At 61.0% G+C, this 111,708-nt stretch carries 114 protein-coding genes and 2 pseudogenes; 58 read left to right on the top strand and 58 right to left on the bottom strand.

Annotation, left to right across the window (positions count from 1 at the left end):
• Positions 1-42 precede the first annotated feature (42 nt).
• Together QQK95_RS04380 and QQK95_RS04375 are read left to right on the top strand one after the other, a co-directional pair.
• Complete coding sequence (locus tag QQK95_RS04380; protein ID WP_284269344.1) at positions 43-657, top strand: TetR/AcrR family transcriptional regulator; 615 nt, start codon at positions 43-45, stop codon at positions 655-657.
• A 59-nt stretch (positions 658-716) separates the two neighbouring features.
• Positions 717-1,112, top strand: coding sequence for a rhodanese-like domain-containing protein (locus tag QQK95_RS04375; protein ID WP_027045104.1), 396 nt, complete (start codon positions 717-719; stop codon positions 1,110-1,112).
• 70 nt (positions 1,113-1,182) lie between these two features.
• Here the strand turns inward: QQK95_RS04375 and QQK95_RS04370 are convergent, their stop codons facing one another.
• A complete protein-coding gene (locus tag QQK95_RS04370; RefSeq protein WP_284269339.1) occupies positions 1,183-2,094 on the bottom strand; it encodes an alpha/beta hydrolase in 912 nt (303 codons plus the stop codon).
• A 47-nt stretch (positions 2,095-2,141) separates the two neighbouring features.
• On the opposite strand from QQK95_RS04370, the gene QQK95_RS04365 reads away from it, so the two are divergent.
• Complete coding sequence (locus QQK95_RS04365) at positions 2,142-2,594, top strand: MarR family winged helix-turn-helix transcriptional regulator (protein WP_019858112.1); 453 nt, start codon at positions 2,142-2,144, stop codon at positions 2,592-2,594.
• 54 nt (positions 2,595-2,648) lie between these two features.
• On the opposite strand, the gene QQK95_RS04360 is transcribed toward QQK95_RS04365, so the two are convergent.
• Entirely contained in the window at positions 2,649-3,260 is a 612-nt protein-coding gene (locus QQK95_RS04360) for a pyridoxamine 5'-phosphate oxidase family protein (protein WP_284269335.1), read from the bottom strand.
• Between the two features lie 68 nt (positions 3,261-3,328).
• Entirely contained in the window at positions 3,329-3,682 is a 354-nt protein-coding gene (locus tag QQK95_RS04355; RefSeq protein WP_010909462.1) for a gamma-butyrobetaine hydroxylase family protein, read from the bottom strand.
• Positions 3,683-3,877: 195 nt separating this feature from the next.
• Between QQK95_RS04355 and moaA the strand changes: the two genes are divergently transcribed.
• From moaA to QQK95_RS04290, 13 genes are all read left to right on the top strand, one after another.
• On the top strand, positions 3,878-4,873 hold the full coding sequence (moaA, locus tag QQK95_RS04350; protein ID WP_284269333.1) for a GTP 3',8-cyclase MoaA: 996 nt from the start codon (positions 3,878-3,880) through the stop codon (positions 4,871-4,873).
• 354 nt (positions 4,874-5,227) lie between these two features.
• Positions 5,228-5,707 (top strand): hypothetical protein, encoded by a 480-nt coding sequence (locus QQK95_RS04345; RefSeq protein WP_284269331.1) that lies wholly within the window; start codon positions 5,228-5,230, stop codon positions 5,705-5,707.
• Positions 5,708-5,827: 120 nt separating this feature from the next.
• Positions 5,828-6,187 (top strand): hypothetical protein, encoded by a 360-nt coding sequence (locus QQK95_RS04340; RefSeq protein ID WP_038646786.1) that lies wholly within the window; start codon positions 5,828-5,830, stop codon positions 6,185-6,187.
• Between the two features lie 185 nt (positions 6,188-6,372).
• On the top strand, positions 6,373-7,293 hold the full coding sequence (locus QQK95_RS04335; protein ID WP_284269324.1) for a DMT family transporter: 921 nt from the start codon (positions 6,373-6,375) through the stop codon (positions 7,291-7,293).
• Between the two features lie 43 nt (positions 7,294-7,336).
• The gene (gene mobA / locus QQK95_RS04330; RefSeq protein ID WP_284269321.1) at positions 7,337-7,963 is read left to right on the top strand and encodes a molybdenum cofactor guanylyltransferase MobA; all 627 of its coding nucleotides are present in this window, start codon (positions 7,337-7,339) and stop codon (positions 7,961-7,963) included.
• The gene (gene mobB / locus QQK95_RS04325; RefSeq protein WP_284269319.1) at positions 7,960-8,463 is read left to right on the top strand and encodes a molybdopterin-guanine dinucleotide biosynthesis protein B; all 504 of its coding nucleotides are present in this window, start codon (positions 7,960-7,962) and stop codon (positions 8,461-8,463) included. The genes mobA and mobB overlap by 4 nt, the downstream gene beginning before the upstream one ends.
• A 158-nt stretch (positions 8,464-8,621) precedes the next feature.
• Positions 8,622-9,407, top strand: coding sequence for an ABC transporter substrate-binding protein (locus QQK95_RS04320; protein ID WP_010909469.1), 786 nt, complete (start codon positions 8,622-8,624; stop codon positions 9,405-9,407).
• A gap of 79 nt (positions 9,408-9,486) precedes the next feature.
• Complete coding sequence (locus QQK95_RS04315) at positions 9,487-10,206, top strand: ABC transporter permease (RefSeq protein ID WP_284269315.1); 720 nt, start codon at positions 9,487-9,489, stop codon at positions 10,204-10,206.
• Positions 10,203-11,024, top strand: a complete 822-nt coding sequence (locus QQK95_RS04310; RefSeq protein ID WP_284269313.1) for an ABC transporter permease — start codon at positions 10,203-10,205, stop codon at positions 11,022-11,024. Before QQK95_RS04315 ends, QQK95_RS04310 begins: the two co-directional genes overlap by 4 nt.
• Positions 11,025-11,135: 111 nt before the next feature.
• Positions 11,136-12,005, top strand: a complete 870-nt coding sequence (locus tag QQK95_RS04305; RefSeq protein WP_284269311.1) for an NAD(P)-dependent oxidoreductase — start codon at positions 11,136-11,138, stop codon at positions 12,003-12,005.
• A gap of 6 nt (positions 12,006-12,011) precedes the next feature.
• Positions 12,012-12,716, top strand: coding sequence for a DNA alkylation repair protein (locus QQK95_RS04300; RefSeq protein WP_284269308.1), 705 nt, complete (start codon positions 12,012-12,014; stop codon positions 12,714-12,716).
• A complete protein-coding gene (locus QQK95_RS04295; RefSeq protein ID WP_284269306.1) occupies positions 12,676-13,254 on the top strand; it encodes a GNAT family N-acetyltransferase in 579 nt (192 codons plus the stop codon). Before QQK95_RS04300 ends, QQK95_RS04295 begins: the two co-directional genes overlap by 41 nt.
• Before the next feature lie 46 nt (positions 13,255-13,300).
• The gene (locus QQK95_RS04290; RefSeq protein WP_284269304.1) at positions 13,301-13,864 is read left to right on the top strand and encodes a DUF3299 domain-containing protein; all 564 of its coding nucleotides are present in this window, start codon (positions 13,301-13,303) and stop codon (positions 13,862-13,864) included.
• 8 nt (positions 13,865-13,872) lie between these two features.
• Here QQK95_RS04290 and QQK95_RS04285 read toward each other — a convergent pair whose 3' ends face one another.
• The 4 genes from QQK95_RS04285 to QQK95_RS04270 form a co-directional block, all read right to left on the bottom strand.
• Positions 13,873-14,364, bottom strand: coding sequence for an Lrp/AsnC family transcriptional regulator (locus tag QQK95_RS04285; RefSeq protein ID WP_006205209.1), 492 nt, complete (start codon positions 14,362-14,364; stop codon positions 13,873-13,875).
• A 107-nt stretch (positions 14,365-14,471) separates the two neighbouring features.
• Positions 14,472-15,146: a uracil-DNA glycosylase family protein gene (locus QQK95_RS04280; RefSeq protein WP_284269232.1), complete on the bottom strand. Its 675-nt coding sequence runs from the start codon at positions 15,144-15,146 to the stop codon at positions 14,472-14,474.
• Complete coding sequence (locus QQK95_RS04275) at positions 15,086-15,697, bottom strand: glutathione S-transferase (RefSeq protein WP_284269230.1); 612 nt, start codon at positions 15,695-15,697, stop codon at positions 15,086-15,088. The genes QQK95_RS04280 and QQK95_RS04275 overlap by 61 nt, the downstream gene beginning before the upstream one ends.
• Before the next feature lie 33 nt (positions 15,698-15,730).
• A complete protein-coding gene (locus QQK95_RS04270) occupies positions 15,731-16,351 on the bottom strand; it encodes a thermonuclease family protein (protein WP_284269228.1) in 621 nt (206 codons plus the stop codon).
• Between the two features lie 75 nt (positions 16,352-16,426).
• Between QQK95_RS04270 and QQK95_RS04265 the strand changes: the two genes are divergently transcribed.
• Together QQK95_RS04265 and QQK95_RS04260 are read left to right on the top strand one after the other, a co-directional pair.
• On the top strand, positions 16,427-17,947 hold the full coding sequence (locus tag QQK95_RS04265) for a sensor histidine kinase (protein ID WP_284269226.1): 1,521 nt from the start codon (positions 16,427-16,429) through the stop codon (positions 17,945-17,947).
• Positions 17,948-17,988: 41 nt separating this feature from the next.
• Positions 17,989-18,516, top strand: coding sequence for a GNAT family N-acetyltransferase (locus tag QQK95_RS04260; protein ID WP_284269224.1), 528 nt, complete (start codon positions 17,989-17,991; stop codon positions 18,514-18,516).
• A gap of 21 nt (positions 18,517-18,537) precedes the next feature.
• Here QQK95_RS04260 and QQK95_RS04255 read toward each other — a convergent pair whose 3' ends face one another.
• The gene (locus QQK95_RS04255; RefSeq protein ID WP_284269223.1) at positions 18,538-19,536 is read right to left on the bottom strand and encodes a nicotinate-nucleotide--dimethylbenzimidazole phosphoribosyltransferase; all 999 of its coding nucleotides are present in this window, start codon (positions 19,534-19,536) and stop codon (positions 18,538-18,540) included.
• A gap of 198 nt (positions 19,537-19,734) precedes the next feature.
• Between QQK95_RS04255 and QQK95_RS04250 the strand changes: the two genes are divergently transcribed.
• On the top strand, positions 19,735-19,965 hold the full coding sequence (locus QQK95_RS04250) for a DUF1289 domain-containing protein (RefSeq protein ID WP_010909481.1): 231 nt from the start codon (positions 19,735-19,737) through the stop codon (positions 19,963-19,965).
• 113 nt (positions 19,966-20,078) lie between these two features.
• Positions 20,079-20,786, top strand: coding sequence for a TIGR02281 family clan AA aspartic protease (locus tag QQK95_RS04245; protein WP_284269217.1), 708 nt, complete (start codon positions 20,079-20,081; stop codon positions 20,784-20,786).
• 2 nt (positions 20,787-20,788) lie between these two features.
• On the opposite strand, the gene dusA is transcribed toward QQK95_RS04245, so the two are convergent.
• Complete coding sequence (gene dusA / locus QQK95_RS04240) at positions 20,789-21,787, bottom strand: tRNA dihydrouridine(20/20a) synthase DusA (protein ID WP_284269216.1); 999 nt, start codon at positions 21,785-21,787, stop codon at positions 20,789-20,791.
• Between the two features lie 115 nt (positions 21,788-21,902).
• Between dusA and QQK95_RS04235 the strand changes: the two genes are divergently transcribed.
• From QQK95_RS04235 to QQK95_RS04225, 3 genes are all read left to right on the top strand, one after another.
• Positions 21,903-22,964 (top strand): site-specific integrase, encoded by a 1,062-nt coding sequence (locus tag QQK95_RS04235; RefSeq protein ID WP_284269214.1) that lies wholly within the window; start codon positions 21,903-21,905, stop codon positions 22,962-22,964.
• 274 nt (positions 22,965-23,238) lie between these two features.
• The gene (locus QQK95_RS04230; protein WP_284269212.1) at positions 23,239-23,544 is read left to right on the top strand and encodes a hypothetical protein; all 306 of its coding nucleotides are present in this window, start codon (positions 23,239-23,241) and stop codon (positions 23,542-23,544) included.
• Positions 23,545-23,847: 303 nt separating this feature from the next.
• A complete protein-coding gene (locus tag QQK95_RS04225) occupies positions 23,848-24,489 on the top strand; it encodes a tyrosine-type recombinase/integrase (RefSeq protein WP_284269210.1) in 642 nt (213 codons plus the stop codon).
• A gap of 173 nt (positions 24,490-24,662) precedes the next feature.
• Here the strand turns inward: QQK95_RS04225 and QQK95_RS04220 are convergent, their stop codons facing one another.
• Positions 24,663-25,697, bottom strand: coding sequence for a COG3904 family protein (locus tag QQK95_RS04220; protein ID WP_284269208.1), 1,035 nt, complete (start codon positions 25,695-25,697; stop codon positions 24,663-24,665).
• Between the two features lie 131 nt (positions 25,698-25,828).
• On the opposite strand from QQK95_RS04220, the gene QQK95_RS04215 reads away from it, so the two are divergent.
• Positions 25,829-26,539 carry an SOS response-associated peptidase gene (locus tag QQK95_RS04215; RefSeq protein ID WP_284269206.1) on the top strand — a complete coding sequence of 237 codons (711 nt, stop codon included), beginning with the start codon at positions 25,829-25,831 and terminating at the stop codon, positions 26,537-26,539.
• 28 nt (positions 26,540-26,567) lie between these two features.
• On the opposite strand, the gene QQK95_RS04210 is transcribed toward QQK95_RS04215, so the two are convergent.
• Together QQK95_RS04210 and QQK95_RS04205 are read right to left on the bottom strand one after the other, a co-directional pair.
• Positions 26,568-29,159 carry a S8 family peptidase gene (locus QQK95_RS04210; protein ID WP_284269204.1) on the bottom strand — a complete coding sequence of 864 codons (2,592 nt, stop codon included), beginning with the start codon at positions 29,157-29,159 and terminating at the stop codon, positions 26,568-26,570.
• Between the two features lie 25 nt (positions 29,160-29,184).
• Entirely contained in the window at positions 29,185-30,183 is a 999-nt protein-coding gene (locus tag QQK95_RS04205; RefSeq protein WP_284269202.1) for an AAA family ATPase, read from the bottom strand.
• A gap of 577 nt (positions 30,184-30,760) precedes the next feature.
• On the opposite strand from QQK95_RS04205, the gene QQK95_RS04200 reads away from it, so the two are divergent.
• From QQK95_RS04200 to QQK95_RS04185, 3 genes are all read left to right on the top strand, one after another.
• Positions 30,761-30,940, top strand: a complete 180-nt coding sequence (locus QQK95_RS04200; RefSeq protein WP_284269199.1) for a hypothetical protein — start codon at positions 30,761-30,763, stop codon at positions 30,938-30,940.
• An 11-nt stretch (positions 30,941-30,951) separates the two neighbouring features.
• The gene (locus QQK95_RS04195) at positions 30,952-31,161 is read left to right on the top strand and encodes a hypothetical protein (protein WP_284269197.1); all 210 of its coding nucleotides are present in this window, start codon (positions 30,952-30,954) and stop codon (positions 31,159-31,161) included.
• Positions 31,162-31,596: 435 nt separating this feature from the next.
• A complete protein-coding gene (locus QQK95_RS04185) occupies positions 31,597-31,860 on the top strand; it encodes a hypothetical protein (RefSeq protein WP_284269195.1) in 264 nt (87 codons plus the stop codon).
• Positions 31,861-32,202: 342 nt separating this feature from the next.
• Here QQK95_RS04185 and QQK95_RS04180 read toward each other — a convergent pair whose 3' ends face one another.
• Positions 32,203-32,463, bottom strand: a complete 261-nt coding sequence (locus QQK95_RS04180) for a DUF982 domain-containing protein (protein ID WP_284269193.1) — start codon at positions 32,461-32,463, stop codon at positions 32,203-32,205.
• 784 nt (positions 32,464-33,247) lie between these two features.
• Between QQK95_RS04180 and QQK95_RS04175 the strand changes: the two genes are divergently transcribed.
• Positions 33,248-33,586, top strand: a complete 339-nt coding sequence (locus QQK95_RS04175; RefSeq protein WP_284269424.1) for a recombinase family protein — start codon at positions 33,248-33,250, stop codon at positions 33,584-33,586.
• A 28-nt stretch (positions 33,587-33,614) separates the two neighbouring features.
• Here QQK95_RS04175 and QQK95_RS04170 read toward each other — a convergent pair whose 3' ends face one another.
• A complete protein-coding gene (locus QQK95_RS04170) occupies positions 33,615-34,208 on the bottom strand; it encodes a hypothetical protein (protein WP_284269190.1) in 594 nt (197 codons plus the stop codon).
• Between the two features lie 119 nt (positions 34,209-34,327).
• On the opposite strand from QQK95_RS04170, the gene QQK95_RS04165 reads away from it, so the two are divergent.
• Entirely contained in the window at positions 34,328-34,564 is a 237-nt protein-coding gene (locus QQK95_RS04165) for a helix-turn-helix domain-containing protein (RefSeq protein WP_096446113.1), read from the top strand.
• Here the strand turns inward: QQK95_RS04165 and QQK95_RS04160 are convergent.
• The gene (locus tag QQK95_RS04160) at positions 34,558-34,758 is read right to left on the bottom strand and encodes a helix-turn-helix transcriptional regulator (RefSeq protein WP_284269186.1); all 201 of its coding nucleotides are present in this window, start codon (positions 34,756-34,758) and stop codon (positions 34,558-34,560) included. The genes QQK95_RS04165 and QQK95_RS04160 overlap by 7 nt on opposite strands.
• A 128-nt stretch (positions 34,759-34,886) precedes the next feature.
• The gene (traA, locus tag QQK95_RS04155) at positions 34,887-37,934 is read right to left on the bottom strand and encodes a Ti-type conjugative transfer relaxase TraA (protein ID WP_284269184.1); all 3,048 of its coding nucleotides are present in this window, start codon (positions 37,932-37,934) and stop codon (positions 34,887-34,889) included.
• A 172-nt stretch (positions 37,935-38,106) separates the two neighbouring features.
• Here traA and QQK95_RS04150 point away from each other — a divergent pair, with 172 nt between their 5' ends.
• Both QQK95_RS04150 and QQK95_RS04145 read left to right on the top strand, forming a co-directional pair.
• On the top strand, positions 38,107-38,433 hold the full coding sequence (locus QQK95_RS04150; protein ID WP_284269422.1) for a conjugal transfer protein TraD: 327 nt from the start codon (positions 38,107-38,109) through the stop codon (positions 38,431-38,433).
• Between the two features lies 1 nt (position 38,434).
• The gene (locus QQK95_RS04145; RefSeq protein WP_284269182.1) at positions 38,435-38,683 is read left to right on the top strand and encodes a conjugal transfer protein TraD; all 249 of its coding nucleotides are present in this window, start codon (positions 38,435-38,437) and stop codon (positions 38,681-38,683) included.
• Positions 38,684-38,764: 81 nt separating this feature from the next.
• Here QQK95_RS04145 and QQK95_RS04140 read toward each other — a convergent pair.
• Positions 38,765-38,904 (bottom strand): annotated as a pseudogene (locus tag QQK95_RS04140) (DUF932 domain-containing protein); the annotation flags it as partial.
• Between the two features lie 327 nt (positions 38,905-39,231).
• Between QQK95_RS04140 and QQK95_RS04135 the strand changes: the two are divergent.
• A complete protein-coding gene (locus QQK95_RS04135; protein ID WP_284269180.1) occupies positions 39,232-39,756 on the top strand; it encodes a Ros/MucR family transcriptional regulator in 525 nt (174 codons plus the stop codon).
• Positions 39,757-39,777: 21 nt separating this feature from the next.
• On the opposite strand, the gene QQK95_RS04130 is transcribed toward QQK95_RS04135, so the two are convergent.
• Together QQK95_RS04130 and QQK95_RS04125 are read right to left on the bottom strand one after the other, a co-directional pair.
• Positions 39,778-40,023, bottom strand: a complete 246-nt coding sequence (locus QQK95_RS04130) for a DUF736 domain-containing protein (protein ID WP_409371653.1) — start codon at positions 40,021-40,023, stop codon at positions 39,778-39,780.
• Between the two features lie 55 nt (positions 40,024-40,078).
• Positions 40,079-40,858, bottom strand: coding sequence for a universal stress protein (locus tag QQK95_RS04125; RefSeq protein ID WP_284269179.1), 780 nt, complete (start codon positions 40,856-40,858; stop codon positions 40,079-40,081).
• Between the two features lie 292 nt (positions 40,859-41,150).
• On the opposite strand from QQK95_RS04125, the gene QQK95_RS04120 reads away from it, so the two are divergent.
• On the top strand, positions 41,151-41,801 hold the full coding sequence (locus QQK95_RS04120) for a hypothetical protein (RefSeq protein WP_284269177.1): 651 nt from the start codon (positions 41,151-41,153) through the stop codon (positions 41,799-41,801).
• Between the two features lie 247 nt (positions 41,802-42,048).
• Positions 42,049-42,246, top strand: coding sequence for a hypothetical protein (locus tag QQK95_RS04115; protein ID WP_284269175.1), 198 nt, complete (start codon positions 42,049-42,051; stop codon positions 42,244-42,246).
• Between the two features lie 150 nt (positions 42,247-42,396).
• On the opposite strand, the gene QQK95_RS04110 is transcribed toward QQK95_RS04115, so the two are convergent.
• A complete protein-coding gene (locus QQK95_RS04110) occupies positions 42,397-43,149 on the bottom strand; it encodes an SDR family NAD(P)-dependent oxidoreductase (RefSeq protein WP_038647160.1) in 753 nt (250 codons plus the stop codon).
• 303 nt (positions 43,150-43,452) lie between these two features.
• Positions 43,453-44,100: a BON domain-containing protein gene (locus QQK95_RS04105; protein WP_202350319.1), complete on the bottom strand. Its 648-nt coding sequence runs from the start codon at positions 44,098-44,100 to the stop codon at positions 43,453-43,455.
• Positions 44,101-44,343: 243 nt separating this feature from the next.
• On the opposite strand from QQK95_RS04105, the gene QQK95_RS04100 reads away from it, so the two are divergent.
• Positions 44,344-44,880, top strand: a complete 537-nt coding sequence (locus QQK95_RS04100) for a host attachment protein (protein WP_284269169.1) — start codon at positions 44,344-44,346, stop codon at positions 44,878-44,880.
• A gap of 3 nt (positions 44,881-44,883) precedes the next feature.
• On the opposite strand, the gene QQK95_RS04095 is transcribed toward QQK95_RS04100, so the two are convergent.
• A complete protein-coding gene (locus tag QQK95_RS04095) occupies positions 44,884-45,381 on the bottom strand; it encodes a CDP-archaeol synthase (RefSeq protein WP_284269167.1) in 498 nt (165 codons plus the stop codon).
• Positions 45,382-45,480: 99 nt separating this feature from the next.
• On the opposite strand from QQK95_RS04095, the gene QQK95_RS04090 reads away from it, so the two are divergent.
• Complete coding sequence (locus tag QQK95_RS04090) at positions 45,481-45,927, top strand: pyridoxamine 5'-phosphate oxidase family protein (protein WP_284269165.1); 447 nt, start codon at positions 45,481-45,483, stop codon at positions 45,925-45,927.
• A 157-nt stretch (positions 45,928-46,084) separates the two neighbouring features.
• On the opposite strand, the gene QQK95_RS04085 is transcribed toward QQK95_RS04090, so the two are convergent.
• Positions 46,085-46,636, bottom strand: coding sequence for a nitroreductase family protein (locus tag QQK95_RS04085; RefSeq protein WP_284269163.1), 552 nt, complete (start codon positions 46,634-46,636; stop codon positions 46,085-46,087).
• Positions 46,637-46,993: 357 nt separating this feature from the next.
• Here QQK95_RS04085 and QQK95_RS04080 point away from each other — a divergent pair, with 357 nt between their 5' ends.
• Positions 46,994-47,956: an LOG family protein gene (locus QQK95_RS04080; protein WP_409371651.1), complete on the top strand. Its 963-nt coding sequence runs from the start codon at positions 46,994-46,996 to the stop codon at positions 47,954-47,956.
• Between the two features lie 74 nt (positions 47,957-48,030).
• Here QQK95_RS04080 and QQK95_RS04075 read toward each other — a convergent pair whose 3' ends face one another.
• The 3 genes from QQK95_RS04075 to ftsH form a co-directional block, all read right to left on the bottom strand.
• Entirely contained in the window at positions 48,031-48,759 is a 729-nt protein-coding gene (locus tag QQK95_RS04075) for a nitroreductase family protein (protein ID WP_284269161.1), read from the bottom strand.
• Between the two features lie 9 nt (positions 48,760-48,768).
• A complete protein-coding gene (locus QQK95_RS04070) occupies positions 48,769-49,416 on the bottom strand; it encodes a BON domain-containing protein (RefSeq protein WP_284269159.1) in 648 nt (215 codons plus the stop codon).
• 181 nt (positions 49,417-49,597) lie between these two features.
• Positions 49,598-51,418 (bottom strand): ATP-dependent zinc metalloprotease FtsH, encoded by a 1,821-nt coding sequence (gene ftsH / locus QQK95_RS04065; protein ID WP_284269157.1) that lies wholly within the window; start codon positions 51,416-51,418, stop codon positions 49,598-49,600.
• Between the two features lie 183 nt (positions 51,419-51,601).
• On the opposite strand from ftsH, the gene QQK95_RS04060 reads away from it, so the two are divergent.
• The 6 genes from QQK95_RS04060 to QQK95_RS04035 all read left to right on the top strand — a co-directional run bounded on the left by QQK95_RS04060 (position 51,602) and on the right by QQK95_RS04035 (position 58,160).
• Positions 51,602-52,309 carry a CBS domain-containing protein gene (locus QQK95_RS04060; protein WP_284269155.1) on the top strand — a complete coding sequence of 236 codons (708 nt, stop codon included), beginning with the start codon at positions 51,602-51,604 and terminating at the stop codon, positions 52,307-52,309.
• A gap of 181 nt (positions 52,310-52,490) precedes the next feature.
• Positions 52,491-53,711 carry an efflux RND transporter periplasmic adaptor subunit gene (locus QQK95_RS04055; RefSeq protein ID WP_284269418.1) on the top strand — a complete coding sequence of 407 codons (1,221 nt, stop codon included), beginning with the start codon at positions 52,491-52,493 and terminating at the stop codon, positions 53,709-53,711.
• Positions 53,708-54,934 (top strand): FtsX-like permease family protein, encoded by a 1,227-nt coding sequence (locus tag QQK95_RS04050; protein ID WP_284269153.1) that lies wholly within the window; start codon positions 53,708-53,710, stop codon positions 54,932-54,934. Before QQK95_RS04055 ends, QQK95_RS04050 begins: the two co-directional genes overlap by 4 nt.
• Complete coding sequence (locus tag QQK95_RS04045; protein WP_284269151.1) at positions 54,927-55,640, top strand: ABC transporter ATP-binding protein; 714 nt, start codon at positions 54,927-54,929, stop codon at positions 55,638-55,640. The genes QQK95_RS04050 and QQK95_RS04045 overlap by 8 nt, the downstream gene beginning before the upstream one ends.
• 577 nt (positions 55,641-56,217) lie before the next feature.
• The gene (locus tag QQK95_RS04040) at positions 56,218-56,757 is read left to right on the top strand and encodes an Hsp20/alpha crystallin family protein (RefSeq protein ID WP_284269149.1); all 540 of its coding nucleotides are present in this window, start codon (positions 56,218-56,220) and stop codon (positions 56,755-56,757) included.
• A 137-nt stretch (positions 56,758-56,894) separates the two neighbouring features.
• A complete protein-coding gene (locus tag QQK95_RS04035) occupies positions 56,895-58,160 on the top strand; it encodes an MFS transporter (RefSeq protein ID WP_284269147.1) in 1,266 nt (421 codons plus the stop codon).
• 170 nt (positions 58,161-58,330) lie between these two features.
• Here QQK95_RS04035 and QQK95_RS04030 read toward each other — a convergent pair whose 3' ends face one another.
• Together QQK95_RS04030 and ppsA are read right to left on the bottom strand one after the other, a co-directional pair.
• Complete coding sequence (locus tag QQK95_RS04030; protein WP_284269145.1) at positions 58,331-59,023, bottom strand: CBS domain-containing protein; 693 nt, start codon at positions 59,021-59,023, stop codon at positions 58,331-58,333.
• A 9-nt stretch (positions 59,024-59,032) separates the two neighbouring features.
• Entirely contained in the window at positions 59,033-61,456 is a 2,424-nt protein-coding gene (ppsA, locus tag QQK95_RS04025; protein ID WP_409371650.1) for a phosphoenolpyruvate synthase, read from the bottom strand.
• 173 nt (positions 61,457-61,629) lie between these two features.
• Between ppsA and QQK95_RS04020 the strand changes: the two genes are divergently transcribed.
• Positions 61,630-62,547 carry a 1-phosphofructokinase family hexose kinase gene (locus tag QQK95_RS04020; RefSeq protein WP_284269141.1) on the top strand — a complete coding sequence of 306 codons (918 nt, stop codon included), beginning with the start codon at positions 61,630-61,632 and terminating at the stop codon, positions 62,545-62,547.
• Positions 62,548-62,598: 51 nt separating this feature from the next.
• Here QQK95_RS04020 and glk read toward each other — a convergent pair whose 3' ends face one another.
• Together glk and QQK95_RS04010 are read right to left on the bottom strand one after the other, a co-directional pair.
• Positions 62,599-63,651: a glucokinase gene (glk, locus tag QQK95_RS04015; protein ID WP_284269139.1), complete on the bottom strand. Its 1,053-nt coding sequence runs from the start codon at positions 63,649-63,651 to the stop codon at positions 62,599-62,601.
• Between the two features lie 298 nt (positions 63,652-63,949).
• On the bottom strand, positions 63,950-64,627 hold the full coding sequence (locus QQK95_RS04010) for a phosphoribosyltransferase (RefSeq protein ID WP_284269138.1): 678 nt from the start codon (positions 64,625-64,627) through the stop codon (positions 63,950-63,952).
• 282 nt (positions 64,628-64,909) lie between these two features.
• Here QQK95_RS04010 and QQK95_RS04005 point away from each other — a divergent pair, with 282 nt between their 5' ends.
• The gene (locus QQK95_RS04005; RefSeq protein WP_284269137.1) at positions 64,910-65,980 is read left to right on the top strand and encodes a hypothetical protein; all 1,071 of its coding nucleotides are present in this window, start codon (positions 64,910-64,912) and stop codon (positions 65,978-65,980) included.
• Here the strand turns inward: QQK95_RS04005 and QQK95_RS04000 are convergent.
• On the bottom strand, positions 65,925-66,905 hold the full coding sequence (locus QQK95_RS04000; protein WP_284269136.1) for a ribose-phosphate diphosphokinase: 981 nt from the start codon (positions 66,903-66,905) through the stop codon (positions 65,925-65,927). The genes QQK95_RS04005 and QQK95_RS04000 overlap by 56 nt on opposite strands.
• Positions 66,906-67,275: 370 nt before the next feature.
• Between QQK95_RS04000 and QQK95_RS03995 the strand changes: the two genes are divergently transcribed.
• Positions 67,276-67,701, top strand: coding sequence for a DUF2267 domain-containing protein (locus QQK95_RS03995; RefSeq protein WP_284269135.1), 426 nt, complete (start codon positions 67,276-67,278; stop codon positions 67,699-67,701).
• Positions 67,702-69,154: 1,453 nt separating this feature from the next.
• On the opposite strand, the gene QQK95_RS03990 is transcribed toward QQK95_RS03995, so the two are convergent.
• Positions 69,155-69,856 (bottom strand): Crp/Fnr family transcriptional regulator, encoded by a 702-nt coding sequence (locus QQK95_RS03990; RefSeq protein ID WP_284269133.1) that lies wholly within the window; start codon positions 69,854-69,856, stop codon positions 69,155-69,157.
• Positions 69,857-70,418: 562 nt separating this feature from the next.
• Here QQK95_RS03990 and QQK95_RS03985 point away from each other — a divergent pair.
• Positions 70,419-70,610, top strand: coding sequence for a hypothetical protein (locus QQK95_RS03985; RefSeq protein WP_284268333.1), 192 nt, complete (start codon positions 70,419-70,421; stop codon positions 70,608-70,610).
• A gap of 695 nt (positions 70,611-71,305) precedes the next feature.
• On the top strand, positions 71,306-71,572 hold the full coding sequence (locus tag QQK95_RS03980; protein ID WP_284269132.1) for a hypothetical protein: 267 nt from the start codon (positions 71,306-71,308) through the stop codon (positions 71,570-71,572).
• Between the two features lie 29 nt (positions 71,573-71,601).
• On the opposite strand, the gene QQK95_RS03975 is transcribed toward QQK95_RS03980, so the two are convergent.
• The 8 genes and pseudogenes from QQK95_RS03975 to QQK95_RS03945 form a co-directional block, all read right to left on the bottom strand.
• Entirely contained in the window at positions 71,602-71,727 is a 126-nt protein-coding gene (locus QQK95_RS03975; protein WP_284269130.1) for a hypothetical protein, read from the bottom strand.
• 1,249 nt (positions 71,728-72,976) lie between these two features.
• Positions 72,977-73,186: a hypothetical protein gene (locus QQK95_RS03970; protein WP_284269128.1), complete on the bottom strand. Its 210-nt coding sequence runs from the start codon at positions 73,184-73,186 to the stop codon at positions 72,977-72,979.
• A gap of 6 nt (positions 73,187-73,192) precedes the next feature.
• Positions 73,193-74,389 (bottom strand): annotated as a pseudogene (locus QQK95_RS03965) (SPFH domain-containing protein); the annotation flags it as partial.
• Between the two features lie 28 nt (positions 74,390-74,417).
• Positions 74,418-74,657 carry a hypothetical protein gene (locus QQK95_RS03960; protein WP_284269126.1) on the bottom strand — a complete coding sequence of 80 codons (240 nt, stop codon included), beginning with the start codon at positions 74,655-74,657 and terminating at the stop codon, positions 74,418-74,420.
• A gap of 163 nt (positions 74,658-74,820) precedes the next feature.
• Positions 74,821-75,270 (bottom strand): hypothetical protein, encoded by a 450-nt coding sequence (locus QQK95_RS03955; RefSeq protein WP_284269124.1) that lies wholly within the window; start codon positions 75,268-75,270, stop codon positions 74,821-74,823.
• A gap of 216 nt (positions 75,271-75,486) precedes the next feature.
• Positions 75,487-75,828, bottom strand: a complete 342-nt coding sequence (locus QQK95_RS33455) for an RHS repeat-associated core domain-containing protein (protein WP_409371649.1) — start codon at positions 75,826-75,828, stop codon at positions 75,487-75,489.
• 366 nt (positions 75,829-76,194) lie between these two features.
• A complete protein-coding gene (locus QQK95_RS03950) occupies positions 76,195-77,964 on the bottom strand; it encodes an RHS repeat-associated core domain-containing protein (RefSeq protein ID WP_284269122.1) in 1,770 nt (589 codons plus the stop codon).
• On the bottom strand, positions 77,961-79,949 hold the full coding sequence (locus QQK95_RS03945; protein ID WP_284269120.1) for an RHS repeat protein: 1,989 nt from the start codon (positions 79,947-79,949) through the stop codon (positions 77,961-77,963). Before QQK95_RS03945 ends, QQK95_RS03950 begins: the two co-directional genes overlap by 4 nt.
• 1,289 nt (positions 79,950-81,238) lie before the next feature.
• Between QQK95_RS03945 and QQK95_RS03940 the strand changes: the two genes are divergently transcribed.
• Entirely contained in the window at positions 81,239-81,604 is a 366-nt protein-coding gene (locus QQK95_RS03940) for a YybH family protein (RefSeq protein ID WP_284269118.1), read from the top strand.
• Positions 81,605-81,724: 120 nt separating this feature from the next.
• Here QQK95_RS03940 and QQK95_RS03935 read toward each other — a convergent pair whose 3' ends face one another.
• The 8 genes from QQK95_RS03935 to QQK95_RS03900 form a co-directional block, all read right to left on the bottom strand.
• Positions 81,725-82,027: a DUF982 domain-containing protein gene (locus QQK95_RS03935; RefSeq protein ID WP_010909507.1), complete on the bottom strand. Its 303-nt coding sequence runs from the start codon at positions 82,025-82,027 to the stop codon at positions 81,725-81,727.
• A gap of 119 nt (positions 82,028-82,146) precedes the next feature.
• Positions 82,147-83,127 (bottom strand): ABC transporter ATP-binding protein, encoded by a 981-nt coding sequence (locus tag QQK95_RS03930; RefSeq protein ID WP_284269115.1) that lies wholly within the window; start codon positions 83,125-83,127, stop codon positions 82,147-82,149.
• Between the two features lie 8 nt (positions 83,128-83,135).
• Positions 83,136-84,095: an ABC transporter ATP-binding protein gene (locus QQK95_RS03925; RefSeq protein ID WP_284269113.1), complete on the bottom strand. Its 960-nt coding sequence runs from the start codon at positions 84,093-84,095 to the stop codon at positions 83,136-83,138.
• A complete protein-coding gene (locus tag QQK95_RS03920) occupies positions 84,092-85,063 on the bottom strand; it encodes an ABC transporter permease (RefSeq protein WP_284269111.1) in 972 nt (323 codons plus the stop codon). Before QQK95_RS03920 ends, QQK95_RS03925 begins: the two co-directional genes overlap by 4 nt.
• Positions 85,063-86,079, bottom strand: a complete 1,017-nt coding sequence (locus tag QQK95_RS03915) for an ABC transporter permease (RefSeq protein ID WP_322791207.1) — start codon at positions 86,077-86,079, stop codon at positions 85,063-85,065. The genes QQK95_RS03920 and QQK95_RS03915 overlap by 1 nt, the downstream gene beginning before the upstream one ends.
• A 22-nt stretch (positions 86,080-86,101) precedes the next feature.
• Positions 86,102-87,763 carry an ABC transporter substrate-binding protein gene (locus QQK95_RS03910; protein ID WP_284269109.1) on the bottom strand — a complete coding sequence of 554 codons (1,662 nt, stop codon included), beginning with the start codon at positions 87,761-87,763 and terminating at the stop codon, positions 86,102-86,104.
• Between the two features lie 18 nt (positions 87,764-87,781).
• Positions 87,782-88,687: a proline iminopeptidase-family hydrolase gene (locus QQK95_RS03905; RefSeq protein ID WP_284269106.1), complete on the bottom strand. Its 906-nt coding sequence runs from the start codon at positions 88,685-88,687 to the stop codon at positions 87,782-87,784.
• A 55-nt stretch (positions 88,688-88,742) separates the two neighbouring features.
• A complete protein-coding gene (locus tag QQK95_RS03900) occupies positions 88,743-90,251 on the bottom strand; it encodes a leucyl aminopeptidase (protein WP_284269105.1) in 1,509 nt (502 codons plus the stop codon).
• 109 nt (positions 90,252-90,360) lie between these two features.
• Here QQK95_RS03900 and QQK95_RS03895 point away from each other — a divergent pair, with 109 nt between their 5' ends.
• Both QQK95_RS03895 and QQK95_RS03890 read left to right on the top strand, forming a co-directional pair.
• Positions 90,361-91,410: a LysR family transcriptional regulator gene (locus QQK95_RS03895; protein ID WP_284269103.1), complete on the top strand. Its 1,050-nt coding sequence runs from the start codon at positions 90,361-90,363 to the stop codon at positions 91,408-91,410.
• Positions 91,411-91,614: 204 nt separating this feature from the next.
• Complete coding sequence (locus QQK95_RS03890; protein WP_284269101.1) at positions 91,615-93,072, top strand: NCS1 family nucleobase:cation symporter-1; 1,458 nt, start codon at positions 91,615-91,617, stop codon at positions 93,070-93,072.
• A gap of 53 nt (positions 93,073-93,125) precedes the next feature.
• Here the strand turns inward: QQK95_RS03890 and QQK95_RS03885 are convergent, their stop codons facing one another.
• The 5 genes from QQK95_RS03885 to tpiA form a co-directional block, all read right to left on the bottom strand.
• Entirely contained in the window at positions 93,126-93,671 is a 546-nt protein-coding gene (locus QQK95_RS03885) for a DUF1697 domain-containing protein (RefSeq protein WP_284269099.1), read from the bottom strand.
• A gap of 23 nt (positions 93,672-93,694) precedes the next feature.
• Entirely contained in the window at positions 93,695-95,332 is a 1,638-nt protein-coding gene (locus QQK95_RS03880) for a CTP synthase (RefSeq protein ID WP_284269097.1), read from the bottom strand.
• 217 nt (positions 95,333-95,549) lie between these two features.
• Positions 95,550-96,674 carry a L,D-transpeptidase gene (locus QQK95_RS03875; RefSeq protein ID WP_284269095.1) on the bottom strand — a complete coding sequence of 375 codons (1,125 nt, stop codon included), beginning with the start codon at positions 96,672-96,674 and terminating at the stop codon, positions 95,550-95,552.
• Between the two features lie 211 nt (positions 96,675-96,885).
• Entirely contained in the window at positions 96,886-97,356 is a 471-nt protein-coding gene (gene secG / locus QQK95_RS03870; protein WP_284269093.1) for a preprotein translocase subunit SecG, read from the bottom strand.
• A 167-nt stretch (positions 97,357-97,523) separates the two neighbouring features.
• On the bottom strand, positions 97,524-98,294 hold the full coding sequence (gene tpiA, locus QQK95_RS03865) for a triose-phosphate isomerase (protein WP_284269091.1): 771 nt from the start codon (positions 98,292-98,294) through the stop codon (positions 97,524-97,526).
• Between the two features lie 143 nt (positions 98,295-98,437).
• Between tpiA and QQK95_RS03860 the strand changes: the two genes are divergently transcribed.
• The 5 genes from QQK95_RS03860 to QQK95_RS03840 all read left to right on the top strand — a co-directional run bounded on the left by QQK95_RS03860 (position 98,438) and on the right by QQK95_RS03840 (position 103,943).
• Positions 98,438-100,330, top strand: coding sequence for a SurA N-terminal domain-containing protein (locus QQK95_RS03860; protein ID WP_284269089.1), 1,893 nt, complete (start codon positions 98,438-98,440; stop codon positions 100,328-100,330).
• Positions 100,327-101,337 (top strand): anthranilate phosphoribosyltransferase, encoded by a 1,011-nt coding sequence (gene trpD / locus QQK95_RS03855; RefSeq protein ID WP_095774358.1) that lies wholly within the window; start codon positions 100,327-100,329, stop codon positions 101,335-101,337. Before QQK95_RS03860 ends, trpD begins: the two co-directional genes overlap by 4 nt.
• 3 nt (positions 101,338-101,340) lie before the next feature.
• Positions 101,341-102,189 carry an indole-3-glycerol phosphate synthase TrpC gene (gene trpC / locus QQK95_RS03850; protein ID WP_284269085.1) on the top strand — a complete coding sequence of 283 codons (849 nt, stop codon included), beginning with the start codon at positions 101,341-101,343 and terminating at the stop codon, positions 102,187-102,189.
• 66 nt (positions 102,190-102,255) lie between these two features.
• On the top strand, positions 102,256-102,738 hold the full coding sequence (gene moaC, locus QQK95_RS03845; protein ID WP_284269084.1) for a cyclic pyranopterin monophosphate synthase MoaC: 483 nt from the start codon (positions 102,256-102,258) through the stop codon (positions 102,736-102,738).
• A complete protein-coding gene (locus QQK95_RS03840; RefSeq protein ID WP_284269082.1) occupies positions 102,738-103,943 on the top strand; it encodes a molybdopterin molybdotransferase MoeA in 1,206 nt (401 codons plus the stop codon). The genes moaC and QQK95_RS03840 overlap by 1 nt, the downstream gene beginning before the upstream one ends.
• A gap of 46 nt (positions 103,944-103,989) precedes the next feature.
• Here QQK95_RS03840 and QQK95_RS03835 read toward each other — a convergent pair whose 3' ends face one another.
• Positions 103,990-104,820 (bottom strand): alpha/beta hydrolase, encoded by an 831-nt coding sequence (locus QQK95_RS03835; RefSeq protein WP_284269080.1) that lies wholly within the window; start codon positions 104,818-104,820, stop codon positions 103,990-103,992.
• A gap of 313 nt (positions 104,821-105,133) precedes the next feature.
• Here QQK95_RS03835 and QQK95_RS03830 point away from each other — a divergent pair, with 313 nt between their 5' ends.
• Positions 105,134-106,759: an AMP-binding protein gene (locus QQK95_RS03830; protein ID WP_284269079.1), complete on the top strand. Its 1,626-nt coding sequence runs from the start codon at positions 105,134-105,136 to the stop codon at positions 106,757-106,759.
• Complete coding sequence (gene kynA / locus QQK95_RS03825; protein ID WP_284269077.1) at positions 106,756-107,592, top strand: tryptophan 2,3-dioxygenase; 837 nt, start codon at positions 106,756-106,758, stop codon at positions 107,590-107,592. The genes QQK95_RS03830 and kynA overlap by 4 nt, the downstream gene beginning before the upstream one ends.
• Positions 107,593-107,657: 65 nt before the next feature.
• Here the strand turns inward: kynA and kynU are convergent, their stop codons facing one another.
• Genes kynU through QQK95_RS03805 form a run of 4 tightly spaced genes read right to left on the bottom strand, consistent with a single transcriptional unit; the run spans position 107,658 to position 111,676 of the window.
• The gene (kynU, locus tag QQK95_RS03820) at positions 107,658-108,905 is read right to left on the bottom strand and encodes a kynureninase (RefSeq protein ID WP_284269075.1); all 1,248 of its coding nucleotides are present in this window, start codon (positions 108,903-108,905) and stop codon (positions 107,658-107,660) included.
• An 18-nt stretch (positions 108,906-108,923) separates the two neighbouring features.
• A complete protein-coding gene (locus tag QQK95_RS03815; protein ID WP_284269073.1) occupies positions 108,924-109,847 on the bottom strand; it encodes an ABC transporter permease in 924 nt (307 codons plus the stop codon).
• Positions 109,848-109,852: 5 nt separating this feature from the next.
• The gene (locus QQK95_RS03810) at positions 109,853-110,632 is read right to left on the bottom strand and encodes an ABC transporter ATP-binding protein (RefSeq protein ID WP_284269071.1); all 780 of its coding nucleotides are present in this window, start codon (positions 110,630-110,632) and stop codon (positions 109,853-109,855) included.
• A gap of 57 nt (positions 110,633-110,689) precedes the next feature.
• Positions 110,690-111,676: an ABC transporter substrate-binding protein gene (locus QQK95_RS03805; RefSeq protein ID WP_284269069.1), complete on the bottom strand. Its 987-nt coding sequence runs from the start codon at positions 111,674-111,676 to the stop codon at positions 110,690-110,692.
• Positions 111,677-111,708 lie beyond the last annotated feature (32 nt).

Raw genomic sequence — 111,708 nt, 5'->3', positions numbered from 1 at the left:
CGTCAACTCATTTATGTATCGATCAACACAGAAAAGAAGACCATGTCGGAAAGAGGCCGTCCCCGCACCTTCGATCGAACCGCTGCCCTGCGGCGCGCGATGGAGCTGTTTTGGGCCAAGGGCTATGAGGGTGCGTCGATCGCCGAGCTGACGACGGCGATGGGTATCAATTCGCCCAGTCTCTACGCCGCCTTCGGCAGCAAGGAGGCGCTGTTTCTCGAAGCGACCGAATATTACACGCAAGCCGAAGGAACCGAGATCTGGGCCGCCTTGGACGAGGCGCCGACGGCATGCCAGGCGATCGAGAATTTTCTGCGGCGGACAGCCAAGGCCTATTCGCAGACCGATCGCCCGCAGGGCTGCCTGATTGCGCTGGGCGCACTGCATGAAGACTCGAGCAGCGGTGCTATCTGCACGGATTTGCGCCGCCGCCGCGCCGAAAATCTGACGGCCTTGCGCGAACGCCTGGAGCGCGGCGTGGCCGAGGGCGAATTGCCTGCCGGCTTCGACTGCGATGGCGTGGCGACCTTCTACGCCACGGTGCAGCACGGCATGTCGATCCAGGCGCGCGATGGCGCGTCGTGTAGCGCGCTGATGGCGACCGTCACTGGGGCGATGGCTGCATGGCAGACGCTGGCAGGTCCCGACAGAGCGTGACAAACGCGGGCTGTTGTGCTCGAAATTCCGACCTGCCAGCAAGGCCGGGAGGGACAACAGTGAAAAAGGGTTATCGCGAACTGCTGGACGAAGCCAACGCCGAGATCGAAGTGGTTTCGCCTGAGGAAGCCGCAGGGCTGCTCGAGGACGAAGGCACAATCTTCGTCGACCTGCGCGACCCACGCGAGGTCGAGCGCGACGGCAGGATTCCCGGCGCCAAACATGTCACGCGTGGCATGCTGGAATTCTGGATCGATCCCGAAAGCCCCTATCACAAGCCATTCTTCGCCTCGGGCAAGAGCTTCGTGTTCTTCTGCGCCGGCGGCTGGCGTTCGGCGCTCGCCACCAAGACGGCTCAGGACATGGGACTTGCCCCGGTCAAGCACATCCTTGGCGGCTACACCGCCTGGAAGGCGGCCGGCCTGCCGGTCGAACCCGGCGAGAAGAAGAAGTAGCCCTATGCATGTCGCTCAAAAGTGGTCCCGGTTTTGAGACAACGACATGCATGGCACGGGGATTGCGACTTCAGTGCAGCCGCGACGGCTCGCGGTGCTCCGCCACAAAGGCAACGGCGCTCGCGACAACGCCCTCGTCCGCCAGAATGCGGCGGTGGCCAAGCCCGTCGGCCCAATGCAGCCGCACATGGCCGCCGGCGCCGGCGTAGCGTTTCGCGTGCTCGGCGGGCACCTCGCGATCATCCGGCGCGTGGATGACCAGGGTTGGAACGGGCGCCTGGGCGAGCTGGCGGTCGCCGGTGAATTCGTGCAGCGGCCGGCCGGACAGATGCTGGACGCGGTCCGCCATCGCCACCTGTGAGCGCGGCCCGACATTGAGCATGCGGCTGAAGTCGGCGAAGATCGCCGGCAAGGAACTCGGTGCGGCGATCAGCACGAGACGTCCGGCCGCCAGGGGCGGAATGTTCTTGACCGAACCGGCAATGGCATTGGCGGCGACGGCGCCGCCGAAGGAATGACCAACCGCCGCGGCAAACGGGCCGAACCATTCGCCGGCGACCCGCACCGCGTCAACCGCGTTGACCATGTTCAGGTGCCGGCCCTGCGAATGGCCGTGCCCCGGCAGGTCCAGGGAAACGACCCTGTAGCCGGCCGCGCGATAGCCCTCGATCAAGGCGCGCATATATTCGGTCCGCGAACGCCAGCCATGAACGACTAGCACAGTGCCAAGTGCGGCCCTGCCCGGCTCCGGCCGGAATTCGTGCACCATGACGCAGCCGGTTGCCGTCTTCAGCCGATGATGGCGCGCCTCGGTCATGAACTCCGCGGCCCGGCCGATGGCGCGGCGCTCGCCGTCGGTCAGCGCCCTTGTGCTCGGCGTGCGGCAAAACAGTTCGAAAGCCGCGCGCCCGGTGATGCGTGGCGCAATATGTTCGGCCGCACCAAATACGCTCCGGATGACCTTCAGCCCGATTGATGCCATAGTGAGAATCCATCCATACGTTCAAGCATGAACATAATAGTTCAAAGATGAACAATAAACAAGAGCTACCCTGGGATAACCCGCGTTTTCGCAACTGGGTCGCGGTGGCGCGCGCCTGCCATGTGCTGGAGCGTACGCTGGCGGTGAAACTCGCGCCACTGGACCTGAAGCCGGCGCAGCTCGACGTGCTGATGAACCTCTACCGCCATCCCGGCATGTCGCAGCACGACCTTGCCCGCAAGCTGCTCGTTGGCCGCTCCAACATCACCATGCTGTTGCCACAGCTGGAGACGCGCGGCCTGCTGCGCCGCGAAGGCGACGAGAAGGACAAGCGCATCCTGCGGCTCGCTCTGACCGAGGCTGGCGAGGCGCTGCTGATGCAGGCGCTGAAAGTGCACATGGCGCTGATCGAGAAGGCGATGAGCCAGTCGACGCCTGAGCAGTGCGACATGATCGGCGAGCAGATGCGCAAGATCTATGAGGTGCTGAAGGAAGCCTGACACCCAAGGTGTGCCAAGATTCAGGCCAGCCTCCCCTGAATATCGGTGCACCGGCTACCACATGGTTTTCTTCGCCCGCTCCGGCCATTCCTTGTCGTAGGCCTCGCCGTCGATGTTCTTGCGGCTCGTGATTTCCAGGATCTTTCCCGGCGTCGGCAGCGATTTCGGATCGACATGCTTTGCCGGGTTCCAAAGCTCCGACCGCACGATGGCGCGGGCGCATTGGAAAAAGACCGAATCGACGTCGATGACGGTCACCGAACGCGCCGCCTTGCCGTCGACCATGAAGGATGCGCAAAGTTCGGCGTCCGTGGTGATGCGCGCGCGGCCGTTGATGCGCAGCGTCGTGCCCGAGCCCGGTACCAGGAACAGCAGCCCGACGCGCGGATCCCGGATGATGTTGCGCAGCGAATCGGCGCGATTGTTGCCGCGCCGGTCCGGCATCATCAGTGTCTTCGGATCAACGATACGCACGAAGCCGGCGACATCGCCGCGCGGCGAACAATCCAGCCCCTCCGGTCCGCTGGTGGCAAGCGCGACAAAAGGCGAGGCCTCGATGAAGGCGGCATATTCGGGAATGACGTGGTCGAGTTCCTTGACCAGCGAGGCTTCGCCTGGAACGCCGTAGAGCGCCTCGAGTTGTTCAACCGTGGTGATGAGCGACATCTTCTTCGTCTCCGAACCTTTGCCGGCGCTACCCCACATCGATGACGTTTTGACGACAGCGGCGGGTTCTAGCGATCGCGGCTCAGCCCTTTTTCGGCAAGCTCCGCCAGATAGGCGTTCCAGCGCTCATCCTTCTCGTGGCCGAGCGTGTGCAGGTAATTCCAGGTGAAAATGCCGGTGTCGTGGAAATCATCGAAGGTGATGCGAACCGCGTAGTTGCCGACCGGCTCGATCTTCAGGATGGCCACGTTGCGCTTGCCGGGAACCGTCACACGCTGGTCGGGCGAATGGCCCTGCACCTCGGCCGATGGCGAGGCGACGCGCAGAAGCTCCGCAGGCAGTTCGAATGGCTGGTGATTGGGAAAGGTGACCGACAGCAGCTTGCGGTCCTTGGAGACCCGGAGTTCTTTTGGCGCGGTCATGCTGTTGATCCCATGTCGATTGCCCTTCCCTACGCCGCTTCGCGAAAGGGGAAAAGTCCTGATAGAACAACCGACATACCGTGTCGGCTCCGGGATGTTACCAAAGATCGAGACGCGGTATCTTGAATGGCGGGCTGGATCGTATCACATAGCTGTATATAACGGCGCCGGTAGCGGCCACGGAAACGCTCGAACATGAACATGATCGACCCCTTCGGTCGCACGATCAGCTATCTCAGAGTGTCGGTCACCGACCGCTGTGATTTCCGCTGCACCTATTGCATGGCCGAGGACATGGCCTTCCTGCCGAAGAAGGACCTGCTGTCGCTGGAAGAGCTGGACCGGCTCTGCACCGTCTTCATCGAGAAGGGTGTCAGAAAACTGCGCCTCACTGGCGGCGAGCCGCTGGTGCGCAAGAACATCATGCATCTGGTGCGCCAGCTCTCGCGCCACCTCGATAGCGGCGCGCTGGAAGAACTGACGCTGACCACCAACGGCTCGCAGCTGTCGCGCTTCGCCGCCGAGCTCGCCGATTGCGGCGTCAAGCGCATCAACGTCTCGCTCGACACGCTGGATGCGGACAAGTTCCACCAGATCACGCGCTGGGGCCATCTCGACAAGGTCATGCAAGGCATCGATGCCGCGCAGGCGGCCGGGCTGAAGGTCAAGCTCAACGCGGTGGCGCTGAAGGATTTCAACGACGCCGAACTGCCCGACATGATGCGCTGGGCGCATGGCCGCGGCATGGATCTGACGGTGATCGAAACCATGCCGATGGGCGAGATCGACGCCGACCGCACCGACCAGTATCTGCCGCTGTCGCTGCTGCGCGCCTCACTGGAGCGCCAGTTCACGCTGACCGACATTCCCTTCAAGACCGGTGGCCCTGCCCGCTATGTCAACGTCGCCGAGACCGGCGGAAAGCTCGGTTTCATCACGCCGATGACGCATAATTTCTGCGAAAGCTGCAACCGCGTCCGGCTGACCTGCACCGGCACTCTCTATATGTGCCTTGGCCAGGAAGACGCCGCCGACCTGCGCGCGCCGTTGCGTGCATCCGAAGGCAACGAACTTGTCAGCGACGCCATCGACGAGGCCATAGGCCGCAAGCCGAAGGGCCATGATTTCATCATCGATCGCCGCACCAGCCGTCCTTCGGTATCCAGACATATGAGCGTCACCGGCGGATAGCCGTCAGTGACTATACCGCAGTGGCGGCGACATCATTTTGTACTGTAAACTCAAACTCACGATCGCTATCGGGAGGTGGGTGTGGTGTCGGGTAAGGGAGCAATGGATCCTGCCGAGCTTGAGATGATCAAGAATCGGTGCGCGCAAGCCACGCCCGGGCCTTGGAGTTCGTTTGTCGAAGGTAGGGACCATACCAGCGGTTCGAACTTCATCATGACGGGACACGGAGGAGAAGATTTTGAGTTGAGTGGTGGCACGGTAGCCGATCAGGATTTTATCGCACACGCCCGCCAGGATATCCCAAGACTGCTCGCTGAAATCGAACGCCTCAGACGCAATGCGGGAGAGGTTTAGATGTTTACCCGAGATGCCCTGTTTCTCATGATAGCGGTAAGTGGCTTTGTCTCGGGTGCAGCCATCGCCAAGCCCTTCACCTATGTGAACGCGCGCTTCGGCACCGTCTGCACCTTTCCCGATGAGATATTCACCGATCGTCAGCCCGAGCCGGAAAATGGCGACGGACAGGTTTGGCTGAGCGCGGACGGCGCCAGCCTGACCTGCTCCGGCATCCTCAACGTCGATGACGACACGCCGAAAGGCTTTGTCGCGGCTGAAAAGGCAAGCAAGGAACCTGGTTATACCGTCACCTACGGCAAGACCGGCAAGAACTGGGCGGTGTTGTCGGGCATGAAGGATGGGAAGATCTTCTATGAGCGGCGCCTGTTCGGCAGAGATGGCGTCATCCGCACCGTCTGGATCGATTACCCGCCGGCCCTGAAGTCGAAATACGATCCGCTCGTCGGCGCCATTGCCGGAAGCCTCAAGGGGCAGTGAGTATTTCCGATCACACCCCAGAAAAAGTCTTGTCCGCGAACCGCCGCCGGATTTACGGCCAGCTTGTTCCGGCCTAGCCTTTCGCCCGAAGCGGCTCTTCGCTGATAGGGGGAATACACCATGCGCAAACTCATTCTTTCTCTCGCATTGCTGGGCCTTGCGGCCGTGCCCGCGGCTGCTCAGTCGATCGGCGGCACCTACACCGTCGCCGGCACCAATTTCGACGGGTCGAAATATGATGGCGAAGCCACCATCACACTGACCAGCGGGACGACTTGCGCGATCCACTGGGAGACCGGCGGCTCTTCTTCGGACGGCATCTGCATGCGCAACGACGATGCTTTCTCCGCAGGCTATGTCATGGGCAAGGACATCGGCCTCGTCGTCTACAAGGTCGAGGATGACGGCTCGCTGCATGGCCTGTGGACCATCGCCGGCAAGGAAGGCAACGGCACCGAAGTGCTGACGCCGAAGAAATAGACATCGGCAGCCTGTACTGTACTGCTTCCGGGAGGCGAAGGCTCCTCCCGGATCGGATTCTCGCCGGATCCGGGATCGATTTCACCCCGGCGATGACGAATGCACCGGTGCTGGCCCAGCCCTTTGCCATTGCTGTTTCGTGGCGGGCTGTTACAGGCTTGCTGCCTAAGCAACCGGTAGATGTCTTGCCTCTTTCCCCAAATCTTCGCGGCGCGTTGTTCATGATGGTGGCGATGGTTGGCTTCACGCTCAACGACGCCATCACCAAATACTCTTCGCAATCGATGAACATGGCGCAGGTCATGCTGATCAGAGGGGCCTTTGCCTCGCTCTTCGTCGGCCTGCTGGCCTGGCAACGTGGCGCGCTTTCGCGGCCGCGCCTGATGCTGCAGCCGCTGGTGGCGATGCGTGTCCTGAGCGAAGCAGGCGGCACCGTGTCATTCCTGGTGGCGCTCGCCCATTTGCCGATCGGCAGTGTGTCAGCCGTTCTTCAGGCGCTGCCGCTGGCGGTGACGATGGGTGCTGCGCTGTTTTTCGGCGAAACGGTCGGCTGGCGGCGCTGGCTGGCGATCGCCACCGGTTTTGCCGGCGTGCTGATCATCGTGCGGCCGGGTTTCGACGGCTTCACCATCTATTCCCTTTGGGCGCTGGCGAGCGTTGCCTGCTGCACCGTGCGCGATCTCGCCACCAAGCGCATCCCCCAAACCACACCGACCATGCTGGTCTCGACCGCCACCGCGCTGGCAATGACCGTCGTCGGCGCGGTGCTGTTGTCGCCGATGGGTGGCTGGACGCCGATGACCGGCAAAAGCACGGCGCTGCTGGCGCTGGCGGCGGTGCTGGTGCTCATCGGCTATCAATTCATCATCATGGCGATGCGCTCGGGCGAGATCTCCTTCATCGCGCCGTTCCGCTACACCGCGCTGCTGTGGTCCATCCTGCTTGGCTTGATCGTCTTCGGCGACATACCGGACATGCCGATGATCGTCGGCGCGACAATCGTCGTCGGCTCGGGTCTCTATGCGCTCTATCGCGAGCGTGTGGTCGGCCGGCGAAGGATCGTCGCCGAAACCACCGGGCCGGCCATGGCGCCGGATGGAATCTAGCCGGGTCTTGTGATTTCCGGCGGCTGGCGTACAGGCTCGATGCATGAGGCGAGATATTGCAGGGATCGTCCTGGCCGGTGGCCAGTCAAGGCGGATGGGAGGCGGCGACAAGAGCCTGTTGCCGCTTGGCTCCGGCAGCGTGCTTGACCAGGTCCTGTCGCGTTTTGGCCCGCAGATCGAAACCCTTGCGCTGAGCGCCAATGGCGATCCCGAGCGCTTTTCCCGGTTCGGACTGCCCGTGCTTGCCGACACCGTCGAAGGCTTTGCCGGGCCGCTTGCCGGAATTCTGGCCGGCCTCGAATGGGCTGCCGCCAATACGCCTTGCAGGGCCGTCGTCACCGCCGCCGGAGACACGCCCTTCCTGCCGCTTGATCTCGTCGACCGCCTGGCGGCCGCGGCCGGCGAACACCCCGGCTCCATTGCCGTCGCCTCCTCGGCCGGCCGGCTCCACCCGACCTTCGCGCTGTGGCCGACAAAGTGTCGCGACGCCTTGCGCCATTTCCTGGTCGATGAGGACAACAGGCGGGTTTCGGCCTTCATCGAGCGCCATGGCCATGTCGAGGTGGAATTCCCGGTCGTGCAATCCACAGGGCTCGACCCTTTCTTCAACATCAATGTGCCTGACGATCTTGCCGAGGCCGGGCGCCTGTTGCAGAGCATGACATCATGAACATCTTCGGCATCACCGGCTGGAAAAACTCCGGCAAGACCACCCTCACCGAAAAGCTGGTCGTCGAGCTTGTGCGGCGCGGCTGGAAGGTCTCGACGGTCAAGCATGCCCATCATGATTTCGACATCGACAGACCGGGCGCAGACAGCTTCCGCCATCGGCAGGCCGGCGCCACCGAGGTCGCGATCGTGTCCGGCAACCGCTGGGCACTGATGCACGAATTGCGTGGCGAGGATGAGCCGCCGCTGGAAAGCATCCTCTCGCGACTCGCCCCGTGCGACATCGTGCTGGTCGAAGGCTACAAGCGCGAATCCCACCGCAAGATCGAAACGCGGCGCCTGGAAGCGAAGGACCGGACGCCGCTTTCAGCGGGCGATCCCAACATTGTCGCCATCGCCGCCGATTTCGCCATCGCGGACAACAGCCTGCCGGCATTCGACCTCGACGACGTAAAATCGATAGTCGACTTCATCGAGCGCACCACCGGCCTCGTTGCTTGAGATGTAACGTAACGGCAGAACCCCATTGCCGATTTCGGTGGTTTTGCAGTTGCTTTTTTCTTGGAAAGAGTGGGAGTATCGCCCCAGCGGGCGGTCAAAAGCACCGCCCCATAGAGCCGTTTCGGAACGACGGCCGGGACCATAAAGAGAGGACTATCATGCGTATTGCACTGCGTATCGCGCTCGCCGCATCGGCTGCGCTGCTGACGCTCGGCGTAGCCCAGGCCCAGGAAAAGACCCTGCGGATCGGCACCGAAGGCGCCTATCCCCCGTTCAACAACCTCACCTCCGACGGCAAGCTCGTCGGCTTCGACATCGACATCGCCCAGGCGCTTTGCGATCAGATGAAGGTCAAGTGCACCTTCGTCGCCCAGGATTGGGACGGCATCATTCCGGCACTTCAGGCCGGCAAGTTCGACGCCATCGTCGCCTCGATGTCGATCACGCCGGAGCGCAAGGAGAAGGTCGACTTCACCCACAAATACTACAACACGCCCTCGGCTCTCGCAGTGCCGAAAGACTCGACGCTGAAGGGTGTGACCAAGGCAGATCTCGCCGGCAAGACCATCGGCGTCGCCACGACGACCACCCATTTCAACTATGCCTCGAAGACCTACACCGACAGCACCGTGAAGGGTTATCCGAGCAGCCCCGAGGAGCAGGCAGATCTTGCCAATGGTCGCCTCGACGCGATCGAGGACGATATCGTCGTGCTGCAGCAGTGGCTGGACTCGCCTGATGGCGCCTGCTGCAAGATTCTCGGCCAGCCCTCGCCGCAACCGGTCGAGATCTTCGGGCCGGGCGCCGGCATTGCCGTGCGCAAGGGCGAGACCGATCTGGTCAACAAGCTCAATGAGGCCATCGACGCCATCCGCGCCAATGGAAAATACAAGGAAATCAACGACAAGTACTTCAAGTTCGACGTCTTCGGCGCCGAGTCCTGATAGGCAGTATCCAGACGGCGGGGAAATCCCCGCCGTCTTTCTATTCATCTTGGGAACGCCGTGGGGATAAGACCTGTCAATGCCAGCCCAAAGCATATGGACACTTCTCAGTTGGGGACCTGATGGCTGGAGCGACGACATTGCCTATGGCGTCATTGTAACGGTTCTGCTCGCGCTGGCGACGCTCCCCATTGGGTTGACGATCGGCTTTTTCATTGCGCTCGGCAAGCAATCCGAGGAGCCGTCGCTGCGCCTCGCCGCCAATATCTACACCACGGTCTTTCGCGGCCTGCCGGAACTGGTGACGCTTTTCCTGTTCTTCTTCGGCATGCCGATCCTGCTGCAGCATCTCATCCGGTATTTCCGCCCCGAAGCGACCATCGACGTCAACAGCTTCGTCGCCGGCATGATCGTGCTCTCGCTGATCTTCTCGTCCTATGCCAGCGAGGTTTTCCTCTCGGCCTTCCGCGCCATCCCGAAGGGGCAGTATGAAGGTGGCTATTCCATTGGTTTGTCCAAATGGCAGACCATGCGCCTGGTGGTCCTGCCTCAGCTGCTGCGCATTGCCTTCCCCGGCCTCGAGAACTGTTGGCTCAGCCTGCTCAAGGACACGTCCCTGGTTTCGGTCGTCGGTCTTGCCGAGACATTGCGCAATGCCGGCGTGGCGGCTCGCGTCACCAAGCATTCTTTCCTGTTCTACAGCATTGCGGCTCTGGTCTTTCTGGGGCTGGCCGTCGTGTCATCCTTCGCCACCAGTGCCATTTTGCGCTCGCTTGGCAAACGGGAGGCACAACGATGAGCGCCACCGCCGCCATGGTCGAACGGCCGCCACCGCGGACCCGCGGCTGGCCGCGACCGCGCATCGTCGGCTACGCGCTGGTCTGCCTGTGGATCGCCTTTGGCCTCGGCATCGTCGGCTATCTCGTCTTTGCCTGGAACCCGGCCTTCTTCGCCAAGTATGCGCCGGCCTATCTGCGCGGACTGGGCGTTACCCTGTCGCTGGTCGCCATTTCGATGGTGCTTGGCGCCGTCCTGTCGATGCCCGTTGCTTACGGGCGTATGTCCAGGAACCGGATCCTGTCCGGTCTTGCCTACTGTTACGTCTATTTCTTCCGGGGCACGCCGCTGCTGGTTCAGACGTTCCTGGTCTATTACGGGCTGGGGTCGTTCAGACCGGAACTCCAGATGATCGGGCTTTGGGATTTCTTCAAGGACGCCTTCAACTGCGGCGTCTTCGCCTTTGCGCTGAACACCGCCGCCTACCAGGCCGAGATCCTGCGCGGCGCCATCGAAAGCGTGCACAGGGGCCAATGGGAAGGGGCCGCCTCGCTCGGCCTGCACAAACTGCAGACCCTGCGCAAGATCATCCTGCCGCAAGCTTTGATCGTCGCGTTGCGGCCTTACGGCAATGAGCTGATCCTGATGGTCAAGGCGTCCGCCATCGTCGCTATCATCACCGTCTACGACCTGATGGGCAATGCAAAACTCGCCTTCGCCAACTCCTTCGACATCCAGGCCTATATCTGGGTTGCCCTGGTGTACCTGGTGATGGTCGAGTTGTTGCGCCATGCCATCGAATGGATCGAGCGCCGGATCACCATTCACCTGAAGCGCTGACGGGTTTCCATATCGTCTGCACCAGTCGATCAGGCCGCAGGCGTCTTGACGAATTGAGCGCAGGGCCTAGAGCTTTCGCGGCAATTTCGTTTCCGTTTGAAAGGCGAGCTCATGGCATCTGTGGCATTTCTCGGTCTTGGCGTGATGGGCTATCCCATGGCCGGCCACTTGAAGAACAAGGGTGGTCATGACGTCACTGTCTACAACCGCACCAAGGCCAAGGCCGAGCAATGGGTCGGCCAGCATGGCGGCAGCCTTGCGGTGACGCCGGCGGAGGCAGCCAAGGACAAGGACTTCGTCTTTTCCTGCGTCGGCAATGACGACGATCTGCGCTCGGTGACGACGGGTCCCGAGGGCGCCTTCAAATCGATGAAGAAAGGTTCGGTCTTCATCGACAACACCACGGCCTCGGCGGAAGTCGCGCGCGAATTGGCGCAAGCTGCGCAAGCCGGCGGGTTCTCGTTTCTCGACGCACCGGTTTCCGGTGGCCAGGCCGGTGCCGAGAACGGCGTGCTGACCGTCATGGTCGGCGGCGATCAGGCTGCCTTCGACAGAGCGCGGCCCGTTATCGACGCCTATGCCCGCATGGTCGGGCTGATGGGGTCGGCGGGTGCTGGCCAACTCACCAAGATGATCAACCAGATCTGCATCGCCGGGCTGGTGCAGGGTCTGTCGGAAGGCATCCATTTCGGCAAGAAGGCCGGGCTCGACATCGAGAAGGTGATCGAGGTGATCTCCAAGGGCGCCGCCGGTTCCTGGCAGATGGAAAACCGCCACAAGACGATGAATGCCGGCAAATATGATTTCGGCTTTGCTGTCGACTGGATGCGCAAGGATCTTGGCATCTGCCTGGCGGAGGCCGACCGCAACGGCGCCAAACTGCCGGTGACAGCACTTGTCGACCAGTTCTACAAGGATGTGCAGGCCATGGGCGGCAAGCGCTGGGACACGTCCTCGCTGCTGGCGCGCCTCGAGAAGTAGGCGGCCATGTCCCTGCCCGCTCCAGGCTGGACAGCGCAGGACATCGTCGCGCATCTGCGCTCGATCGGCACAGAGGAAAACCGCGCCGGCATGGCGCGGTTCGGCATCAACATCGCGACTGCGCTTGGTGTCGGCAATACGGACTTGCGGCCCTTGGCGCGCAAGCTGAAGCGCAATCACGAACGATCCCTGGCGCTGTGGGCCAGCGGCATTCGTGAAGCGCGGCTGATGGCGGCTTTCACCGGCGAACCGAAGAAGATCACCATCGGGGAATGCCGCCGCTGGGCTGGCGATTTCGATTCTTGGGAAGTCGTCGATACCGTCTCCGACCTGTTCGTCGATACACCGTTCTGGCGCACGCTGATCGAGGAGTTTGCGGTCGACGAGCGCGAATTCGTTCGCCGCACGGCCTTTGCCATGCTGGCATGGGCGGCCGTGCATTTGAAAAAGGAGCCGGACGCGACGTTCCTGTCCTATCTGCCCTTGATCGAAGCCCATGCCGGCGATGAGCGCAATTTCGTCAGGAAAGTCGTCAACTGGGCGCTGCGGCAGATCGGCAAGCGATCGATGAGCCTCTACGCCCCTGCCCTGGCGCTGGCGCAGAAGCTCGCCGACTCCCCAGACAAGACCACGCGCTGGATCGGCAAGGATGCCGTGAAGGAATTGTCGAATGCCAAAACGCTCGAACGCCTCGCGGCCAGAAAAATCTGACCTGGCCAATATCCGCTTCACCGAAGTGACTCTGGCGACCCGTCACAACTTCGAAACCTTGTTCGAGCAGCCGGGTGCGCCAAAATACTGCTGGTGCATGGCCTGGCGGCACTCCGGCCGCGAGCACATCCAGAACGATGAGAAGAAGCGCCAGATGATGGCACTCATCGATGCCGGGACCCCGGTCGGCATCCTCGCCGAGGTCGACGGCAGGACCATTGCCTGGTGTTCGGTCGCTCCGCGCGAGACCTATCGCAGGCTTTCAAAGCAGCAGGATGACAGCGAGACAGGCGTATGGTCGATCGTCTGCTTCTATGTGCCGAGGGCGTTGCGTGGTGGCGGCCTTGCTTCGGCCATGCTCGATGCAGCCATCGATCATGCCTTCGCCAAGGGCGCGCGCATCATCGAGGCCTACCCCGTGGCCGAGGCATCGCCGAGCTACCGTTTCATGGGCTTTCGCGACATGTTTGCCTCGCGCGGCTTCCACGAAGCCGGCATGGCCGGTTCTCGCCGACATGTGATGCGGCTCGAGCATTGACGTCATTGGCCTCGACGTCTTTACTCGCCCCCAAAGGAAGGCGGCCATGAGCCATTTCAAATCAATCCTGGCGCTCGCGGCCGCGCTGTCTCTCGGCGCTGCCGGCGCTTCGGCCGAGACCATGCACATCTTCTGGAAGGATCTGCGCCCGGCGAGCCAGGCGATCGCCGAAGATGCCGGCCTGCCGATGATTGCGGCTAGACTGCCCGATCACGGCGAGACGCTGTCCCAAGGTCTGCAGGACAAGACGATAAAATTAGCCGGCTATGCATTGCCGGTCGATCGCGATGGTGACCTCGTCTATCAGTTCCTGCTGGTGCCGTGGACCGGCGCATGCAGCCACATGCCGACGCCGCCGCCCAATCAGATCGTGCTGGTCACGCCAGCCCATCCCTACAAGATGTCGCAAGCCTACCAGCCGGTCGCCGTCACCGGTGCCCTGAAGCCGGACATGGAGAAAAGCCAGTTGTTCATTCTGGATGGCGTCAGCGTCATCCAGTCCGGTTACAGCGTGCGCAAAGCAGAGGTGGTCGGCGTCGACACCGTGCCGGACACCATCACCCTGCCGGTGAACTCGCCCTGGAGTTTCCTCAACAAGAAGAAGAACTGAGCCGCTGCTCAGGCGGCGTTGGCGCCCGATTCCTTGTCCAGCACCATGTAGTCGAGCGGGATTTCGGTGGTGTACTTGATCTGCTCCATGGCGAAGGACGACGACACGTCACGGATTTCGATCTTGGCGATCAGCCGCTTGTAGAAGGCGTCGTAGGCGGCGATGTCAGGCACCACGACGCGCAGCAGATAATCGACGTCGCCGCTCATGCGGTAGAACTCGACCACCTCGGGAAACTCCTGGATGACCTCGGAGAAGCGGCGCAGCCATTCGTGGCTGTGCGAATTCGTGCGGATCGAAACGAAGACGGTGACCCGCACATTGACCTTCTCGTGGTCGAGAATGGCGACGCGCCGCTTGATAACGCCTTCCTCCTCGAGCTTCTGGATGCGGCGCCAGCAGGGCGTGGTCGACAGGCCGACCTTCTTGGCGACATCGGCCACCGCGAGTGTGGCGTCCTCCTGCAGGAGGCGGAGAATTTTTCGATCGAGGCGGTCCATTAGAGGCTCCTGAGGAATAGTTTGGCTATATTCCCCTTTATTCGGGGCTTTCACAAGAAAGAAATTCTGCCAATCACCGTGAAAGCGAGTGATTTCTTGCTGAATGCCTAACCGAGGCGATAGCGGATTTCCGAGCGCAGGAAAGGCAGCAAATCCATTTCAAACCACGGATTCTGCTTCAGCCAGCCACTGTTGCGCCAGGATGGATGCGGCAGCGGCAGCACTTTTGCGCCGACGGAACTCTCCCAGATGGCGCGCCAGGCCTTCACCGTCTCCGTCAGCGAGGGCCGGCGCGCGGCGCCCATGTGCCAGGACTGCGCGTAGAGGCCGATTGTCAGCACCAGATCGATCCGCGGCATCAAGGCCATCAAGGGCGCACGCCAGGCCGGCGCACACTCGCGCCTTGGCGGCAGGTCGCCACCCTTGGCATCCTGGCCGGGAAAGCAGAAGCCCATCGGCACGATGGCGAATTTCTCGATGTCGTAGAATTCGGCGCTGGTGACGCCGAGCCAACTGCGCAGGCGGTCGCCCGAGGCATCGGTGAACGGCATGCCCGACAGGTGCACCTTGGTCCCCGGTGCCTGGCCGGCAATAAGAATGCGGGCGCTGGAGGAGGGCCGCAGCACCGGCCGCGGCTCATGCGGCAGCGGCTTGCCGAGGGGGCTTTCGACGCAGATACGGCAGGCCCTGACCGTTGCTGCGAGGTCGTCCAGTTCCACGCTCAAGCGGCGGCACTCGGCCGGCTGGAGATCGCCTGATGCCAACGCAAGACATTGGCGCACTCTTCCGGCACCTTGATGCGCGCCGGCTTCATGAAGTCGATCGCGATCAGGCCGGTGATATCGGCGATCGAATAGCTGTCGCCCGCGGCGAATTCCCGGTTCGCCAACTCGCCGTCGAGGATTTTCAGGAATTCGATTGCTTTGGGCTTGTTGGCCTCGCCCCATTCGGGGATCTGCGGAATTTCCCACTCCTTCATGGCCGGATGGATATGGCGAAAAGCCTGCGCAACGCAGCTGAGCAGGTTGAACTCCATTCGTCTCTGCCACATCTCGACCTGTGCCTTGCCAAGCGCGCCATGTCCGAACAGGGCGGGCTCCGGATACAACTCCTCGAAATAGCGACAGATGGCGACGGATTCGGTGATGATGGTGCCATCGTCGAGCTCCAGCACCGGCAGGCGCTGCAAAGGGTTACGCGAGCTCACCGTTTGGCCCTTGTGCTCCAGCGCGCCCATGTCGATGGACACCAGCGGAACCGTGATCCCCTTTTCGGCGAGGAAGACGCGTACCCGTCGCGGATTGGGCGCCCGGCCACCGTCGAAGAGCTTCATTTCGATCCTCCTTTCCTTACAAACCGATACGCCTCACCAGCGAAAAATCTCCCGCACGGCGTCGCCGATCGACGCCAGCGTGCCGTGCTTTCGCTCCACCACCTCGCCGTGATGGCTGTCGCGCCAGTCCTGCGGCTGATCGAACGTACCGGCCCAGATACCAACCTTTGCCGCGCGGGCGGTCGCTTCCTCGCTTTCGAAGTCGCCAAAGGCAACCGCCCAACCCGCCTCGACCTGAGTGCGGTTGAGGTCGGTGCCGCCAGCCCTGCAGTCGCCAAGCAGCCGGCCATAGCGATCCCGCTGCCAGCCGCTGCAGGTGACTGGCCTGCCGGCGATCAGGCGCACCAGCGACTGGCGCGCCAGCGTACCGCAGGCATAATCGGCGCCGTTTTTGCGGCAGGTCTGGGTGTATTCCGGGGCGTCGATGCCGCGCAAGCGGACGCGCTCGGTGCCGAGCGTGATCGAATCGCCGTCATTGATGATGGCGGCGCCTTGAGTCTGGCGCGTCTCCACCCGATCGAGGCGCGCCGCCAACAGGATCAGCAGGCCCAGAATGATGATGGCCAGCCCATAGTCCAGCAGCTTGCGCCACAGGCTTCTCGGGCGCGGCGTCGCGTACCGTTGGCGCGACCTTGGCGACCAGGAACGGCTCATATGGCAAACGGTTGGTTAATCATTCGAACGTAGCTTAACACCTTGGAACCGCTGCACGCATAATTGAAGTTTTTGATGCCCTTGCAACGCTCGAACACAGCGGACAAGTTCATTGTGGACCGCAGGAAACGGCATCGCAACAGCGATGTCGCGCGTGCGGTGCGCAAGACGCGCGACCGTCTTTCGCAGCAGGCAGGCAATCCCGATTTCGACCGCGAATTGTTGAAACTCCACGCCGGCGCCATGACAAGCGGCGCCGTGGTGATCCCGCTGCTCGTCCTGGCGATCGCCGCGGCCGGCCGGCTTGCCGGCGTCGGCAACGAGATCGGGCTCTGGGCGTTGTTCACGCTCACCTGCTATACGATCGTCGCCTTCATGGCACGGCGCATCGAGCGCACGGAAGCTGCCGAGCTTAACCCCTTGCAAACGCGACGGGAATTTCTGGTCGGTCATTTCCTCTGCGGCTTAGGCTGGGCCTGGTTCGTCTTGCTCGGCTGCGGCGCCTGCCAGGTCGACCAGTTCCAGGTGGTTAAGGCGGTGGTGCTGCTTTTTGCCATGGCCGGGACGGCTCTCACGGCCTCATCGCTGAGCGGCGCTCTGCTGGCGACTTTCGCCGTGCCGGTGGCGCTCTATGCTTATCTCGGCACCAAACTGTGGATGCCGGTCGAGGCGATCATGGCCGGGCTGCTTGTTCTGTCGCTGCCTTTCTTCGCCTATGTCGCCCGTCAGCTCAACCGCTCCTCGCTGATGCTGTTGTCGTTCCGCTCCGAAAAGGATGCGTTGATCGCCGAGCTGGAGACAGCGAAATCCATGTCGGACGAGGCGCGGCGGCGGGCCGAGGACGCCAATCTGGCCAAGTCGCGTTTCCTGGCCTCGATGAGCCATGAATTGCGCACGCCGCTCAACGCCATTCTCGGCTTTTCCGAGGTGATGGCGAACGAGGTGCTGGGGCCGATGAGCAATCCCACCTATCGCGACTACGCCCACGACGTGCATGATTCCGGCCAGCACCTGCTCGACCTGATCAACGAGATCCTCGACCTGTCGCGCATCGAGGCCGGCCGCTACCAGCTCAACGAAGAGCCGGTTATGTTGCTCAACATCGTCGAGGATTGCTGCCATATGATGGAGTTGAAGGCGCGCAACAAGGATATCCGTGTCATCCAGGATTTCGAACAGACATTGCCGCGGCTGTTCGCCGACGAGCGCGCCGTGCGCCAGATCACGCTCAACCTTCTGTCCAACGCCATCAAATTCACCGCCACCGGCGGCGAAATCCGCGTCCGTGTCGGCTGGACGGCGGGCGGAGGCCAATACATCTCCGTCAAGGACAATGGTCCGGGGATTCCCGAGGACGAGATTCCGGTCGTGCTCTCGGCCTTCGGCCAGGGTTCGATCGCCATCAAGAGCGCCGAACAAGGTACCGGGCTTGGCCTGCCGATCGTGCAAGGCCTGCTTGCCATGCATGGCGGCGAGTTCGAACTGCATTCCAAATTGCGTGAGGGCACCGAAGCGATTGCCATCTTCCCGCTGAGCCGGGTGATGGAAGAACTGCCTGCCCTGCCGACCGCGGCGGTGGCGGCGCGACGGCGGTAGGCGACCAGCATCCACTCAGCCTCAAAAGGGAACGCGCCGCAATGACCGCGGATTGGGATGCCAGCGGCGTCGAAATCAAATCGGAGCGGCTTCGCCTTAAGCTGTTTACGGTCGATGATGCCGATGCGGTCTTTGCCGCCATCACACCCGCAATCACCCGTTTCATGCAGTGGGAACCACCTCGATCATCAACGGCTTTCGCCGATGTATGGCGTTCCTGGCTGGCGCCGATCCTTGACGGATCGGATCTGCATTTTGTTGTGCGCTCGCTGGTGAACGATCGCTGTCTGGGGCTTGTCGGCCTGCATGCGGCGAAGACGACCTGTCCCGAGATCGGAATTTGGATAAGAGAGGACGCCCATGGAAACGGCATAGGCCGGGAGGCCGTCGCCGCCGTGGCGGGATGGGCCTCCGAGGAACTCGATCCGGATTGCTTCGAATATCCTGTCGCCGAAGAGAATATGGCGAGCCGAAGAATCGCGGAAGGCCTTGGCGGCTCGATCGTCGAGACCCGCTTCAATCCGAAATACACCTCGGTCATCTATCGTATTCCCAATCTCAGGCGTTGACGCGCCGAGGACGGGAAGGCTCTATGCCCGCACGGCCGCGGCCATGCCAGAACTGGTCAGCGCCGCCGCCTTGACTAGGCCCGCGCCAAGTGCAGCCCCTGTCCCTTCGCCATGGCTTATGCCGAGGTCAAGCAGCGGACGGAAGCCAAGGAGTTCGGCGGCCCTGGCGTGCGCGGGCTCCGGCGACAGGCTGGCGAGAAGACAATGGTCCAGTGCAGAGGGGTTTGCGACATAAAGCACCGCCGCGGCGGCTGTTGCGGCAAGACCATCGAGCAGTACGGGTATCTTCTGCATCCGCGCGGCAAGGAGGGCGCCGGCGATCGCAGCGAACTCGCGGCCGCCGACGCGGCGCAGCACTTCCAGCGGATCGTCGAGATGGCCGTGGTGAAAGGCTAGCGCCGCATCGACCACATCCGCCTTGCGCGCCTGCATCGCCGCGTCGGCGCCGGATCCCGGGCCAACCCAGTCGGCACCCCTGCCCCCGAACAGGGCGGTAAACAGGGCGGCGGCGACGGTGGAATTGCCAACGCCGAGATCGCCGAGGCAAAGCAGGTCGGTGCCGCCCGCGATCGCTTCCATGCCGAAGGCCATGGTCGCCGCGCATCCGCGCTCGTCAAGCGCGGCATCCTCTGCGATGTCGCCGGTCGGGATATGCAGGGCAAGATCGAACACCTTCAATCCTAGATCATGGGCAATGCAGATCTGGTTGATCGCCGCACCGCCTGCCGCGCAAAGCTCGACAGCGTTGGCGGTTGCCACCACCGGGCGCGGCGAAATGCCATGACGGGTCACGCCGTGATTGCCGGCAAAGACCGCCATCAACGGCCGTGTCACCGCGGGCGGAGCCCGGCCGCTCCAGGCGGCAAGCCACGCCGCGATGTCCTCGATGCGGCCGAGCGAATGCGCTGGCTTGTCGGCCTTGGCAAACAGCGTGCGCACGCGCGCTTCGGCTTTGAGGTCGGCTCCCGGCAGATTGTCGAGCAGGTTGCGAAAATCGTCGAAAGGCAGTGCGCTGGTCATGTCGTGAGCAATCATTCCTGGATTTGGTGAGCGGCATAGCCGCGTTGCGTGATCGGCACAACCTCTCCCAAACATCCGCCTTGATTGCCGCAAAGATGGCTTGGGAAGGCGCTATCGCGAGGTCTTGCATTGGCTTTGCCGTTGCACCATGTGGAGATGGAAACTCGGGATTCCGAATGGAATCCTCAAGAGAAAGTCATGACGGCCATCGAATCCCCCTGCATCCTGGTCTGCTCGATCGACATGAAAACCGGCTTCTGCTTCGGTTGTGGCCGCACGCGCGAGGAAATCGGCGCCTGGATGGGGATGACGCCCGAAACGCGCCGCAATGTGATGGCCGAACTGCCGGCCCGGCTGGAAACGGTCGAGCGCCGGCCGCGCCGCGAAACGCGCCGCACTCGCATGGCGCGCGAACGCGACGCACTTTAGGGCAGTTCACCGTTTCACGGAAACGGCGAACCGCTCTAACTCTTTGTTTTAAGGCAATTTCTGTGGGAAAGACCGCTTCACACTTTTCCTGGAATTGCTCTAGCGAGGCACGGATGAGCAGCCGACTGTTCTGGATTCTGATGGCGGTGATCGGCGTGGGGGCGGCCCTGCTTGTGCTCAACGATTCCTCCGGCAGCACGCTTGGCGTCGAGAATTACGATTTTGGCCGGCTGATCTGGCTTGGCGCCTTCGGCGCCCTGATCGCCACCGGCCTGCTGCGATCGGGTCGCCCGTTGGGCGACATGGCCCGCAACCTCGGCACCTGGACGGCAATCGTGCTGGCGCTGATCGCCGGCTACCAGTATCGCTACGAACTGCAGGACATCGCCAGCCGGGTGACCGCGGGCCTCGTTCCCGGCAGCCCGCTGGCGCTTGGTGTCGAAGACGGCCACGCCACCGTGACCCTCGACAAGGCCGACAACGGCCATTTCGAAGCGCGCATCCTGGTCAACGGAAACCCGGTCCGTGCCGTTGTCGACACCGGCGCGACCAGCACGGTGCTGACGTCGGAAGATGCGCAGGCCGCCGGCTTCAACCCCGCCGCGCTCAACTACACGATCCCGGTTTCGACAGCCAACGGCATGGCGCGCGCCGCGGCGGTCAAGACCGACACGGTGGCGATCGGCGGCATCATACGCAAGGACATGACGGTGATGGTCGCGGCGCCCGGCATGCTGAGCCAGAGCCTGCTCGGCATGAATTTCATCGGCTCGCTGTCAGGCTTCGACGTGCGTGGCGACCGCATGATCCTGCGGGATTGAGCTTAGGCCGCCTCGGCGGCTCCTCCACCGAATCCGACGGCTGCGAAAGCCGTCTTCAGCACGTCAGGCCCGGCGCCGGGTCGGTTTGCGTTGGTCGACAGGATCTGGCGGTAGCGGCGCGCACCGGGCAGCCCATGGAACAGCCCGACCATATGGCGGGTGACATGGCCGAGCCGCCCGCCCCGTTCGATGTGGCGCGCCGCGTAATCCGCCATGACATCGATCAGCGCGGCGAAATCGAACGCCTCGGGCATCGCGTCGTAGAAGGCAGCGTCGACGCCCGCCAGAATAGCTGGTGTGTGGTAGGCGGCACGGCCGAGCATGGCGCCGTCGACATGATCGAGGTGCGCCCGCGCCTCTTCAAGCGACTGAATTCCACCGTTGATCCCAATGAATTCGTTCGGCTTTTTGGCCTTCAGACGATAAACCCTGTCATAGTCGAGTGGCGGGATGTCGCGGTTTTCCTTGGGACTCAGCCCTTCCAGCCAAGCCTTGCGCGCATGCACCCACAGCGCGTCGGCGCCGGCCGCGAAAACCCCATTCGCCAGCGCATCCAGCGCCGGCTCCGGATCCTGTTCGTCGACGCCGATGCGGCACTTGACGGTGACGGGGATTGTCACGGTCGCCTTCATTGCGGCGACGCAGTCGGCGACGAGGCCGGGCGCCTTCATCAGGCAGGCGCCGAACGTGCCCGACTGAACGCGGTCGGACGGACAGCCGACATTGAGGTTGATCTCGTCATAGCCGAACGCTTCGCCGATGCGCGCTGCCTCGGCAAGCTTCGCCGGATCCGAGCCGCCGAGCTGCAGCGCGACCGGATGTTCCGCCGTATCGAAACCGAGCAGCCTATCGCGCGCGCCCTGGATGACCGCATCGGCCACCACCATTTCGGTGTAAAGCAGCGCACGGCTCGTCAACTGGCGATGGAAGAACCGGCAATGCCGGTCCGTCCAGTCCATCATCGGGGCCACGGCCACTCTATGATCTTGATTTTTCAGCATTTTTTCTTTAACATCAAATCGTTAGAACCTGCCAAGTGCACACGAATTTACGCCAGAATACGACCCTTTTCGCCACGTTTCGATCTCTCAGTGCACACGGAGCGCACACGAAAAAATGGCCACCTACACAAAACTCTCGTCCGGCTCATGGCGTGTCCAAGTCCGTCGCAAGGGTCGCTACGCCAGTGAGACCTTCCTGCGCCGAGACGACGCACGACGCTGGGCAACTGAAACCGAGCGCCAAGTCGATCGCGGTGAGACGCCGACCAAGTCTCGTATTGCGCGCCTAAAAACCTTCGGCGAACTCATCGACCTTCATATCGACGACATGTGCGATGTAGGCAAGTCCCCTCGCCGCTCCAAGGCCGCGGCCCTCGATATGCTCAAAAGACATCTCGGGAAGTGCAACATAGCGGCCCTCGACCGCGATCGGCTCATTCGCTTTGGTCGAGATCGAGCCGCCCAAGGTGCCGGACCAATGACTCTCGGCATCGACATCGGCTTTGTAAAACTCATTCTGGCTCATGCCGCTGCGGTGCACGGCCTGCCCGTCAAGGTTGAACCGGTTGATCTCGCGCGTATCGCCCTAAAGAGGCTTGGTCTCGTTGGGAAAGGCCATCAGCGCGACAGGCGACCGACGCAGGATGAACTCGACAGGCTCATCGCTCACTTCGACGCAAACCCTCGTCAGATGGCACCAGTCGGCCAAATCATTCGTTTCGCCGTCGCAACCGCGATGCGCCAGGAGGAAATCTGCAAGGCACGTTGGTCCGATTTGGAAACTCGCACGCGAATGCTTCTCATCCGTGACCGGAAAGACCCGCGGAACAAGAGCGGCAACAATCAGCGTATACCGCTGTTCGCGGCGACCGGTTACGACGCGTGGACCATTGTTGAGGAGCAGCGCGCCAAACGAAGCAACGACGATGATCGCATTTTCCCATTCAATCATAGGTCAGTCGGCACCGCCTTCCGTCGAGGGTGCGCTGAGCTTGGCATCCAAGACCTTCATTTTCACGACTTGCGGCACGAAGGAACGAGCCGCCTTTTTGAAGCTGGGTTTACAATCGAGCAGGTAGCGCTGGTCACGGGGCACAAGGATTGGAAGATGTTGCGGCGCTATACGCACCTCAAGCCGGAAATGCTCCATACTATCCAAGCGGCAAAGGCTGCGTAGTTGACGCGATTGCTGGTATCAGTCCGCAATCTCGGGCGGCGTTGAACGTCTCCGATGGATGGCCGCGGCTACAATCGCGCAGCGACGAAGCAGGGCCTCGATCACTTCCGCCGGTAAAACGACCTACGGTTTTGTAAACCGAAGGTCGGCGGTTCGATTCCGTCCGGGGGCACCAGTTTCCACCCGACAATCCCCAGAAATCAAGGAACTCAAGGGTTTCAACGTCCTCCGAGGTACACCAAAAGGTACACCGAGGGGTACACCGAGGATGAAAATGGCACTGGAACATGTCCAGCCGCGCGGCAATCGGAAGGTCTATCGACGGAAGGTGCCTAAGGCACTTCAAGGCATTCTGGGCAAGACAGAGATGGTCCTTCGCCTAGGCAAAACCGACGCCGAGGTGCGCAAGCAGTATGACGCAACCCACGCCGAGGCAGAGCAAATCTTCGCCAAAGCATGGGACGAGTTGCATGGGGTGAAGGCCCCGGCGGCGAAGCTCACAGCGCGCGAACTGTTCGACCAAGCGACTTCGGGACCTCGGCTTCAACCCATACCGCGCTGGCAGCGGCGAGCCCGATGATCCTGCTGAACTGGCCGAATGGATTGCTCGCGATGTCGTCGCTGAGGAGAACGTCAAAGGTTATCCGAGGGACGAACAGACCGACCACCCCGTTGGCGTCTCTGCTGAGGACCGGGCACTGCTCACGCTACTGACCTCCTCAAATACGCCTGTGGGTCCCTCACCTACCCTAGAGGACGCCAAGCGAGTCTATCTGAAGGACCGCTTCACCAAGACCAATCCTTCCGAGAAATCGAAGAAGCGGGACGAGCAACAAGCCGACCGCGTGGTCGGACACGTCATAGGGGCTCTGGCTATGATCCCGTGCTGGCGGACATGAAGCGCGCCGATGCCAGAGCCGTTGCCGACGCCATGTTGAAGGAAATCCCGACTGCCGCGACTGTGGACCGATACCTCAATGTCGTGCGCGCCATCGTTGCGCATGGCATTCGCGAGTTCGACCTAGCCGGCACAAAGAACCAATTTGAGAAGCTTGATGTTGCCGACAGCAGTAGGGAGCCCGACAAACGGAAGAGGCTCCCCTTCACCCCCGAGCAATTGGTGGCGACTCGGGAGCGCGTGCTTGACCGCGCCGCCATAGACCTCCAACAGATTTGGCGGCTGCTTGAGGGCACGGGCTGCCGTCTATCCGAGATTACCGGACTTCGGGTCAGCGACGTGATGCTGGAGGCGCAATATCCGCATATCGACGTTGAGTGGCATGACGAGCGCAGGGTCAAGACTGAGGTGTCTCGCCGGAAAGTGCCCTTGATCGGTGACGCGCTCCAGGCAGCGCGGGAAGCTGTCGAAGCAGCGGGTAACCGCAAGATGCTGTTCGCCCGTTACGGTCATGAAGGCGGCGGCGACAAAGCCTCGGCGGCGCTTGGAAAGCACGTCAGAGCTGCCGTCACGGACAGGAAGGTCACCCCCATTCATTGCGGCACCGCATGGAAGATTTGCTGGTGATCGCTTGGGTCCCCGAGAAACTCAAGCGGTCGATCATGGGTCACTCAGGGGGCGGCGCTGGGGACAACTACGGGGGCGAAGAGGCGCGGCTCAAGGTGGCAACTGAGGCGATGGAGAAGGCCTTCGCTGCAGTTGGCTGAATAGTCGCTTCCCCTCGCGGACGTTGTACTGCGCTAGCGCATAACTTTGCTGGTCTCAGCGATGATTTTGGGGTTCTGCCCAATCGCAATCGTGTAGCTGAAGCGCGCCACACCTTTTGCCTGCTTGTGCCTTGGCAGGCTGCGGACGACCCAGTCGTAAGTGCCCGACACCATGCATTGGTCATTGGCACAGGTGACTATGACGCTCTCGTCGTGAAGATTGTATCCCCGTTCCGGCCATCGTTGGAAATAGCTTCTCTTGTCGGCGATGATCGAGCTTAGGTCCGTTGGCTTTCCGTAATAATCGACGATGCCAGCATACGAATTTTGAACCTGAGCGATCGCCAAATCTGCGTTGTCGCCATGGTGCTCGATGAGGCCTTTGATAAATGCTACCGCCGCGCTCTCTAGCTGCCGCTCGTCTGCGCTGGCTTCAGCCGGAGTCGGACTGGGCGTTGGTGACACACGCGACGTGTCAATGGACGGCGGCGTGGTGGAAATGTTGGTTACGCGCAGTTCACCCATCTCACTGGCGGATAGATATCGCATATCAGACCTGTCGTAGCTCAGTGCTACGGCCATCAACTTGGGGTCCACCCCCATCTCGGCCATGTAGGACATGATTTCAGCAGTTACGGCTTGAACGTTCGCCACAGCCTCGTCGGTAGACATCCCGCTCTCTGGGGCGAAGGATGAGCGGTGAACACCAATAGAGCCCGGATCGGCAACACGGCGAACGCCACCCATGAAAGCCAAGGAGCAAGCCGACGCGCACTGCAACTGGCGGACTTGAAGCGTATCAAGGCCGGCTGCCCGGATCATACGTCCAAGCTGCATTGCACTTCCGATACTGCCCCCCGGCGAGTCGAATACAACCACCCTAGCCCCACTGCTTGTGACAGCGCGGCTAAACTCATCCAGGCGTTCGTTGACGCCAAATTCACCGGAGACGATGAGAAACGGAAGCTCGCCCGGCGACGATACCGGCTTGTATTCCAAAGCCTTAGCTGAACTTGCTGCGGCGACAATAACTGACGCGACAGCGAGAAACTTCACAACCGAACGCATAACCCAACATCCAAACCCACCAACCTCAACTAAGAGCCACTTAAAGAACTATTTCAAGGGGCAACTGGACCGGGGCAACTGGCGATGAGAGAACTGGTTGAAACTCAGTGTCTGTTGGGAACAGTAAAACGATGTGCAACCTCTACAACCTCACCACGTCACAAGAGGCCATTCGCCAGTGGACCGGCGCCCTGCGGGACATCTTGGGCAACCTTGAGCCGTCCATTGACGTCTATCCGAACAGGCCCGGCCCAGTGGTCCGCAATGCCTTGGACGGGGAGCGTGAAGTTGCCAACTTGCTTTGGGGGATGCCGACCCCTTCCGAACGGGTGAAGGGTAAAGCAGACTATGGCACGACCAACATACGCAAGCCCCAGTACTCCCACTGGCAGCAATATCTCGGCGTGGAGCACCGCTGTGTGGTGCCCGTGACCAGCTTCGCGGAACCAAGCCCAAAGGAGAACGATAAGGACGCCGAGACTGGCATTCAGAGGAACTTCTGGTTCGCCTTGGACGAGGAGCGCCCGCTGTTCTTCTTCGCGGGTCTCTGGACGCCTTGGCAGGGGGTACGAAAGGTCAAAGACGGCCCAGGCGATCACGAGGTCTACGGCTTCATGACGACTGACCCTAATGCCCTGATCAAGCCAATTCACGAGAAGGCCATGCCGGTCATCCTTACAACACAAGAGGAGATCGAGATTTGGCTAAGTGCCCCTTGGTCGGAAGCGAAGGGGTTGCAGCGCACAACACCTGATGACGCGCTTGTAATCGTCGAGAAGCCCGCGACGCAAATCAAGTTCCCGCTTGGCACAACTCCCGGTGATCAACTGCGTTTGCTGTAAGGCCGGCTATCCGCAGCAAAAGGTCTAATTATCCCAATGCTGCGATAACAATCTGAGCAGCGTCGACATGTGCCTGCACTTCCGCATCAATTTCCGCATAAAGGTCAACCTCGCTTCCCTCGGCAGTGATGGAGACCGCGAGTGAGTATCGGGCCTTGTCATTGCCTCGCTTTTGACCGAGGTGCGATTTCCACCATCCGCCAACCGGGGTGATTGCGATGTGATCGTGGCTGGCCAGATCGACCGCATAGCCGCGCCACAGATCGCAATGCAGAGAACCTGCCTGAACGGCTTTCGGCCCTAGCAGCCAACGACTTGGCTCGACAGGTGTCTTATCGACTTTGACTGGCTTCTCCTTGGCTTCATCGCCCGGCTCCTCCTCAGGGAGGCTGAGGCGCTTCCGAAACTCTTCGTGAGTCTCAAGCCGTTTCTTCAACTCGAACCGAAGCCCGTAGGACCGATAGGTCTCTGGCCGAGTTGCGGCTCGCCCCGACAGATTCGGCTCTACGAAGTAAGAAAGCGTGACTTTCATCACAACGATTGCGCTCTCAAGCGCTTGCAGTGCTTTACGCGGCCACGGCAGCTCATAGAAATGCATCTCGTTGAACACTGCGCCGCCGGCTTTCCCCAGCGTGAACGGCTGGATTTCCGCCTGAGCGAGCAGAGTGATGTCGTTCCGCGCTGAGGCGATAGCTCGTCCAAGGTTTGGCACGCCGAACCCCACATCTCGGAGAAGGAGTTGCACCGCTCCTTTGCTAAGGCCCTTCCAATGAGAACCAGTCCCGATGAGCTTTCGCCGAATCGGGGTTGGCCACTCAGCCGATTGGACAACCAAGGCGCGGTATGTTTCGGGCCACAATCCGGGCACGGCGGCCTTGAGTTGGCCCACGAAATTGCCGGCCATCGCGGTTGCGGCACTCGTAGCCCAGAAGGGCACCAAGGGTTCGTCGCCTACGTTAGAGCCCGTTGACAGTAGAGAAACTGCCGGATGCCAATCACAGTCTTCTGCCGCGTTGACCATCATGTTCCCAGCTTCGAAGAGAACCTCAGGTTTGATCGGCGTGAGGTCTCCCGCGAGGTTCTGAGAGCCGGTGCTAAACGGACTCTTGTCGTTCACCGCTGCAAGGGGCCTTAGGTTCGCCAACCATTCGCCTTTCGTGGTGAATCCCCCCACTGTCAGCGCATTCCAACTCTGTGCTGGGTCTTCGATGGTGTGGTGTTGCTCGACTTGCTGCAGGGTTCCGCCGATTACGTTTCCGCCCGCCACCATCAGAAGGCGCTTTGGACGGTCTTTGGCCGCAATTTCATCATTGGCTTCGCCTGGCATCGACCCAGCGCTGATTTGATCGAGCGCTCCGCTCCATGACGAAGGGGAGTCGGGAGGGAATTCATCAGTTGATGATGCGATGCAGAAGCTTCGCGCAACATTTGGGCGTTCGATTTCAGCTATGGCAATCGCGGATTGAGTTACGATTCCGTAGGCCGAGGGTCGATTGGCTGGAAAGCCCTTTGGCGGCAGAAATTTCACCGACTCGACATTGTGGTTCAAGACTACAGGTTGATTGTCGTTGAACCGCCAAACGAGGTCCCCGTAGAGCACCATTCCGGCCATGGGTGTTCCGTGTCCCCCATGTGGGTGATGGTCATCCGCGCCCCACTGGTCGTCGATGCTCCACGCTCCAGCAATGCCGGGCGCGATGAGCGGATGTGCAGCAGCGACCCCTGTGTCAATGACGCAAACGGCGGGAGCATCGTTTGAGGGGCCTTGAATGCGGCCGACAAGCTCCTTGACCCAATCATGTTGCCCAAAACCATCGCCACTTAATTCTAGGAATGGCTCGATACTCCCCTCGGCCTTGCGCACTTCCCAAACCGCACCGGGAATGCGCGCAAGAAACGCCACCACAGTAGCGGGCGAACCGTGAACGAACACGACCTCGGAGTCAGGGAACTTCAGCCTTTCGTTGTGAACCGCGAGGTCAGCATTTTGAGCAGCAGCGATTACATCTATGGTGCGAGGGCCGGGCTTCGCTGTTGACTGCTCCCTTACCCACAGTTCCCACCAGCTCGCCTCCTTCGCTTGGAAATCGACTTGGCCGCCAAAGAGCGTTCGCGCATCTGCAGCCCGTACAACTTCGATCGGCTCGAACTTCGGTACATCGGGGCGTTTCTTGTTGCCCAAATTCTCCGCGCCATAGTTCTCTATGCGACCGAGTAGAAAGTCGCGCGCGTCGTCAGGGATAAAAAGGACAGCCGTTTCAGTCCTGTCATCCTGTCGTGTCGAGCGAAGCACCACAATGTCTTGGGCTGGGTAGTCAAGCGCGGGCGTTTTGGAAGGCCCACTGAGATCGCTAGCGGGAACCATCGTATCGAGTTCAACTATCGTTCCTCGCTTCTGCCCCACGATGGATAAGCGGGTATCCTCACCGGGAGCGGGAATAGCACCAAGCGCGGCGGTAAGGTGCCCAATCAAGAATTGCGCGTGAGCGTGGTAATCGTCGCGGCGCGGTTCGCGGGTTTGAGGCCGGTTGGGAAACTCATACTGCGCGGGCAATCGGAAGGGATCAATGCGTAGATGCGGCAACTGGTGCGCTGAAAAATTCTCACCCTCTCCGGCCATTCAAATTGCTCCCCCCCAGGAACCGCTAGCGATGTGCGTTTAGTCGCCCCTTAAATGCAATACGGTCATCAAGTGCGGCACGAAGGGCTGACACTGAAAGAGTTGTGACCCCTCCCAAGATCGCGTCCTTAACAACGGTGTCAGCAGCACGAACCAATTCGCCTTGGCTTAGGCCCTCAGTTGCGCCCGCTACTTCTGTCCAACCTTTACCTGTCATCTTGAGGCGTCCAAGTCGGCGAGTCAGAATTGCTCGCGCCGCTTGTCTGTCGGGCACGTCATACTCAATGATCTCGTCGAACCGCCTCGCAAGCGCCTTGTCCAGGATTTCTGGGTGATTGGTTGCCGCCACAACAAGGCTGTCTGTCGCATTCGGCTCTTCCATGAAGGTTAGGACCGAATTGAGCACCCGTCGCACTTCGCCCACGTCATTGGTGTCTCCTCGGCTGGAGCCCATAGCGTCAAATTCATCGAGCAGATAAACCGCCCGGGTCTTCGCAACTTGGTCGAATAGGAGCCGAAGCTTGCCCGCCGTTTCGCCGAAGAAGCGGCTGAAGAGTGAGTCGAGCCGTACCATGAAGAGCGGGAGGCGCAGTTCGCCAGCAAGCGCGGAAGCCGTCATCGTTTTGCCAGTGCCGGGAGGGCCAACAAGCAAGAGATGGGTTGCGGGCACCTGTCCATGATTGCGCAATAGGGCGCGTTCCGACTGCTGCCTCACGACACGATCAAGCCGAGCTCGAACGCCGTCGGCCAATACCATGCTATCGAGACTAGCCTTCGGATAGGAGCTTTGGACAAGATCTTGGAGTTCCCCCCGAGGGCGCGCAAGGGGGATCACAGATTGCCCCTTAGGCGGGATAGTTCCCCGCTCACGCATTCGTTGGACCAGTCTCTTCAGCTTCTCCGCATCGGCCGTGTTACCGCCCCGTGCTTCTTGGGCAGCCACCTGAAGCGCAATAGACATGAATTGATCTTCATCGCCAGCCACGTGTGAGCTGAGAAGTGCAATGAATTGCTTTGTCGACATCAGCGCACCTCCGCAATCGATGTTCAAGGAAGAATGGCGGCACTCAGTGCATGTTCTGAGTCCCGACGCTATAGCAGAGTCCAAGTTTCCAAGCCATTTCACTTCGGATCAACGCGACCCTTCCAAGCTGACGAAGGCCCGTCATCAGCGGCTATCACTCTCCTCCCTCCAGATAATACGTCGCACCGTCCTGATTTCAGCAAGCCGAGTAACCCGAATGCCCTGACGCTCTCGTGCCGATGGGTTCTGCGTTTCGGCGTGCATGTACTCGTTCTTGCCGCATCGTCTGCAGCTCATTTTGCTCCCAACTAGCTCTGCCTCTACGTCCCCAAAGATTTCCCTCAAGTCACTCGGCAGGTACCAGCCCTTGACGTTGCACAACCCACAGCGGATCAGCACGAGCTGCCCGATCTCATGGGCATTGCTGAGCTTCCATTCGCCACCGCGCTTTCGTCTTCCACCGGTGTCAGGCATGGCCCAAAAATAGGAACCCATTCCTCTCTCAGTCAATCCACTCTTGACATTTATGTTCTCTTTTTGTTCACTAGGGATATCCAAGCGTTCGGGAGTAAACGCAATGGCCCACATCGTGACCCTCGACAGCCGCCGAGAGGCAGCTCTTCAAGCCGTCGCGGACAAGTTCGTAACCGTCCACAAGGGCGACGTAATGAAGGCACTCAAGGAAATGATTGTCCTCAACGGTCGCCTTCAGGATCGCCTCGACGGGCTCACGGCACCGCGCCGCGCGACACGTTAGGAGAAGCCGCAATGGGCATCATGCATTTGGACGATGAAGGCAAAGCCGAACTGCACTCGGAAGCGGTGAAGCTGATCGCTCGATACGAGAGCCCGCTTGAGACCGTGAAAGCGCTCATGGCCTACAACTGTGAGCTTGAGACCCAGATACTCGCCATCGCCCACCGGCATCCGGGGATCGTTTCCATCGGCTACGATGACACGCCGCCCGTTGTGGGATGACAGCCGTGAGCGACGAAGTCAGGCTTCCAAGCCCAGAACACGTCACAGCCCCCGGTATCCAGCATCATTGGTGCGAGCGCCCTGGCTGCGGCAGATGCCGGCTGGGGTTTCGCTAAGCCAAAGCAGGCACCGCATTGGTTCTGTTTTGAGCATCGTGGCGATGGTGAGAAATGCCTTTGAGGTAAGCGCAATGCCGGCTGAGCAACAGCAAGTCGATCCTCCCGCCATCGATTGGGAGCTTGCCGTTGATCAGGCCATAGCCGCCAAGGGTGGAGACACCCGAGAAGCAGTGAAGGCGCTCCTTGTCGCCAACGCCTCATTGGAACGCGAGGTGGCTCTATGGGCTCCAGCGGTGAGCTTTGGGTTTAGCCGGGGGTGGCATCGACGCCAGCGCGGTGGGACCGATTAACGAACCTCCAACGAAGGTCATCTCGCATGTCAGACAATATCCTTCCGCAGCCGAAGATGCCCAAGCTGATAGTCGTCACCGCCTTCGACCGCGATGAGACCGGCGACCTTCAGCCTGTCTTTGGACCAGCCGAGCAGCAGACCGAGGATCGGGCGATAAGGACCGCAAAGGGTCTGGCAGGGAAACATGCCGGCGTTATTGCGTGGTCGCGTGACGCAAACCCTTCGCTCGGGGAGTACGGAGAGCCGACAACGCTCTTTGTTGGCGGGGATGTCCCCGACATGGAGTGACGGCTGCTTGGCCTCAGCGTTCCGCTGCGCTTTACTTCAGCTCGCAGAACTCAGTTCGCAGACGGCGCCTAATTTCATATTCAGTCGCCTCACGTGATCTTGCGTCAGCTTCTTGTCCGTAAGCTCGGCTATCCAGTGGCTAGGGATTGCTTTCTGGACCGCAGCAACCGCTTCAGCGCGCGGTAGCGCTGCAGCCCAAAGCTGAACCGTAGGTTTGCCACCGACGAGAGCGTCCGTCATGTGCACGCGGACGACAACGATACCTGATGCGATTTTGTCTGCCATGCTATCAGTATGGCATTCGCAAACGATGCTTTGGAAGCATTATTTCGAATTGCTCGACTACCCGTCAGCCCCCTCATGAGCAGCACGGAAGACCCCCTCCTCGATAGCAGCGAGCCTAAAGCATCTCCTGACCTCCTGCGGTGTCGCTTGGTCAGCCAGGCAGGCCATGCAGACGCGCACCGCGAGGTTCCACTTAGGCCCGCGCTTGGTCCACTGAAGGAGGAGTTCGGCGGCAGCCTCGACGTTGCTGACGTTGTGGGTCATGCCGGCGCGTTCGCCGCTTACAGGGACGGGAGGGCTGAACCAATGGAGAGCCATTAGGCGATGCTAATGGATATCCCTGAAGCCCGATAGAAATTTCCAGAGGGTGCGTCACACTGGCCAGTCGATCAACTCAATCGTGATGTCAACCTGACCTTGCTCAGGCTTGCCTCTACCCTACATCGATGCTTGGATAAAAATGTGCGACGACGCGCCGACCACCGTCATGAGCTAGTGACCGACGCGCCGCCATCATGGGACTTAGATCGGGTGTGGACCCTCGATCAGGAGCCGGTTATGGACGCCGGCTCCGGTTTCCCATCTCATGAACTTAAATCACACAATCAGGCTGACAAGCGGAACAACAGTGACTATTTCGTGACCACGGCGGAACACCTCCAGCAGCGCATTGAGCGTACCCACCAGCATCCCCCCGGCTCCGCAAAAGAGGTCGTTGACCACCTTGGAGGGGCCGGAATGTTTGGTGGAAAAATCTGCGCGGGTGATCGGATAACAGGCTCGCGCGCCGACCCCCCTACCCCCCTCAGGTTCCACGATAAGCGGGCCGACCGATTTCCGGGACGTTGGCCGTTGTGATATCTTGATCGCGTGCGCTGGGGCCAAGTCGAAGGGTTATGGACACCACTAGCACAGGGCAACAGCCTCGACAGCCGAGATGTGCACAAACCTATGCCTTTGTGAACATTGCTCCTGATTATGTCGACTGATCGTCCACTAAATGATGTGCACCAACACTCTTGGAGGAACGTGAACAGTCATGATCATCGGCTATGCCCGCGGTAGCTCCTCCGGCTACGACCTCGACACCTAACTTGAGAAGCTGACGGCTGCCGGCGCTGAGGAGGTCTTCGGCGGGAAGCGGTCCGGCTTAGACGAAACGCGACCCGAGCTGGAGAAGGCGCTTGAGTTTGCCCATGAGGGTGACGTGTTCGTCGTGACGAAGGTGGATCGGCTGGCGAGATCGGCTGCGCGCCTCTACCAGATCGTCAAAGACGCCCGAAGAAGGGTGTGGGTTTTAAGGTGCTGGATGATGCCTCGTTGGACACGACCACGCGGACAGGCAAGCTGGTGCGGCGGACAGCAAATCGGGTCGTTCGTTCCAGATTGCTTCGTGAATTGCACACCGACACGAGGTCGATCGGATTTGATCTACTTCTAATACCGCGTTCAGTGGCGCACCGCCGACTTCAAGGCCTGTGTTCAGTCGGGTCCATGTTGTCCGACGCAGCCCCCTGCCCTAAGCGCAGGTTAGCGCCTTGCATTCGCAGACCGACGAAGTCGGCCGCCACCGTTTTGTAACGCCTACAGTCCGCCTGGACGACGGACCGCCCAGGACGTTCAAGTGGCGGGCTCCCAGCGATTTCCCTCAAGTCCTCAAGTACCGAAGCAATATGCGGCCATGGAAAGTCGGTGGGATCGTCGATGTCGCGATCTGCACCAGCGATGATTTCGAGCTTGGCGACAACGCCAAGAAGCGACCGCGCCCGTAGGTGTGGGATTTTGTCCTGAAGCTTCAAAGCCGCAGTTGTCGCCTCGACCTCCGCCTGGCAGGCGATCGAATATTCGACCTGTTTATCCATCGCTTCCGAGCCTACAGCATCGAGAACCCGCCTCTCTAGACGCTGTTGAAGTCGGCAAAGAACCTGGGACACGCGCTGCGCCCGCGACCAATCTCGCAGTAGCATAATTGCGGGGTCTGCATGCGGCAACCGGTCCAACGGGTTGGCAGTCTTGCCATTCGTGACGGGAGGCATAGTCGTGCTATGGTCGGAATCAGCCATGATCCGAGCTCCGTAAAGCCTAGGCGTGGTCAGACCGTTGGAGGCGGACACACCACTTCCAACTGTCGCTTCCTAAAACAAGCATATTTGCACTTTTTGTGCAACAGGGCATTTGGACAATGAAGGTAAGTGCGGCCCAAGTTCGCGCGGCCCGTGGGCTTCTCGACATTTCTCAGCAGGAATTGGCGGATCTATCCAAGGTAAGTGTCAGGACAATCGTGCAGTTCGAACGTGGTTCAAAACCCGCATCTGACTCAATCCTGCAAGTGCTGAAGCTGTCACTCGAAGCAGCTGGAATAGAATTCATTCCAGAGAATGGCGGCGGCCCTGGCGTGCGTTTGTCACGCAATCAGTGATGTTCTGTTCGCCATTCAACAGGATCGGCGATCCATCGATTGACATCGGATTCCCGCCAGCCCGCCCCGTTGATGCTGATCTTGATCTGGGCCGGGAAAGTCCCTTCAGTGATCTTGCGATAGATGGTCGAGCGGGAGAGGCCGGTCCGCGCGAGGACGGTTTTGAGGCGAATGATACGATCCGGCTCGGACATAGCTTGCCTGCACCTCACTGGTTCTTGCTGATGTCTGCTGGGACAGACAGGACGAACCCATGCCGTAGGCAATAAGGTTTGTCGCCTCAGCCGGCTGCGGAGTGGAAACGGTGGCAAATCGGAGGGTGTCAGAGCCCAAGGCCCCGCCCCTTGCCGATGCCATGGCTGAACGCCAGTTCCGCACCAAGGCGCCGGCCGGAATCGAAGTTGATGCCAAGCTCGCGCTTACGGTTTGCAAGCAGGGATTCAAGCTGCGGATCGCGTTCGAGGCTCTTGGCCATGTCGGACATGGCCGAGCGCGTTGACTTGTAGCCCGACATGTCGCCGGCCTGATATTGCTCCCGTCCCGTCCGGTCGAGCTTCTGCCAGCGTTCGACGAACCGATCGGCGCGGCGGCCGGGATCGTTGTCTAGTCCGGTGCGGATTTCCGTTTCAAGCTGGATAGCAAGTACGATGCGGCTGACGCGACCTGCCCCTGCTTCGCGGACAAGTTCGGGATTTTTCACATAGGCCGCTTCGGCATCGCGCCAGCCATGCGGCCGCACCTTCTCGAAAGCGCTACGGGCATCCGTCAATTCGCGCATCTGGTCGGGACTGCCCTGGCCATCCGCATTTCCAGTACTGAGGATCGCGTCGAGAGCGCGCGCATGACGCACAAGCGACTGGGTGCGAGCGCTGCGCAACGCTGCTTCCTGGTCCACCGGCACAGTCGTGTCGCGCGGCACACCTGTGCCGAGATTTCCTCTGCCGGGCGTCCGGACTGCATCTCCGATCCGCTCCCCGACATTCTCCCTTCCCGGCCCCGGTTCACGTTCCTGCCTCGGCTCGCCGTCACCAGGCGAGCGCAACCCGTCCAGCAGTCCGCCGATCCTGTCGCGCAGCTTCTCAGGAACGATCCGGCGCACGATCTCGACCACGCGCTCGCGGAACGTGATGCCGCGCCGCTCGGCATAGGCCTGCGCCGGGTCGACCTGGTCGTAATCCGACGCCATGTCCTTGGCGCGGTCGCGTGACAGCGTCCGGACGAGGCGTTCGCGGGTCGCGAAGTCGTCGCCGCCATAATGCAGGTCCATTCCGTCGCGATGGCGCGACAGTGCGACGTAGCTGCCATGCGCATCCATGCCAGGCGTTGCAAGCACATGGGTCCGGTCGACGGTCATGCCCTGCGCCTTGTGAATGGTCGCGGCATAGCCGTGGTCGATGTGGGAATAGTCCTTCAGGTCGAACCGCACCGACCTGTCGTCATCGGTGCGCACGGTCATGCTTTGTGTGGTGACTTCCTCCACAATGCCAAGCGTGCCGTTCTTGACGCCAAGTCCGCGCTCGTTGCGCAGGAACATGACACGGTCGCCGCTGGCGAAGTTTCTTGGGCCGCGTTCGACAGTCACATGAACCTCGTCGCCGAGATCACCGGCAGCGCGCATGCGCTCACGCGCGGCCTGGTTCAGGGCGAGCACCTCGTCGTTTGTGTGGGTGAGGATTATCCGGCTTGCCTCTGGATGCACCTGCCTGTCGCGATCCCAGCGCTCGACGAGTTCACCTCGCGCCTCATTGCGCGTTGCAGCCTGATGCACCATGCCTTGCGCGTCGTAGGCGCCGATCGCAGTGCCGATCCTGCCGGTTGCCAGTTCGCGCGTCGCATCGCGCTGCCAGTCCGCGCGCTGCCGGCGCACCTGACCAATTTCGACGCCACCGTGTCGCTCGTAAATCGAGCGGAATGCGGCGCCGGCCTCGATCGCCTGCAGCTGCTGCGGATCGCCGACGAGGACGACTTTTGCGCCGACGTTGGCGGCATGGGAGAGCACGCGCTCCAACTGGCGCGTGCCGACCATGCCGGCCTCATCGATCACCAGGACATCGCGCGCGGTGAGCAGATCCCTGCCCTGTCCCCAGCTATGCTCCATACTGGCGATGGTGCGTGACGAGATGCCTGATCCGCTCTCCAGATTCTCGGCGGCAATGCCGGAGAGTGCCGCGCCTCGAACCTCGTAGCCCGCCGCTGCCCATGCCTGGCGCGCAACGCCCAGCATGGCGCTCTTGCCCGTTCCGGCAAAGCCGACGACGACACCAAGACCGCGACCCTCGGTGATATCCGCAAGCGCATCGGTCTGCTCGCCCGAAAGGACAAGCCCTAGTTGCGCAGCCCGCGCCAGCGCTGCCTCGCGATGTGCATCACTCACCGCGTGTCGCTCGTCCAAATCGATACGCTCCGCCGCGCGGTGAAGGCGCTGCTCGGTGTTGATCATCTGCCTTGTGGTGAAGCGGTCTTCGCCGCGTCCGTCCCTGCCGAGCTCGACCAGACCGGGTGCGTTGGTGATGGCTGCCACCACCTCGTTGAACTGCTCCATTCCGTCGCTGTGTCGATGCGCAAACTTCGCGATGTCCTTTCGGGTGAAGGTCGATTGCTGATGGGTGATGGCGTCGAGCGCCACGGATGGATCGGCAATGATGCGCGCACCATTGTTGCGCGCGATCTCGCGATGCAGTTCGGCGCGATCTGCTTCAGTGTCGCCAGCAGCAAGGCCACTGCCCTCGATGCGCTGAGCCGGCGCACCAATCTGCGTTTGCGGCTCCAGCGCAATGCCCTGCGCTTCCAGGCTGCGATGATCGATGCGGGCGTCGATGTCGAGTTCGGCCATGCGTTCATTGGCCAGCTCCGCCCACCGCTCGCGCCAGCGCTCGACCAGCTGGGTAGCATTCCAGTCGCGAACCTTGGCGCCAAAGCCATTCTCGTCCACGGACCGCATGGTGAGCATGACATGAGCGTGCGGTTTGGGACTGCCATCCTCTGCTCTGTCCCAATGCACATTGAGATCGGCGACCATGCCCTTGCTGACAAATTCGACTTGTACAAAGTCGCGCGCCAGTTCAATGCCTTGCGCCTGGCTGAGTTCGCGCGGCAGCGCAAACTCCACCTCGCGGGCAAGCTGCGCATCCTTGCGCGCCTCGAACGCCTCGACATCGTTCCACAGCCGTGCGCGGTCGCGCCAGGCTTCGGGTGCATTCGCAGGCAACATCACCTCGGAATGGACGACACCGCTTTTGGCCGAAAAATCGTGGCTGCGTTCAATGCGCTCGTCGCGCAATCGCGATGCCGAGCGGTAGGCGGCCGACGCCACAGCGCTCGATCCTGCCTTGCGGCCAATGACCTTGACGTGAAGATGATAGATCGCCATCGCGACAGGATCATTTGCACGGCAAACCGCACGTCGGCACGATGTATAAGCGCGCCCTCCCTCGAAAAAATCTCGGGATGGACCAGCCCGTCCCGGGCTGTCTCGGCAACCCTGAAGCCTTCCGGCAGACGCTCAACTATCATCCAGAGATCGACAATCAATGGAGACGACCATGCGCAAACCACGGGACTTCGACGCCGAACTGAAGGCGCTGGAAGAAAAAGCGCGCGAGCTGAAGACGCGAAAGGTGCAGCAGCTTGGCGAGCTGGTGATCGCCACCGGCGCCGATCAATTGAGCACGGACGAACTGGCTGGCGCGCTGGTTGCAATCACAGAGACGAGAGACACCTCAAAGCGTGAGGCATGGGCCAAGCGTGGAGTGATGTTTTTCGAGAGCCGGTCCCGGCGAACTGCTCTGGAATCTCAGCGCAACCTTCGCAGCGCTCCAGCGCAACCGGGCAGCCCGCAATCGCCGGCAAGCGGCACGGGCTCGGCATGATATGCGCACCTGGCAGGTCGAGCGTCGCAAGCGCACCCGACATTTGATCGAACTCGGCGGCCTCGTCGTCAAGGCAGGTATCGTCGAGCTGACCAACGACGATCGCGCCATCATCCACGGCGCGCTTCTCTGGATCGCGGACAAACTCCAGAGCGACGACGCCGAGCATGCGCGAAACCTATGGGTCGTCAAGGGAAGGCAGGCCTTCGATGCGGAACGGCGTAAACAGCAGATGGGACGGCGAACCTAGCCACAGTTGGCGCGAACAGCCGCCGGCGCGAGCCCGAACAGCAGACTTCCGCCGGTGCGCCAGCGCCGACGCCGCAGCCAAGCGCTTGCGCAGGAAGCTTTCGCGATCTTCGTCGCTACCGGCGACAATCTTCTCTCGCGAGCCTTTATCCAGATGATGAAGGGCGCAAGGCTTGAGTAGGCGAAGCTCGTCAAAGCAGGCGCTGCCCTATGAGCAAACTTCAAACGCCAGATCGTGTTCCCCTCGAAACCTCCCACGCGCCGCAGATGCGATCATGCACACGGCGCGTTGTTACAACTCTATAGCCAGGGTGCGAGCCAGCGGCATTGCTCTGCCCAGCTGGAACAGCGGAAAAGCGAGGAAAGCTCCTCGCTCTTTAGATGAGATCGGCAAAGACATCCCAGCCGATGGGACGAAAGAAGCGAAACTTACTCTTGTCATGTTGTGCAAGAGAGGTGGATTTTACGAAGAAACGTACTATTTGCGTCGTGGGCACGGTAGAAAATCAAACGTCGCTCAATTCATCCGATACAAAAAAGGGAAATTATATGACCACTGCTCTCGAACAAGACAACCAACTGGATACCGTGTCGATAACGGCTGACATCGTCGCGGCCTATGTATCGAACAATCCAGTACCGGTTGGCGAGCTGCCGAAGCTGATCGGCGATATTCATGCCGCCCTGAACGGCATTGGCACGCCAGCGGTAGAACCTGTGGTCAAGCAGGAGCCGGCAGTATCGATCAAGAAGTCCGTGACGCCCGACTTCATCATCTGTCTGGAAGATGGAAAGAAATTCAAATCGCTCAAACGGCATCTTCAGCACTTTGACCTGACCCCTGACCAATATCGGCAGAAGTGGAACCTGCCAGCGGACTATCCGATGGTGGCGCCGAACTATGCGGCCACGCGCTCGGCATTGGCGAAATCAAGTGGACTCGGGCGCAAAACGCCGGCGGCCACGTCCGCCGAAAAGCGGAAACCGACCATACGGGCGGCGGCGGCAAGAACAACTGCTACGGCAATCAAGTCGCCGATGAAGAAGCCGCGCAAGGCGCGGGCCCAAGCGTAACCTGCTGCATCTGACACAGGCCTAGGCTGCGCCTGACCCTAACATGGCGAAGCCCCGCCTTGCGGCGGGGCTTCGTTTTAAGGGGGGGCACTCTGCGGTGCGGCGGGACCAGATGAGCGAGAAGTCGCCCTCGGTGTCGGTCTCGACCAGGCTCGCATAGATCGGAGCGGGGAAGCTGGGATCATCAAGCTTGACGGAGTGGTAGTCGCGTCCCTCGCGCGAGGTCTTCTTCCATGCTGCCCCGAACTCGGTCGCGCCAGCGAAGATGCGGACGCCGGGCCCTTTTCATTGTCGCTGTCGGCCGGAGAGAACGGGTTCGCATTCAGTGCGAGACGAACACCGGCAAGGAGAATTGGTCGAGCAGGGATTTGGTCATCCCGCCGAACAAGGCCTCACGGATTCGCGAATGGCTGTAAGCGCCGGCAACGATAAGGTCTGCCTCCTCCATTGCGCGCGAAGCAAATAGCGCCTCGATTGCCGATAGATCGCCAGTGTCCGTCCAGCGGTCGGTCTCGGCTTTGACGCCATGCATACGCAAATGGTCGCGCAGCAGGTCAACATCCGCATCCTTTGCGTCGGCCGGAGGCGCAAATTTGAATACGGTTACCTTTCGCGCCTGGGTCAGTATGGGCATCGCATCGTGCACAGCGCGCGCGGCCTGTCCGCTTGGTGACCAGGCAATCACGATCTCTTCTCCAACTGGCGTCGGACGCCAGTCCCGTGGGAGTAGGATCATCGGCACGCCCGCGGACATAAGCAAATCCCCTGGCACTTCGGGCAGGATCTTGTCGGCGACCTCGGGATTGGGCTGGCTGGCGATCACCAGATCCGCATACGGCGTATAGTAGCTCTTCCAGTCGCCCGAGCTCTGCTCTGCGACCCTGAAGCGGACGTCCACACCGAACCGTTCGGCGCTTGCGTGAAATGTTTCTTCAAGCGATTTCGCGCGTTCGGACCACTCGCCGACAAACGCCGCCGCGGAGTCGACATCGACGCCCGTCAACCTCGCACGATGCGCCCTCGCCAAAGAAAGGGCAAAATCCACTCGTGCCGTGTTTTCGACAGAACCGTCGAGGAAGACCAGGATATCCTTGTAGCCCATGTGACGCTCCTTCTCCTTTGCAGGTGGCAGGGCTTTTTTTAAGCGCGATCGGCAACGGCGTGCTTTGAGCCGGATCAAACGAACAAGATGATCGGCGCAGGTGGCCTGCCAACGCGAAGCGTCCTGCCGTTAAACATTGGTCTTCCGTCCAACTGCCATCTCTGTCTCTCGTGACCCGACGCGGAAGCTTGCGTGCAACCAGAGGTCACTCGCCCGTTGATTGATGCGGATCAAGGTCGTGTCATCACGCCTCTGTTGTCCTGGCGGTACCAGGCGAATGGGAGACTCCGAAATGGTCGGCATCACACTGAGCCCTGAACAGATTCGATCCGCTCCGCCGGAAGTGCGGCAATGGCTAGAACATGAGATCGCCCGTTCGCTGGGCCTGCACCCGGTTTCCGACACCATGGCGCCCGACGCGTCGCACCTGGTGGGATGCAGTCCCCAGGAAGCCATGACGATCTATGAAACGGTCAGGGGTATGCTGCCTGTCGTCAACGTCTTCTTCGAACTTGGCCGCGAAGGCGCGAAGATCACTGAAAGCGGCGTGCAAGCCTTCAGGCTAGCCGACATGCTTCGCCACACACACCTGCCGGACTTGGAGCGCCTGGTTGCCTGCCTGCAAGTCATCGACCGGGCTTTCCAACAAATTCATAATGAAGACGGCGCGGCGCTTTTCGTCCTGGATCCCCGGGGTTACTGCGTCGTCACCGTGACGACGCAGCAGAGCGTCCTTGCCGTATGGACGCAGGAAATAGCCGCGCAACAACTCCTTACCGAGTATCCAGCTGCAGACGCTCGCGTCGGCGCACCGCCGACACCGGCCATGGTGCCCTTCTCGATGACGGGTAGCGTACCGCCGACTTCCATCAACCTTGGCATGCCCTTCTCGGCGCCAACTGCCCCGTCCAAGACCGCCCGCGCGAAAAATCCGGGGCGATAATCAAGACGGAGACGGCGGCTCGCGATTCAGGCGGCGGGTCACAAGCTCGCTTGAGCCGGCGACCCGAGAGAAACGCCGGCGGCTTGTCAGTCTGCGGTGAATTCCTGGCCTTGGCTGAATTGTTGATAAAGTTTTGAAGGCTGTCTCGGATTGCCGCCTTCCCCTGGGCTGGGGGACGCTCTGGACGCATTGGCGCGAAGGGCGTAGTTTACCAAGCCTTGAAAGGCTCCAAGAGGAGGAGCGCACGATGGCAAGCAGCGAAGCTGAGTTCGTGCACCGCGAGAACATCAAGCACTTCGAAAAGAAGCTGGAGACGGAAACGGACCCGGCAACTCGGAAGCTTCTTTTGAAGCTGCTTGACGAAGAAAAGGCGAAACTCCTGAACATCACCAACCACCCGCCCTATAAGCGCTCAATCAGATCAGCAGAGGGTTATCATAGATAGGTCGATTGCCATGACTTGCGCGAACGCTGCGCCAAGTCAGCCGTGCGACTGCCTCCCATCAACAGCGAGAGGGAAGCGATATGTGTCGCACTCCCATTCGGATATAGATTTCAGTATGACTGCAGTGAGCAGTTTTCAGTGGCAACTGAATCATTTGGCGGTGTACCCACCATCCACCAGATGGTAGCTGCCGGTGATGAAGCTGGCGTTGGCGGACAACAGGAAGCACGTCAGCGCCGAGACTTCCTCCGGTGTCCCCAGGCGACCTACTGGATGCAAGGCCGCCAATTGTCCGATCGTTTCGGCATCGAGGTTTTTCGTCAGCAATGGCGTATCGATGAAGGCGGGACCAACGGCGTTGATGCGAATATTGTCGCCGGCATATTCCATGGCGGCCGTCCTTGTCAGCCCGATGAGCGCGTGCTTGGTCGAGACATAGGCACAGGCATTCTCCCAACCAACCGAGCCTAAAATAGACGACATATTGACGATCGCGCCTCCGCGCGATTTCAGCATGGCGGCGACCTCGTATTTCAGACCGTAGAAAACGCCGTTGAGATTGACATCGATAATCTTGCGCCAGTCATCAAGGGGATAATTGGCCGTCGTCTCGCTTGGCCCGCCGATGCCGGCATTGTTTACGGCGAGTTGGAGCCCGCCAAATGTCTCGACCGCGAACGCCACCATTTGCTCGACCGAGCCCGGATCGGCGACATCGACCCGAAAGGCACGCGCATTGCCAAGCGTCGAAGCAATTTTCGTCACCGTTGTTTCTGCAGCCACTAAATCAATGTCTGCGGCAATGACATGCGCACCGCGTGCCGCCAGTTCAATTGCAATTGCCGCGCCGATGCCTGATCCGGCCCCGGTCACGATCGCGGTCTTCCCTTTGAAATCTCTCATGATGTCACTCCACTACATGTCACTCTAGCGGCAGGCGTGAGAAGAGACTTGATCGTCGTCAAGCTGCGGTCGCGAAGGAACGCCAACGGCCCCGAATCCGAGTCGATAAGATTCTCCGCTCGCGAAACCAGCGGTGGAACACGACGTTCACTTCGATCGTGCCAATCCAGGACTTGGATCGAGGCTGTCGGTTAGCTTCAAGGTTGTGCCGACCTTTCGAGTGGCGACGCTCCACAGTGCCGTCAGGCCTGCAAAAAAATAAGGGAAGCGGCATGTTTCGCTTCCCTTAACATCCAAATCACTTCACGCGATCATAATGCGGTCTTCGACCAGGTGAACCCCGGGCGCGGCCCAGGCGGCCCTTACCGTCGCACTCCGCTCGGCCCAGGTATGCACCTTGCCGTCGAGCCGGACTTTGCCGTCGGACACGGTTACATTTATTGCCTTCGCCTCGACTTCGGCATTGCGCTTCAGTGCATCTTCGATGCGCTTCTTGACATCAGACACTGACGCGTGGGGTTTCACCTCGATGTTGTTGTAGACACCGAGTACGCCCGCCAAATATTGAATGGCGTTGGCAGCGCCGGCTTTCTGGTATTGCCAGTCGACCTTTCCAGTCAGGGTTACCCAGCCATTCTGGACCTTGACCTGAACAGCTCCTTCGGGAATTACCGTGTTCCAGGAGATGGTGTGGAGAGCACGCTTGGCGATCTCCTCGTCTGTGGTGACATTTGAACCGTAAGGCCGCACTTCGATTTCCTGCGCAAGGCCCTTCACACCCTTGACGGAAAGTGCCGCATTTTCCGCGGTAGCCTTCTGGGCGAAGGTCGAAACATGACCGGTTAGCGTGACCACGCCGTTGTCGACGGCGACGCCGATATTGGCCGCGTCGATGCTGGGCTCAAACTCCAATTCATCGATAATGTTCTGCCGTAAGATATTGTCGTTCATTGTCGCACCTTTCCAGAACGAAAGCCCTCCGGTTTCAGACTGCCTGGATGAGCTGGTTGTGGCCTTGATGAGGATCAAACAGGCTGACCTGCTCGCGCGCGGATCGAACACGCATGAACGCCCCAACTGCCAAAGCCCGAACCCGACGCAAGCTGCCGTGCGCCTGGGCGAGGCTCGACCTGGCATCGGCTAGAGCCGCTTGGGACGACGCATCAGCGTCAAGAATGCAAGGCGGCATTGACCTTGATCAACAACGAAAGCCTTGGTCACGCTATGATTATGATGGCTGGTTTTCGAACGAGGCTATCCATGAGACGGCAGAGGATTTGGGTTTTGGTCGCGGATGGAGCACGCGCGCGAATACTGCGCGATGTCTTGTCGGCGGGGGAACCGTCAGGTGACGGTGACGATCTGGTTTTTAAGGCGCAGCGACGGCAATTGCGCGAAATCATGGCCGACAAGCCCGGTCGCAGCTTCGCCTCAGTCGGGACGCGCCGATCGGCGATGGAGTACCATTCAGAGCCCGTGCGCGAGGAGGATCGAGCCTTTGCGTCAACGTTGGCCGACACGCTGCAAAATCATCATCTTGCGAAGGATTTTGACCGACTCGTTGTCGTTGCGGCTCCCCAGATGTTAGGCGACCTTCGTCAGGCATTTCCGGAAAGCCTCCGCAAAGTCATCGCCGCAGAGATAGCCAAGGACTTCACCAAGTTGTCGGCGCTCGAGCTTCGCGATGCGATCCGCAAGCTCGAAATCAACCGCCTATCCACCAGCGAGTGAGAACTAATACGGTCTGTCTCTGACATGCAGCATGTAGAGGAACCGGGATACCAGCAGTTCCCCGATCCAAAACACTCCAACACCGATCAGGATGTCCCAGGCCGAAAATCCAACAAGGTTCCTGGCTACGAGGAAAGGCAACAGGGATTCCGGTACTTGATCAAAACCAGGGGCCTGGGCACTGGGAGCCAATCTCAGGCGGCGTTTGAGAAAGCTGGAGAACATGTCGCCGACCATGGCGGTGAAACCCACGAGCATCCCGGTTTCGATGTCGAGCCCGATCATGGGAGCGCCTATCGTCGTTGCGAGAATTGCCAGGACCAATCCGCGAACCGTCTTTGACCGCCCCAGAAGTGGTTGCCCGTCCCAGAAAAGCCAACCGCCATCAATTGGCCAGGCAAGCCAGTCGCCAAGCATTCTCTTCGCGATCACCGGCACGCCGTTCGCGAGGGTCAGCAAAATAAGGAACTGGGCAATCGGCCAGAGGCTAAGCTGTGACACGGTCTCTCCCGCTCAGACGCTTGAAAGGCAGAGCCTGCCGGGACCAAGGCGTCTGTTGACGGTCAAATCCCTCGGTTTTCAACCGTTCTGGAGACAGCAATGTTGATACGTGCCTTGAGCAAGAGCGAATGCAGCGAAGTGCTGGCCGGGCATCATCTGGCCCGCTTGGCTTGCGCCAACGACGGGCGTCCCTATGTCGTGCCGATCTACTATGCCTACGCCGATGACGCATTTTACGCATTCTCCATTCCAGGCAAGAAGATCGACTGGATGCGCATCAATCCGCAAGTGTCGGTGCTTGTCGAGAGTCCGCTACCAGGACGTCAGTGGAAGAGCGTCGTCGCGGATGGACGCTACGAAGAGTTGCCCGAGAGGATCGGTCACAAGCGCCAGCGGGATCGTGCCTGGTCATTGCTGAGTACCCACACCAGCTGGTGGGATCCGGGCGCTCTGAAACCACTCACCCCTCCCCTGGCTGACGATGCCCGGCACATATTCTTCCGGATAGCTGTCGAGGATATCTCGGGGCGAGAAGCCAGGGAGTAGTATCCATATTGGCGGCTTCAGCTTAGGTGGGCTTGCGGCGACCGCGGCCGTAGCGCGCCCGTCGGTCCCAAATCATAGCGCAACAGGCGCAGAAGCGACAATTTGGGCAATGCGTTCACAACCCGCACCGTTGTGTTGACCGCGATGTGCATATGGATCATCGGCTCCATATGATCTTGGCCTTCTGGCGTGGCGTCGCTGATGGAAGCGACCTGCGATGACCCAGAATGATCGGCGCGACTGCGTGCCACTCTGCCGGAATGCCGAGTTCCGCCTTGACTGGCGGATCGTTGAGCCACGGTCGCGACAGACCGATCCAGCACGTCCCGAGACCCTTTGCATGCGCCGCAAGCATGAAATTCTGCCCGGCCAGGCAGCAGTCCTCGAATGACTGGCTCTCACCATCTGGAGCGCAGATGATGACGAGTGCGGTCGCTCCGTGAAAAATCTCGAAAGCCGGGTCGGCTGCATGCATTGCCAGCGGGGATCCGGCGGGCAAGTGCAGCTGCAGATAGTGCTTGGCTTCCACCGAAAGCCTGCGCAGACGCTCGGCTCCGAGCACCACCACGAAGCCCCATGGCTGACGGTTGATGGCGCTCGGCGCCAAGATGGCCGCTCCGATCAGATCTTCCACTACGGTTTGATCCACTGGGTCGTCCGTGAATTCCCGCACGGCACGGCGAGTGCGCAACGCTTCCATAAGTTCCATGACATGCTCCAAAGCTGACTTGCCGCCAATCTAGGAGCCAATACAGGTCGCGCTTTGATGCATCTCAAAGCGTTATCGTCCGCTTTCCCGATGCTGGCCAAGAAAGTGAGCGGAGAGAAAGAGCCGCAGACGGCGGGGAAACCTGCGAAGAGGCACAAGGCCATGGACGGCTTACCGATCAAGGTCTGATCGCCCTGGTGTCGCGATCCAATACGGCTCAGAGCGAGGCTCAATGTGTTGGCGCCTCCACGGTGCACGATGGTCGACGCTGGGGATGCGCTGTTCAGTCTGAATAGGAGAGCCATCAAGATGGCCCGATCCGAGGTTGGAAAATCGAGACGCAGGCCGGAGGCGACCTTGGATGCCATCTCTGTCCCGGCGCCGCCCCACCCGCTGCAGCGGCAGCTGCCGTTGCCTGGGCAGACCCGCAAAACTCCGGCAGACGACCCTGGAGCGGCTAGCCGGATCGAGGCCATACTTGCCAGCCCTAGCTATCGATTGGCAGTCGAAGATCCTGCCTTTCTCGAAAACGATGATACGCGTGGGCCGCGACTCGAGATCGACTACCTCAAGCCAGAGATGTTGCTGCGTCAGCACCGCATTCGCGGAACGATTGTTGTCTTCGGCAGTACGCGCATCTGCGAACCAGTTGCGGCCCGGCGCAACCTTCGAGCACTTCGGAAGACGGAGTTGGTGCAACCGCCCGCTGACGTGACCTTGCGTCTCAGGGCGGCCGAACGAATCGCATCGAAGGCCCGCTACTACGATGTAGCACGTCAGTTTGGCAGATTGGTCAGCGGCGCCAATCACGATCAGCGGGATAACCAAATCGTCATCATGACCGGTTCAGGTCCCGGGATCATGGAGGCTGCCAACCGCGGCGCCTACGATCTTTCCATGCCTTCGGTAGGGCTCAACATCAGCTTGCCGAATGAACAATACCCCAATCCGTATGTCAGCCCGGAACTTTGTTTTCAGGTGCACTATTTTGCCATCCGCAAACTTCATTTCCTGCTGCGCGCGAAGGCCCTTGTCGCCTTTCCCGGCGGGTTCGGAACGCTGGACGAGCTGTTCGAAACCCTGACCCTTGTTCAGACCCGCAAGATCAAGCCAATTCCAATCGTCCTGGTCGGCAAAGAGTTTTGGCGCCGTGCCATCGACATGGACTTCCTGGTGGAGGAAGGCGTTATCGATCCGGAGGATCGCGACCTCTTCTGGTTCGCCGAAACGGCGGAGGAAATATGGGAGGGTATACTGAATTGGCATGCCGCGGCCGGAGAGGCGCTCTATCCTGCGCCAACGGCTTCTCATCCGCCGTGACATCCCCATCAGGAGCCCAAGAAAGCGCTTCGGCCGACCGGGCGGCACACTGAGTCAAAATCGAACCCCTATGCTTAGACCGCAGGCTTCGGATATCCGACGGGTTGGACAAACGTGACGATCTGGGACTTGGGCAGCTTGAGAAGTTGGGCCAAACCTCGTTTGTCGACGCTGCTCACCAGGCAAGTGCCAAGACCGACAGAGGCGCAATAGAGATAGACATTCTGTGCCACGATGGCTGTGTCGACGTGCGCAGCCTGGATCTGCTCCTCGGCGCTTGCTTTGTACATGCGAGCGCGGTCGGCGACATAGATCAGCACAACAGGCGCGGTTCCAACGAAGGGCTCGGCACCTGTCCTCATGCGAATATCTTCCGCAAGCACGATGGGAGCCGCCTGGATCGTTGGATCGAATTGGCGCACTCCCTGTCCGTCCGCCACGTAGATCACGGTCTCCATCGAGCCGTGCCATGACGGCGCCGTATGACCGCCGGTAGCGGGCCTGTTCAGGCCAAAAGCGCACCACAGCAAAGTCGAGAGGTCCCCCTCTTCGATCGGCTTGTCGTCAAAGAGCCGGATCGAGCACCTGAGGGACAAGGCCTCAAGCAGGGGCATTCCTCCGAGCCTCATTGCCTCCGGCAAGCTGGCGGCGATGTCGGCGGATGCCGCTCGGCTTGCCAACGCAATGGGAAGCGCAGCCGCTGTCAGAAAGAGACGTCTCGTAAATCGGCGCATGGTTCCGTCGTTTTCTCGGTCGACGCCACGTTGAACCGCGGCGGCCGCTTGAGCCGCCGCTTCAGCCAAGTCGAGCCATCAGACAATCGCAATCCGGTCTTCCACCACCCGGACGCCCGGCGACGACCAGGCGGCGCGTTCCGCTGCCTGGCGCTCGGACCAGGCCTTGACCTTGCCCTCAAGTGTCACCCTGCCATCCTGCACGTTGACGCGGATCGCCTGGGCTTCGATTTCCGCATCACGCTTCAGCGCATCCTCGATGCGCTTCTTGACGTCGGGCACCGAGGCACGTGGGGTGATTTCGATCTGATTGGCAACGCCGACGACGCCGGCCAGCCCGCGCACGGCCTCGGCCGCCGCGTTCTTCTGGTATTGCCATTCAACTTTCCCGGTCAGCGTGATCCAGCCGTCCTGGACCTTGACCTGCACCTTGTCCCTCGGGATGGAGACATTCCAGGTGACCGCATTGACCGCACGCCTGGCGATCTCGTCGTCCGCGGTCCCCTTCTGTCCAATCAGCCGGACTTCGATTTCCTCGGCGATACCCTTCACGCCCCTGACCCGCTTGACCACATTTTCGGCGGTGGTCTTTTCCCAATAGGAAGAAACATGTCCGGTAAGGGTGACGATGCCGTCTTCCACGGCGACGCCGATGTGGGCAGCGTCGATGCTCGGCTCGAACTCCAACTCATCGAGAATGTTCTGACGCAATGTTAAATCCGTCATTGGTCTGTCTCCTGTTTGTTGAAGCGGACTTCTCGCCCGCAGCGACAACAAAAGCATCCTTGGCGCCCTTGCTCATTGATCTGGCTCAACAGTGGCCGACTTTCGCTCGCCCTGCTGCCCGCAAGGAGGCATTGGGCAGCTGGTATGCTCAGAGGTGACGGGCTTCTGGCTCGCTTCGCCTTCACGCCGCCGGGGCCAGCACCGCGGTTCGCCGCAACGGAGCGAAGTCGTCAGGCGTCAGCGTTTCTTTCTCGAGCAGCATCTTTGCGCCGGCGCGCAGGTCGGTGATCCTTTCGCGAAGCACATCCCTGGCACTGGCAAAGGCCTCATCGATCATGCCGCGGACTGCCAGGTCGACCTCACGCGCCGTGGCCTCCGAATAGTCCTTCTTGTTCGGCTGACCAGGGCCGTCGCCCAGCCATTGCAGGCGCTGCTCTTCGAGCACTGCCTGTCCCACCGTTGGGTCCATGCCGAAACGGGTGACACATTGGCGGGCAATATCGGTGACCTTGGCGAGGTCGTCGGCCGCCCCGGTCGAAACTTCGCCGAATATGACTTCCTCGGCCGCGCGGCCGCCCATGAGGACCACCATGCGGTCCTTCAATTCACTGACCGTGATCAGGAACCGATCCTCGGTCGGACGCTGCATCGTGAAACCGAGAGCGCCGATCGAGCGGGGGATGATGGACACCTTGTGCACCGGATCGGCGCTTCGTGTCGTGACCGCCACCAGGGCATGCCCCATTTCGTGAAAGGCGACACGCTCACGCTCCTGCGGTTTCAGCAATCGGCTTTTGCGTTCTGAACCCGCGACGATTCGTTCGACCGCATTGGTAAAGTCATCCATAGTCACCTTGTCGGCGCCTCGCCGCGTGGCGACGATGGCCGCCTCGTTGACCAGATTGGCAAGATCGGCACCGGTAAAACCTGGCGTTATCGCGGCAATCTCGTCCGCGCTGACGCCAGGCGCGATTGAGACTTTCTCGATGTGAACCTTGACGATTGCCTCCCGGCCCTTGCGGTCGGGCCGGTCCAGCACGACCTGCCGGTCGAAGCGTCCGGCGCGCAGCAGGGCCGGATCCAGGATTTCGGGCCGATTGGTGGCAGCGAGCAGCACAATGCCGACGCGCGGATCGAAACCGTCGAGTTCCGACAGCAGTTGGTTCAATGTCTGCTCTTTCTCGTCACCGCCACCGTAACCCGCGAACGGGCTGCGGGCACGTCCCAGCGCGTCGAGTTCGTCGATGAAGATGATGCAGGGCGCAGCCTGCCGGGCCTGCTCGAACAGGTCCCGCACCCGCGCTGCCCCCACGCCGACGAACATCTCGACGAATTCCGAGCCTGAGATGGAAAAGAAGGGCACCCCCGCCTCGCCAGCAACGGCGCGCGCCATCAGCGTCTTGCCGGTTCCCGGCGGCCCGACCAGCAGGATGCCCTTGGGGATACGCGCGCCGAGGCGGCCGTATTTGTCCTTGTCCTTGAGGAAGGAAACGATTTCCTGCAGTTCGGCCTTGGCTTCGTCGACGCCCGCCACGTCTTCAAAAGTCACACCTGTCTTGCGCTCGAGATAGACCTTCGCCTTCGACTTGCCGATATTGATCAAGCCGCCCATGCCTTGCCTGTCGGCGAAGCCGCGGAAAAAGAACATCCAGATGCCGACGAAGATCAGCGCGGGCAGAATCCAGGAGAGAATTGTCGTCAGCCAGTTGCTGTCGGAAGCGCCGCTGATCTTGACGCCGGCCTTCTCGAAAACCGCGACTGCCGCAGGGTCGACGCGATTGGCAACGAATGTCGTCTTGCCATCCTGCGGCGCCTTGAACGCACCTTCGATCATGGTCTCGGTGAGCGTCACGGACGCAACCTTGCCCTCCTGCGTGAGGCGGATCACGTCGCTGTAGGAAAGCTGTGCGGTATCGCGATAGGCGAGCCAGGACTGAAGCAATCCAATCGCCAGGAACGCTGCCATGACGTAGCCGATGTTGAATTTATGCTTGTTGTCCATCGCTAAGCACTCGAACCAGGTCTCGCAGGATTGAAGTTACAACCTGGAACCTCGATGGGGGCCCTGCCTTGACGTCGGTCAAAGCGCGCGCCTGCTCAGGAAATAGGATGAGGCCAGCTATTCCATGCTGTCGTGGTCGCTCGGCGGCAAGCCGAACAAGTTTAGATTTCGAAGGAGATGAACGTGCAAGCCTCATCGATAATGACCTCCCCCGTCATTGCCGTCGAACCGTCCGCGTCGATTGCCGACGCGGCCGGGTTGATGCTGTCGCGCAAGATCAGCGGCCTTCCCGTCATCAGCCGCGATGGCGTGCTGGTCGGGATTGTCAGCGAAGGCGATTTTCTGCGCCGCCGCGAGCTGGGCACGAAACGCAAGCGCCCACGCTGGCTGGAGTTTCTCGTCAGCCCAGGACGTGTCGCCGAGGAGTATGTCCATGCCAACGGCCGTCGGGTCGACGAGGTAATGTCCGAAAACGTCGTCACGACATCCCCTGAAACCGCATTGGAGGACGTCGTCGAACTCATGATGCGCCACCAGGTCAAACGCATTCCAGTGGTCGAGGGCGGAAAAGTTGTCGGCATCGTCACACGTTCCGATCTTCTGCGCGCATTGCTTCGCTCTCTTCCAAAGGGCGACTCGACGTTGGCAACCGACGAACAGATCCGTCAGAAGATCGTTGCGGAACTTGCCGCCCAGCCATGGGCTGGTACTGGCATGATCCATGTCCGGGTCGACAAGGGGATTGCCGAACTGAATGGCGCGATCCTCGACGAGCGCGAGCGCCAGGCCGCGCTCGTCGCGGCAGAAAACGTCGGCGGCGTAAAATCGGTGACCGATCATCTGTTCTGGGTCGAGCCGCTGTCCGGCATCGTGGTCGACCCGCCAGCTTGAGACGGGGCTGCCGACCTGAGCTTGGCCGGTCGATCGTGCACCGACAGCCGAAGGCCAGAATTGATCCGGCACAAGGCGGCAGGCGCACGCCGCCATAATCAATTGGGCGATTTCACTCTTCGAGGCCGCCATGCTGCAGACCAACACAGATTTGCATCCCCACATATCGCACAAGCTGCGCATGTCGGCGGCCAGGCATTTTGTGTGGCTCCACAAATGGCTGCTCGGCGGGCTGGCCTTGCTGGCGGTCGCTCTTGCCCTGGCGCTGGCGCGCTGGCTTGTCGGCCCCGAAGTCGTCGTCTATCGCGTGATCCGCGGCGATCTCACAAGGACCGTCGTGGCGAGCGGCCACGTCGAGACGCCCTATCGCGTGAATATCGGAACGCAGTACACCGGCACGGTCGCGGAGGTGCTGGTCGACGAGGGCCAGATCGTCAAACGGGGCCAGCCGCTCATTGTCCTGGAGTCCAGCGAACTGAAATCCGCGGTCGTCCAGGCGCAAGGCGCCGCCGCGCAGGCGGAGGCGCGGATGCGGCAGCTGCGGGAGTTCACGCTGCCGGCCGCGCAGCAGGCGCTCAAGCAGGCCGAGGCGACGCTGGTCAATGCCCACGCGGCCTACCAAAGGGCCGAACAGCTCTCCAAGGCGGGTTTCGGCACCCGCGAGACGCTCGACACCGCCACCAGGGATCTTGATGTCGCGCGCACCCAGGTTCGCACGGCCGAGCTCTCTGTCTACACCGCACAGCCCGGGGGCAGCGACTACGTTATGGCGCTGACCCAGCTCAATCAGGCACAGGCCAATGTCGCGACTTCGCAAGCGCGCCTTGGCTATGCGACCATCGCCGCGCCACGAGACGGCACACTCATCACCCGCAATGTCGAGCGTGGCGCCATTGTTCAGCCCGGAAACGCCCTCCTCGTGCTGGCGCCCGCCGGTGATGTCCAGTTGGTGTTGCAGATCGACGAGAAGAACCTCGGTCTCCTTCGGGTAGGTCAGGACGCACTGGTTTCAGCCGACGCCTATCCAGACCAGCGCTTCGACGCCAAGGTGTCGTACATCAACCCGTCCGTCGACATCACGCGCGCGTCGGTGGAGGTGAAGCTCACCGCAACAGCTCCCCCGCCCTATCTGCGCCAGGACATGACCGTCTCCGTGGACATAGAAATCGACAAGCGCGCTTCGACGCTGGTCGTTCCGGCGCGCGCGGTGCATGACCCGACATCCGCTTCGCCTTGGGTTCTCGTCGTTCGCAACGGCCGCCCACGCGAGCAGGCGGTCAGGCTCGGCTTGCGCACGAGCGACAAGATAGAGGTCCTGGAAGGACTTGCGCAGGATGATCTGGTCGTTCCGATCGCCGCCGGCGTCAGGGCCGGCCAGCGCATCAGGCCGGTGGCGTCATGAAACCCTGGCTGACATTTGCCTGGATCGCAGCACTGCGGTTTCTCGCCGAAGGCCGCATGCAGTCGGGATTCATCCTCAGCGGCATCGCCATCGGCGTCGGTGTCATCGTGTTCATGTCGGCGATGCTGACCAGCGTGCAGACCAACTTCACCAATCGCGTCCTCACTTCTCAGCCGCAGATCCAGCTCCTGGCGCCACAGGAAGTCGCCCGACCACTGAGATGGCATGATGGGGTGATCGAGGCCGCGATCGTCCAGCAGCCGACGCAGCGCATCCTTTCCATCGATCAGTGGCAGACGATCCTCGCCGCGATGCGCGCTCGGCCGGATGTGGTGATCGCAACGCCGACCGTATCCGGTTCAGCACTTGCCGTACGCGGCGATGCCAGCCGCAGCATCGGCATCTTTGGAATGCAGGCCGACGACTATTTCCGCATCGTTCGTGTGCCGAACTACATCGTCGCCGGCAATTCAGAGCTTGGCTCCGACGACATCCTCGTCGGCCTCGAACTCGCCAAGGATATCGGCGCGACGATCGGCGACAAGATCAACGTAACGACCGCCATTGGCGGCAGCCGCACACTGACAATCAAGGGAATATTCGATCTCGGCAACAAGGGCGCGAACGCGCGCAACGCTTATGTGGCGCTGCGGACGGCTCAGAGCCTGCTCGGGCTGCTCGGCGGCGTGACGACGATCGACCTCACTGTCACCGACGTCTATGCGGCGGAAACCATTGCTCAGGACATTCAGGCGACGCTACCGGTGGAGGCCGACAGCTGGATCAAGACGAACGCCCAGATATTCACTGCGATCCGGGCCCAAAACCTCTCCAGTGCCCTGATCCGCATCTTTGTCGGCCTGTCCGTGGCGTTCGGCATTGCGGCCGTGCTGGTGGTGTCCGTGCTTCAGCGTTCCAAGGACATCGGCATATTGCGCGCCATGGGTTGCGCGCGCGGACAAATCCTGAGGGTCTTCCTGATCCAGGGCGGCGTGCTCGGTTTTGTCGGCTCGTTGGCCGGAGCGCTGGTCGGCGCCGCCGCTCTCATGGTGTGGCACCGCTACGCACGACAGGCCGATGGCTCCGAACTGTTCCCCCTCTATATCCAACCGAGCCTGTTCGTATCTTCGGCGGCCCTTGCCACCATTACCGGGGTGATAGCCGGCATCGTGCCGGCGCTGCGCGCCGCAAGCCTCGATCCGGTGGATGCCATCGATGGCTGATCTGCTGGCTCTCGAAGGCATTCGCAAATCCTACAATGTCGGCACCCCGGTCGAGACCGAAGTGCTGCACGGCATAGACGTCACCATCCATCCGCGCGAATTCGTCGCCCTGATGGGGCCATCCGGATCAGGCAAGAGCACGCTGCTCAATATCATTGGCCTGCTCGATCGCCCGACCTCCGGGCGGCTATCGATCCATGGCGAGGACACGACTCAATTGTCGGAAGCCGCCTTGACCAGCCTGCGCGGCCACACGATCGGTTTTGTGTTCCAGTACCATTATCTGATCTCTGCTTTCACCGCGCGCGAGAATGTCATGATGCCGATGCTGCTGGATCGTGGCCGACCGGACGCCACGATGGAACGGCGCGCCGACGAGCTCCTGGACTGGGTCGACCTCGGCAGATGGCGCAACAATCGGGCGCTGAACATGTCGGGCGGCCAGCAGCAGCGCGTCGCCATAGCCCGCGCCTTGGCGATGGATCCGTTGCTGGTGCTCGCCGATGAGCCAACCGGCAATCTCGACACGGCCTCAGCCGATGCTGTTTTCGAATTGATGCAGCGCTTCAACAGAGAGCGCGGCACGACCTTCCTGATTGTCACGCACAACCATGATCTCGCCGGCCGCTGCGATCGGATCATCCAGGTCGTAGACGGCAGGATAACCGAGGACCGTATCAATGTGCTGGAACGCCATTCGCAGTGATGCTGCAAGCGCGGCTGGTATCTGGGGACTGATCGAGCAAGGATCCGGTCACCGAACCTAACCGCCTCCGATACTTCCGACGATCGGTCCGCCGCGATCCTGGAGGATCATGCCAACGACCCGGTTCTTGAAGAACAGCAGTCGCTGATTTCCGAGCTTTCGTCCGACGCCATTGCCGGGGGCCATCTTGCCGATCGACTGTCCGCACTCGGTACTCCTGCGCCGGACTTGAGCGCAAGCACCTTTGATCATCGGACTGCCGTGCGGTGCCGAGGCATCGCGCTATCCTTTGGTGGTTGCGCCTCTCAATTCGAGTTCCGGCGAATGACTTTTTCTCTCGCCATTGATCCCGATCAATGAGCGGCCACTCCACAACTGCTTTGATCCAGCTCATGTCAGGCTGGATGTTGCCACGCGGGGCGGTAACGACCCGAGATCGGGAAGTGGTTGGGCGCGTGGCCCCTCTTACAGCACCTGACAAGCGGGCCCGCTTCTCTCACCGGCTCCTAGGGAAACCTGAGGCGACAGGGTCGAGGCAGCGGGCTCGCATTCAACCCCAAATGCTAGGAGAAGAACCATGGCTGAAGCTGCCACCAAACTCCCCGTCAAGACAGACAAGACCACCGCCCCTGCCCGGTCCGACAACTGGACGGCACCGTTCGAAAGCCTGCGTCGCGAAATCGACCGGCTGTTCGACGACTTCCACGCTTTCGATTTCCGGCTGCCCTCGACCCGCTCCCTTTTCGGTCGTGAACTGCCGTCACTGCGCAGCGCGGATTGGCCGGTGGCGCCGGCGATGGACCTCGTCGAGAAGGAAAAGCAGTATGAGATCACGGCCGAGCTGCCCGGCATCGACGAGAAGAATGTCGAGATCAAGCTCTCCAACCGCATGCTGACGATCAAGGGCGAAAAGAAGGAAGAAAAGGAAGAGAAGGACAAGGACTATTATCTGTCCGAACGCCGCTACGGCTCCTTCCAGCGTTCCTTCCAGCTACCTGAAGGCGTCGACACCGACAAGATCGATGCAAGCTTCACCAAGGGCGTGCTGACGGTGAAACTGCCCAAGACCGCCGAAGCCCAGAAGGCCGAGAAGAAGATCACGGTCAAGGCTGCCTGATTGCCGTGGCTAAGGATCCTCAGCGCGCCTGACCGGCGCGCTGTTGGCCTCAGTCCCGGCGGTTGAAGATGGCGATTGCTTGCGAGCCTGTTGGCAACGGAGGAGGTCCCAGTATCGAGTTGGTGAGATAGGGAGCAATGGAACACCCTGCGACATCAGAATGTGCTCGCACAGGCCTTCGGACCATCTCCTCGGAAATCTGGGCGCTGGGCTTCGTGTCATTGTTGATGGACGTCTCCTCGGAGATGGTCCACGCCTTGCTGCCAATCTATCTCGTGACCGTCATGGGGGCATCGATGGTGGCGATCGGGACGATAGAAGGCGTTGCCGAAGCGACTGCTGCCATTACCAAAGTCTTCTCCGGTGCGCTGTCTGATTGGCTGGGAAAACGCAAGCTACTGGCCGTCATCGGCTACGCTCTGGCGGCCGTCACCAAGCCGGTGTTCCCGCTGGCTTCGTCAGTTGGATGGGTTATGGCAGCACGCTTTGTCGACCGGATCGGCAAAGGAATCCGAGACGCCCCCCGTGACGCTCTGATTGCCGATATAGCTCCGCCAGACCTGCGAGGCGCGAGTTTCGGTCTTCGTCAATCTCTCGACACGGTAGGCGCATTTGTCGGGCCGCTCCTGGCAATTGGCTTGATGTGGCTGACCTCCAATCAGTTTCGGATCGTGTTCTGGGTCGCCGTTCTTCCCGGCGCACTCGCGGTTGGCGTCCTTGCCCTTGCCGTTCGTGAGCCGGTTCGACCTGCAGACTTGCGTCAGGTGCGGGCTCCCCTGAGCATGCCAGAGCTGCGACGGCTGGGTTCGTCCTTCTGGCTTGTTGTCTGTGTCGCAACCGTGTTCACCTTGGCCAGGTTCAGTCAGGCCTTTCTCCTAGTGCGCGCACAAGGCATGGGTTTGCCAACCGTTCTCATCCCACTGATATTTGTGGTCATGAATGTAATCTACGCGCTCGCGGCCTATCCGGCGGGCGCGCTCTCAGACCGCGTCAATCGCCTGACAATGATAATTGTCGGCTTCTCGATCCTCATTGCTGCAGACCTTGTGCTGGCGCGCGCCGGAAGCCTTCCCGGTGTTGCGCTCGGCGTGGCCCTCTGGGGTTTGCATCTGGGGTTCACGGAAGGGCTTCTGGCAACGCTCGTCAGTGATACTGCGCCGCCGGAACTCAGAGGCACTGCCTTCGGCATGTTCAACCTTGCGGGCGGCTTCGCGTTGCTGGTGGCGAGCCTGCTGGCAGGCATGCTTTGGGAAATCTTTGGACCGCAAATGACCTTTTTGACGGGCGCAGGTCTTACAGCGCTGGCGCTCGCTGGTCTTGGAGTGGTTCGCTGGCGCGTTCCCACTCTTGGGGGCAATCAAAAAACCGAGACCGAAGAGGATGCAATGTCCAGCCAATCCTAAATGCGGCCAAAGCCATATTGCGGCGGGAGCGCCGACGAAAATCCTCGGCAGCGTTGTCGAGATATTGGGTGGCGATCATCAAAACACGAAGCTCGTCACTTGATCCAATCAGACGTTCGCATGCGGATCAATTCTGTCTACAAGCCATTTCATTGCACCCCAAGGAACACTCACGTATCGTCCGCGGCGGGGGTAACAACACGGATATTGTCGACCACGCGGACGGCGCCCGACGTGTTTTCGGCTGCGACGCGTATCGCGGCGCGCACATTTTCATCCGCGACCGTACCATTGAGATGGACGACACCGTCGTGAACGACGACGTCGATCGCGACGTCAAGCATCCAGGCCTTGTTTTCAACTTCCTCCATAATGCGCTTGCGGATTTCCAAGTCGCTGACGACCGATAAAGGGATTTCACCGACATGGCGCGACAGCGCCGACAATAGGTTGGAGCGGCTGACGATGCCGATTACTTTGCCCTCGCTGACGACCGGCAGCCGCTTGATGCGACGCTTTTCCATCAGGTCGACGATCTCGCCGACCGGCGCATCCGGGCCGACGCTTGCGACGTCGCGGCTCATGACGTGCTCGACCTCACGCCCATGCTCCTGAGCATACTCTCGCGCCAGCTGACTCCTATTCAGCCAGATCTCCAGCCATCGCGGGCGATGGCGCGCGGTTCCGATCTCCTCCCGACGCAACAGGTCGCGCTCGGTAACGATGCCGAGCAGCTTTCCTTGTGCGTTTACGACCGGCAGGCCGCTGATGCGGTGCTCAAGCATGACGCGCGCCGCGTGCTCGATCGTGGTGTCGGGGCGGACCGTGGTCGCCCCCATGGTCATGATGTCGCTGGCTCTCATTGTCTTGCCTCACTTTTTGTTGGTCGCAGTTTCCGCCATGGCGACCTTTCGCTTCACCGCGATGAAGCTGTCTGGACTGACCGAGATCGAGTCGATGCCGCAGTCGACGAGGAATGCCGCGAATTCGGGATGATCGCTCGGCGCTTGCCCGCAGAGACCGATCTTGGCGCCAGACTTGCGGGCCGCATTGATGACGTTCGAGATCATCCATTTCACCGCCGCATCCTGTTCGTCGAAGAGGTTCGCGAGCTCGGCAGAGTCACGATCGACCCCAAGAGTAAGCTGTGTGAGATCATTCGATCCGATCGAGAAGCCGTCGAAGCGTTTTGCGAATTCCGCCGCTAGAATGACGTTGGACGGGATTTCGCACATGACGAAAACCTGCAGGTCATCTTCGCCGCGCCTTAGTCCGTTCGCCGCCATGACCTCGAGCACCTGGTCGGCCTCATGGGTCGAGCGGCAAAACGGAATCATCACGATGACATTTCGAAATCCCATTTCGTTCCGTAGCCGGCGGATGGCTCGGCACTCAAGCGCGAAGCCCTCTCGGTAAAGCGGGGAGTAATACCGGGATGCGCCCCGGAACCCGATCATCGGGTTTTCCTCTTTTGGCTCGAACTGGGCGCCTCCTATCAGTCCGGCATATTCATTGGTCTTGAAATCGCTCATGCGCACAATGACGGGCTTTGGGTAGAGCGCCGCGGCGATGCGCGACAGCCCTCGCGCCAACCTGTCGACAAAATACTCCGTCTTGTCCGCATAGCCGACCGTCAATTCCGTGATTTCGCGCTTGGCAGCTTCGTCCTTGAGCTGGTCGTAGTGCACCAGCGCCATCGGATGAATGCGGATATGGTTGCTTACCACGAACTCCATGCGGGCAAGACCAACCCCGTCGGCTGGAAGACGCCACCAGTGCAGCGCGGCGGCAGGGTTCGCGAGATTGAGCATAATCTCGGTGTGCGTTTGTGGAAGGTTGGTCATGTCGACGATTTCGGTGTCGAAGTCGGCCGTCCCTTCATAGACAAATCCCTGATCGCCTTCGGCGCAGGACACAGTTACGGTCTGCTCACCGTGCAACAATTCGGTCGCGTTGCCGGTGCCGACAATTGCTGGCAAGCCGAGTTCGCGGCTGACGATGGCAGCGTGCGAGGTGCGCCCGCCGTGGTCGGTGACGATCGCTGCCGCCCGCTTCATGATTGGTACCCAGTCAGGGTCGGTGGTTCCCGTGACAAGAATTGCACCGTCGACGAAGTTGGCGATGTCGCGGGCATTTTCGATCAGGCAGACGCGGCCCGTGACGACCGCATCGCCGATCGCAAGTCCTGCGATGAGCTTTCTCCCCTTTCGCGTGATCGTGTAAGATCGGAAAGCTGCCGCTTCGCGACGGGATTGGACCGTCTCTGGCCGAGCCTGGACGATGAAGATATCGCCTGTCTCCCCATCCTTTGCCCATTCCATGTCCATGGGACAGCGGTAGTGGGCCTCGATCGCAGTTGCCCACCTGGCGAGCAACAGGATCTCATGATCTTCAAGCACGAAAGCCGTCCGCTCTATCTTCGAGGTTGGAACGTTTCGGATTGGGTTGTCGCCGGCGGCGTAGATCATCTTCTGCGCCTTGGCGCCGCACTTCTTGCCGATGATGGGCACAAGAGCGGGTGCGGAGAGCAGAGGTTTGAAGACCTGGTATTCGTCGGGATCGACGGCCCCCTGCACAACATTTTCGCCCAGCCCCCAGGCGGCATCGATCACGACGACATCCTTGAAGCCGGTTTCCGTGTCGATCGAGAACATGACGCCCGATCCGCCAAGATCCGAACGGACCATCTGCTGCACGCCAATTGAAAGTGCGACACTCATGTGATCGAACCCTTTTGCCTGGCGATAGCTGATGGCTCGGTCGGTAAAGAGCGATGCGTAGCAACGGCGGCATGCCACCAACAGAGCATTCTCACCACGAATGTTCAGGAAGGTTTCCTGCTGACCGGCGAAGCTCGCGTCGGGCAAATCCTCGGCGGTCGCGCTTGAACGCACGGCGACATCGACCTCTGCTTTTTCAATGCTCCGGCAAAGCGCGCGATAGGCGATCTTGATCGCGGTCGCGGTTTCCTCGGGCCAGTCGCCATGCAGAAACAATTCCCGAATGGCCTTGCCCGTCTCGGCAAGGGATGCCTTTCCAGCAATCATTTCGCCCAGCTGTGCTTGGATCCGCTCTTCCAGGCGGTTCGCGTGCACAAAGTCCCGATAGGCCTTGGCCGTCGTCGCAAAACCAGGCGGTACACGGATGCCTTTTGGTGCCAAGGCCTGCACCATCTCGCCCAGCGAAGCATTCTTGCCTCCGACATGGCCGACATCGCCGCGTCCGACCTCCTCAAATCGGGCCGTAAGCCTATCTACAAGTGCAGACCCTGCGTTCACCGGACTCTCCCTACGCATCGGGACACTCTGCGGAATTCACCTGCATAAGCCTTGATCCCAATCAAGAATTTGAGCCGAGTGCGATATCTTTGAGCCACGTCAAAGCGCCGACCGACCAGTTGCGCAACCTGCTTCAGCGCATCGACTTACGTGATTAGGCGGCGGTGGCTGGGTGAGGAAGATCTGGCGAAGTGACACAAATCCTGACCATTACGCTGAACCCAGCGGTCGACATGTCAAGCGAAACGGAAACTGTGCATCCCACTCGCAAGGTGCGAACCATCGACACAAGATTTGATCCCGGCGGTGGTGGCATCAATGTCGCCCGCGTGATCACGGCATTAGGAGGAGAAGCCGAAGCCTACTTCCTTGCAGGAGGAGAGACAGGCTCGCTACTGGCTCGCCTGCTGCAAAAGGAAGGAGTCCTCGGTCGTCATGTGCCAATCAAGGGCGATACCAGGATCAGCTTCATGGTTCGCGAGCGCAGCACGGGCCTCGAATATCGCTTTGTTCCCGAAGGGCCTTCGGTGCGCCTCGGAGAATTGAAGCCGTGTCTGGATATAATTTCATCTCACGCAGGGCAGTACGTTATCGCGAGCGGAAGTCTCCCCAAAAACACAGCTTCCGACATTTACGGCCGAATGGCCAAGTTGGCAGCAGCGCGTGGTGCAAGATTTGTTCTCGACAGTTCTGGCACCGGTCTCGGGACGACACTCATGCATTCTCGTGTCTTCCTGGTGAAACCGAGCCTTGGGGAGTTGGAGCAGTTCGTCGGCCACAAACTTGATGAACTGGGTGTCCGCCAAGCAGCGTCCGACATCGTCGCCCGTGGCGCGGCAGAACTGGTCGCGGTTACCATGGGGGCGGACGGCGCACTCCTTGCCAGCGCCAAAGGTGTACTCCGCGTACCTGCGATCAAGGTGCGCGCGCGTTCTACCGTCGGCGCGGGAGACAGCTTCCTAGGAGCGATGATCTGGGCACTTTCGGAAGGTAGGGCCCCTGAGGACGCCCTCAGATTGGGTGTTGCAGCCGGTGCGGCTGCAATTATGAGACCCGGCTTTGAGCTTTGCCGTCGAAAGGATGTGTTCGACCTCAGCGTGGCTGCATAGTCAAAATAGTGGCTGCCACCACCGAACAAAGCTGCCGGATGTCGAGGCCTGTTAGCCAGGCTGTCGAACAAGATCTGACGCGGACCTACCGCCCGAAGCACTGCTAATGCCTTCTGACAGAAATTCGGCTTGAGACAGCGCCACTGCCGCGCCTCGCAATCCTGCATCCAGCGCCTTGATCACAAAGATCGGGATCGGTTCAAGAAATGACGACAGGCGCCCCTTGTATTGAAACTCCCTATGGAAAAATGCCAAACGGAAAGCGGTGGCTTCTGAAGGGTCGAAAACCCTCGCGGGGATGCCTCCGCCAAGATAGACGCCGCCGCGGGCACCGTAGACAAGGGCCATGTCTCCAGCGAAACGGCCGAGCCATCTCTCAAGATATCCAAGAGCCTCAAGGGCGAGACGATTCTCGGCGTGCAGTGCCTGCTCCACAATCTCAGGTGCCGACGCCAGTACCGCTGCGCCCTCCTGCGTCTCGGCCAGCGCCTTGTAGATCTGCACGAGCCCTGGACCCGAAATCAGACGCTCTGCCGACACGTGCTTTTCGTTCTTTGCGATGCGATTGATGAGTGAGAGCTCATCCGCATCTTCGGCCGCGAAGGAAATGTGGCCTCCTTCGCTGGCAATTGAGATCCATCCTGACGGAGACGGGACAAGACCGGCGACGCCCAGACCCGTGCCAGGTCCAAGCACCACCTTCGGCGCGCGATCCACTGGCTCTCTTCCGCCGATCTTGTGGAGGTCGTGTGGGCCCAAGAAGGGCAGAGACAGGGCGAGCGCCTCGAAATCATTGACCAAATGAACATACTTGGCGCCGCTTGCCGAGCACAGATCCTTGCGCGAGAAGGACCATGGAAGATTTGTCATGCGGACGGTCTCTTCCGCAACGGGACCGGCAATCGCAAAACCAGCGATCGAGGGCCGATGCGGGATGCAATCCATGTAGGCTTTGACCGCGGCCTGGAGCGATGGGAACAGGTCGCACTGGAAACTGGCGAAATGTTTGATTGTGAGCTCATCGATGTCCGCAATCGCGAACCGCGCGTTGGTCCCGCCTATGTCAGCCACAAGAGCGGTGCGAGATTTATCGGGTAGCGTCATGTCTCCAACACTCACTTCAAATGAATAGGCTCAAAGGCAACGCACAACGACGCCGCCACCAAACACTTAACAGTATGAATGTTAGCACAGGCACCCAAAGCCATTTTGATTCACGTCAACGGGCAACCCGTGCCGCTGCTTGAGCTTCAATGATGAGCGCCTCTGGAAAAACGCATGGCCCTCGAAGCATTCAACACAAATGTAGTCGTTAGGCATGCCGATTTTGAAGTCCAAATCGGCCGCTTTCAGCGATGATTGCAATCATGGGCGCTGTCCACCCATCGGGGTAGCTGAAGCACTATTCGTCGACCGACGACGAGCGTCCCGCAGATGCCCTGCCCTGTGCAGCGCCCATCAAGGCGATCACGTCCTCGTCTCTCAATTGATGGAAATCGCGATAATAGAGGCCGATTGCCTGGAAAAATTCGGGCTCTTCAAGGCAGATGACATCGTCGGCCTCTTTCCTCAGTTCCTCGATCGTTTCAGGCGGGGCGACAGGAACGGCCGCTACGATGCTGCAGGGCTTGCGCCGTCGTAGGCCGCGGATCGCAGCCCGAACGGTTGCGCCCGTTGCGATCCCGTCGTCGACTATGATTGCTATCCTGCTCTTGACATCGACATGATGGCGATTGCCGACGTAGAGACGACGTCGGCGCTCGATCTCGGCGAGTTCCCTTTCGCATGACTTGTCAAACTCTGCCGCCGAAACCCAGGCAAGGCGAATGACATCTTCGTTGCGCACAACGATGGGATCATCGCCGTCGATGATCGCGCCCATGGCAAGTTCGGGGTGGGTTGGCACTCCAATCTTACGCACCAGAAGCAGGTCGAGAGGAGCCTTCAGATGGGAGGCGACCTCTGCCGCCACTGGGACGCCGCCTCGGGGCAAGGCCAGTACCACGACATTATCGCCTCGATAGCGATCAAGGGCCTTGCCAAGCCGTTTTCCTGCCTCGGAGCGATCTGCGAACAGCATGGGATCAAGCCTCTCTCGCATTGCGGGCGGCCGCCCGCCACGTCTTCAAAAGTCAGTCCGGTCTTGCCTGCAGATAGACCTGCGCTTTCGACTTGCCGATATTGATCAGGCCATGCCTTGCCGGCGAACCCGCGGAAAAACGCCATCCAGATACAGACAAAGATCGCCGATGGTGTTGCGCTCCATGACATGCAGCCGGAATTGCACCCAAAATGTCACGGGCAGCGGGCACGTCCTTGACACGCGTCAAAGTACGGATCGCTTCTGGCCACCATTGTGCCGATGATGATGATGATGGGACATCGGCAATTTGCGGAGCTGGCGGCGAAGGTGCGCTTTCTCAGCGATCCGGCGGCATACGGGGTTGCAACGACACATGTGGATGTCCGCGAGACGCATATGTCCTGGGTCTTCCTCACGGACGATCTGGTCTACAAGCTCAAGAAGCCGGTCAGGCATGCGTTCCTCGACTTCAGCACCATCACGAAGCGGCACTTCTACTGTGGCGAGGAATTGCGGCTGAACGCTCGCCTAGCCGCCGAAACCTATCGGCGGGTCGTTCCTCTTCGCCGCGACCTATCAGGCCGACTAACCCTCGGAGGTGGTGGCCGCGTCGTAGACTGGCTGGTCGAAATGAAGCGCCTGCCGCACGGCGACATGCTGGACGAGCGCATCGCCCTCGGACGCCTGGCGGCGACTGAGATAGACGACGTCGCCAAAGCGCTGGCGGCCTTTTATGCGCAACGCCAAGCTGAAATTGACGGCGGCGGCGCCTATCTGCGCCACCTTACTGAAGAGCAGCGCATCAACCGCGCCATTCTGCTCCGGCCCGAATTCGCGTTGGTGGAAATGGTGTCCGGCACTTTGGACACAGTAGACAGTCTGCTGCAGCGATTAAGGTCTCGGATCGAAGCACGAATCCTTCGCGGCGCCATCGTCGAGGGGCATGGTGACCTGCGCCCCGAACACGTCTGCATTGGTCAGCCACCCCAAATCATCGACTGCCTCGAGTTCAACCGATCGATGCGCATCGTCGATCCCTATGACGAGATCAACTATCTCGGCTTGGAATGCGAGATGCTTGGCGCGCCATGGATTCGGCCGCTCCTGGTCAAGGCTCTGGAGGGCCGGCTGCCGGACCGCCCTGATGCCGAATTGCTGGCGCTCTATGGCGGTTTCCGAGCTTTGCTGAGGGCCCGTTTGGGGCTCGCGCATCTCCTTGAGACACCTATCCGTCATCCAGAAAAATGGCGCCCGCAGGCGATCGGCTACATCAGGCAGGCGGAGCGCGAGATTTTCAGTCATCAATCCCGATCAGGTCGGAAATCGATCCGGGCGTGTGGAGACGCCTGATCGCCTTGCCAATCAGGCGACCGATCGGCAGAATGTCCAGGGGCGCCTGCGGGTGACGGGCTTTGGCTAGTGCGGCCGAGTCCACGCTGTCAGTGACGGTGATGCGGTCTATCGCCTGGCTGCCGAACAGCATTTCGGCCCCCTTGCCAAACAATCCGTGCGTGGCGATCGCATGAACGGTTCGGGCGCCGCGTTCACGACAGGCAAGTGCTGCGCGCAGCATGGTGCCACCAGTGCTGATCATATCGTCGACGATGAAAACGGCATGGTCGACGACGTCGCCAGCGAACAGTTCGCCGGAAACCACGTTCCGGCTGCGGCGCTTTTCCATGAAGCCGAATCCGATTTCTTTATCGCTCTCTGCCTCCAGAACCTCTTTGAGCAGTTGCGCGCGTTTCACGCCACCGCCATCGGGCGAGAAGATGGTCACCGGCAGGTCGCCGGCCAGCTTGCCTATCAGTGGAGCAAACAACTTTCGCGTATCGAGATGCACGCTCTCGCATCGAAAGGCATTCTGGAAAGCCGCGAAATTGTGGACGTCGAGCGTGACAATCCGGTCGGTGCCCATAGCCTCGAAGAGTTGCGCGACATAGCGCGTGGTGACGGGATCGCGCGCCTTGGTTTGCCGGTCCTTGCGCGCATAGGCGAGATAGGGAACGACCGCCGTTGCACGCGCAGCACCGTTCTCCTTGCATGTCGCCAGGAAGAAAAGGAGCTTGCACAGTCTGTCGTTGGCAGAGGCGCTGCCACTTCCAGCGAGACTGTGCAGCACATAGACATCCCTGCCGCGCACGCTGACCAGCGGGCGAGCCTTGTGTTCCCCATCCTCGAAATCTCTCTCTTCATGAGGGTCGAGTTCGATCGAAAGCACTTGCGCTACGGCCGCGCCAAGTTGTTCCGAACCTTTGAGAGCGAAGAAACGCATGTTTCCTTCTAACCGGTTTGGAGAACTGATGGATTGACGCGCGTCAAGGATGCGAGCCGCCGCATGGCCTCGGAATGACTATCGACCATCTTCAACACTTGCGTAGGGGAGAACCGTGCCGGAGCCGCGGCAAAATCGTGAGACCAAGTCCGGGCGTCAGGCCAATGAAATGGCAGACCTTGCAGAGCCTGGCAGCCCAACATCGGGAACTCGCAGCTGATTACTCGGAAGGCATTGTCGTGCCCGGCATGCAGGACCCGCCAGCCCGGCCCGCTCGCCTGGCATGGTCACCACGATGGTTTGATCCGGCTCAATGCGAACATCTCGCTTCATGCGCCAGAATGAGAAGATAAATTGAAGGAGCGATCGTATGACACACACTTCAGTTACGGGTTTTACCCACGCCGCCGAGCAGGCCCAGCAATGGGTGAACGAGTTGGCCCGAGATTTGGGCTGGAACGAACAAAATACATACCGATTTCTGAAATCCGTCCTGCACGCATTGCGAGACTGGCTCTCGCCAGCGGAGATGGCTGATCTCTCAGCTCAGTTGCCCACACTCATCAGAGGCATGTATTTCGAAGGTTGGAAACCGGACAGCCCGACATGGGAAAGGAAGAAGAGCGACTTCGTTATTTGCGTCAGGAGCAACTTCGGGGACGAGATCGACATCGATATCGATCAGGCGATCAGAGCCGTTTTCAAATTACTCGACCGCCACATATCCCATGGCGAAATCGTCCAGGTTCGGAACTCGATGAAGAAATCGCTCCGTCAACTCTGGCCGGTGGATTGATCCATATTCCGGGATCAACAAGGAGGTGGGAAAAAGACGTGACGTCGAGGTCGTGAAACTCTGTCTGTATCAGCCGACCGTATTTGCGCAGCCGCGAGGTGATGTCCCTGGCGCGCCGGGTGCTATAATCCAACCAGAATAGTTTGGGCGATCGGCGGCCGTTCGATTGGATTGTGCCCCGGCATCAGAACCGCTCGCCGACCATGCTTCGTTCTGTGCCCACACGGTCGCAACATGTCCAGGAAGATGACGATTTTAGATGTTCTCTATACGGAGTGCATTTTCGATAATGATCGAAGCCTTGGACGACAAACGGCATTCCCAAGCCGAGGTAAATCGGGTTCAGGCTCAACATGAGCCAATACGACCTGACCGACCTCGGGTGGCACGTGAACGAACTGCACCTACCGCGGCAGTCTCATCGACTTCCGCTTGGTGTTTGGGTGGGCGGGCTTGGCCGGGGGCTCGCGCCCGGCCCGCCTGGTTCCACAAGGGGTTAACTCCCCGGTGTGGATAGTCCGAAAGGTTTAATCGCGCGATTGCCAATCAGCGATGGCTGGTGCGGGTCCCGCCCCCGCCGGCCTGCCGCGCAGGCCATTCGGCCATCGGCTTGCATCAAGCCGCTTAGGTGGGCATGCTTGTCGAATAACCTGAGCTTTTCAGGGTAGCCAATTCGGATCGTGCGTCCGCAACCTTCGCATCGATATTTGGACACGACGCGGAACCAACTTCCACGCTTGACGAGAGGGAATTGGCAGCCCGGACATTGGTAGGTCAGATCGACAGAAGTTAAGCTCTCAGAAAGTGTCATCTTCGACCTCTCAGACCAAGCAGCAATCATTCAACTGAGGCAGCAACGATAAATCGCGCAACCATCGACACGCTTGACTCAGATCAACCCGGGTCGATGCGTGCGAAGATAGGCTTCCTCGAAAAGGAGGCCTCTAATGTTGCACGAGCCGTTGCATTTTAGGTTTGCCAGGTCGGTCAACATCCAGTGGCATAGCGAAAACCTGGCGCCACGGGAGCCGACTTCCAACGACGGCCTATCTTGGCATTTGAGGCATGCTATCCGCTGCAATTGCTATCGCCTTCCCGGGGAAGTCGCGCGGGAACTGGAGCGGCGCCAAATCTTCGCCTATATCTCCGACCCTGACTGAGTGCTCTGTCAGCAGCCATGGCACGGTCGAAGGCAGCTTTGATCCATAAAGCGAACATCGCCCATTACTGGCGAAGATTGATGGCTGTACAATTAGATCCCCTTAAGCGTCGGCAGATTTCCCGTTTGCTGGATGCGGAATACAAGAGGCTCCAACGAGCCCAACGGGTGGATGGCGCACGTCGCCAAAATAGCAGGATGCCGTCTGGAGGGATTGGTGCTTCAGCGGCAACAACGGCGGTGGATTCCGCCTCTGCGCAGCATCACTCGAGAGCTTGAGAGGGCGCTCCGAGCCTAGCGGCCGCGCAGGAGTTTGTCGTAGTATGCCTTGACGGTCCCATAGCACTCGCAGGAGCTTTCCAACAGGCCCTCTGCATTGGTGATTTCGATGTGGCCCCGGTGATATCGGATGAGGCCGGCCTGCTGGAGTGTATTCGCAACGATCGACACGCTGTTGCGTTGAGTGCCCAGCATCTGAGCCAGAAACTCCTGTGTAAATGACAGGGTGTCGCTTCCGGACAGATCGCGGGCACGCAGCAGCCAGCGTGACAAGCGCGCCTGGACCGTATGAGACGCATTGCACGCAGCTGACTGCAGCGCTTGCGCGAAGATGACCTGTTCGTGCCGCATAAGGAGCGCACGAAAGGGCGCGCTTTGGTCGGCCGCCGCCCGCAGACGGGAGGTCTCCAACACCGATGCGTTTCCGGACAGTTGAATGATGGCTGTGTTCAGAGAGATCTTGCCATCCAGTGCGGCAAAGGCGCCGAACAGGCCGTCACTGCCAACCATTGCGACTTCTACCGTTGCTCCCGTTTCGAGCCTCACCACCATGGAAATGATCCCGCCATGGGGAAAATACACTTGAGCAATTTCGCCGCCGCCTTCGACCAAGACGGTTCCTTGCACCAGCTCGACGGGTTTCAGGTGGGGGCGTAGAAATTCGAACGCTTCGGGCGCCAGCGACGACAATAGACGATTTGGCGAAACGGCAGCCATGGCGCTCTCGTGGAACAGGCGGGAGCGCAGCGAACTCTCAGTCGCCGGCGCCTCAAGCTGTGACCGACGATGAGCCAATAGGTAGCTCCGCATGCGGCAATTGGCAAGCAAAGCCAGATAGTCCGCACTCAAGAAATGGCTATGCACGGTACCGGGCAGACGCCGAGCCTCGCCGGGGGACAGATTGCGCGTAAGCGCGGCTTCTGAACCATGCCCGATCGGAGTGAGAGGTATTCAAGCGTCACCATTCCGAGGCGCTTATGCTCAGCGCCGCTGACTTAAGGTGTCCATCACACGCTTCGGTCCGTCGAGGGAACGCCTGATGCCACACAGATACGCTGAGTTTGTGCACCTGGAAAACATCAAGCACTTCGAAGAGAGGCTGGAGACGGAATCCGACCTCGCAACCCGGAAGACGCTTTTGCAGCTGCTGGACGAGGAACGGACAAAGCTTTCGCAGATAGATGCGGCGACACGCAGGGCCGACAAACCCAGTGTAAGCCGCGGATAATCGTCATATTCTGGTCGCCTTTAGACACTCATTCTTTCTGTGGAGCTTGCGATGGACAGCGTGACGCCTGGCAGCAATGTCAATCCTTGCGTTGAAGTCATGGAAGCCTGCGGAGAGTGGTTCGTCCGCGTAGTCGATGGCGACGAAGAACTAACCCGAGCATTCGAACTGGAGTCATTCGCCCTGGCCTATGCCGAGGGCCAGCGAAGACGTCTCGGACTTGTCGATTTCGATCGGCTTTAAGCTGTCTGTTGGGGAATGACCGGTGCGAGTGGGGCTTTGGGAGACGTACGCCGAACTGGGCCGGAACACCGGTTGGGAGAACGACGGAAATGGCTTTGTGCAATGAGCTGAGCAACGTGCCGATGCAGTTCCACTGTCCAGCCTGTTCACACCCTATGGTCAGGTCTGGTTCCTGGCTCCGCACAGTCGGAAGCTTCAGATGCGACAGCTGCAAAGCTATGGTGCGCATAGGCTATGAAAAGAAGCTGTCGATTTTTTCAGCGCACCTGAAATTCCGGCAACAGCCTGGTGGCGGCGGGGCGCCATCACGCCTGGCCCACCAGGCGGATCGATCAAGTCCGCGCTTCCCTCTGCATGGAGCATAAAACCTGGCGGCCCGGCGGTTGACGATTTGGGGCACTCGGTCAGCTGCCGGGCCTAACCGGCGGTTGTTGGGGTGTGTGTGTCGCCGCCGGCTCGGGCAAAATGCGCCGAGCCCAAGAGACTGGCATCATTCGAACGGCAAGGCGAGCTTGGACGAGGCACTCCCGGAAGAAGCCAGCGACCCATCCCGGCGCACAGTCGCATCGACAAGCCAGGCACCACCCGGTCCAATCGATAAATTAGATATCGCTAATTCTTGACGCCGCAATTTCGCGCTCCAGAATCAAGGTATGGCACGGGGTAGCATCAAGGTCGGCGACGAGGTGGCAATCATGGCCACCGTCATCAAGCGCGTGACCGACGACCGCATCAGCGTTTCAATCCCAAGCTATAATTTCTCCCATTCCATCATTGATCGGACCACCGAGGTCGTAAAGGGCCAGCCAATCGAGTTGATCGGCGACGTCGCCCGGATAGACGAGGGCAAGGTGACGGTGACATTGGGAACCTTGGTCACGGTCGATCAGGACAAGGTGCGCCTGGTACAGAGCTACGTTCCGCTGACGCGAAACAAGGCGCTGATCGATGGGGCAGACTGACAAGAGATCGGCGACAGGCAGTCCCTAAGTTAATTGCGCTCCGTTAGAAAGCGCGCCTCGCGCAACGGCCAGTTCCAGTCGGTGCCGATGAGCTTGATCAGGTCGTTCGCCTGCTGCTCGGAAATGTCCCCACAAAGGGCGGTTGCCACAGCCACCGGCCGCCTTTCCCCCATCTATTCATTTTCACGAGACCCTTGATGGCAAACGAAGCCACAGTTAGATCCCCCGCTCATGAGGTAAGCGCAACTCCGTATGACGCTGATTGCCAGGATGCTTTAGCTTCCCATGTCGATGACCTAATAAACCGCGCCGAAACAGCCGGTTGGAACCGAACCCGTGTAGCGTCGGCATTAATGTACTTGGGTGCCAAGCGGCTCGCTTCGACATAACAAATCGATTAGGCGTGCGGATTTCGGCTTCGCAAAGGCTGCGACACCATGGTTACGGTTCGGAACCGCCACTCGCGGGCAAGAACTAGTTTGGAAGGAGGAAGTCATGGGAAGCGAGACCCCTCATCGGAGCGATAGGCCTGACGTCTCGCCCAGAAGTGAACCAGGTCGCCGGATCGATACGGCGCCGTGGGCAGCATTCCTAATCTGGTTCGGGGCCTCGATCCTCGCCAATGTCGGATGAGGATGGTTTCTCGCCGGCTTGGCATCATCGTTCTTTCGGCACAGGCGACCTTGCGGATAGCAAGCGAAAAGAATGACGGCCTTTAGCGGATCGGCGGGGCTGTGTTTATTATCGCGGGCATCTGGGAAATCTTCAACTTGCAGTGGCCCTTGCCCCGCTTCTCAAAATCCTGCTTGAGGTCGGCCTTGTTTGGCGCGCGTTCTTTAGCGGGCCAAGATCAACACGCTGAGCAGTCGCGAGCAACCACGCTCCTCAGCCCTGTGGTTGGATGTCGGCTTTGGGGAAGCGGCAAAACTAATCTAAACGTCTGAATTGAGGCGCGAAGCTGCCGTTCAAAACATGATGCTTGGAAGTCGTGCCGTCGCGCTTTCGGACGCAACGTGGTCTATCCCTTCCAGAGCCATGCAAAAGCCGAATCTAGTATCCTACTTTGTCCATGAGCACCCGCAATTCGGACTGCGGAGTGACCCAGAAAATTCGAAAAGCTTCCAGGAACCCCAGGGGAACTGAAGGCCGCATCGGACACTGCGGTGCCACGGAAATCGTGGCGAACGTCTGCGACGAAGCGACCAATATCGTCGGCAAAAGAGCATCCGAATAGGATTGTCGGCGGCTCTGTCGTGGGAACGAAAAAAGAAGAGAAGCAGAACTTTTGTGTGCGATTTTTGCACACGGCCTCCCACAACTATCTGATATTACTTATCTATCTGCCCGATCCATCATGGGTGCAATAGCCACTCTATGATCTTGATATTTCGCCATTTTTTAACATCAAATCACTGGAATTGAGCGACCGAAACCGAGTACCAGGTCGATCGAGGTGAAACGCCGGCGAATTCCCGTATAGCGCGCCAGAAAGCTTTCGGCGAACTCATCGACCTTCATATCGACGACATGTGCGATGTAGGCAAGTCCCGTCGCCGCTCCGAGACCGTGGCACGTTTCGGCAGAGCGCAAAATGGGGCGGTACAACCGGCCCATCCTCAATCATTCCTCCTCAACGGGTTCCGGGATCGCATCGGGTACGGTTTGCGGTCCAATCCGGTCGGCAACGAGCATCGAAAGCATCATCTCGACAAGGCCATTGGCAGCCCCCTTCCCGCCGCCAGTAGCGCCGATCTGGATTTGCGGCACGAGCGGTAGCCTGCCATTTTCGATCGCTTCGGCAAAGCGCATGAGAACCTGCGAATTGAGCTGATAGTCCGGGCCGCCGAAGGCCGCGACCTTCTTCTCTGTGGCCTCGGCCTCGGCCAGACCGATTGCGCGCACCTTCTCGGCATCGGCAAAACCGGTCGCCTTGATGCGTTCGGCATCGGCAAGCGCGATAGCCTTGATCATGTCGGCCTCGCCCTGGCCGCCGAGGCGCACCTTCTCGGCCTCCGCCTTGGCGGTGACCTGAATGGTTTCGGCCTGCTGGTGGGTGCGGGCAAGTTGCGCCTTGCCCTCGTTCTCGCTGATCTCGATGGTAAGTGCCGACGTCGTGATCTTGGCTTGCTGTTCGGCGAGCGCCTCCTTCTCACGCAACGTGCGTTCCTGAATGGCCGCCTTCTCCTGCAATTTATAAGTCTCGACCTTTTCGACTGCGATCTGGCGCTCGCGCAGCTGGATCAGGATCTGCTCTATGCTGTTCTGGCCATTGGCGGCCCTGGGCGTGCCAATCAACACTTCCTGCAACTCAAGGCTGTAGGTATTGAATTTTTCGCGCATCTCCTCGCCCGATTTGCGCTGGATATCGCTACGCTCCTGCAAAAGCTGGATCAGCGTCTTTGTTTGGGCGATATTCTTGAAATAAGCGGAGACCATCGGATCGAGCGTTTGTTCGACCAGCCGCTTGATGTCACCGAAAGGCTGCACCACGAGCGGCGCCTTCATATAGTCGATATGCACGACGACGGAGAGCGGCAGCACAGGCTCGAACGCATCCTTGGTGATCAGCGACACTTCAGACAGGTTCTCGTCCAGCCTGTGTTCGCCAAACTGCTCCTTCGTCCATTTGAGCACGAAGTTGGTGGTCGGCACGGTGATAATCTTGCCGGCATAGGTATTGAACGCATACTTGCCTGGCAGCAGCGGCGTTGACCAGACACCGCGTGCGCCGATTTCGACCAGCTCGCCGTGACGGTATGCCTGCCCGGATATGTCCGTGCCGTGGCGGCCGTTATAGGAGACGACGACCGATAGCGAGGTCGCCAACCGTAGACGCAGATCGAGATCAGCCCCGTCCCCCTGACAGCCGCGCCGCCAGCACGTTGGTCAGGCCCTCGGCGAGCAGACCGAGCCGCTGGCTTTCGGTCTCGTTGGAAGCGATCTTGAGCCGCGTCCAGGCGGTCAGGGCAAAGGTCGAGGTGATGGCGGAAACGATGAGGAGGAAGATGAGGACGGCAACGAGGGCGAAGCCGGATGAGTGTGGCTCGGGAAAGGCCGATAGATCAGAGGGTTTTGCTTTAGGCACAGTCCACTCAGACATAAAGTGCACTGTCACCGTAATTCGAAGGTGGAGGTGATGGCGGAGACAACGAGGGGAAAACGAGGACGGCAATCATGGTGAAACCGGTGGTGGACAAGCCTCTCAGGCTGCGATCGGTGAGCATTCTGGACTCATATATGATTCCCGGTTAGGTGGATCTATTCTTGAGAACTTTTGCCTTTTCCACCAAGTCAGGCATTAGCTGAACCTCCTCCCTTATCTCTTCCGAATCAAAATTCGATGAAATAACCCTCAATATATGATTCTCGTATTCTTGCTTTTTTATCGCATCATTAGTTGCCCTATAAAACCACCATACGACCCCAATTTCATAGCCTAAATCATCGAAACCTAAATTCATATAATCTAAATATAACTCATAGGCCTCTGTTTCGCTCATTTTTTCTAGATAAAACATTCTCTTTATATCGTTCCCTCTTCTTCGCGCGTATACAATATAATTTGGATATGTCTCTGAATACTCTGCTATAAATTTGTCGATATCCGCCTGAATTTTAGGCAAGTCAGACACAAAAGATCTTTTCATTAAATCGTTTGTGTATTTTCTCAACGCAGATTCCGCCAGATCGTCAATCATCGTCTACAAATCCCGGATAGATACATGTCCCAGATTCTATCCGAGACGGCCAATAACCTTGTCCCACACACCGTTCGTAGCAGCTTCCACACCTTGAATTACCAAACACCCTTCCCGATTGATCTTCCAAGGACGTCATCAAGCATGCCTCTAGGTGTTTTGAACATATGTTCTTAGCGTTACAATAAGTTGGCGGGGGCTCGGCCGGGCTACAGATTATCGGGAACATCTGACAAAAGCGTGGTTTGCCCCTCGGGGTCCACCCCCATCAGTGGGCTGTTCTTCACATACCGCCCATCTGCTTGGCCCATCCGGCATACCCAGCGGATCAGACTGCAAATAACGCCCGGTTGAAGGATCGTAATGCCAGTGCCAGTTGTAGGAAAGTCCCGTCTCCATCTGGAACCACTGGCCGGGGAAGCGCTGGTTGAGTATCGCCGTGCCGCTGATGGAGCGCACCTCACCGGAGGGTAGATAGCTGGCCTGCCGGACGATGTTGCGACTCTCGTATTGCGGCTCGCACAAGGCCGTTGGGTTGTCGGGCTTTGCATCGATCACAGTGAACTCAAGAATAAAAGTGCAGCGTCACGCAATTCCATACACTCGCAACGATGCTATCGTTAAGCACACCTCACCCAAAATCCGAGAATTGAATTGCGATTTCACCACTATATGGCGGATTAATATAGCATATATTCAGCTAATAATAATATCTATTTAATTAAATTTATGATGAATGAAAGCGCGTTGTGGAGGGCGGCAGCCTCATCCAGCGCGCGTATGTTTAAAGTTTTCTCAATGGGTTTTCTTAAAATAAGATTACAAACCCACTCACCTTCCGAATTTTTTAATACGCCATTTATTTCGCAATCGACCTCAGGGGACAAATTATTCTCTATCAAGAGTCTTCCTAGTATTTTCATATCAGTTATTCCATGTGTCTAGCGGAGGAATAGTCTTGCCAGCGTAGCAGGCTGCAAGCCTGGCGGCGGCGGTGGCGTAGCACCTTTCGCCGGCGGCCGGGCCGCGAGACCTGGAAATACCCCTGCACATAGGGATATCCACCTCTTCGTACTTTTTATAGCATTCATCCTCCTCATCATCGTCAGGCACCGTGCAGTAATTCGGAGCAGGCTCTGGTCGTTTTGGCGGAAATATGGACCACCAAGGTACTAAGGTTCGGCCGTCCGGGTCTACGGACATCAATGGCGAATTCTTGACATATGCCCATCTCGACGGCCCATCGGGCATCCCGAGCGGATCGGGCTGCAGATAGCGACCTGTCGTTGGATCATAATGCCGGTGCCAATTGTAGGAAAGCCCGGTCTCCAACTGATACCACTGCCCCGGGAAGCGCTGGTTGAGTGTCGCCGTGCCGGTGATGCTGCGCACCTCGCCGAAGGGCAGATAGCTCGCCTGCCAGACGACATTGCGGCTCTCGTCCGTCATCATGATCGGGCGTTCGAGATGGTCGGTCAGCACATAGTAGAGCGCGGGCGTCGTGCCGGTGTTGTCGACCATGGCCAGCGGCCTTCCATCCACCGAGATGTATTCGGTGACGAGCGTGCCTGAGGCGTTGTATTCGGCGATCACATTGCCATCGAGGTCGTGCACCATGTGCAGCGTCGTCGAGGAGGCGCTGATGGTGCGCGAGACCAGTCGCGACTGATAGTCATAGACATAGGCGCCGCTCGCCGAGCCGTTGGTGGTGGCGCCTGCAAGCTGGCCGGCGGCGTTGTAGCTGTAGGCCTTGGTCACCGCCGGCGTGACGGTGGCATCTTCGTTGATGTTTCCGGCAAGGTCGGACTGGAAGCCACGGCTCGGCGTGCCGCCGGTGACAATGCCGGTCAGCCGGTTGGAGCCTCCCTGCAGGCTGTAGGTGTCGGTCGAGGTGACGCCGCCGATGGTGATGGTGCGCTGGGTGATGTTGCCGACGCCGTCGATCGTGTAGGTGAGGCTGCCCCATGGCCCATCAGCGTTCTCGATGAAGCCGTTGGCCGTATAGGTGTAGGTCTCGTTGTTAGCGGCGTTGAGCTGGTCCTCGATCGAGGTCAGGTTGCGCTTGTCCTGGTATTGCAGCGCGCGCCGGATGAGATCCTGGCCGAGCGACTGGTCCTCGACGCCGTAGCCCACGATGCGGCCATCGGTATCGTACTCGCGGCTTTCCCGGAGATCGTTGGCGAAGGCCGTGATGGAACGCGGGCCGAAGGGCGTGTAGGCGCCCCACAAGACCAGTTCCGTCGGCGACGACAGCGCATCCGGGCTGGTACGGACCTGTTGGACCTCGCCTGCCGCGCCGCGGCCATATTCGACGACGCGGCCGGACGGATAGGTCATGCTCAGCAGGTTGCCCGCGTCGTCCCAGGCGTAGCCGACCGTGTAGGATTTCACCCCGATCGTGCGCACTTCCTGGATGACTCGGCCGAGCAGATCATAGGTGTTGGAAACCGTGCCGGCGGCATCGGTGACACTTGTCAGGCGGCCCTTGCCGGGATTGCCGCCGGCCACGCCGTCATAGGTGTAGGCGACGTCGGAAGCGGTCTCCGACGGATAGCTCCGCGTCGTTATCCGCCCGGCATAGTCGTAGGTGTAGACGGTGATGATGCCGCGTGCGTCGGTCTTCTGGGTGACCTGGCCGTCACGATTGCGCACGTAGACCATCGTGCCGATATCGGGGCTGCTCTCCTGGATCACCTCGCCCAGCCGTTACGGACATAAATGGTGGCGACATTGCGCGGATCCGTAGTGGAAGTCGGGTCGTCGGTGGCGCCGAAACCTTGCGTCGTCGTGCTGTTGCGCTCATCGGCAAGGCTGATCAGTCGGTCGAGCCCGTCATAGGTTGATGTCGCGGTGTTGCTGTTGGGATCGGTGACGGAGGTCGGGTTGCCGACCTTGTCGTAACCATACGTCCACGTCGCCGGGCCGACGCCGATGACCTGCCGCAACCGGCCGAGCTCATCGAAGGTCCGGGTGACCTCGAAGAACAGCTGCGAATTGACGTCCGTCGACTGTTCACGGGTGCGGTTGCCCATTGCGTCATAGGTGTAGGTCACCTTGTCGCCCAAGCCATTGGTGACCGTCGTAACGCGGTTGGCACCGTCATACTCCATCGCCAGAACAGAGCCGTCCGGCTTCTTCAGCGTGGTGACATTGCCGGCATTGTCGTAGGCGAACTCGGTCCTGGCCGAGATGCCCGAGGGGTCGTCGACCTTGGCCGTGATCCGGCCCCTTGCATCATAGGTGAGCGTGCTGACGAGACCATTTGCGTCCGCGATGGCGGTCGGCTGACCGCGGCCGTTGACGCCGACCGTGGTTACATTGCCGACTTCGTCCGTGACGCTGGCGAGATAGCCTGCCGCGTCATAGGTGTAGGACACCGTATCGCCGGTTCCCGGCAGCGGCCCGTCGACCGAGGACAGCAGGCCGGACGTCGTATAGGTGTAGGCCCAGCTGCGTGTCTGGCCGTTTGTCGAATAGGGAACCGTCTGCGCGGTGGTGTCGGTCTGCGTCACGCCGGTCAGTTGGCCTGCCGAGTTGTAGGTGTAGTCCACCGTAAGGCCTGGCGCGACGACCTGCTGCGGGGCATTCACGGTCGGGTGCCAGGTGATCGTGGTCTGGCGCGCCTCCGGCAGGCCATAGGCCTGCGTGATCTGCGTCGCCCGGTCGCGGCTGTCCCTGACATAGCTTGTGACGCGGCCTTCCTCGTCGGTCGTCGACGCGACGAAGCCCGCGCCATCATAGGTCACCGCGCTGGCCGATGCCGGACAATTGGTCGAGGCCACACCGTCGGCGCCGGCAAAGCGGATATCCCAGCTGCTGCCGGATACATGGTCGAATTTGTAGACGCTCACGCGTCCAAGCGCGTTGGTCGTGGTTCGGGTGAGCTGCGAACCGGATGTGCCATAGGCAACCGTGACCCGGTTGGCGCCACCGGCGCCTTCCGTTGAAACAGCCCGGCCATCCGCATCATAGGCATAAGTCGCAATGCGCACGCCGCGATGGTCGCTGACCCCAGTCAGGAATTTCGGATAGGTCGTATCCTCATAGTGATAGGCATTGGAATCGACCACCGCACCGGATGAATCGCGCCACTCCACGCCGACAAGATGCTGGATTATGTTCGGCGACGGCGCCGTGCCCGTTGGAGCCGGGTCGTAGAGATACGTCGCCTTCGTGCCGTCCGGAAAGGTGATATCCTTGACCGCTTCGGGCATCTGCCGCGGCCAGAGAGCGGCGTTTGGGACACTCAGCGGATAGTATATGTGCCAGGTAAAAGACGCCGTACGGCCAAAACTGTCGACGATCGACGTCAGCGCTCCGTCCGCGGAATAGTTGAGTTCCCACGCATAGCCGTCACGCTCCCGCATGATCGTTGGGCGGCCAACGTTGTAGCTCGCCGGGCTCAGGTTGACGGGCGACATCGTCGTGAGGGTCCAGACGCGATCGTCGGGACCTGTCAGCTTCCATTGCCTCGGCACGGCCTTCATGTCGGCAAGGTTGCTTGGCAGGGTTCCGGCCAATTCCAGCCGGTAGTCGCCCGAGACTGCCCCCATCGCGGCCTGGGCCTGCCATGTGCCGTTTGACTGCAGCACAAAATCATAGCCCGACCCGTCCGGCGTCAGCAAAGTGACCTTGCCGGTCGGCGAACTCGGCGAACCCGAAAACGCGCCCAGATGCAACTCATAGTCAAAATTGAACTGCCAGCCGAAATCGGGCGTAAGAGCAGGCTCGTTGTAGCTGCTGACCCTGCCGCCGACGAAACTGCGGTATTGCCGCCCGATCCGGAACCGGCCGTCCTGGGTCGCAAAATCCTCGACCTGATAATATTTGGCGCCCGAGCCCAGAACGATCGGATTGCCTGCGGAAGGATTTGCCGGGCATCCAGGGGGGCGCTCCGGCGGTTGATCCTCAACACACCGATCATCAAGCGAACGGTGGTAGCCACTGTCACAAGCGAACGCGACAGTCCCGGGTGGAATGGTCGTGCAGCCCCATGGACCGTAGGGACAGGAGGCGTCCTGATAGTGTGTCCAATGGCAACGCTGGACATTGGGATCGTCCGTCGGGAATGCGCCCGTGAATCGGCTGTAACCAGGATGAGGGAGCGGCAGGTGCCAATAGGCCCAGAACGCATAACAGGCGTCCCGCGCCGTGGGATAAGTTCCGTTCCAACCGCCATGCGGCGTTGCCTGGGCGGCCGGCGCTGTCGCAAAACCAAGCGCGACGATCACAAGCAGCGCCGCACAAAGCCGAGCGCTCAGCACAGCCGCGCCCCGGAACATGCGAACGAAGCGCGTTTCAAATAGCAGAAAGTAAAATTGTCGAACTTTAGAGGAATTTAATTTAGCAATTGATGCACAATTACACTCATGTGACTGACAAAAAGCCATCACACACTCCCTCGCCGCAATCTAACGCCAATACAACCGTCGATCGCTGCGATGTCAAGCCTGCTTATGCTTCATCACAAGCAGAAATTGGCGATCTATGGGAATATTTTTCGAAAAGCTTTGAAAAACGTAGCTTTATCAGAGGTATGAGCCAATTCTATGCTCACATGCGGGGTTTCCTTTGCAGCTAAACCTGTCGCATTTGATAAATTCTTGTCTAAAGAATATATGATCGGCGAAAGCAGAAGCAACCGACACTCAAACGAGACAAGCAGCCGCAAGGTGCAACTGCTAGCGTCACCAGCTAAAAATCCAAATGCGGTGCCCGCATAGTGTGGGGGCATGCCCCCTGTTCGACCCGATACGGCGATCAGGGCATCTCCCTCACACAGAGGTAACATATCCGTGATGGGCTGTTAAGGGCCTGCGAAGAAACAGGCCTAGAAAATCTGCGTTCTATTCATAAGTAAATTCTAATTTACACTTTGGTGTATTGTACACGTGTAAATATGGCCTATTTCCGAAACTTTGGAATCAGCCAGTCCCAAAAGACGTCAAGTATTTATGGAGCTGCCACCATGAACGATCCGAGCGCGGGAAAGCCGGCTTACGACCCGCAGCAGCTGGAGCCCATGCTGATAGCGAGACAGCATGCGGGCGACGTTGATGGCATGGTTGCGCTGTTCGAGGCGGATGCCGTCATCGACTGCGGTGGCGGACGTTTTCTGCGCGGCCGCGAAGCCATTCGCGACTACTATGCCGAAATCGTTGCGTCCGGACGGAAGTTTGCGGTCGGACAACAGCGGCCGGCGCTCATTTGCGGCGACTTTGCCCTCACCTCGACCAGGCTTTCCGACGGCGACGTCACCAGCGAGGTTGCCCGGCGGCAAGCCGACGGCTCCTGGCTCTGGGTAATCGATCGCTATTCCGTCGCTTGGGATTAAGTCCTTGGACCGGAGCAAGCGTCTGCGTCACCCGGAGCCCGGCCGGCCCGTCACCGCGCACACGTCAAGACGCTGCGGCCGTGATGGCCGCAGTCCTGGCGTTCAGAAATCCGGATGCGGCTATCGCCGCAGCGCGTATACGTCCGCCATGGTTTCGCCGGGGACGGGCAGCGCCATGTCGTCGTCCAGAAGCCGCGTGATCCGGGCAAAGCCGGTGAATGCCTTCCTGGCCTCCTCCGCCGACATCTGTCCCGACAAAGCGGCCGAGCAGCAATTCAGCGCGCACTGATACACTGGCCCACGTCGTCCCGTCGGCCATTTACGCAAGAAAACCATCGCCTCGGCGACACTATCCACTTCTTCTACAGGATGTCCCTGCCCGCGCGATATTCGCACAGGCGCAAAGAAATGCAGGTAGTCCATCGTTTCCTCCCGGTCGATCGCGATGCCGCCCGATCGAACCTTATGAAACGCACAGTCTTGCGGTTGGTTCCATACAGAAAACGGAACCTTTAAAAAATCTTTTGGTCGATGGTCGCCAGCTAAACCGTCGGGAAGTGGCAGGCCACCTTGCGGCCGGGTCGATACTCCTTCAGCTCCGGCCGCTCGGTGCGGCATCGCTCGACCGCGATCGGGCATCGCGGGTGGAAACGGCAGCCGGATGGCGGCTTGAGCGGGCTCGGCACGTCGCCGGTGAGGATGATGCGCTTGCGCGTCCCGCTGGGCGTCGTCTCAACGACCGGAACCGCCGAGATCAGTGCCTGGCTATAGGGATGGGCTGATGTCGCGAACACCTCCTCCGCCGGCCCTTCCTCGACGATCGAGCCGAGATACATGACCGCGATGCGGGTCGACACCTGGCGCACCACCGACAGGTCGTGGGCGATGAAGATGTAGGTGAGGTTCAGCTTCTCCTGCAGATCGGCGAGCAGGTTGACGATCTGCGCCTGCACCGAGACGTCGAGCGCGGAGACCGGTTCGTCCAGCACGACCAGATCCGGGTTCAGAGCAATCGCGCGCGCGATGCCGACGCGCTGGCGCTGGCCGCCGGAGAATTCATGGGGATAGCGCATGACGTGGTCCGGCAGCAGGCCGACGAGTTCGAACAGTTCCGCGACGCGCGCGGCAATCTCGCGGGACGAAAGCTTGCCATGGATTCGCAGCGGCTCGGCCACCAGATCGCCGACGCGCCGGCGCGGATTGAGCGAGGCCGACGGGTCCTGGAACACCATTTGCAGGCGCCGCCGCAGGGGCCTCAGTTCGGACAGCGACTTCGAGGTGATGTCCTCGCCTTCGAACAGCAGCTCGCCGTCCGATATGTCGTAGAGCCTCACCAGGCAGCGCGCCAGCGTGGACTTGCCGCAACCGGATTCGCCGACCAGGCCGACTGTCTCGCCGCGCCGCACGGTGAGCGAAACATTGTCGACCGCATGGACGGTTCGCTTGCCTTCGGCGGAGAAACGGGTGCCGATCGAGAAGCGCTTGCCGAGGGAACGCGTCTCGAGGATTGGGCTGTCGGTCATCGGTCCGCTCATGCCTGGGCCACCCGGAAGCACGCCGCGGCGTGAGTGCCGATGCCAAGGTCTGGCCTGCCGGTCACGCAGGGCTCGTAGTGCACCGGGCATCGCGGACCAAAGGCGCAGCCCTGCGGCAGTCGCAGCAGCGATGGCGGCGAACCGGGAATGGCCGGCAGGCGGCGCGGCTTTTCGCCGGTCAGCGGCGGGATCGAACCGAGCAGCGCGCGGGTATAGGGATGCCGCGGGTCGGAAAACAGCTCCATGCGGCTGCCGCGTTCCACCACGCGGCCGGCATACATGACCATCACCCGGTCGGCGAGTTCGGAGACCACGCCCATGTCATGCGTGATGAATACGACCGCCGACTTGTGCGTCGCGCGCAGCTTTCGCACGAGGTCGAGAATGCCGGCCTGCACCGTAACGTCGAGCGCCGTGGTCGGCTCGTCCGCCACCAGCAGCGCCGGATTGCACGACAATGCCATTGCGATCACCGCGCGCTGCCGCATGCCGCCAGAAAGCTGGTGCGGGTAGCGCGACATGGCCTCGTGCGGATTGGGAAAATTCACCTCGGCCAGCAGTTCCTCGACACGCGCCATCGCCTTGGCCTTGCTGATATTCTGGTGCGCGCGGATCTGCTCGGCGATCTGCCAGCCGATCGTGTAGACCGGCGTCAGCGCCGTCATCGGATCCTGGAAGATCATCGCGATTTCGTTGCCGCGCAGGCGCCTCAGCTCGCGCGGTGGCAGCCCCACCAGCTCGCGGCCCTTGTAGCGGATCGAGCCTTCGATGCTGGCGTTGGGATCGGTGATGAGGCCCATCACCGCCAGCAGCGACACTGTCTTGCCGGAACCAGATTCGCCGACGACGCCGAGGATCTCGCTCTCCTCGAGGTCGAAGGAAACGCCGTCGATGGCGCGCACCAGACCGTCATTGGTGCGGAAGGATACTTTGAGATCGCGCACCGACAGTATCATGATGTCCTCAGGCGCGGATCGAGCAGGATGTAGACGAAATCGACGACCGCATTGGCGATGACCACGAACATCGACGCGTACATCACCGTCGCCATGATCATCGGCAGGTCGAGGTTCTGCAGCGCGTCATAAGTGAGCTTGCCGATGCCGTGCAGCCCGAACACCACTTCGGTCAAAAGGGCCGAGCCGCCCACCAGCGCGCCGAAGTCCAGGCCGAACAGGGTGACGAAGGCGATGAGCGATGTGCGCAAGGCATGGCGCAGCAGGATGCGCGTCTCCGACAGGCCCTTGGCGCGGGCCGTGCGGATAAAATCCTCCTGCAGGGATTCGATGATGGCGGCACGCAACACGCGCCCATAGATGCCGATGTAGAGAATGGCCAGCGTGATCCATGGTATGATCAAGGTCAGGAACCAGCCTTTGGGGTCGTCGGAGAAATTCTTGTAGCCGAGCGGCGGCACCCAGGAGAATGCCCAGCTGTCGTGATAGCGGCTCTGGGTGATCAGGTTCATCACCTCGCCCAGCCAGTAGACCGGCATGGAGATGCCGAGCAGGCCCAAAGCCATCAGCAGCTTGTCCAGCCAGCTGTCGCGGGTGGCGGCGGCGACGATGCCGATGATGATGGAGACGACCACCCACAGGATCGCCGCTCCGAACACCAGCGAGAGCGTGACGGGAATGGAATCCATCACCGCCGGCACCACTTTCCAGCCGCGATTGACGAAGGAGGTCAAGTCGCCGGTGACGAAGATCTTCTCCATCATCTTCGCATATTGCACGTAGAGCGGCCGGTCGAAGCCGAAATTGTGGCGCACCGCTTCCAGCACTTCGGGCGATGCATTGCGGCCGGCGATGCGCGCCGCCGGATCGGCGCCCGGCGTCGCGAAGAAGATCAGGAAGACGATGACCGAGATGCCGAACATCACAAACAGCATCTGACCGAAACGGCGCAGGATGGCGTAGATCATCAGTCGCGCCCCAGTCGAACCTTGGAGCGCGGGTCGAGCGCGTCGCGCAGGCCGTCGCCGAAGACATTGAGCGCCATGACGGACACCGCGATCGCCAGACCCGGCACCAGCGCCACCAGCGGCCTGGTGTAAAGCAGCGCCTGCCCGTCCTGGATGATGGTGCCCCAGCTTGCAGCCGGCGGCTGCACGCCGATCGACAGGAAGGAGAGTGCGGATTCCGTCAGCATGTTAAGCGCCATCATCAGCGGCACGAAGACGATGAGCGTGGTGGTGATGTTGGGCAGGATATCGCGCCACAGGATGCGCCATCCCGGCACGCCGAGATTGATCGCGGCCAGCACGAATTCGCTGTGGCGCAGCGACAGCACCTGACCGCGTATCGGGCGCGCCACATAGGGAACATAGACGATGCCGATGATGATGACCGGCAGCCACAGGCTGCCGGACTCGATATCGATCGGCCCGATCCTGATTCCTTGCGCGATGGTGACGATGGAAAGCGAAATCGCCAGCAGATAGATCGGGAACGCCCACAGCACATCCAGCAGGCGCGACAGCACCGTATCGGTGATGCCGCCGAAATAGCCGGCGATTAATCCCGCCGCCGTGCCGATGATCAGGGTGAAGATGGTGGCCGCCCCGGAGATCAGCAGCGAACTCAGCCCGCCATAGAGCATTCGGGCCATGACATCGCGCCCCTGGCTGTCGGCGCCGAGGAAATAATTGCCGAGCCGCCAGGTCGGGCCGAGCGGCGTGTAGCCGAGGCCGAGCCCCTCGGTCGACTGTTCCATCACGGGGACGTCGGCGCCGTCGATCTGGATGACGGCGTCGAGCGTCGAGGCGAATGGGTCCACGCCAGCCAATTTCGCGTAGAGAGGCGCGCTGAGGCAGGCGAGCACGATGAGGAGGAACACGGACAGGGATGCCATGGCAGCCCTGTCCCTTGCCAGCTTCGCAAACGCGACGGCCCAGGGCCCTCGCGTCTTGCGCGGCATGGCGACGGCTTGGTTCGACACGGGCGTGCCCCTCCAAAGGTCGCTACTGCACCCAGGACTGGGTGATCATCCAGTTGAACTGCCGGTTGAACTTGAAATTGCCAACCCGCTTGCTGACGAAATCAAGCCGCTTCGGCGTGAAGAGACCGACGGCCGGCGCCTTGTCCGTGACCTGCTTGTCGATTTCAGCCCACATCTTGTCGGCGGCTTTCTGGTCGGTGACGCCGAGGTCCAGCGCCTTTTGCATCTTGGCGTCGATGTCCTTGTCGCAGAAGCCGGCGATGTTGATCGAGGCGTCCGAACCTTCACGGAAGGAGGAGCAGCTGAAGAGGATGTTCAGGAAGTCCGAGGCTGCGGGATAGTCCTTGTACCACTGGGTAATGGACATCTGCACCTTATTGTTGGTGTTCTGGATGTAGGTGAACTGGATATTGGGCGAGATCGGCTTGACGTCGGCGACATAGCCGATGCTGGTCAGCACGCTCTGCAGATAGACGCCGATGGAGCGTGAGATGGCGGTGTCCTCGGCGATGATGGTCACCTTCTGGCCCTTGGTGCCCGATTCCTCGACGAGCTGCTTTGCCTTGTCGAGATCGGGCGCCGACCATTTGGTGCCGGGGTTCTTGGTGAAGGGGCAATAGTCCTCATGGCCCGGAAAGTCCGGCGGCAGCACCTGGCAAACCGGCGAGGCCAGCACCTTGCCGCCGAACAGCTTGACCAGCGTGTTGCGATCGATCGCATAGGCAACGGCCTGGCGCGCTTTTTCGTTGTCGAAGGGCGCCAGACGATTGTTCAGGGGCGCATACCACCACGCCGAAAGCGGCGAGATATGCAGCTGGTCCATGGACTTGCTGCCAAGTTCGCCCAGCCGATCGCTCGGCAGCGCGTCGAACATCCAGTCCGCCTCGCCGTTCTGGATCGCCGTGACGGCCGCCTCCTCTGACAGGCCGAAATCATACTGGACGACATCCGGGTAGCCGTCAGGTTGCGCTTCCTCGCTCCACTGCTTGAAGTTCGGGTTGCGCGACACCGTCATGCCCTTGTTGGGATCGAAGGCGGAGATCATGTAGGCGCCGGTGCTGGGAATCGGCTTGGAGCCCATGTCTTCGGCGGGCGTGTCCGCCGGCAGCACCACGGCGTGCGGCAAGGCAAGCTTATAGAGTATCTCTGCGTCGGGCTTGGTGAGATTGAGCGTGATGGTACCGGCCGCTTCGTCGCCGACGACGCCACCTTCAAGCGTGCAGTTCTTGGTGTCGGCCAGGCATTTGTCGGCCCCGACGATGCCGGCATAGAAGGTGCCGGAAGTCGGCCCGGAAACCTTGAAGATGCGCTGGAAGGAAGCGACGACGTCCTTGACGCCCATCTCCTGGCCGTTGGAGAACTTGATGCCCTTGCGCAGCTTGAAAGTGAAGGTCTTGCCGTCATTGCTGACCTGCGGCAGCGCCTCGGCGAGGTCGGGGACGATGGTGAAGCCGTCCATGCCCTCGGCCTTGCGGAATGCCACCAGGCCGTCATAGATCGGCTGGTACATCTGCCAGCCCTGATCGGTGTAATTGATGTGCGGATCGAGCGTTCCCGCCGCGGAGCGGGCCAGAAGGCGGATGGTGCCACCTCGGTGCTCCTTGAGATATTCAGCCTGTGCCGGAGCCAGCCACGTGCCGGCCAGCAGTGCCGCGGCTGATGCGGCCAAAAGCAGTTTCTTCATGTCTTGGTTCCCCTTTTCTCAGTTGTCGTTGTCGTCCAGGAAGTCTCCCACCACCCGCATGCACGCCTCTTGCTCCTCGACATGCGGCATGTGGCTGGAATGCTCGAATATCTCCCAGCGCGATCCTTTGATGCCGTCCTTGAAGGGCTGCACGGTCGCGGGCGTGGCCTCGTCATAGCGTCCGGAGATGATCAGCGTCGGAACGTCGACGGCCGGCAGGCGCTCGACGATGCTCCAGTTCTTCAGGGTTCCGATGACATGGAACTCGTTCGGCCCGTTCATCAGGTGATAGACGGTCGGGTTGCGCGCGACCTGGGCGAAGGTCTCCGTCACCTCCGGCGGGAAAGGCACGACCCGGCAGACATGCCGCTCGTAGAACACCATCGTCGCGGCCTGGTAGGCGGGATCGTCCGTCGTGCCGGCCTGTTCGTGCCGGGTCAGCGTCTCCTGCACATCCGCAGGCAGGTCGGCGCGCAACCGGTTGGCCTCTTCGACCCACAGCTTCATCGAAGCCGGCGAGTTGGCGATGGTCAGCGACTTCAGGCCCTTCGGCCGCGTCACCCCGTATTCGGCGCCCAGCATGCCACCCCAGCTCTGGCCGAGCACGTGGAAGCCCCTACGGATCCCGAGATGATCGACGAGGTTTTCAAGCTCGTCGATGAAGAGCCGGGGAGTCCAGAAATCGGCACCTTTCTCCGGCAGCAAAGTGGAATTGCCGCAGCCCAACTGGTCGTAGTGGATGACGGCGCGGCCCCGTCGGGCGAGAAGCTTATAGGCATCGACGTAGTTATGGGCGGCGCCCGGCCCGCCATGCAGGATCACCACCGGGGCCTTGTCGGCATTGAGGTCGCCTGAGATGCGATACCAGGTCTCGTAGCCGCCGAAGGCGGCCCGCCCTTCCCTGCCAATGATCTCAGCCGACATTCCGATTTCCCATACCGTTTGAACGCATCTCGTTTCTGTCCCCAACCACAGGCGCCTAGTTCACCCTGGCCTGCACCCACTCTTCCAGCATCTGCACGCCGAACGCCGTGGCGCCTTCGCGGCCGAGCGGCCGATCCGCGTCGGCCATTTCCTTGCCGGCGATGTCGAGATGCACCCAGGGACGATCCTCGGTGAAATGGCGCAGAAACGCCGCCGCGTACGGCGCGTCGCCATCCTCCATATCCTTGGCGTGATGCCGCAGATCCGCGAACGGCGATTGCAGGCCCTCGTCATAGGCTTTGTCGAGCGGCAGTTGCCAGAACCGCTCGCCAACCGTTTCCCCCGCGGCGATCATCTGCGACGCGATCTCATCGTCGGTGCTGAAGAGACCGGCAAAGACCGATCCCAGGCCGCGCATCACCGAATAGGTCAGCGTCGCCAGATCGACGATCACCGAGGGGTTGAAGCGCGAGGCGGAATAGTAGAGGCAATCGGCCAGGATCAGGCGGCCTTCCGCGTCCGTGTCGAACACCTCGACGGTCTGTCCCGACGCCGTGGTGATGATGTCGCGCGGCTTGAGCGCGGTGCCGGACGGCATGTTCTCGGCAATGCCCAGGATGCCGACGGCATGCACCGGGCTGCCTTGCCGGGCAAGCGCGATCAGCAGGCCGACCACGGCGGCCGCGCCGCCCATATCGGCCTTCATGTCGAACATCTGCTCGCCGCGTTTGATGCACAGGCCACCGGAGTCAAAGCACACGCCCTTGCCGACGAAAGCCATCGGCTGGGAAGGAGCGCCCTTGCCGCGATAGCGCAGCACCGCGACGCGCGGCGGCCGCACCGACCCGGAGCCCACGGCCAGGATCGCGTTCATGCCGAGTTCCTGCAGCCGCGGCGCATCGAGTATCTCGACATCGATGCCGGCTTCGCGCAGCGGCTCCAGATGATCGTGGAAATTGTCAGGATGCAGATGGTTCGGCGGCAGGTTGACCAGTGTGCGCGCATATTCGACACCGTCCGCGATGGCATTGATCCGCGCCAGCGCCGGGGTCAGGTCCGCGTTGCTGGCTCCGACCAGTCGGACCCGCAACGTCCGGTCCGCTCCCGCGCCCTGGCGCCGATTGCGCATGTCGAAACGATAGCGCCGCAGCCGCATACCCAGCGCGACACGCGCCAGGATTTCGGCTGCGGGCAGGTCGATGCCGTCAATGGGGTCGAGGACAAGCGTCGCCGCGCATTCGCACTTGCCTTCCAGATGCGCGGCAAGCAAACCGCCGGCGCGCGCCAGGGACAGGGTGCTGACGGCTTCGGCTTTGCCCAGAGCCAGGACAATCACGCGCCGGGCCGATACGCCCTGCGGCGCGATGAGATCGATGCAGGTGCCGGATTCGGTCAAGGCGGCCGGGTCGGAGCAGGCACGCGACAGGATTCCGCTCATCTCAGCGTCCAGTGCCGCCGCTCGGGGGCCAAAGCTTGGCCGAGCAGTCTGCAAGATCACGACGACGGAGGTTTCCGCGGAAATCCCGTCCGCCGTTTCAAAGACCGGCACTGGCGATTGAGGCATAGGCTGGCAGTCTCCCATGTGCTGATGACTCCGGCCTCGGCGCAGCGTGTGCGCAAAGCTTCGCCCGCCAATGGCGGAAGCCCCGTTGCGGGTTTCTGCCGTTGGAGAAATGGTGCCGGAGGCCCCAAATAATCGTTTTCTGATGGCGACTTGGTCGCTCTTGCCTTTTGGGTATCCCCGAACGGGCCAGGCGATCAAACGCCAATTTTACCCAAGTCGATTGACAAAAACTCAACTGACAATTCATGATCGGTCAATGGCCTTACCCTCACTCAATGGCATGCGCGCTTTCGAAGCCGCCGCACGTCTCGGCAGCGTCAAGGATGCAGCCGAGGAATTGCACCTCACACCCTCCGCCGTGAGCCGTCACATCCGCGCGCTTGAAAAGAATCTCGGCCAGGATCTGTTCGAGCGGGGCTTTCGCCAGATAACACCGACTATTCGGGGCTCCTACTATGCGCGCAGCCTCTCGGAGGCGTTCGAGGCCATCTGGCGCGCCACCGACGACGTCAGCATTGCCAACAGCCCGAGCCACGGCAGGACCCAACGTGTCCGGGTCTTGTGCGTTCCTGCGGTCCTGAACCTTTGGTTGGCGGACCGTTTGCCGAATTTTCGCCGGCTGCATCCAGCCGTGGAACTGGAGATCTCGACATCAGGCAAGCGCGCCAACTTCGACTTGGCCATTGTCGACGAGTTCGTCTACAAGGCCGGCCCGGCCTTGACGCTTTTGATCCCGCTGGTTCTGACGCCGGTCTGCGCGCCCTCACTGCTCGATGGGCCTGTGCCGCTGCGATCGCCCGCCGATCTGGTCAACCATCATCTGATCCATGAATGCGAGAGCATGAGATGGAAGCGGTGGCTCGAGCAGGAAGGTGTTCTGGACACGACGCCGAAATCCAGCACGACGCTGGATGACTGCACGCTCATCATGCGCGAGACGATCAATGGCGCCGGAATAGCGCTTGCCGACACGATGATGGCGCAGGATTTTCTGCAGCAAGGCAAACTTGTCGCGCCGTTCCAGGCCCGCCATACCTATCCGGCCGGCATCTATCTGCATCAGCGCCGCAGCATCGGCAACAAGCCGGGAACCGGCCTGTTTCAGGACTGGCTGCTGTCGGAAGTCGAGGACCACAAGCGGGTCATGGCTATCGCTTAGGCGAAGAAGCCCGGATTCGAATCACCTGAACCGTTGCTATTCAACCGCGGCCCACCATTGCGCCCCCTCGATAATCGCGGTTCGCATTGAATATCTTTAAGGCCAAAGCCGGCAAATGGATCGGTTGCCGGTTCCCCAGCGTCAGGCTTAACCTGCACGGCCATCGCGTGGAGGCGCGTGGCCAATCAAGGGGAGGACATTGCAGTGACCATACAAGGCGCATCGCCTGACCTGTACAACGAGGATCTCGCTCCGGCCAAAGTTCGGAACTGGGGACCGTTCTCGATCTTCAACGTCTGGACATCGGACGTCCACAGCCTGTGGGGCTACTATCTCGCCGCCAGCCTGTTCCTGTTCTGCGGCGGCTTCGTCAATTTCATCATCGCCATCGGCATCGGCTCGCTGATCATCTACGCGCTGATGAACATGGTCGGCTACGCCGGCGTGAAGACCGGCGTGCCCTACCCCGTGCTTGCCCGCGCCTCCTTCGGCATCTGGGGCGCCAACATCCCGGCACTGGTGCGCGCCATCGTCGCCTGCTTCTGGTACGGCGCGCAGACCGCCGCGGCCTCCGGCGCCATCGTGGCATTGCTCACTCGCCTGCAATGGTTCGACGAATTCAACAAGACCTCGCATCTTCTCGGCCATTCCACGCTGGAGGTGATCTGCTTCGTCATCATCTGGGCGTTGCAGTTGCTGATCATCCAGAAGGGCATGGAAACGGTGCGCCGCTTCCAGGATTGGGCGGGCCCCGCCGTCTGGGTGATGATGCTGCTCCTGGCCATCTATCTCTGCGTCAAATCGGGGAGCTTCGCCTTTACCAGCGACATCCCGATGGACGTGCTGCGCGAAAAGACCGCCGATGCCGGCATCCCGGGCGATCCCGGATCGTGGACGGCGCTCTTCGGGGTCGCGGCGATCTGGGTGACCTATTTCTCGGCGCTCTATCTCAATTTCTGCGACTTCGCCCGCTACGCCCCGGACAAGGCCGCGCTGCGCAAGGGCAATATCTGGGGCCTGCCGGTCAATTTGATCCTGTTCTCGCTGGTCGCCGGCGTCACCACCATTGCCGCCTATGATGTCTACCACGAAGTGCTGCTGCACCCCGACCAGATCTCGGCCAAGTTCGACAGCTGGTTCCTGGCCGCGCTCGCCGCCCTGACCTTCGCGGTTGCCACGCTCGGCATCAACGTCGTCGCCAACTTCGTCTCGCCGGCCTTCGACTTCTCCAACGTCTTCCCGCGTCAGATCGACTTCAAGAAGGGCGGCTACATCGCCGCGCTTATCGCACTTGTGCTCTACCCCTTCGCACCGTGGGAAGGCAGCGCCGCGCATTTCGTCGGCATCATCGGCGCGACGATGGGACCGATCTTCGGCGTGATGATGGTCGACTATTACCTGATCCGCAAAGGCGAGGTCGACGTCGAGGCACTGTATCGCGAGGACGGCGAGTTCCGCTTCCAGGGCGGCTGGCACGTCAATGCCTTCACCGCCGCCGGCATAGGCGCTGTCTTCTCGTCGATATTGCCGAACTTCACCAACTGGCTGCCGTCCTGGTGGGGCGTCTATGGCTGGTTCTTCGGCGTAGCGATTGCCGGCATCATCTACTATGTGCTGCGCACCGCCGCCGTGGGTGCGGGCGCCAAGACGGCAAAGGCTTGAAATGAGGCAGTAGGCGGTAGGGGTTAGGGAATAGAGAACTGCTTCCCTACTGCCTACTGCCTACTGCCTACCATCTCCGCCAACTTGCGCACCGTGTTCCAGTTGCGCGACGTGCCTATGCCCAGGCGCTTGTGATTGGCGGCCGCAAGCAGCCGCGAGCTTGGCCGTTCGCGCGAAAACACAAGCCATATGTCGCCGCCGATCAGGAGCACCTTCTCGTCCTCGGCGGCATGGGCTTGCAGCGCCGCGACGACCTCAACAGCAGCCGGTTTGCGCATCACCCGCACAGCCACCTGGTCACCTGCCTCAGCCGAATCGGCCGGAAACGGATTGCCGGCGGCAAGTTTCAGCCATTCCTCGGCAGTGCGCACGATGATGTGGACATGGCGGCCGAAAGTTTTTTCGAAGGCCGTTTCCAGCCGCTGTTCCAGCTTGCCGACATCGGTCGTCCGCGCTTCGAAGACGAGGTTGCCGGTCGCCACCAAGGTGCGAACATTCTTTAAGCCGAGGCCTTCCGCCATCGCCTTGAGGTCCGTCATGACGACCCGGCGCCCCTCGCCCAGGATGATGCTGTAGAGGAGCGCGACATAGGTCTGCATGAGAGGCTCCGCCTGGCGGATGCCTAAACCAGGCGAGACTGCTCCACCGCAGCCTCGATGAAGCTGGCGAACAGCGGATGCGGCTCAAGCGGCCGGCTCTTCAGCTCGGGGTGATACTGCACGCCGATGAACCAGGGGTGATCGGGATATTCGACTGTCTCCGGCAGCACGCCGTCTGGCGACATGCCGGCAAACACCAGTCCGCACTCCTCCAGCCGCTCTTTATAGTCGATATTGACCTCGTAGCGGTGGCGGTGGCGCTCGGAAATCTGCGTATCGCCATAGATGTCGGCAATCTTGGAGCCCTTGGCGAGGTCGGCCTGATAGGCACCGAGACGCATCGTGCCGCCGAGATCGCCGGTTTCCCGCCGCTTCTCCAGCATGTTGCCCTTCAGCCATTCCGTCATCAGGCCAACGACGGGCTCCTCGGTCGGACCGAACTCGGTCGAGGAGGCATGCTCGACGCCCGCCAGCGACCGCGCCGCCTCTATGCAGGCCATCTGCATGCCGAAGCAGATGCCGAAATACGGCACCTTACGCTCACGCGCGAATTTCGCCGCCAGGATCTTGCCTTCGGAACCGCGTTCGCCAAAGCCGCCGGGAACCAGGATGCCATGCACCTTTTCCAGCCACGGCGTCGGATCCTCCTTTTCGAAGATCTCGGATTCGATCCAGTCGAGCTTGACCTTGACGTGGTTGGCCAGCCCGCCATGGGAAAGCGCTTCGATCAGCGATTTGTAGGCATCCTTGAGGCCGGTGTATTTGCCGACGATGGCGATGGTCACCTCGCCTTCCGGGCTGTGGATGCGATCGGAGACCTTCTGCCAGGGCTCCATGCGCGGCTTCGGCGCCGGGTCGATGCCGAACGCGGCCAGGACTTCCGAATCGAGCCCTTCCTTGTGGTAGGCCATCGGCACGTCGTAGATGTGCGGCACGTCGAGCGCCTGGATGACGGCGCTTTCCCTGACATTGCAAAACAGCGACAGTTTTCTGCGCTCTTCCTTGGGGATGGCGCGGTCGGCGCGAACCAGCAGGATGTCGGGGGCGATGCCGATGCCGCGCAGTTCCTTGACCGAATGCTGGGTCGGTTTGGTCTTCAGCTCACCCGCCGTCGGAATGTAGGGCATCAAGGTCAGATGCACGTAGACGGCGTTGTTGCGCGGCAGGTCGTTGCCGAGCTGACGGATCGCCTCGAGGAACGGCATCGCCTCGATGTCGCCGACCGTGCCGCCGATCTCGCACAGCACGAAATCATAGTCGTCATTGCCGTTGAGGACGAAATTCTTGATCTCGTCGGTGACGTGCGGAATGACCTGCACCGTGGCGCCGAGATAGTCGCCGCGCCGCTCACGCTCGATGATGTTCTTGTAGATGCGGCCGGTGGTGATGTTGTCCTGCTGATTGGCCGAGCGGCCGGTGAAGCGTTCGTAGTGGCCAAGGTCAAGATCCGTCTCCGCACCGTCGTCGGTGACGAACACCTCGCCATGCTGGTACGGCGACATCGTGCCGGGATCGACATTGAGGTACGGGTCGAGTTTTTTGATGCGTGCGCGATAACCTCGCGCCTGCAGGAGAGCCCCAAGGGCCGCTGCGGCAATGCCTTTTCCAAGTGAGGAAACCACGCCGCCTGTGATGAATACATATCGCGCCATGGGAGTCATCGCTTAACGCGGCTGGATTGATTCCGCCAGAGAAAAAACCACCGCGAAGGTTTTTTCCCAAGAAGGCGTCGGACCATGATCCCGAAGAGTGGAACCCGGTTTTCTCGGACAAACGGTTTCCGTTTGTCCATGGATCACGACCGGACAGGCTTGGTCGTGAGCGAGGCAAAACAAAAGGGCCGGCTGAGCCGGCCCTTTCGGCAGGATGATGGAACCGTCAGATGATGACGACTTTGGTGCCGACCCTGACGCGGCTGTAGAGATCCATGACGTGCTCGTTGATCATGCGGAAGCAGCCATTGGAGGCGCTGGTTCCGATCGACTGCGGCGCGATGGTGCCGTGGATGCGCAGATGCGTGTCCTTCTTGCCGTCATAGAGGTAGATGGCGCGGGCGCCGAGCGGGTTCTGGCCGCCGCCGGGCATGCCGTCCTTGTACTGGCCGTAATGCTTGGGCTCGCGCTTCTGCATGTCGAGCGTCGGGATCCAGCGCGGCCATTCCTGCTTGTCGCCGACCGCGACCGTGCCCTTGAACTGCAGGCCTTCACGGCCGACAGCGATCGCGTAGCGACGCGCGGTCGAAAACGATTCGACGAGATAGAGCCGGCGCGCGCTGGTGTCGATGACGATGGTGCCCGGCTCATAGCCGGTGAATTCCACATCCTGCGGCACGAATTCCGGCTTCACCTTGAACGGCTTCTTGGCGTCCCTCTTGGCGAGAGCCTGGTCGAGAGCCCGCGTCTCGGGCAGATAGCTGATCGACGACCCGGACGAAGTGCCGCCGAACAGGCCGGCGAACAGGCCGCCGGTTGGCTGCTTCTGGCCGATGACTTCGCTGCGCAGCTCACCATTGTTGCCTGTCATCGCGACATTCATCGCTTCTGCCGGAAGCGGCTCGGCCGACTGGATGGGTGTGATCGGTTCAACAGGCTCGATGACCTTGGTGGTCTTCTTGGCCGGCTTGGCGTCAGCCACTTCGGTTGCCGCGGAAGCGCTCTGGCCTTTCTTGGCCAGGAAGGCCTGCCGCTCGGCGTCGGCTTTGGCCTTGGCCGCTTCGCGCATCGCCAGCTTCCTGGCTTCGAGAGCCTTGGCCTTGGCGTCTTCCTTGTCGGCAACGATCTTGGCCTCGATCTTCTTGATCTGGGCGAGATCGTCCGGTGTCGGGTTTTTCTTCTTCTTGAGAAGCCTCAACTGCGCCGCATCGCTCTTGACTGCGACGTGGATGGCGTCGGTTTTGTCGACCGATTGATTGGCGGCCAAATTGGCCGGCACGCCGGCGAAAGCCGCGGAACTCAGGCCGAGTACGGCGCAAAGTCCCAGGAAAATGAAGCTGCGAAGCTGCATGGCGAAGATCCGATCGTTCAATGCTTGTTGCCCACGGCGTCGCCCGGCGTCCCCCAAGGACACCGAAAATGCCGCGCGCAATCTATAGTCGAATAAGCGCGGATGCCTCAAGCGCGAGACCGCGCTGCTGCCCGTTGAATCTTCGTGATCGCGCAGCATTTGCCGCGACTGTGTTCAAACGATCACAGGTCGCGGTTGGACCGGATGGAGGTTACTGGTTCGGAACCTGCGGTGCCGCGGGTGCCGTCTTGGTGGTGCCGTTGCTTGCCGGAGGCGTCGCACCAGAGGCGGGCGCCGTGGCCGGAGTTGCCGGCGCAGGCGCTGCGCCGTTGCCCGACGGCGGTGTCGGGGTGGTGCTGCCGGCGGGTGCCGGGGTCGTCGTGCCAGGCAACTGGTTGAGCACGCCCTTGCCGGCGCCGTCCGACGTCGCGGGGACGCGATCGAGAATGTCGATCGGCTTTTCGCCGTAGCGGGCAATGATCGACAAGGTCAGCGACGTGACGAAGAAAGCCGCCGCCAGGATCGCCGTTGCCCGGGTCAACGCGTTGGCGGCGCCGCGCGCCGTCATGAAGCCCGATCCGCCACCAATGCCAAGGCCGCCGCCTTCGGAGCGTTGCAGCAGTACCACGCCGACGAGGGCGAGCACGACCATGAGATGGATGACGATCAGTACGGTTTGCATAGTTTATCCTGGCAAGGCCTTGCCCGGCCGCGGACACGACCGGTGAATTGGAGGCGGCTCAATACAATGCTTTCACGGCATTTCCAAGCCCGTGGCCGGAATATGGGAAGCAACGCGCCCTTTGCAACGAATTTGGACGGGATGAGCCCCGTCTTTCGTCGTGAATCCTAGGCTGAAATGCTGCGATAGGCCTCGGCGATGCCGAGGAAATCGGCCGCCTTCAGGCTGGCGCCGCCAACCAGCGCACCATCGACATTCCTGACGCCCAGCAGCTCCACCGCGTTGGACGGCTTGACCGAGCCACCGTAGAGAATGCGCATCTTGGCGGCAGGGGCACCGAGTTTCTCCGAGAGCTTTTCGCGGATATGCGCATGCGCTTCGGCCACGTCGGCGGCGGTCGGCGTCAGGCCGGTGCCGATCGCCCATACCGGCTCGTAGGCAATGACGGTGTTGGACGGCGTGGCGCTGGGCGGCACCGAGCCGGCGACCTGGCGCGACAGCACGTCGAGCGTGGCGCCGGCTTCACGCTGTTGCTGCGTCTCGCCGATGCAAATGATGGCCACGAGCCCGGCACGCCACGCGGCGGCGGCCTTGGCCTGGACCGTCGCATCGTCCTCGCCGCGTTGTTCGCGGCATTCGGAATGGCCGACAATGACATGGCTCGCCCCGGCATCCTTCAGCATCTCCGCCGAGATGCAGCCGGTGTAGGCGCCGCTTTCCTTGGTGTGGCAATCCTCGCCACCGGCATGGACCGGCGTGCGCGACAGAATCTCCGCTGCATGGGAGAGCAGCGTGGCGGGAACGCAGACCAGGGCCTCGGTCTCCGCGTCGAGCCCGCTCATGAAGCCGTTGCCGATCATCCTGAGCTCGTTCAGCGAAGCGCTGGTGCCGTTCATTTTCCAGTTGCCGGCGACAAGCGGGCGAATTCCTGGCGTCATGGTCTGCTTCTCCGGGCAATATCAGGCTCTGGCCCTCACTACCAAAATCAGGCCACAAAGCAATCGACAGTGGACCGGAAGGGCGCTATTGCGCTTGTTTCAGACTCGGCGCATGCGAAAATGCGCATAAATCGGAAGTAACGATGCTTGGTATATTGAGAAGCGCGGCGGGTACATGGGTCGCGAAGACATTGCTTTCGCTGCTGGTGGTCAGTTTCGCCGCCTGGGGCATCTCCGGGCGGCTTATGGGCGGCTTTGCCGGCCACGATTCGGTGATAATAGCGGGTGGCACCAAGGTATCGATCAACGAATACCGGCTCGCCTATGATCGCCAGCTCGCCGTCATGTCGCAGCAGTTCGGTCAGCGCCTCACCCACGAACAGGCAAAGGCGCTCGGCATCGACAACCAGGTGCTGGCGCAGCTTGTCTCCGGCGCCGTTCTCGACGAACAGGCCCGCAAGCTTGGCCTTGGCCTGTCCAAGGACCGGCTGGCCGAGCTGACGCGCGAGGACCCGGCGTTCAAGGGCCCAGGCGGCCAGTTCGACAGGAGAACGTTCGAGTACATGCTTCGCCAGGTCGGCATGCGGCCGGAGGATTACCTGAAGAATCGCGCCCAGGTGGCGGTGCGCCAGCAGATCGTCGAAGCGGTCTCGGACGGCCTCAAGGCGCCGGACGCTTTCTTCAAGGCGGTGGCACTCTATCGCGGCGAGGACCGCACCGTTGACTATCTGGTCTTGCCAAAGAAGCTCGTCGAGCCGATCGAGGCACCGAGCGACAGCGTGCTCCAGGCCTATTTCGAGGCCAACAAGAAGACTTACGCCGCACCCGAGTACCGCAAATTCTCCTATGTCCGCCTCGAGCCGGTGGACATCATGGATCCGACCGCCGTCACCGACCAGCAGGTCAACGACGACTACAACAAGAACAAGGCGCGCTACACCACGCCCGAAATGCGCACGATCGAGCAGCTTGTGTTCAAGACACCGGATGCGGCCAAGGCCGCGCTCGATTCGCTCAAGGCCGGCGCCACTTTCGAAAAGCTGGTGACAGCCGAGGGCAAGACCCCGGCCGACACGCTGCTTGGCACATTGGCCAAGGACAAGATCGCCGACAAGGCGGTTGCCGATGCCGCCTTCTCGCTCAACGCCAATGAAGTCAGCCAGGTCGTTCAGGGCGCCTTCGGTCCGGTGCTGCTGCGCGTCACCGAGATCAAGCCCGAGGTGGTGAAGCCGCTCGCCGAAGTGTCCGACCAGATCCGCAAGGACCTGGCGCTGGGCGAGGCAAGCCGCATCCTTTTGGATGTGCACGACAATTACGAAGACACCCGCGCCTCCGGCAGCTCGCTGGCCGACGCGGCCGCCAAGCTGAAGCTGAAGGACGTCACCATCGACGCCATCGATCGCAGCGGCCTCAGGCCGGATGGCTCCATCGTCAAGGACCTGCCGGAATCGCCGGCGCTGATCAAGGCGGTCTTTGATGCCGAACCAAAAACCGAAAACGAAGCGCTGACCACCGCCGACAACGGCTTCATCTTCTATGAGGTCGCTTCGATCACGCCGGCTCGCGACCGCACACTGGACGAGGTCCGCCAGAAGGTCGTCGCCGACTGGACGGCGGCAGAGACCACCAAGCGGCTTGCCGCCAAGGCGAGCGAGCTCGACAAGCGGCTCAAGGCCGGCGCCACGCTCGATGTCATCGCCGGCGATCTCAAGCTGGAGAAGCAGACCAAGCGCGGCCTGAAGCGCGAAGCCGACGATGCCGATTTCGGCAAGGAAGGCGCTGCCGTGATGTTCGGCGTCGGCGAAGGCGGCACCGGCCTGATCCCCTCGCCCACCGGTGACGGGCAGATCCTGTTCAAGGTCGCCGAAGTGTTCGAGCCCGCCGGAGCCGATGCCAGCTCGGTGCCGGAGGACGCGCAGAAATCCTTCACCTCCGGCATGTCGGACGATCTGCTCGACCAGTTGGTGGCGCAGTTGCAGACGCAGTATGACGTCCGCATCGACCAGGCTGCTGTTGCCCAAGCCTCGACAAGATGAGCGCGCTGAAAACCCATATCGCCAAGGTGGCGGCCGGCACCGCGCTTTCCTTCGAGGAAGCGCGCGAGGCTTTCGACATCATCATGTCGGGCGACGCGACCCCCGGGCAGATCGGCGGCTTCCTGATGGCGCTGCGCGTACGCGGTGAGACGGTGAGCGAGATTTCAGGCGCGGTCGCCACGATGCGGGCCAAGATGCTGCGTGTCGAGGCGCCAGCGGGTGCCATCGATATCGTCGGCACGGGCGGCGACAATTCCCACAGCGTTAACATTTCGACGGGGTCGGCCTTCGTCATCGCAGCCGCCGGCGTTCCGGTCGCCAAGCACGGCAATCGCGGCCTGTCCTCGCTGACCGGCGCGGCCGATGTCCTGATCGCGCTTGGGGTCAAGATAGACATTCCGCCGGAGACGATCGGCCGTTGCATCCACGAAGCCGGCGTCGGCTTCATGTTCGCGCCCGCGCACCATCCGGCCATGAAACATGTCGGGCCGACCCGCGTCGAGCTCGGCACCCGCACCATCTTCAATCTGCTCGGGCCCCTCTCGAATCCGGCTGGCGTCGTCAGGCAGATGGTCGGTGTGTTCCTGCCGGAATGGATCATGCCGGTGGCCGAGACATTGAAGGCGCTGGGCACCGAGCATGCCTGGGTCGTTCATGGCGACGGCTATGACGAAATCACCACCACCGGCGAGACGCAGGTGGCGGAACTGATCGGCGGTGAGATCCGCAGCTTCACGCTGACCCCGGAAGAGGTCGGACTGAAGCGCCACACCAAGGACGAGCTGCGCGGCGGCGACGCCGCCTACAATGCCAAGGCCTTGCGGGACATGCTGGGCGGCGCAGCCGGCGCCTATCGCGACACCGTGCTGATGAATGCCGGCGCCGGACTGGTGATCGCGGGCAAGGCGACAACGCTTGGCGACGGCATCGCGCTCGCGGCGCAAGCCATAGATAGCGGCCGGGCGCTGCAGGTGCTCGACCGGCTGGTCGAAATTTCGAACGGGTGAACCGTGTCTGACATTCTGCGCAAGATCGAGGCCTACAAGCGCGACGAGATCGCCGCCGCCAAGGCACGCGTGCCGTTGGCCGAGATCAGGGCGCGGGCGAAGGACGCCGACGCACCACGCGGCTTTCTCGCCGCACTCGAGGCGAAGCGCGGATCGGGCCGCTTCGCCCTCATCGCCGAAATCAAGAAGGCGAGCCCCTCCAAAGGGCTGATCCGTGCCGATTTCGATCCACCGGCACTGGCGCGGGCCTATGAGAAAGGCGGCGCCGCCTGTCTTTCGGTGTTGACCGATGCGCCGTCCTTCCAGGGCGCGCCGGAATTCCTCACCAGGGCAAGGGCAGCCGTCGCCCTGCCCGCGCTGCGCAAGGATTTCCTGTTCGACCCCTACCAGGTCTATGAGGCGCGCGCCTGGGGCGCGGATGCCATCCTGATCATCATGGCCAGCGTCGACGATGCCTTGGCAAGCGAATTGGAAGCGACCGCATTCGAACTCGGCATGGATGCGCTGATCGAGGTGCATGACGAAGCCGAGACGATGCGCGCGCTAAAGCTGTCGTCGCGGCTGATCGGCATCAACAACCGCAATCTGAGGACGTTCGAGACCAGCCTCGAAACGTCCGAGCGGCTGGCGACGATGGTGCCGGCCGACCGCCTGCTGGTCAGTGAAAGCGGCATCTTCACACATGACGATTGTCTCAGGCTGCAGAAGAAGGACATCGGCACCTTCCTTGTCGGCGAGAGCCTGATGCGTCAGGAGGATGTCACCGCCGCGACCCGGATTCTGCTGACGGGCAAGGCGTTGGATGCATCGGCCCGAAAATCGGAATCGATTTTCGGAGAGCACGATGCATAGATTCGAAGTGATAGAGCGTACTTTGTGCGTCCGAATGGACGCACGTCGCTCTATGGCTGTCTGACGATGAAGGCCGCCCTCACCCATCTCGGCACGCAGGGCGAGGCCAATATGGTCGATGTCGGCGACAAGCAAGAGACGACACGCACGGCGATCGCCGAAGGGTTTGTCTCGATGCAGATCGAGACGCTGAAAACCATCCTCGCCGGAAACGCCAAGAAGGGCGATGTGCTGGGCACCGCCCGCATCGCCGGCATCATGGCGGCGAAGAAGACGCATGAATTGATTCCGCTCTGCCATCCACTGCTCCTGACCAAGGTTTCCGTCGACATCGAGCCCGACCATGCGCTGCCGGGGCTGAAAGTCACCGCGTTGGCTCGCGTCACCGGCAAGACCGGTGTCGAGATGGAAGCGCTGACCGCAGCATCGGTCGCCTGCCTGACCATCTACGACATGGCCAAGGCAGTCGACCGCGCCATGGTCATCTCCGGCATCCGCCTGGTCGAAAAGACCGGCGGCAAGTCCGGCGACTACAAGGCTGGCGCCTGATGGCGCTGGTTCCGGTGGCGGAGGCGCTCGAACGCCTGCTGGATGGTGCAGCACCGCTGGCCGGCGAAAGCGCTTCTCTCCTCGAGGCGGTCGATCGTGTGCTGGCGGAACCGGTCGCGGCACTTCGCACCCAGCCGCCCTTCAATGCTTCGGCCATGGATGGCTACGCGGTCCGCGCGGCCGATGTGGCGTCCGTGCCGTCGAAACTCCAGGTGATCGGCATGGCGCCGGCCGGACGTGGCTTTGACGGATCGGTTGGCGAGCGCCAGGCGGTGCGTATCTTCACCGGCGCGCCGTTGCCCGAGGGTGCCGACACCATCGTCATCCAGGAAAACGTCCGCGACCTCGGCGGCCGCCATATCGAAGTGAGCGAGCCAACGGCGGAGTGGCGCAACATCCGCCGCATCGGCCTCGACTTTTCGAAAGGCGACGTTCTGCTTGAAAGAGGCCGCCTGCTCGATCCGGCGGCGCTCTCGCTGGCGGCATCGGCCAACCATCCCAGGGTGAGCGTGGTCAAACGGCCGCTGGTTGCCATCATCGCCACTGGCGACGAGTTGCTGCCCCCCGGCAGCGACCTCGGACCGGACCAGATCGTCTCGTCCAACGCCTATGGCGTCGCCGCCGTCGCGCAATCGGTCGGCGCCCGCGCGCTCGATCTCGGCATTGCCGCCGACCGCAAGCAGGCTATTGCCTCGCTGGTGCAAAAAGCGGTCGCGGCCGGTGCGGATGTCATCGTGACGCTTGGCGGCGCCTCGGTCGGCGACCATGACCTGATCCATGACGTGCTGACCGGCGAAGGCATGACGCTCGGCTTCTGGAAGATCGCCATGCGCCCCGGCAAGCCGCTGATGTTCGGACGTCTCGGCGCCATCAGGTGCATCGGCCTGCCCGGCAATCCGGTGGCCAGCCTGGTCTGCTCGCAATTGTTCCTGAAGCCGCTTCTGGCGAGGCTCGGCGGTCGCAATCATCGTCAGGACATCCGTCCGGCGCGACTGGGCGCCGCAATTCCGGCCAATGATCTGCGCCAGGATTATGTGCGGGCGGTGGTCAGGGAAGACGATGGCGGGCTGGTGGCGACGCCGTTCAGCATCCAGGATTCGTCCATGCTGAGGATGCTGGCCGACGCCAATGGGCTGATCGTGCGGGCGCCATTTGCTTCCGCATCCGCGGTCGGAGATTCTTGCAGCGTACTGATGCTGCGCTGAAGAATTACCCCATAAATCGCTGAAAACAGGACAAAAACGGTTTCATCTATTCCGAGACCAGGGTTCGCGTCAGCGCATGCCCCGGATCGGTGAGGCCATCGACAATGTCGAAATGGTGCCGGTCGGGCTCGACTACACAACTGGTGGCGGCGCCAAGGCCGGTCCAGATATTGGCCAGCAGCGCATTCTGGCGCAGGAACTCGGAACGCTCGCCGCCGCCGGCCCAGCAGGTGATGCGGGTGCCATCGAGGGGGCGCAGCAGCGCGGGACTTTCGGCCTGGGCTTCCGCCTCGTCAATTACCAAAGCGGCGTTCATATCGGTGCGCATCAGCGGGCGCAGGTCGTGCAGGCCCGAGATCGAAACGACATGGCGTATGCGCTTTGCCACATCGGCGGCCAGCGGCGTCGATGTGGTTACCATGCGGCTGGCGAGATGTCCGCCGGCCGAATGCCCGGTCAGCATCACCGGTCCGTCGACCATGGCCGCCACTTTTTCGATCGCCGCGCCGATTTCGCGGACGATGCCGCCGATGCGTATGTCCGGGCACTGCGTGTAGGCCGGCATCGCCACCGCATAGCCGCTGCCGACCGCGCCCTTGGCCAGATGCGACCAGTCGCTCTTGTCGGACTCCAGCCAATAACCGCCATGGATGAACACGACGAGCCCCTTTGGCGAATCCTTGGGACGGAAAAGATCGAAGCGATTGCGCGGTCGGTCGCCATAGGCAATGTCCAGCCGTGCCCGGCCCTCGGCCAATAGCGCGTCACGAAATGCCTGCGCCGGCTCCGTCCACGCGGCCGGCCAACGGTCGCTGCCCGCGATGTTCGCACCGTTCGCGTAGGCGTTGTTCCAGTCGGCTATGCGATGTCTAGGCATCGGCACCCTCCCCCAAAAAGCGCATCCGTTTGGCGCTAGCAATGGCCGCCACCATGCCATGCGTCAATGCTCCAGGGCAAAAACATTTTAGGCTTGAAACAAATTTCGACTGGTGCGATCCTGCCCGAATAACAGCCGACAATGGGAGGTCTGCTGTGCTGCCCAAACCTGCGGTTGTTCACCCTTCCTGGTGGCGTCGACAAACAGGCGTAGCTGGCTGCGCGAAGCCTCTCGCGAAAGATGGAACTTCATATCCACCACCTCGGCCAGATGCTTCGCGCAGTGGCCAGGCAGCAAATGGGATGGCGGCGACATGCTTGGGCCTTCAGCGCATATCGACACGTTCACGCGCGATCATCTGCCGCCACCGGATCAATGGCCGGTTTTCCTGCTCGACGGCTTCGACTACCCCGAATATCTCAATGCCGGCGTCGAATTGACCGACAGGTTGGTCGAGAAGGGTCTCGGCGACCACACCGCCCTGATCGGCAATGGCCGCCGCCGCACCTACAAGGAACTGTCGGACTGGACGAACAGGCTGGCGCACGCGCTGGTCGAGAATTACGGCGTCAAGCCGGGCAACCGGGTGCTGATCCGCTCCGCCAACAACCCCGCAATGGTCGCCTGCTGGCTGGCCGCCACCAAGGTCGGCGCCGTCGTCGTCAACACCATGCCGATGTTGCGCGCCGGCGAACTCACCAAGATCGTCGACAAGGCAGAGATCACCACCGCGCTTTGCGACACCAGGCTCATGGACGAGATGACCGCCTGCGCCAAGGACAGCGCCTTCCTGAAGCAGGTGATCGGCTTCGACGGCACCGCAAATCATGATGCCGAGCTCGACCGTGCCGCGCTCGACAAGCCGGTCACCTTCACTGCCGTCAACACCGGCCGCGACGATGTCGCGCTGCTCGGCTTCACTTCCGGCACGACGGGCGTGCCGAAGGCGACGATGCACTTCCACCGCGACCTCCTGATCATCGCCGATGCCTACGCCCGCGAAATCCTCCAGGTCACGCCCGACGATATCTTCGTAGGCTCGCCGCCGCTCGCCTTCACCTTCGGCCTTGGCGGCCTCGCCATCTTCCCGTTGCGCTTCGGAGCGGCGGCGACGCTGCTGGAGCAGGCGACGCCGCCCAACATGATCCACATCATCGAGACCTACAAAGCGACCATCTCCTTCACCGCGCCGACCGCTTATCGCGCCATGCTGAAGGCCATGGATGAAGGCGCCGATCTGTCATCGCTGCGCGTTGCCGTTTCGGCCGGCGAGACATTGCCGGCTCCGGTCTTCGAGGAGTGGACCGAGAAGACCGGCAAGCCGATCCTCGACGGCATCGGCGCCACCGAAATGCTGCACATTTTCATCTCCAACCGCTTTGACGACAGGAAGCCGGCCTCGACCGGCAAGCCGGTCGGCGGCTACGAAGCGCGCATCGTCGACGACGCGATGCACGAGGTGCCTCGCGGCGAGACCGGGCGGCTGGCGGTGCGCGGCCCGACCGGCTGCCGCTACATGGCCGACGACAGGCAGAAGGAGTATGTGCGCGACGGCTGGAACCTCACCGGCGACACATTCACCCAGGACGAGGACGGCTTCTTCCACTTCGCCGCGCGTTCCGACGACATGATCGTCAGCGCCGGCTACAACATTGCCGGACCCGAGGTCGAGGCGGCACTGCTGTCGCATCCCGATGTCGCCGAATGCGCTGTGATAGGCGCCGAGGACGGCGAGCGCGGCCAGATCGTCGAGGCGCATGTCGTGCTGGTGCAAGGTGTTTCGCCCGATGCACTGACCGTCAAGCGCCTGCAGGACCACGTCAAGGCAACGATCGCGCCATACAAATATCCGCGCTCGGTCAAATTCATCGCCGCCCTGCCCAAGACCCAGACCGGCAAGATCCAGCGCTTCCGGCTGCGCACGGAGAAAATCAATTGAGCGAGCCCTACGATCCGGCGTCCGAAGGCGCACAGATGTCGTTCAAGGAGCGCATGTCCTACAGCGACTATCTGCACCTGGAGAAGGTTCTGGAGGCACAGACGCCGCTGTCGTCGGCGCATGACGAGATGCTGTTCATCATCCAGCACCAGACCTCGGAACTCTGGATGAAACTCGCTCTGCACGAAATCGGCGCCGCGATCCGCTCCATCCGCGCCGACCGGTTAGAGCCGAGCTTCAAGATGCTGTCGCGTGTCGCCCGGATTTTCGAGCAGTTGAACAACGCCTGGGACGTGCTGCGCACGATGACGCCAAGCGAATACACCGAGTTCCGCGACGCGCTCGGCCAGTCCTCGGGCTTCCAGTCCTGGCAGTACCGCGCCATCGAGTTCATGGCCGGCAACCGCAACCTCGCAATGCTCGGGCCGCACAAGCACCGGCCGGACCTCAGCGGCAAGCTGGAGGCGATCCTGGCCGAGCCGTCCCTCTACGACGAAGCGCTGCTGCTTCTGGCGCGCAACGGATTCGACATCGGCGCCGACGCCAGGCGCACGAACTGGCGTGAGACGCGCAGCGAAAACGAAGAGGTCCTGGTCGCCTGGCAGACCGTCTATCGCGACCCGCAGCGCTATTGGATGTTTTACGAGCTGGCCGAGAAGCTGGTTGATTTCGAGGACTATTTCCGCCGCTGGCGCTTCAACCATGTCACCACGGTCGAGCGCATCATCGGCCTGAAGCGCGGCACCGGCGGCACCTCGGGTGCGTCCTATCTCAAGAAGATGCTCGAAGTCGTGCTGTTTCCCGAACTGTGGACGGTCCGCACCCGGCTTTGACTTTTGCTTTGGCGCAATTCCCGTGGGAAAACCGCCAGCACTTTTCCTGGAATTGTGCCGACGTCTCAGGTAACCGCCGTCTTGACGGCGAAACGCGCTTCCTGCCAGGCGCCTGTGCGCAGGATGTCCTCCAGCACCTCGACCGCCTGCCAGACGTCCTTGTAGCCGACATAGAGCGGCGTGAAGCCGAAGCGGATGGTCGACGGCGCGCGGAAATCGCCGATCACGCCGCGCTCGATCAAGGCCCGCATCACCTGGTAGCCATGCGGATGGAGGAACGACACCTGGCTGCCGCGCGCATTACCGTCGCGCGGACCTTCGAGTTCAAGGCCGTAGGCGCCGCATCTGGCTTCGACGAGCTGGATGAACAGGTCGGTGAGCGCGATACTCTTCTTGCGCACCGACGCCATGTCGACATCGTCCCAGATATCCAGCGCCCCTTTCAGCGCCCGCATCGACAGCACTGGCTGCGTGCCGCACAGGAACCGGCGGATGCCGCTGCCGGCCGTGTAGCCCTGTTCAAAAGCGAAGGGCCGCGCATGGCCCCACCAGCCGCTCAGCGGCTGGTGGACATGGTCGTGATGGCGTTTGGCGGCATAGATGAAGGCGGGCGCGCCCGGACCGCCATTGAGATATTTGTAGGTGCAGCCGATGGCAAAGTCGGCGTTCGCCGCATCGAGTTCGACCGGCAGTGCGCCGGCCGTATGGCAGAGATCCCAGACGATCAGCGCACCGACCTGGTGGGCCTTGCACGTCAGCGCGGCCATGTCGCGCAATTGTCCGGTTTTGTAATTGACGTGGTTGACCAGGATGACCGCGACGCGCTCATCGATCAGTTCCTCAATGGTGGGCGCATCGACGCCCTCGAGCCGCAGCACCGTGCCCGGCCGCGTCGAGGCCACGCCTTCGGCCATGTAGAGGTCGGTCGGGAAACTGTCGCCCTCGGCGACGATGACCGAGCGGTTCGGCCGCATGCCGAGTGCGGCATGCAGCACTTTGTAGATGTTGATCGACGTCGTGTCGCAGACCACCGTCTGGCCGGAAGCGGCGCCGATCAGACGCCCGAGCTGGTCACCGAGCGCGACCGGCATATCGAACCAGCCGGCGGTGTTCCAGGCGCGGATGAGATCCTGCGCCCATTCCTGCGTCGCCGCCTTCTGCAGTTCGTTGAAGACAGCGGGTGCCGCGGCACCCAGCGAATTGCCGTCGAGGTAGATCACACCGTCCGGCAGAATGAAGCGATCGCGCATGGCACGCAGCGGATCCGCCGCATCCATGGCTTCGACTGCTGCGAGATCGATCGTTGAACGCATGATTTGTGACATTCCTGATTATTCACGGATGGCTTCGCGAGCCGGCGCGGGTCCGCGGCTGCGCTTGAGGCTGGGCAGAGCAAGCATGGCAAGCACGAACAGGCCCGTGGCAAGTTTCAGGTCGGGAGGCGGCATGCCGGCGGCCAGGCAGAACGAAACGAGCTGGTAGTAGATGATCGCGCCGGCAAAGGGCGCCAGCAGCTGGCGCCAGACCGTCTGCTTGCCGACGACCGCCTCGCCGATCATCAGCGCGGCCAGGCCATTGATGAGGATGCCCAGTCCCATATTGACGTCGGCAAATCCCTGCGACTGCACCATCAGCGCACCGCTCGAGGCCGAAAACGCGCTCGCCAGCCCGACGCCGCCGATGGTCGCCGCCCAGACATTGATGCCTTGAGCCTCGGCCATGTCGGGATTGGCGCCGACGGCGCGCACGGCGGTCCCCTTCTCGGTCCTGAAGAACATGTAGAGCGCCGCGAAGACGACGAGCGCGAGAAGGCCGGCGACCACGATCTTGCTGGCCGGAAAGCCCGGCCGCGCGAGCGGCACCCAGTCGAACACCGTGGGCGAGCCGAAAACCGAGAGGTTGGATTTGCCCATGATGCGCAAGTTGATGCTGTAGAGCATCGTCATCATCAGGATGCCGGCAAGCAGCGTGTGGATGCGGAAGCGCAGGTGGATGAAGGCGGTGCAGCAGCCCGCCGCAAAGCCCGCCGCGAATGCGACGACGATGCAGGTCAGCGGCGATACGCCAGCGGCAAGAAGCACGCCGCACACGCAGCCGCCCAGCGGAAAAGCGCCTTCGCTGGTCAGATCGGGGAAATTCAGCATACGGAACGGGATCATGATGCCGAGCACGACAAAGGCCAGGATCAGGCTCTGCGCCAGGGTCACAGGCATGATCGCGACAAAGCTTGTCAGAACGTCCTGAATAAAGCCCATGGTGATCAGCTCGCCAGCAACATGCGGTCGGTCTTGACCGAGAAGTGGCCGATCAGGTCGATGACCGTGACCCTGGCCTTCTCCTCGCCGGTGACCTCCAGGAGGACCCGGCCGGCGTCGAGCATGATTACCCGGCTGCCATAGTCGACGGCGTGCTGCATGTTGTGGGTCACCATCAGCGTGGTCAGCTTCAGCGCGTTGACGGCGCGCACCGTCGCCTGCATGACGATCTCCGCCGTGCGCGGGTCAAGTGCCGCGGTATGCTCGTCGAGCAGCAGCAGGTCCGGCGATCCGCCGACCGCCATGATCAGCGACAGCGACTGACGCTGCCCGCCCGAGAGCAGGTCGACGCGGGTGTCGAGACGGTTCTCGAGGCCGAGGCCCAATATCGACAGGCGCTCCCTGTAGGACGCGAGCCGCGTCGCGTTCAGCCCTTGCCGAAGCGTGCGTTTTTGGCTGCGCAGATCGGCCAGCAGCATGTTCTCCGCCACGGTCATGCTGGCGGCGGTGCCGCGCATCGGATCCTGGAAGACGCGTGCCAGTCTTGTGGCGCGCTTGTGCACTGGCATGGCTGTCACGTCGGCGCCATTGATCAGGATCTTGCCGGAATCCAGGACAAGAGCTCCGGAAATGGCGTTGAGCATGCTGCTCTTGCCGGCCCCGTTGGAGCCGATGACGATGCCGAACTCGCCGGTGGCCAATGACAGGCTGAGACCGTCCAGCGCGACCTTCTCGTCGGCCTGCCCCTTGTAGAATACTTTGCGCGCGGATCGGATATCGAGCATCGTTCCTCCCTGGCGTGAAGGGCGACGGCGCGAACGCCGTCACCCCGTAGCCCGATGTCAGTCGACGACACAGCCGCAATCGGCCATCGAAGCCGGTATCTCAATGCCGAACGCGGCCATCGCCTTGCGGGAGATCGTTGCCATGTGGTCCTTGTAGGCCGGGCGCGACGGCGCGATCGTCTTGGGATCCTTGCCCTTGAGGATCTCGGCGGCGATGTTGCCGGCGTTGACGCCGACCTGCGTGTAATTGACCGCGAAGCTTGCCGGTACGGTGCCGTTGCGGACTGCGCTGTCATCGGAGTTGACGATAGGGATGCCGGCTTGGCGGGCAGCGGCCGAGACAGCAGCGATCGCTGGCTGGATCAGGTTCGAAGCCGGGCCGTAGATGACGTCGACCTTGCCGGAGAGCGAAGCGATGCGTTGCTGGATGTCATTGACGTTGTCGACACCGACTTCCACGACTTCGAAGCCGGCCGCCGGCGCCGCAGCCTTGATCTTTTCGATCAGGGCAACATCGTTGGCCTCGCCTGGATTGTAAGGCACGCCGAAGCGCTTGGCGTTCGGCAGCAGCTTCTTGGTGAAGGCCATCACCGCGGCGACATCCTGCAGATCGCTGGCGCCGGTCATGCCGTCGTCGCCGGCGTCCCATGACGGCACCAACTTGGCCGCCACCGGATCGGTGACCGCGGCGAAAACGATCGGAATGCCGGAGCCCGCGAGCGCCTTCTTGGCGATCTGCGAGACCGGCGTGGTGATGGTGTAGATCAGCTTGGGCTGCTCCGCCTGCAGCTTGGCGATCATCTGCGGCACCAGCGATGCATCGAAATTGGTGTGGCTTTCGGTGTAGACGACGTCCTTGCCCTCGACAAAACCGTTGTCCGTCAATGCCTTCTTGAAGCCGGCTATGGCGGCGTTGAGCTGCGGATGCTCGCCGAAATTAGCGATGCCGATGCGTATCTGATCGGCCGCGGCACTGCCGGCGCTGAGCATCAAGGCACCTGCCAGGGCCAATCCCGACAGCCAAGCGGATTTCGACTTCAACATCATTTCCTCCCAGATTTGATTATCGCCGCTTA

It is taken from the genome of Mesorhizobium huakuii, assembly GCF_030160235.1.
GTDB lineage: Bacteria > Pseudomonadota > Alphaproteobacteria > Rhizobiales > Rhizobiaceae > Mesorhizobium > Mesorhizobium huakuii.
This window is presented reverse-complemented; position numbering and strand designations above follow the sequence as displayed.

What these genes read in the sequence shown, in the direction of transcription:
- QQK95_RS04125 (WP_284269179.1), bottom strand. Translation starts at nt 40,858, where the DNA reads ATGGGCTACAAGGATATCCTGGTCTTCCTCGACGGTTCTGTCGAAAAC.
- QQK95_RS04230 (WP_284269212.1), top strand. Translation starts at nt 23,239, where the DNA reads ATGGCACTGGAACATGTCCAGCCGCGCGGCAATCGGAAGGTCTATCGA.
- QQK95_RS04215 (WP_284269206.1), top strand. Translation starts at nt 25,829, where the DNA reads ATGTGCAACCTCTACAACCTCACCACGTCACAAGAGGCCATTCGCCAG.
- QQK95_RS04195 (WP_284269197.1), top strand. Translation starts at nt 30,952, where the DNA reads ATGGGCATCATGCATTTGGACGATGAAGGCAAAGCCGAACTGCACTCG.
- secG (WP_284269093.1), bottom strand. Translation starts at nt 97,356, where the DNA reads ATGCAAACCGTACTGATCGTCATCCATCTCATGGTCGTGCTCGCCCTC.
- QQK95_RS04365 (WP_019858112.1), top strand. Translation starts at nt 2,142, where the DNA reads ATGAACAATAAACAAGAGCTACCCTGGGATAACCCGCGTTTTCGCAAC.
- QQK95_RS03970 (WP_284269128.1), bottom strand. Translation starts at nt 73,186, where the DNA reads ATGGGCCGGTTGTACCGCCCCATTTTGCGCTCTGCCGAAACGTGCCAC.
- QQK95_RS03840 (WP_284269082.1), top strand. Translation starts at nt 102,738, where the DNA reads ATGGCGCTGGTTCCGGTGGCGGAGGCGCTCGAACGCCTGCTGGATGGT.
- QQK95_RS03880 (WP_284269097.1), bottom strand. Translation starts at nt 95,332, where the DNA reads ATGACTCCCATGGCGCGATATGTATTCATCACAGGCGGCGTGGTTTCC.
- QQK95_RS04305 (WP_284269311.1), top strand. Translation starts at nt 11,136, where the DNA reads ATGGCATCTGTGGCATTTCTCGGTCTTGGCGTGATGGGCTATCCCATG.
- mobA (WP_284269321.1), top strand. Translation starts at nt 7,337, where the DNA reads ATGAGGCGAGATATTGCAGGGATCGTCCTGGCCGGTGGCCAGTCAAGG.
- QQK95_RS04145 (WP_284269182.1), top strand. Translation starts at nt 38,435, where the DNA reads ATGCGCACCTGGCAGGTCGAGCGTCGCAAGCGCACCCGACATTTGATC.
- QQK95_RS04295 (WP_284269306.1), top strand. Translation starts at nt 12,676, where the DNA reads ATGCCAAAACGCTCGAACGCCTCGCGGCCAGAAAAATCTGACCTGGCC.
- QQK95_RS04105 (WP_202350319.1), bottom strand. Translation starts at nt 44,100, where the DNA reads ATGAACGACAATATCTTACGGCAGAACATTATCGATGAATTGGAGTTT.
- QQK95_RS03935 (WP_010909507.1), bottom strand. Translation starts at nt 82,027, where the DNA reads ATGGACTACCTGCATTTCTTTGCGCCTGTGCGAATATCGCGCGGGCAG.
- QQK95_RS04135 (WP_284269180.1), top strand. Translation starts at nt 39,232, where the DNA reads ATGACCACTGCTCTCGAACAAGACAACCAACTGGATACCGTGTCGATA.
- QQK95_RS04250 (WP_010909481.1), top strand. Translation starts at nt 19,735, where the DNA reads ATGACGGCCATCGAATCCCCCTGCATCCTGGTCTGCTCGATCGACATG.
- glk (WP_284269139.1), bottom strand. Translation starts at nt 63,651, where the DNA reads ATGACGCTACCCGATAAATCTCGCACCGCTCTTGTGGCTGACATAGGC.
- QQK95_RS04245 (WP_284269217.1), top strand. Translation starts at nt 20,079, where the DNA reads ATGAGCAGCCGACTGTTCTGGATTCTGATGGCGGTGATCGGCGTGGGG.
- QQK95_RS04205 (WP_284269202.1), bottom strand. Translation starts at nt 30,183, where the DNA reads ATGTCGACAAAGCAATTCATTGCACTTCTCAGCTCACACGTGGCTGGC.
- QQK95_RS04275 (WP_284269230.1), bottom strand. Translation starts at nt 15,697, where the DNA reads ATGAAGCTCTTCGACGGTGGCCGGGCGCCCAATCCGCGACGGGTACGC.
- QQK95_RS04030 (WP_284269145.1), bottom strand. Translation starts at nt 59,023, where the DNA reads ATGAGAGCCAGCGACATCATGACCATGGGGGCGACCACGGTCCGCCCC.
- QQK95_RS04355 (WP_010909462.1), bottom strand. Translation starts at nt 3,682, where the DNA reads ATGACCGCGCCAAAAGAACTCCGGGTCTCCAAGGACCGCAAGCTGCTG.
- QQK95_RS04310 (WP_284269313.1), top strand. Translation starts at nt 10,203, where the DNA reads ATGAGCGCCACCGCCGCCATGGTCGAACGGCCGCCACCGCGGACCCGC.
- QQK95_RS04005 (WP_284269137.1), top strand. Translation starts at nt 64,910, where the DNA reads ATGATGATGATGATGGGACATCGGCAATTTGCGGAGCTGGCGGCGAAG.
- QQK95_RS03905 (WP_284269106.1), bottom strand. Translation starts at nt 88,687, where the DNA reads ATGTCGGCTGAGATCATTGGCAGGGAAGGGCGGGCCGCCTTCGGCGGC.
- ppsA (WP_409371650.1), bottom strand. Translation starts at nt 61,456, where the DNA reads ATGCGTAGGGAGAGTCCGGTGAACGCAGGGTCTGCACTTGTAGATAGG.
- QQK95_RS04340 (WP_038646786.1), top strand. Translation starts at nt 5,828, where the DNA reads ATGCGCAAACTCATTCTTTCTCTCGCATTGCTGGGCCTTGCGGCCGTG.
- QQK95_RS04180 (WP_284269193.1), bottom strand. Translation starts at nt 32,463, where the DNA reads ATGGCTCTCCATTGGTTCAGCCCTCCCGTCCCTGTAAGCGGCGAACGC.
- QQK95_RS03815 (WP_284269073.1), bottom strand. Translation starts at nt 109,847, where the DNA reads ATGGGCTTTATTCAGGACGTTCTGACAAGCTTTGTCGCGATCATGCCT.
- QQK95_RS03910 (WP_284269109.1), bottom strand. Translation starts at nt 87,763, where the DNA reads ATGAAGAAACTGCTTTTGGCCGCATCAGCCGCGGCACTGCTGGCCGGC.
- ftsH (WP_284269157.1), bottom strand. Translation starts at nt 51,418, where the DNA reads ATGGACAACAAGCATAAATTCAACATCGGCTACGTCATGGCAGCGTTC.
- QQK95_RS04270 (WP_284269228.1), bottom strand. Translation starts at nt 16,351, where the DNA reads ATGAGCCGTTCCTGGTCGCCAAGGTCGCGCCAACGGTACGCGACGCCG.
- moaC (WP_284269084.1), top strand. Translation starts at nt 102,256, where the DNA reads ATGAAGGCCGCCCTCACCCATCTCGGCACGCAGGGCGAGGCCAATATG.
- QQK95_RS03995 (WP_284269135.1), top strand. Translation starts at nt 67,276, where the DNA reads ATGACACACACTTCAGTTACGGGTTTTACCCACGCCGCCGAGCAGGCC.
- QQK95_RS04345 (WP_284269331.1), top strand. Translation starts at nt 5,228, where the DNA reads ATGTTTACCCGAGATGCCCTGTTTCTCATGATAGCGGTAAGTGGCTTT.
- trpD (WP_095774358.1), top strand. Translation starts at nt 100,327, where the DNA reads ATGAGCGCGCTGAAAACCCATATCGCCAAGGTGGCGGCCGGCACCGCG.
- QQK95_RS04370 (WP_284269339.1), bottom strand. Translation starts at nt 2,094, where the DNA reads ATGGCATCAATCGGGCTGAAGGTCATCCGGAGCGTATTTGGTGCGGCC.
- QQK95_RS03940 (WP_284269118.1), top strand. Translation starts at nt 81,239, where the DNA reads ATGAACGATCCGAGCGCGGGAAAGCCGGCTTACGACCCGCAGCAGCTG.
- QQK95_RS04320 (WP_010909469.1), top strand. Translation starts at nt 8,622, where the DNA reads ATGCGTATTGCACTGCGTATCGCGCTCGCCGCATCGGCTGCGCTGCTG.
- kynU (WP_284269075.1), bottom strand. Translation starts at nt 108,905, where the DNA reads ATGCGTTCAACGATCGATCTCGCAGCAGTCGAAGCCATGGATGCGGCG.
- QQK95_RS03810 (WP_284269071.1), bottom strand. Translation starts at nt 110,632, where the DNA reads ATGCTCGATATCCGATCCGCGCGCAAAGTATTCTACAAGGGGCAGGCC.
- QQK95_RS03885 (WP_284269099.1), bottom strand. Translation starts at nt 93,671, where the DNA reads ATGCAGACCTATGTCGCGCTCCTCTACAGCATCATCCTGGGCGAGGGG.
- QQK95_RS04170 (WP_284269190.1), bottom strand. Translation starts at nt 34,208, where the DNA reads ATGGCTGATTCCGACCATAGCACGACTATGCCTCCCGTCACGAATGGC.
- QQK95_RS04360 (WP_284269335.1), bottom strand. Translation starts at nt 3,260, where the DNA reads ATGTCGCTCATCACCACGGTTGAACAACTCGAGGCGCTCTACGGCGTT.
- QQK95_RS04160 (WP_284269186.1), bottom strand. Translation starts at nt 34,758, where the DNA reads ATGTCCGAGCCGGATCGTATCATTCGCCTCAAAACCGTCCTCGCGCGG.
- QQK95_RS04090 (WP_284269165.1), top strand. Translation starts at nt 45,481, where the DNA reads ATGTTGATACGTGCCTTGAGCAAGAGCGAATGCAGCGAAGTGCTGGCC.
- QQK95_RS04120 (WP_284269177.1), top strand. Translation starts at nt 41,151, where the DNA reads ATGGTCGGCATCACACTGAGCCCTGAACAGATTCGATCCGCTCCGCCG.
- QQK95_RS03895 (WP_284269103.1), top strand. Translation starts at nt 90,361, where the DNA reads ATGGTGCCGGAGGCCCCAAATAATCGTTTTCTGATGGCGACTTGGTCG.
- QQK95_RS04055 (WP_284269418.1), top strand. Translation starts at nt 52,491, where the DNA reads ATGTCGGCGGCCAGGCATTTTGTGTGGCTCCACAAATGGCTGCTCGGC.
- QQK95_RS04185 (WP_284269195.1), top strand. Translation starts at nt 31,597, where the DNA reads ATGTCAGACAATATCCTTCCGCAGCCGAAGATGCCCAAGCTGATAGTC.
- QQK95_RS04265 (WP_284269226.1), top strand. Translation starts at nt 16,427, where the DNA reads ATGCCCTTGCAACGCTCGAACACAGCGGACAAGTTCATTGTGGACCGC.
- QQK95_RS04260 (WP_284269224.1), top strand. Translation starts at nt 17,989, where the DNA reads ATGACCGCGGATTGGGATGCCAGCGGCGTCGAAATCAAATCGGAGCGG.
- traA (WP_284269184.1), bottom strand. Translation starts at nt 37,934, where the DNA reads ATGGCGATCTATCATCTTCACGTCAAGGTCATTGGCCGCAAGGCAGGA.
- QQK95_RS03875 (WP_284269095.1), bottom strand. Translation starts at nt 96,674, where the DNA reads ATGCAGCTTCGCAGCTTCATTTTCCTGGGACTTTGCGCCGTACTCGGC.
- QQK95_RS04235 (WP_284269214.1), top strand. Translation starts at nt 21,903, where the DNA reads ATGGCCACCTACACAAAACTCTCGTCCGGCTCATGGCGTGTCCAAGTC.
- QQK95_RS03985 (WP_284268333.1), top strand. Translation starts at nt 70,419, where the DNA reads ATGGACAGCGTGACGCCTGGCAGCAATGTCAATCCTTGCGTTGAAGTC.
- QQK95_RS03805 (WP_284269069.1), bottom strand. Translation starts at nt 111,676, where the DNA reads ATGTTGAAGTCGAAATCCGCTTGGCTGTCGGGATTGGCCCTGGCAGGT.
- QQK95_RS04045 (WP_284269151.1), top strand. Translation starts at nt 54,927, where the DNA reads ATGGCTGATCTGCTGGCTCTCGAAGGCATTCGCAAATCCTACAATGTC.
- QQK95_RS03830 (WP_284269079.1), top strand. Translation starts at nt 105,134, where the DNA reads ATGCTTGGGCCTTCAGCGCATATCGACACGTTCACGCGCGATCATCTG.
- QQK95_RS04210 (WP_284269204.1), bottom strand. Translation starts at nt 29,159, where the DNA reads ATGGCCGGAGAGGGTGAGAATTTTTCAGCGCACCAGTTGCCGCATCTA.
- QQK95_RS04010 (WP_284269138.1), bottom strand. Translation starts at nt 64,627, where the DNA reads ATGCTGTTCGCAGATCGCTCCGAGGCAGGAAAACGGCTTGGCAAGGCC.
- QQK95_RS04115 (WP_284269175.1), top strand. Translation starts at nt 42,049, where the DNA reads ATGGCAAGCAGCGAAGCTGAGTTCGTGCACCGCGAGAACATCAAGCAC.
- QQK95_RS03955 (WP_284269124.1), bottom strand. Translation starts at nt 75,270, where the DNA reads ATGATTGACGATCTGGCGGAATCTGCGTTGAGAAAATACACAAACGAT.
- QQK95_RS04315 (WP_284269315.1), top strand. Translation starts at nt 9,487, where the DNA reads ATGCCAGCCCAAAGCATATGGACACTTCTCAGTTGGGGACCTGATGGC.
- tpiA (WP_284269091.1), bottom strand. Translation starts at nt 98,294, where the DNA reads ATGACGCCAGGAATTCGCCCGCTTGTCGCCGGCAACTGGAAAATGAAC.
- QQK95_RS04040 (WP_284269149.1), top strand. Translation starts at nt 56,218, where the DNA reads ATGGCTGAAGCTGCCACCAAACTCCCCGTCAAGACAGACAAGACCACC.
- QQK95_RS04285 (WP_006205209.1), bottom strand. Translation starts at nt 14,364, where the DNA reads ATGGACCGCCTCGATCGAAAAATTCTCCGCCTCCTGCAGGAGGACGCC.
- mobB (WP_284269319.1), top strand. Translation starts at nt 7,960, where the DNA reads ATGAACATCTTCGGCATCACCGGCTGGAAAAACTCCGGCAAGACCACC.
- QQK95_RS04300 (WP_284269308.1), top strand. Translation starts at nt 12,012, where the DNA reads ATGTCCCTGCCCGCTCCAGGCTGGACAGCGCAGGACATCGTCGCGCAT.
- QQK95_RS03860 (WP_284269089.1), top strand. Translation starts at nt 98,438, where the DNA reads ATGCTTGGTATATTGAGAAGCGCGGCGGGTACATGGGTCGCGAAGACA.
- QQK95_RS03980 (WP_284269132.1), top strand. Translation starts at nt 71,306, where the DNA reads ATGGCCACCGTCATCAAGCGCGTGACCGACGACCGCATCAGCGTTTCA.
- QQK95_RS04000 (WP_284269136.1), bottom strand. Translation starts at nt 66,905, where the DNA reads ATGCGTTTCTTCGCTCTCAAAGGTTCGGAACAACTTGGCGCGGCCGTA.
- QQK95_RS04050 (WP_284269153.1), top strand. Translation starts at nt 53,708, where the DNA reads ATGAAACCCTGGCTGACATTTGCCTGGATCGCAGCACTGCGGTTTCTC.
- QQK95_RS04220 (WP_284269208.1), bottom strand. Translation starts at nt 25,697, where the DNA reads ATGCGTTCGGTTGTGAAGTTTCTCGCTGTCGCGTCAGTTATTGTCGCC.
- QQK95_RS04200 (WP_284269199.1), top strand. Translation starts at nt 30,761, where the DNA reads ATGGCCCACATCGTGACCCTCGACAGCCGCCGAGAGGCAGCTCTTCAA.
- QQK95_RS04255 (WP_284269223.1), bottom strand. Translation starts at nt 19,536, where the DNA reads ATGACCAGCGCACTGCCTTTCGACGATTTTCGCAACCTGCTCGACAAT.
- QQK95_RS03920 (WP_284269111.1), bottom strand. Translation starts at nt 85,063, where the DNA reads ATGATCTACGCCATCCTGCGCCGTTTCGGTCAGATGCTGTTTGTGATG.
- moaA (WP_284269333.1), top strand. Translation starts at nt 3,878, where the DNA reads ATGAACATGATCGACCCCTTCGGTCGCACGATCAGCTATCTCAGAGTG.
- QQK95_RS04380 (WP_284269344.1), top strand. Translation starts at nt 43, where the DNA reads ATGTCGGAAAGAGGCCGTCCCCGCACCTTCGATCGAACCGCTGCCCTG.
- QQK95_RS04070 (WP_284269159.1), bottom strand. Translation starts at nt 49,416, where the DNA reads ATGACGGATTTAACATTGCGTCAGAACATTCTCGATGAGTTGGAGTTC.
- QQK95_RS03835 (WP_284269080.1), bottom strand. Translation starts at nt 104,820, where the DNA reads ATGCCTAGACATCGCATAGCCGACTGGAACAACGCCTACGCGAACGGT.
- dusA (WP_284269216.1), bottom strand. Translation starts at nt 21,787, where the DNA reads ATGCTGAAAAATCAAGATCATAGAGTGGCCGTGGCCCCGATGATGGAC.
- QQK95_RS03930 (WP_284269115.1), bottom strand. Translation starts at nt 83,127, where the DNA reads ATGACCGACAGCCCAATCCTCGAGACGCGTTCCCTCGGCAAGCGCTTC.
- QQK95_RS04150 (WP_284269422.1), top strand. Translation starts at nt 38,107, where the DNA reads ATGCGCAAACCACGGGACTTCGACGCCGAACTGAAGGCGCTGGAAGAA.
- QQK95_RS04035 (WP_284269147.1), top strand. Translation starts at nt 56,895, where the DNA reads ATGGAACACCCTGCGACATCAGAATGTGCTCGCACAGGCCTTCGGACC.
- QQK95_RS04110 (WP_038647160.1), bottom strand. Translation starts at nt 43,149, where the DNA reads ATGAGAGATTTCAAAGGGAAGACCGCGATCGTGACCGGGGCCGGATCA.
- QQK95_RS04290 (WP_284269304.1), top strand. Translation starts at nt 13,301, where the DNA reads ATGAGCCATTTCAAATCAATCCTGGCGCTCGCGGCCGCGCTGTCTCTC.
- QQK95_RS04165 (WP_096446113.1), top strand. Translation starts at nt 34,328, where the DNA reads ATGAAGGTAAGTGCGGCCCAAGTTCGCGCGGCCCGTGGGCTTCTCGAC.
- QQK95_RS04085 (WP_284269163.1), bottom strand. Translation starts at nt 46,636, where the DNA reads ATGGAACTTATGGAAGCGTTGCGCACTCGCCGTGCCGTGCGGGAATTC.
- QQK95_RS03990 (WP_284269133.1), bottom strand. Translation starts at nt 69,856, where the DNA reads ATGGCTGCCGTTTCGCCAAATCGTCTATTGTCGTCGCTGGCGCCCGAA.
- QQK95_RS03900 (WP_284269105.1), bottom strand. Translation starts at nt 90,251, where the DNA reads ATGCCTCAATCGCCAGTGCCGGTCTTTGAAACGGCGGACGGGATTTCC.
- QQK95_RS03925 (WP_284269113.1), bottom strand. Translation starts at nt 84,095, where the DNA reads ATGATACTGTCGGTGCGCGATCTCAAAGTATCCTTCCGCACCAATGAC.